At 47.2% G+C, this 115,343-nt stretch carries 87 protein-coding genes, 5 tRNA genes, 4 rRNA genes and 4 pseudogenes (2 of these 100 only partly in view); 30 read left to right on the plus strand and 70 right to left on the minus strand.

What is annotated here, in order from left to right; genetic code table 11:
• The 4 genes from ACUHGC_RS10595 to purA all read left to right on the plus strand — a co-directional run.
• On the plus strand, positions 1 to 511 hold the 3' portion of the coding sequence (locus ACUHGC_RS10595; protein WP_446833270.1) for a LacI family DNA-binding transcriptional regulator. 509 nt of this gene lie to the left of the window's left edge; 511 of the gene's 1,020 nt are visible here — the last part of the coding sequence; its start codon lies off the left edge, out of view; it ends in the stop codon at positions 509 to 511.
• A gap of 187 nt (positions 512 to 698) precedes the next feature.
• Positions 699 to 2,012: an FtsH protease activity modulator HflK gene (hflK, locus tag ACUHGC_RS10600; protein WP_446833271.1), complete on the plus strand. Its 1,314-nt coding sequence runs from the start codon at positions 699 to 701 to the stop codon at positions 2,010 to 2,012.
• Positions 2,012 to 2,896: a protease modulator HflC gene (gene hflC, locus ACUHGC_RS10605; protein ID WP_446833272.1), complete on the plus strand. Its 885-nt coding sequence runs from the start codon at positions 2,012 to 2,014 to the stop codon at positions 2,894 to 2,896. Before hflK ends, hflC begins: the two co-directional genes overlap by 1 nt.
• A gap of 166 nt (positions 2,897 to 3,062) precedes the next feature.
• Positions 3,063 to 4,358, plus strand: coding sequence for an adenylosuccinate synthase (purA, locus tag ACUHGC_RS10610; protein ID WP_446833273.1), 1,296 nt, complete (start codon positions 3,063 to 3,065; stop codon positions 4,356 to 4,358).
• A gap of 93 nt (positions 4,359 to 4,451) precedes the next feature.
• On the opposite strand, the pseudogene ACUHGC_RS10615 reads toward purA, so the two are convergent.
• The 11 genes and pseudogenes from ACUHGC_RS10615 to ACUHGC_RS10665 all read right to left on the minus strand — a co-directional run bounded on the left by ACUHGC_RS10615 (position 4,452) and on the right by ACUHGC_RS10665 (position 19,344).
• Positions 4,452 to 5,876: pseudogene (locus ACUHGC_RS10615) on the minus strand (surface lipoprotein assembly modifier).
• Between the two features lie 128 nt (positions 5,877 to 6,004).
• On the minus strand, positions 6,005 to 7,126 hold the full coding sequence (locus ACUHGC_RS10620; RefSeq protein ID WP_446833274.1) for a transferrin-binding protein-like solute binding protein: 1,122 nt from the start codon (positions 7,124 to 7,126) through the stop codon (positions 6,005 to 6,007).
• A gap of 32 nt (positions 7,127 to 7,158) precedes the next feature.
• Complete coding sequence (locus tag ACUHGC_RS10625) at positions 7,159 to 9,414, minus strand: lactoferrin/transferrin family TonB-dependent receptor (protein ID WP_446833275.1); 2,256 nt, start codon at positions 9,412 to 9,414, stop codon at positions 7,159 to 7,161.
• A complete protein-coding gene (locus tag ACUHGC_RS10630; RefSeq protein ID WP_446833276.1) occupies positions 9,378 to 9,875 on the minus strand; it encodes a TonB-dependent receptor plug domain-containing protein in 498 nt (165 codons plus the stop codon). The genes ACUHGC_RS10625 and ACUHGC_RS10630 overlap by 37 nt, the downstream gene beginning before the upstream one ends.
• Positions 9,876 to 10,144: 269 nt before the next feature.
• Positions 10,145 to 11,905, minus strand: a complete 1,761-nt coding sequence (gene cysI / locus ACUHGC_RS10635; RefSeq protein WP_446833277.1) for an assimilatory sulfite reductase (NADPH) hemoprotein subunit — start codon at positions 11,903 to 11,905, stop codon at positions 10,145 to 10,147.
• 18 nt (positions 11,906 to 11,923) lie between these two features.
• On the minus strand, positions 11,924 to 13,756 hold the full coding sequence (gene cysJ, locus ACUHGC_RS10640; protein ID WP_446833278.1) for an NADPH-dependent assimilatory sulfite reductase flavoprotein subunit: 1,833 nt from the start codon (positions 13,754 to 13,756) through the stop codon (positions 11,924 to 11,926).
• A gap of 24 nt (positions 13,757 to 13,780) precedes the next feature.
• Positions 13,781 to 15,079, minus strand: coding sequence for a sulfate adenylyltransferase subunit 1 (locus ACUHGC_RS10645; RefSeq protein WP_446833279.1), 1,299 nt, complete (start codon positions 15,077 to 15,079; stop codon positions 13,781 to 13,783).
• 51 nt (positions 15,080 to 15,130) lie between these two features.
• A complete protein-coding gene (gene cysD / locus ACUHGC_RS10650; RefSeq protein ID WP_446833280.1) occupies positions 15,131 to 16,063 on the minus strand; it encodes a sulfate adenylyltransferase subunit CysD in 933 nt (310 codons plus the stop codon).
• A 29-nt stretch (positions 16,064 to 16,092) separates the two neighbouring features.
• Entirely contained in the window at positions 16,093 to 16,821 is a 729-nt protein-coding gene (locus ACUHGC_RS10655) for a phosphoadenylyl-sulfate reductase (protein WP_446833281.1), read from the minus strand.
• An 11-nt stretch (positions 16,822 to 16,832) separates the two neighbouring features.
• Positions 16,833 to 18,281 (minus strand): siroheme synthase CysG, encoded by a 1,449-nt coding sequence (cysG, locus tag ACUHGC_RS10660; RefSeq protein WP_446833282.1) that lies wholly within the window; start codon positions 18,279 to 18,281, stop codon positions 16,833 to 16,835.
• Between the two features lie 16 nt (positions 18,282 to 18,297).
• Positions 18,298 to 19,344, minus strand: a complete 1,047-nt coding sequence (locus tag ACUHGC_RS10665) for a sulfate ABC transporter substrate-binding protein (protein WP_446833283.1) — start codon at positions 19,342 to 19,344, stop codon at positions 18,298 to 18,300.
• A 257-nt stretch (positions 19,345 to 19,601) separates the two neighbouring features.
• Here ACUHGC_RS10665 and cysT point away from each other — a divergent pair, with 257 nt between their 5' ends.
• From cysT to ACUHGC_RS10680, 3 genes are read left to right on the plus strand one after another with little or no spacing between them, the layout of a single operon-like run.
• Positions 19,602 to 20,435, plus strand: coding sequence for a sulfate ABC transporter permease subunit CysT (gene cysT / locus ACUHGC_RS10670; protein WP_446833284.1), 834 nt, complete (start codon positions 19,602 to 19,604; stop codon positions 20,433 to 20,435).
• Between the two features lie 23 nt (positions 20,436 to 20,458).
• Positions 20,459 to 21,331, plus strand: coding sequence for a sulfate ABC transporter permease subunit CysW (gene cysW / locus ACUHGC_RS10675; RefSeq protein ID WP_446833285.1), 873 nt, complete (start codon positions 20,459 to 20,461; stop codon positions 21,329 to 21,331).
• Positions 21,332 to 21,351: 20 nt separating this feature from the next.
• A complete protein-coding gene (locus tag ACUHGC_RS10680) occupies positions 21,352 to 22,419 on the plus strand; it encodes a sulfate/molybdate ABC transporter ATP-binding protein (RefSeq protein WP_446833286.1) in 1,068 nt (355 codons plus the stop codon).
• Positions 22,420 to 22,477: 58 nt separating this feature from the next.
• Here the strand turns inward: ACUHGC_RS10680 and lpdA are convergent, their stop codons facing one another.
• From lpdA to ACUHGC_RS10700, 4 genes are all read right to left on the minus strand, one after another.
• Positions 22,478 to 23,902, minus strand: coding sequence for a dihydrolipoyl dehydrogenase (gene lpdA / locus ACUHGC_RS10685; protein ID WP_446833287.1), 1,425 nt, complete (start codon positions 23,900 to 23,902; stop codon positions 22,478 to 22,480).
• A 93-nt stretch (positions 23,903 to 23,995) separates the two neighbouring features.
• Positions 23,996 to 25,876, minus strand: a complete 1,881-nt coding sequence (gene aceF / locus ACUHGC_RS10690; RefSeq protein ID WP_446833288.1) for a pyruvate dehydrogenase complex dihydrolipoyllysine-residue acetyltransferase — start codon at positions 25,874 to 25,876, stop codon at positions 23,996 to 23,998.
• Positions 25,877 to 25,899: 23 nt separating this feature from the next.
• Positions 25,900 to 28,581: a pyruvate dehydrogenase (acetyl-transferring), homodimeric type gene (aceE, locus tag ACUHGC_RS10695; protein ID WP_446833289.1), complete on the minus strand. Its 2,682-nt coding sequence runs from the start codon at positions 28,579 to 28,581 to the stop codon at positions 25,900 to 25,902.
• Positions 28,582 to 28,994: 413 nt separating this feature from the next.
• On the minus strand, positions 28,995 to 30,332 hold the full coding sequence (locus tag ACUHGC_RS10700; protein WP_446833290.1) for a YadA-like family protein: 1,338 nt from the start codon (positions 30,330 to 30,332) through the stop codon (positions 28,995 to 28,997).
• A gap of 681 nt (positions 30,333 to 31,013) precedes the next feature.
• Here ACUHGC_RS10700 and ACUHGC_RS10705 point away from each other — a divergent pair.
• The 3 genes from ACUHGC_RS10705 to rimO all read left to right on the plus strand — a co-directional run bounded on the left by ACUHGC_RS10705 (position 31,014) and on the right by rimO (position 33,819).
• Positions 31,014 to 31,685 carry a LuxR C-terminal-related transcriptional regulator gene (locus ACUHGC_RS10705; RefSeq protein WP_446833291.1) on the plus strand — a complete coding sequence of 224 codons (672 nt, stop codon included), beginning with the start codon at positions 31,014 to 31,016 and terminating at the stop codon, positions 31,683 to 31,685.
• Between the two features lies 1 nt (position 31,686).
• Positions 31,687 to 32,370, plus strand: coding sequence for a hypothetical protein (locus tag ACUHGC_RS10710; RefSeq protein ID WP_446833292.1), 684 nt, complete (start codon positions 31,687 to 31,689; stop codon positions 32,368 to 32,370).
• Between the two features lie 111 nt (positions 32,371 to 32,481).
• The gene (rimO, locus tag ACUHGC_RS10715) at positions 32,482 to 33,819 is read left to right on the plus strand and encodes a 30S ribosomal protein S12 methylthiotransferase RimO (protein WP_446833293.1); all 1,338 of its coding nucleotides are present in this window, start codon (positions 32,482 to 32,484) and stop codon (positions 33,817 to 33,819) included.
• A 67-nt stretch (positions 33,820 to 33,886) separates the two neighbouring features.
• Here the strand turns inward: rimO and hpt are convergent, their stop codons facing one another.
• Together hpt and pmbA are read right to left on the minus strand one after the other, a co-directional pair.
• Entirely contained in the window at positions 33,887 to 34,429 is a 543-nt protein-coding gene (gene hpt / locus ACUHGC_RS10720; protein WP_446833294.1) for a hypoxanthine phosphoribosyltransferase, read from the minus strand.
• Between the two features lie 325 nt (positions 34,430 to 34,754).
• Positions 34,755 to 36,116 carry a metalloprotease PmbA gene (gene pmbA / locus ACUHGC_RS10725; RefSeq protein WP_446833295.1) on the minus strand — a complete coding sequence of 454 codons (1,362 nt, stop codon included), beginning with the start codon at positions 36,114 to 36,116 and terminating at the stop codon, positions 34,755 to 34,757.
• Positions 36,117 to 36,292: 176 nt separating this feature from the next.
• Here pmbA and ACUHGC_RS10730 point away from each other — a divergent pair, with 176 nt between their 5' ends.
• From ACUHGC_RS10730 to ACUHGC_RS10740, 3 genes and pseudogenes are all read left to right on the plus strand, one after another.
• Positions 36,293 to 36,475: a hypothetical protein gene (locus tag ACUHGC_RS10730; RefSeq protein WP_446833296.1), complete on the plus strand. Its 183-nt coding sequence runs from the start codon at positions 36,293 to 36,295 to the stop codon at positions 36,473 to 36,475.
• 130 nt (positions 36,476 to 36,605) lie between these two features.
• On the plus strand, positions 36,606 to 37,157 hold the full coding sequence (gene yjgA, locus ACUHGC_RS10735) for a ribosome biogenesis factor YjgA (protein WP_446833297.1): 552 nt from the start codon (positions 36,606 to 36,608) through the stop codon (positions 37,155 to 37,157).
• Positions 37,158 to 37,280: 123 nt separating this feature from the next.
• Positions 37,281 to 38,128, plus strand: a pseudogene (locus ACUHGC_RS10740) (VirK/YbjX family protein).
• 31 nt (positions 38,129 to 38,159) lie between these two features.
• Here ACUHGC_RS10740 and recR read toward each other — a convergent pair.
• The 11 genes from recR to seqA form a co-directional block, all read right to left on the minus strand.
• Positions 38,160 to 38,762: a recombination mediator RecR gene (gene recR / locus ACUHGC_RS10745; RefSeq protein ID WP_446833298.1), complete on the minus strand. Its 603-nt coding sequence runs from the start codon at positions 38,760 to 38,762 to the stop codon at positions 38,160 to 38,162.
• Between the two features lie 66 nt (positions 38,763 to 38,828).
• A complete protein-coding gene (locus ACUHGC_RS10750) occupies positions 38,829 to 39,158 on the minus strand; it encodes a YbaB/EbfC family nucleoid-associated protein (RefSeq protein WP_446833299.1) in 330 nt (109 codons plus the stop codon).
• A gap of 92 nt (positions 39,159 to 39,250) precedes the next feature.
• Complete coding sequence (gene dnaX, locus ACUHGC_RS10755) at positions 39,251 to 41,407, minus strand: DNA polymerase III subunit gamma/tau (protein ID WP_446833300.1); 2,157 nt, start codon at positions 41,405 to 41,407, stop codon at positions 39,251 to 39,253.
• 25 nt (positions 41,408 to 41,432) lie between these two features.
• On the minus strand, positions 41,433 to 41,975 hold the full coding sequence (gene apt / locus ACUHGC_RS10760; protein WP_446833301.1) for an adenine phosphoribosyltransferase: 543 nt from the start codon (positions 41,973 to 41,975) through the stop codon (positions 41,433 to 41,435).
• A 120-nt stretch (positions 41,976 to 42,095) separates the two neighbouring features.
• On the minus strand, positions 42,096 to 43,049 hold the full coding sequence (gene lpxM, locus ACUHGC_RS10765) for a lauroyl-Kdo(2)-lipid IV(A) myristoyltransferase (RefSeq protein ID WP_446833302.1): 954 nt from the start codon (positions 43,047 to 43,049) through the stop codon (positions 42,096 to 42,098).
• On the minus strand, positions 43,049 to 43,813 hold the full coding sequence (locus ACUHGC_RS10770) for a TSUP family transporter (RefSeq protein ID WP_446833303.1): 765 nt from the start codon (positions 43,811 to 43,813) through the stop codon (positions 43,049 to 43,051). The genes lpxM and ACUHGC_RS10770 overlap by 1 nt, the downstream gene beginning before the upstream one ends.
• Positions 43,814 to 43,822: 9 nt before the next feature.
• Positions 43,823 to 44,614: a penicillin-insensitive murein endopeptidase gene (gene mepA / locus ACUHGC_RS10775; protein ID WP_446834892.1), complete on the minus strand. Its 792-nt coding sequence runs from the start codon at positions 44,612 to 44,614 to the stop codon at positions 43,823 to 43,825.
• A gap of 40 nt (positions 44,615 to 44,654) precedes the next feature.
• Positions 44,655 to 45,743 (minus strand): chorismate synthase, encoded by a 1,089-nt coding sequence (gene aroC, locus ACUHGC_RS10780; protein WP_446833304.1) that lies wholly within the window; start codon positions 45,741 to 45,743, stop codon positions 44,655 to 44,657.
• A 17-nt stretch (positions 45,744 to 45,760) separates the two neighbouring features.
• On the minus strand, positions 45,761 to 49,102 hold the full coding sequence (mscK, locus tag ACUHGC_RS10785; protein WP_446833305.1) for a mechanosensitive channel MscK: 3,342 nt from the start codon (positions 49,100 to 49,102) through the stop codon (positions 45,761 to 45,763).
• Between the two features lie 2 nt (positions 49,103 to 49,104).
• Positions 49,105 to 50,493: an o-succinylbenzoate--CoA ligase gene (menE, locus tag ACUHGC_RS10790; protein WP_446833306.1), complete on the minus strand. Its 1,389-nt coding sequence runs from the start codon at positions 50,491 to 50,493 to the stop codon at positions 49,105 to 49,107.
• A gap of 111 nt (positions 50,494 to 50,604) precedes the next feature.
• Positions 50,605 to 51,219: a replication initiation negative regulator SeqA gene (gene seqA / locus ACUHGC_RS10795; RefSeq protein WP_446833307.1), complete on the minus strand. Its 615-nt coding sequence runs from the start codon at positions 51,217 to 51,219 to the stop codon at positions 50,605 to 50,607.
• A 166-nt stretch (positions 51,220 to 51,385) separates the two neighbouring features.
• On the opposite strand from seqA, the gene ACUHGC_RS10800 reads away from it, so the two are divergent.
• The 4 genes from ACUHGC_RS10800 to fur all read left to right on the plus strand — a co-directional run bounded on the left by ACUHGC_RS10800 (position 51,386) and on the right by fur (position 53,717).
• Positions 51,386 to 52,198 carry an alpha/beta fold hydrolase gene (locus ACUHGC_RS10800; RefSeq protein WP_446834893.1) on the plus strand — a complete coding sequence of 271 codons (813 nt, stop codon included), beginning with the start codon at positions 51,386 to 51,388 and terminating at the stop codon, positions 52,196 to 52,198.
• Between the two features lie 93 nt (positions 52,199 to 52,291).
• The gene (ybfE, locus tag ACUHGC_RS10805; protein WP_446833308.1) at positions 52,292 to 52,579 is read left to right on the plus strand and encodes a LexA regulated protein; all 288 of its coding nucleotides are present in this window, start codon (positions 52,292 to 52,294) and stop codon (positions 52,577 to 52,579) included.
• A 10-nt stretch (positions 52,580 to 52,589) separates the two neighbouring features.
• The gene (gene fldA, locus ACUHGC_RS10810; RefSeq protein ID WP_446833309.1) at positions 52,590 to 53,114 is read left to right on the plus strand and encodes a flavodoxin FldA; all 525 of its coding nucleotides are present in this window, start codon (positions 52,590 to 52,592) and stop codon (positions 53,112 to 53,114) included.
• Between the two features lie 153 nt (positions 53,115 to 53,267).
• A complete protein-coding gene (gene fur, locus ACUHGC_RS10815) occupies positions 53,268 to 53,717 on the plus strand; it encodes a ferric iron uptake transcriptional regulator (RefSeq protein ID WP_446833310.1) in 450 nt (149 codons plus the stop codon).
• A gap of 53 nt (positions 53,718 to 53,770) precedes the next feature.
• Here the strand turns inward: fur and ubiG are convergent, their stop codons facing one another.
• On the minus strand, positions 53,771 to 54,481 hold the full coding sequence (gene ubiG, locus ACUHGC_RS10820) for a bifunctional 2-polyprenyl-6-hydroxyphenol methylase/3-demethylubiquinol 3-O-methyltransferase UbiG (protein WP_446833311.1): 711 nt from the start codon (positions 54,479 to 54,481) through the stop codon (positions 53,771 to 53,773).
• Positions 54,482 to 54,723: 242 nt separating this feature from the next.
• Between ubiG and gyrA the strand changes: the two genes are divergently transcribed.
• The gene (gene gyrA, locus ACUHGC_RS10825) at positions 54,724 to 57,378 is read left to right on the plus strand and encodes a DNA topoisomerase (ATP-hydrolyzing) subunit A (RefSeq protein WP_446833312.1); all 2,655 of its coding nucleotides are present in this window, start codon (positions 54,724 to 54,726) and stop codon (positions 57,376 to 57,378) included.
• Positions 57,379 to 57,457: 79 nt separating this feature from the next.
• Here the strand turns inward: gyrA and truB are convergent, their stop codons facing one another.
• From truB to ACUHGC_RS10870, 9 genes are all read right to left on the minus strand, one after another.
• Entirely contained in the window at positions 57,458 to 58,372 is a 915-nt protein-coding gene (gene truB, locus ACUHGC_RS10830) for a tRNA pseudouridine(55) synthase TruB (protein WP_446833313.1), read from the minus strand.
• 20 nt (positions 58,373 to 58,392) lie between these two features.
• On the minus strand, positions 58,393 to 58,776 hold the full coding sequence (gene rbfA / locus ACUHGC_RS10835) for a 30S ribosome-binding factor RbfA (RefSeq protein WP_446833314.1): 384 nt from the start codon (positions 58,774 to 58,776) through the stop codon (positions 58,393 to 58,395).
• Positions 58,777 to 58,867: 91 nt separating this feature from the next.
• On the minus strand, positions 58,868 to 61,462 hold the full coding sequence (infB, locus tag ACUHGC_RS10840) for a translation initiation factor IF-2 (RefSeq protein WP_446833315.1): 2,595 nt from the start codon (positions 61,460 to 61,462) through the stop codon (positions 58,868 to 58,870).
• Between the two features lie 15 nt (positions 61,463 to 61,477).
• The gene (gene nusA / locus ACUHGC_RS10845) at positions 61,478 to 62,965 is read right to left on the minus strand and encodes a transcription termination factor NusA (protein WP_446833316.1); all 1,488 of its coding nucleotides are present in this window, start codon (positions 62,963 to 62,965) and stop codon (positions 61,478 to 61,480) included.
• Positions 62,966 to 63,025: 60 nt separating this feature from the next.
• Positions 63,026 to 63,481 carry a ribosome maturation factor RimP gene (gene rimP, locus ACUHGC_RS10850; protein WP_446833317.1) on the minus strand — a complete coding sequence of 152 codons (456 nt, stop codon included), beginning with the start codon at positions 63,479 to 63,481 and terminating at the stop codon, positions 63,026 to 63,028.
• 237 nt (positions 63,482 to 63,718) lie between these two features.
• Positions 63,719 to 63,795 (minus strand) — tRNA-Met (locus ACUHGC_RS10855).
• A gap of 110 nt (positions 63,796 to 63,905) precedes the next feature.
• Entirely contained in the window at positions 63,906 to 64,043 is a 138-nt protein-coding gene (locus ACUHGC_RS10860) for a hypothetical protein (protein WP_446833318.1), read from the minus strand.
• Complete coding sequence (locus ACUHGC_RS10865; RefSeq protein WP_446833319.1) at positions 64,040 to 64,753, minus strand: phosphotransferase; 714 nt, start codon at positions 64,751 to 64,753, stop codon at positions 64,040 to 64,042. Before ACUHGC_RS10865 ends, ACUHGC_RS10860 begins: the two co-directional genes overlap by 4 nt.
• Before the next feature lie 59 nt (positions 64,754 to 64,812).
• Positions 64,813 to 65,520: a hypothetical protein gene (locus ACUHGC_RS10870; protein ID WP_446833320.1), complete on the minus strand. Its 708-nt coding sequence runs from the start codon at positions 65,518 to 65,520 to the stop codon at positions 64,813 to 64,815.
• Between the two features lie 106 nt (positions 65,521 to 65,626).
• Between ACUHGC_RS10870 and ACUHGC_RS10875 the strand changes: the two genes are divergently transcribed.
• Complete coding sequence (locus tag ACUHGC_RS10875) at positions 65,627 to 66,211, plus strand: DUF1439 domain-containing protein (protein ID WP_446833321.1); 585 nt, start codon at positions 65,627 to 65,629, stop codon at positions 66,209 to 66,211.
• Positions 66,212 to 66,298: 87 nt separating this feature from the next.
• On the opposite strand, the gene nagK is transcribed toward ACUHGC_RS10875, so the two are convergent.
• Complete coding sequence (gene nagK / locus ACUHGC_RS10880; RefSeq protein ID WP_446833322.1) at positions 66,299 to 67,216, minus strand: N-acetylglucosamine kinase; 918 nt, start codon at positions 67,214 to 67,216, stop codon at positions 66,299 to 66,301.
• 229 nt (positions 67,217 to 67,445) lie between these two features.
• Between nagK and ribA the strand changes: the two genes are divergently transcribed.
• A complete protein-coding gene (gene ribA, locus ACUHGC_RS10885) occupies positions 67,446 to 68,120 on the plus strand; it encodes a GTP cyclohydrolase II (RefSeq protein ID WP_446833323.1) in 675 nt (224 codons plus the stop codon).
• 42 nt (positions 68,121 to 68,162) lie between these two features.
• Here ribA and ACUHGC_RS10890 read toward each other — a convergent pair whose 3' ends face one another.
• Entirely contained in the window at positions 68,163 to 69,809 is a 1,647-nt protein-coding gene (locus ACUHGC_RS10890; protein WP_446833324.1) for a peptide ABC transporter substrate-binding protein, read from the minus strand.
• The gene (locus tag ACUHGC_RS10895; RefSeq protein ID WP_446833325.1) at positions 69,809 to 70,456 is read right to left on the minus strand and encodes a YchE family NAAT transporter; all 648 of its coding nucleotides are present in this window, start codon (positions 70,454 to 70,456) and stop codon (positions 69,809 to 69,811) included. The genes ACUHGC_RS10890 and ACUHGC_RS10895 overlap by 1 nt, the downstream gene beginning before the upstream one ends.
• Before the next feature lie 418 nt (positions 70,457 to 70,874).
• Between ACUHGC_RS10895 and parE the strand changes: the two genes are divergently transcribed.
• The 6 genes from parE (at position 70,875) to ACUHGC_RS10925 (ending at position 81,053) form a co-directional block, all read left to right on the plus strand.
• Positions 70,875 to 72,836 carry a DNA topoisomerase IV subunit B gene (parE, locus tag ACUHGC_RS10900; protein ID WP_446833326.1) on the plus strand — a complete coding sequence of 654 codons (1,962 nt, stop codon included), beginning with the start codon at positions 70,875 to 70,877 and terminating at the stop codon, positions 72,834 to 72,836.
• A 25-nt stretch (positions 72,837 to 72,861) separates the two neighbouring features.
• Positions 72,862 to 75,099, plus strand: a complete 2,238-nt coding sequence (gene parC, locus ACUHGC_RS10905; RefSeq protein ID WP_446833327.1) for a DNA topoisomerase IV subunit A — start codon at positions 72,862 to 72,864, stop codon at positions 75,097 to 75,099.
• A gap of 197 nt (positions 75,100 to 75,296) precedes the next feature.
• On the plus strand, positions 75,297 to 76,865 hold the full coding sequence (locus ACUHGC_RS10910) for a PTS transporter subunit EIIC (protein ID WP_446833328.1): 1,569 nt from the start codon (positions 75,297 to 75,299) through the stop codon (positions 76,863 to 76,865).
• Position 76,866: 1 nt separating this feature from the next.
• Positions 76,867 to 78,246, plus strand: a complete 1,380-nt coding sequence (locus ACUHGC_RS10915) for a class-II fumarase/aspartase family protein (RefSeq protein WP_446833329.1) — start codon at positions 76,867 to 76,869, stop codon at positions 78,244 to 78,246.
• A complete protein-coding gene (locus ACUHGC_RS10920) occupies positions 78,230 to 79,435 on the plus strand; it encodes an N-acetylglucosamine-6-phosphate deacetylase (protein ID WP_446833330.1) in 1,206 nt (401 codons plus the stop codon). The genes ACUHGC_RS10915 and ACUHGC_RS10920 overlap by 17 nt, the downstream gene beginning before the upstream one ends.
• A 76-nt stretch (positions 79,436 to 79,511) precedes the next feature.
• Positions 79,512 to 81,053: a helix-turn-helix domain-containing protein gene (locus ACUHGC_RS10925; protein ID WP_446833331.1), complete on the plus strand. Its 1,542-nt coding sequence runs from the start codon at positions 79,512 to 79,514 to the stop codon at positions 81,051 to 81,053.
• Between the two features lie 57 nt (positions 81,054 to 81,110).
• On the opposite strand, the gene ptsG is transcribed toward ACUHGC_RS10925, so the two are convergent.
• The 6 genes from ptsG to ACUHGC_RS10955 form a co-directional block, all read right to left on the minus strand.
• Positions 81,111 to 82,550 (minus strand): PTS glucose transporter subunit IIBC, encoded by a 1,440-nt coding sequence (gene ptsG / locus ACUHGC_RS10930; RefSeq protein ID WP_446833332.1) that lies wholly within the window; start codon positions 82,548 to 82,550, stop codon positions 81,111 to 81,113.
• 211 nt (positions 82,551 to 82,761) lie between these two features.
• Entirely contained in the window at positions 82,762 to 83,439 is a 678-nt protein-coding gene (locus ACUHGC_RS10935) for a M15 family metallopeptidase (RefSeq protein ID WP_446834894.1), read from the minus strand.
• Positions 83,440 to 83,454: 15 nt separating this feature from the next.
• Entirely contained in the window at positions 83,455 to 84,585 is a 1,131-nt protein-coding gene (gene dapE / locus ACUHGC_RS10940; protein ID WP_446833333.1) for a succinyl-diaminopimelate desuccinylase, read from the minus strand.
• Positions 84,586 to 84,597: 12 nt separating this feature from the next.
• Positions 84,598 to 84,945, minus strand: coding sequence for an arsenate reductase (locus ACUHGC_RS10945; protein WP_446833334.1), 348 nt, complete (start codon positions 84,943 to 84,945; stop codon positions 84,598 to 84,600).
• On the minus strand, positions 84,945 to 86,087 hold the full coding sequence (locus ACUHGC_RS10950) for a 5-methyltetrahydropteroyltriglutamate--homocysteine S-methyltransferase (protein WP_446833335.1): 1,143 nt from the start codon (positions 86,085 to 86,087) through the stop codon (positions 84,945 to 84,947). The genes ACUHGC_RS10945 and ACUHGC_RS10950 overlap by 1 nt, the downstream gene beginning before the upstream one ends.
• A 141-nt stretch (positions 86,088 to 86,228) precedes the next feature.
• Positions 86,229 to 87,590: an esterase-like activity of phytase family protein gene (locus ACUHGC_RS10955; protein ID WP_446833336.1), complete on the minus strand. Its 1,362-nt coding sequence runs from the start codon at positions 87,588 to 87,590 to the stop codon at positions 86,229 to 86,231.
• 102 nt (positions 87,591 to 87,692) lie between these two features.
• Here ACUHGC_RS10955 and ACUHGC_RS10960 point away from each other — a divergent pair.
• Positions 87,693 to 88,049: pseudogene (locus ACUHGC_RS10960) on the plus strand (transposase); the annotation flags it as partial.
• Between the two features lie 84 nt (positions 88,050 to 88,133).
• On the opposite strand, the gene pheA reads toward ACUHGC_RS10960, so the two are convergent.
• The 5 genes from pheA to coaE form a co-directional block, all read right to left on the minus strand.
• Positions 88,134 to 89,294: a prephenate dehydratase gene (pheA, locus tag ACUHGC_RS10965; protein ID WP_446833337.1), complete on the minus strand. Its 1,161-nt coding sequence runs from the start codon at positions 89,292 to 89,294 to the stop codon at positions 88,134 to 88,136.
• 131 nt (positions 89,295 to 89,425) lie between these two features.
• Positions 89,426 to 89,746 carry a ribosome-associated translation inhibitor RaiA gene (gene raiA / locus ACUHGC_RS10970; RefSeq protein WP_446833338.1) on the minus strand — a complete coding sequence of 107 codons (321 nt, stop codon included), beginning with the start codon at positions 89,744 to 89,746 and terminating at the stop codon, positions 89,426 to 89,428.
• A gap of 270 nt (positions 89,747 to 90,016) precedes the next feature.
• The gene (locus ACUHGC_RS10975; RefSeq protein ID WP_446833339.1) at positions 90,017 to 90,286 is read right to left on the minus strand and encodes a GNAT family N-acetyltransferase; all 270 of its coding nucleotides are present in this window, start codon (positions 90,284 to 90,286) and stop codon (positions 90,017 to 90,019) included.
• A gap of 17 nt (positions 90,287 to 90,303) precedes the next feature.
• The gene (gene yacG, locus ACUHGC_RS10980) at positions 90,304 to 90,513 is read right to left on the minus strand and encodes a DNA gyrase inhibitor YacG (RefSeq protein WP_446833340.1); all 210 of its coding nucleotides are present in this window, start codon (positions 90,511 to 90,513) and stop codon (positions 90,304 to 90,306) included.
• Positions 90,506 to 91,123, minus strand: a complete 618-nt coding sequence (gene coaE / locus ACUHGC_RS10985) for a dephospho-CoA kinase (RefSeq protein ID WP_446833341.1) — start codon at positions 91,121 to 91,123, stop codon at positions 90,506 to 90,508. Before coaE ends, yacG begins: the two co-directional genes overlap by 8 nt.
• Before the next feature lie 695 nt (positions 91,124 to 91,818).
• Here coaE and ACUHGC_RS10990 point away from each other — a divergent pair.
• On the plus strand, positions 91,819 to 92,457 hold the full coding sequence (locus tag ACUHGC_RS10990) for a TfoX/Sxy family DNA transformation protein (RefSeq protein WP_446833342.1): 639 nt from the start codon (positions 91,819 to 91,821) through the stop codon (positions 92,455 to 92,457).
• A 324-nt stretch (positions 92,458 to 92,781) separates the two neighbouring features.
• On the opposite strand, the gene ACUHGC_RS10995 is transcribed toward ACUHGC_RS10990, so the two are convergent.
• The 8 genes from ACUHGC_RS10995 to ACUHGC_RS11030 form a co-directional block, all read right to left on the minus strand.
• Positions 92,782 to 92,857, minus strand: a tRNA-Trp gene (locus ACUHGC_RS10995).
• An 11-nt stretch (positions 92,858 to 92,868) separates the two neighbouring features.
• Positions 92,869 to 92,945 (minus strand) — tRNA-Asp (locus tag ACUHGC_RS11000).
• 12 nt (positions 92,946 to 92,957) lie between these two features.
• Positions 92,958 to 93,073 (minus strand): 5S ribosomal RNA (rrf, locus tag ACUHGC_RS11005).
• Between the two features lie 47 nt (positions 93,074 to 93,120).
• Positions 93,121 to 93,236 (minus strand): 5S ribosomal RNA (gene rrf / locus ACUHGC_RS11010).
• A gap of 173 nt (positions 93,237 to 93,409) precedes the next feature.
• Positions 93,410 to 96,415, minus strand: a 23S ribosomal RNA gene (locus tag ACUHGC_RS11015).
• Positions 96,416 to 96,737: 322 nt separating this feature from the next.
• Positions 96,738 to 96,813, minus strand: a tRNA-Ala gene (locus tag ACUHGC_RS11020).
• 127 nt (positions 96,814 to 96,940) lie between these two features.
• Positions 96,941 to 97,017, minus strand: a tRNA-Ile gene (locus tag ACUHGC_RS11025).
• A gap of 68 nt (positions 97,018 to 97,085) precedes the next feature.
• Positions 97,086 to 98,626, minus strand: a 16S ribosomal RNA gene (locus tag ACUHGC_RS11030).
• Together the 16S, 23S and 5S rRNA genes with 4 tRNA genes alongside form the textbook arrangement of a ribosomal RNA operon.
• Positions 98,627 to 99,045: 419 nt before the next feature.
• On the opposite strand from ACUHGC_RS11030, the gene prfC reads away from it, so the two are divergent.
• Both prfC and arcA read left to right on the plus strand, forming a co-directional pair.
• Entirely contained in the window at positions 99,046 to 100,635 is a 1,590-nt protein-coding gene (prfC, locus tag ACUHGC_RS11035; protein ID WP_446833343.1) for a peptide chain release factor 3, read from the plus strand.
• 254 nt (positions 100,636 to 100,889) lie between these two features.
• The gene (gene arcA, locus ACUHGC_RS11040) at positions 100,890 to 101,603 is read left to right on the plus strand and encodes a two-component system response regulator ArcA (protein ID WP_446833344.1); all 714 of its coding nucleotides are present in this window, start codon (positions 100,890 to 100,892) and stop codon (positions 101,601 to 101,603) included.
• Between the two features lie 408 nt (positions 101,604 to 102,011).
• On the opposite strand, the pseudogene cas1 reads toward arcA, so the two are convergent.
• The 10 genes and pseudogenes from cas1 to ACUHGC_RS11090 all read right to left on the minus strand — a co-directional run.
• Positions 102,012 to 102,455, minus strand: a pseudogene (gene cas1 / locus ACUHGC_RS11045) (CRISPR-associated endonuclease Cas1); the annotation flags it as partial.
• A 106-nt stretch (positions 102,456 to 102,561) separates the two neighbouring features.
• The gene (locus ACUHGC_RS11050) at positions 102,562 to 103,440 is read right to left on the minus strand and encodes a toll/interleukin-1 receptor domain-containing protein (protein ID WP_446833345.1); all 879 of its coding nucleotides are present in this window, start codon (positions 103,438 to 103,440) and stop codon (positions 102,562 to 102,564) included.
• A gap of 70 nt (positions 103,441 to 103,510) precedes the next feature.
• Positions 103,511 to 104,116, minus strand: a complete 606-nt coding sequence (cas4, locus tag ACUHGC_RS11055; RefSeq protein WP_446833346.1) for a CRISPR-associated protein Cas4 — start codon at positions 104,114 to 104,116, stop codon at positions 103,511 to 103,513.
• Between the two features lie 2 nt (positions 104,117 to 104,118).
• On the minus strand, positions 104,119 to 104,982 hold the full coding sequence (gene cas7c / locus ACUHGC_RS11060) for a type I-C CRISPR-associated protein Cas7/Csd2 (RefSeq protein WP_446833347.1): 864 nt from the start codon (positions 104,980 to 104,982) through the stop codon (positions 104,119 to 104,121).
• Between the two features lie 2 nt (positions 104,983 to 104,984).
• Entirely contained in the window at positions 104,985 to 106,892 is a 1,908-nt protein-coding gene (cas8c, locus tag ACUHGC_RS11065) for a type I-C CRISPR-associated protein Cas8c/Csd1 (RefSeq protein ID WP_446833348.1), read from the minus strand.
• Entirely contained in the window at positions 106,889 to 107,566 is a 678-nt protein-coding gene (cas5c, locus tag ACUHGC_RS11070; RefSeq protein WP_446833349.1) for a type I-C CRISPR-associated protein Cas5c, read from the minus strand. The genes cas8c and cas5c overlap by 4 nt, the downstream gene beginning before the upstream one ends.
• A 70-nt stretch (positions 107,567 to 107,636) precedes the next feature.
• A complete protein-coding gene (locus tag ACUHGC_RS11075; RefSeq protein ID WP_446833350.1) occupies positions 107,637 to 108,653 on the minus strand; it encodes a hypothetical protein in 1,017 nt (338 codons plus the stop codon).
• 87 nt (positions 108,654 to 108,740) lie between these two features.
• Complete coding sequence (locus ACUHGC_RS11080; RefSeq protein WP_446833351.1) at positions 108,741 to 111,173, minus strand: SIR2 family NAD-dependent protein deacylase; 2,433 nt, start codon at positions 111,171 to 111,173, stop codon at positions 108,741 to 108,743.
• Between the two features lie 253 nt (positions 111,174 to 111,426).
• Positions 111,427 to 114,138 carry a DEAD/DEAH box helicase family protein gene (locus ACUHGC_RS11085; RefSeq protein ID WP_446833352.1) on the minus strand — a complete coding sequence of 904 codons (2,712 nt, stop codon included), beginning with the start codon at positions 114,136 to 114,138 and terminating at the stop codon, positions 111,427 to 111,429.
• Between the two features lie 81 nt (positions 114,139 to 114,219).
• Positions 114,220 to 115,343, minus strand: the 3' portion of a protein-coding gene (locus ACUHGC_RS11090; protein ID WP_446833353.1) for a site-specific DNA-methyltransferase. It continues 661 nt past the right edge of the window; the window shows 1,124 of its 1,785 coding nt (coding positions 662-1,785); its start codon lies off the right edge, out of view; the stop codon is at positions 114,220 to 114,222.

The raw sequence follows: 115,343 nt of genomic DNA on the forward strand, positions 1-115,343 counted from the left end.
TGCGGTTTCCGCCATGGTCAGCGGCATGATCGAAAAGCACCGACTCAACGAATTTTACTATCTCGGCGGCTTGCTGGATCTCACGCCGAGTAAAGCGCGGCTGCGTGGCTTCAAGTGCGGTTTGCAGCAAGCCGGCTTGCCATTGCAGCAGGAGTGGATTCAGCACCGCGATTATCATTCGGAATCGGGCTATCTGATGATGGAACAGCTGCTACAACGTTTAGGCCGTTTGCCGCAAGCGGTTTTTGTCGCCTCTTACGGCTTATTGGTCGGCGTGCTGCATTTTCTGAACGAAAAAAATCTGCTCGATCAACTCAGCCGTCAACAACTGCACTTGGCAACTTTCGACGATTATGAATTGCTGAATTGCCTGCCGTTTAATATCAATTCGATCCGCCAAGATCACGAACAAATCGCCAATCAGCTGTTTGCCTCGATCTTGAAGCTGTTAGATAAAAAAACGGTCGATAATAAAGTGATTCCCGCTGAACTGTGTTGGCGCGATCAATAGCCTGACAAACCGCACTTTGCTGAAATTTACCTCCAACGGTTTAAGGCGATGAATGCAAAGGTTGATCGGACTAAAAAGACTGGTAATCCTGTCGGTAAGTGATACAATCAAAAGCTGTTTTGGTTAGCAGTTTGTTACAATTTTTGAGTAACCGCACTTATATTTAACTGACGGAGAAATCGATATTATGTCGTGGAATGGTTCTGATAACAACCATCATTCAGATCAAGACCCTTGGGGCAAACCAGGGCAAAGCGGGCAAAAAAAGCCTGAAAAAGAGCAAGGCTGGCAGCGGAATCCGGAGTCGGAGAATGAACCGCGCGAGCAACGCAACAAACAACAAGGCCCGCCAGACTTAGAAGATATGTTCAATAACCTATTGAAAAAAATGGGTGGCGGCGGCAATCGTCAATCCGGCAATTCACCTTCTTTCAACGGTTTAGGCAAATTGCTGCCGTTAGCCGCGGTGATCGGGGCGATCGTGTGGGGCGTCAGCGGTTTTTATACCGTGAAAGAAGCGGAACGCGGCGTGGTGTTGCGTTTCGGTAAAGTCAATTCGATCGTGCAACCGGGTTTGAACTGGAAACCGACCTTTATCGATCAAGTCTATCCGGTGAATATCGAAAAAATCAGCGAACTGAAAACCCAAGGCAGCATGCTGACCCAAGATGAAAACATGGTTGTGGTCGAAATGACCGTGCAATATCGGGTCAACAATCCGGAAAAATACCTGTTCAGCGTAACCAATCCGGAAAACAGCCTATCGCAAGCAACCGACAGTGCGCTGCGTTATGTGATTGGTCATATGACCATGGACGATATTCTGACCACCGGTCGTTCAGTGGTGCGGGAAGACACTTGGCGCTACCTGGAAAACGTGATCAAGCCTTATGATATGGGCTTAGAAGTGATCGACGTCAACTTCCAATCCGCCCGTCCGCCGGAACAAGTGAAAGACGCGTTTGACGATGCGATCAAAGCGCAAGAGGACGAACAACGCTTTATCCGCCAGGCTGAAGCCTACGCGCGTGAAGCCGAGCCGATTGCACGCGGGGACGCACAACGCATTGTTGAGCAAGCCACCGCCTATAAAGAGCAAGTAGTGCTTGATGCACAAGGGGAAGTGGAGCGCTTCCAGCAATTGTTGCCGGAATATAAATTAGCGCCGGAATTACTGCGCGAGCGTTTATACATTCAAACGATGGAAAATATCATGGCGGATACGCCGAAAATGATGTTGGATTCCAGCGGCGGCAACAATTTAACCGTTCTGCCTTTAGAACAGATGCTAAACCAAAAGAAAGTCGCTGAAAGTGCGGTGAGCAGCACCAACGACGCACCACAAGCCAAAGGCGCCGGTTCAAATACCGCACTTGGCAGCAGCCCGGCAAAAACCACCGCACCGACACGCAGTAACTCGAGTAATAACGACAACGGCTATATCGGTTCACAACAAGAAGAACGTTACGAAAACAGCACTCGCCAAGGGAGATTTGAATAATGCGTAAGTTTTTATTGCCTGTTGGTATTTTGGCAGCCGCTATTCTGTATTCCAGCATTGTGGTGATCAGCGAAGGATCGCGCGGCATTATGTTACGCTTTAATAAAGTATTGCGTGACGCCGACAACAAAGTCAGCATTTATAATCCGGGCATCCACTTTAAAATTCCGTTCATCGACAATATTAAAGTGTTGGACGCCCGCACCCAAACGCAAGACGGACAAGCCGATCGTTTCGTGACCGTTGAGAAAAAAGACCTGTTGGTCGATTCGTATGTGAAATGGCGAATCAGCGACTTCGGACGTTTTTACACCAGTACCGGCGGCGGCGATTATACCTATGCCGATAACCTGCTGCGTCGTAAAGTGAATGACCGTTTGCGTTCTGAAATCGGTTCAAGAACGATTAAAGACATCGTTTCCGGCACACGCGGCGAGTTGATGACCGGCGCGTTAAACGCCTTGAACAGCGGCGCCGACAGCGCGTCTGATCTGGGAATCCAAGTGATTGATGTGCGGGTGAAGCAAATCAACCTGCCGCAAGAGGTGTCATCCTCGATTTACCAACGGATGCGTGCCGAGCGTGATGCGGTGGCGCGTGAACACCGTTCGCAAGGGCGTGAAAAATCCGCATTCATTCAAGCCGATGTTGATCGCCGTGTCACGGTGATTCTGGCGAACGCTAATAAAACGGCACAAGAATTGCGCGGTAGCGGCGACGCCACAGCAGCAAAAGTGTATGCCGACGCCTTCCGCAACGAACCTGAATTTTTCAGTTTTGTGCGCAGCCTGAAAGCGTATGAAAAGAGCTTTAAAAACGACGGCAACATGATGATTCTGAAACCGGGCAGCGATTTCTTCCGCTATATGCAGCCGGAGAAATAACCCAAACCGATACCCTAGCCCTAATTACAACTAGGGCTTTTATTTTCTATCGAAAACACAATCAAAAAGCCGTTTTTTAACCGCACTTTGATTGTAGTTCGCGAAGGAAAATAGTAAAGTAAACAATTAGTCGATACATCTTCAAATCTTAAAAGGTAAAATTATTATGGGGAAAAGTGTTGTTATCCTGGGCGCTCAATGGGGCGACGAAGGGAAAGGTAAAATTGTCGATCTGCTGACTGACCGCGTGAAATATGTGGTGCGTTATCAGGGCGGGCATAATGCCGGTCATACTTTGATTATCAATGGTGAAAAAACCGTATTGCGTCTGATCCCGTCCGGCATCTTGCGTGATAATGTCACTTGCCTGATCGGTAACGGCGTGGTGCTGTCCCCAGCTGCCTTAATGCAAGAAATGGGCGAATTAGAAAATCGCGGCGTGAATGTGCGCGAGCGTCTGCTGATTTCTGAAGCTTGTCCGTTAATTCTGCCTTACCATGTTGCAATGGATCACGCGCGTGAAGCGGCGTTAGGCAAAAAAGCCATCGGCACCACCGGTCGCGGAATCGGCCCTGCTTATGAAGACAAAGTGGCACGTCGCGGCTTACGTGTCGGCGATCTGTTTGATCGTGAAGCTTTTGCTGAAAAACTGAAAAATATTCTGGAATACTACAATTTCCAACTGGTCAATTACTATAAAGTTGACGCGGTTGACTATCAAAAAACCTTGGATGATGTGTTCGCAGTTGCCGATATTATCACCGGTATGGTGGCTGATGTTTCCACAATTTTAGATACCGCGCGTAAAAATGGCGATAATATCCTGTTCGAAGGCGCACAAGGGACTATGTTGGATATTGACCAAGGCACTTATCCGTATGTTACCAGTTCTAACACGACCGCTGGTGGTGTTTCTACCGGTGCCGGTTTTGGTCCGCGTCATATCAATTATGTGTTAGGGATTGTGAAAGCCTACTGCACCCGAGTTGGCGGTGGCCCATTCGCGACAGAACTATTCGATGAAACCGGTGCGGAAATTGCTAAAAAAGGTAATGAGTTTGGTGCGGTCACCGGTCGCCCGCGTCGTTGTGGCTGGTTTGATGCCGTTGCAATTCGCCGTGCGATTCAAGTCAACTCCATTTCCGGTTTTTGTATGACTAAGCTGGACGTATTAGACGGCTTTGATGAAATCAAAATCTGTGTCGGCTACAAAATGCCAAACGGTGAAATTCTCGAATACGCACCACTTGCAGCCAAAGATTGGGACGGCGTAGAGCCGATTTATGAAACTCTTCCAGGCTGGAAAGAAAACACTTTCGGCGTAACCGATGTAAAACAGTTGCCACAAACAACTCGCGACTACATCAAACGCATTGAAGAAGTCACCGGCGTACCGGTTGATATCCTCTCCACCGGCCCGGATCGGGTTGAAACTATGATTTTGCGTGATCCGTTTGCGTAAATTTATTCTTTTATAAAGTAGTAATTTTATATAGCCTCTTTGAAGGAATTTAAGTCCTAAAGAGGCTATTTTATAAGTTCAAAACTCTTATATTTAAAATGCTTTAGAAAACACCAAGCGAATTTGTTGGTTTTTATACGCATTCAGCGGAATGGTTGAGTCATTGTGGGTGTAGTGAAACGACAAGCGCGGGGCAAAGCCTCTCCATGACTAGTCGCGCTTTAAAATATCCACACTGGCACTCCAACGTTTATCGTGGCGGATTTTGCCAAAAATTGGCATGACATCTCGATAATCGGTTTTGCTGTAAGACAAATGCCCGCCCACGGTTAATTGCTGCCAATCAAATTGGTGGCGCACGCCGGTTTGAAGTGCGGTGCTGCGATAGGAATAGCTGCGTTCCGCCGTTTGCTTAAAGCCTTGCTGCACGCCCCAATAATAGAGAGTTTTGCCTTGTGAAATGTGGGTTAGCCGCGCAGTCAACCAATGTTGCCAACCGCGCTGATAAGCGTATTCCGGTCGGTAGTGCAGCTGTTGCGATTCCCACGATAGCGATAATTTCCAATCCGGTTTTAAACGCCAGCCGTAATCCGCACGCCCAAGCACGCCTTGGTATAATCCTTTATGCTGATACAACAAATGATGTCCGCCCAATGAAACGTCGAGTGAATGCCCTTTTTGGTTGCCAAAACTCCGCCCTACCGCCAAACGGCTGGAAGTTTGATCGTGGCGACGGTTGGCGTAATCCAAATGAGATAATGAAGCGTTGACAAACCATTGATTTCTCGCGCCAAAACGTTTTTCACCGTCTAATGAAACTTGCCAACCGATACCGCTCTTGGCGCGGCTGCTTTCGCTCAATTGATAAACTCGCCCGTCCTTCAGCACCACTGAGCGCTGTGCCGTGCCTTGATTAATATTGCTGCTCGGCAACAAGGCAAATTGCAGATTAAAACTCGCATTTTCTGATCTCAGCTGCTGCAAATGAGCATAGACATTATGTTCCACTTGCTGCGGCAGCTGCTGGCTTAGCACCAAATTAAACTGATATTCTGCAGCTTTATTGTCGCCGGTTTTGGCAAATACTTTTGCCAGCTCTAAGCGTGGGCGGTGCAGGCTGCTATCAATCGCCAACATTTTGCGATAATAGCTGACCGCACTTTGCCAATCTTGTTGCTGTTCGGCAATTTGCCCGGCAAGAAACAAGCCATGCAACGACGGCGGAACGCGCGATAACAGCGGCGCGAGTGTTTGTTTTGCCTGCTGCCATTGCCCCCTTTTCATCAACGCTAGGGTTTGTGGCAAAATTTGGTTTTCCAGCTCCGGCGTTGGTTGCGCTGTTTTAACCGTCTGTGCTGCCGACAAATCATCAAGTGCGGTATGCCGTTGATAGACTTGTGGCTGGGGAAGATTTTCTGTTTGCAATGGCACTTCATTTTGCAGATTCGCGATTGCCGGAATCGTACTCAACAGCGTGCCGTTGATCAAAAACAGTCGAAAAATAAAAGAAAAACGCATACTTAATTTGATCCTGAAAAAGAAGGAGAAAACACATTTTCATGCCCGCCGTTTCGGCAGAAATGAAATAAGGAATGCGTTGATCAAACCAACCCATTCCTTTGAAAAATTAAAAGTGCGGTCACGCGCTATTCGCGGCGCGCGCCGAATGCTCCCAATAATTGTTCTTTTCCATCTTTATTTGACAGACCAAACACGCCGCCAACTTCCTCAACCCTTTCGCCATAAAAGCGTCCATCGATCTTGCCGCCTGTAAATTTTTTATCCGTCGTGGCGAGATCATCACCCTTGAAATTATTTGTGCCTTTATCCCAAGTAGCTTTACCGGATAAGTCCCACTCTTTTTTATCAACGCCATCACCTAACCGGCTATTGCTATCTAATATATAAACTTTTGTTTTACTAGTACTAAACTCTATTTCACGTTTAGCAAAATCCGTTTTTAGCAAGACCTCTGCGGTAATAGATTTAGGCTTATCAGTTCCTTTATCATAATGACTTGCACTGGCAATGCCTTTATATTCGGCTTTGCCTTGAGTCGGAATTGCTTTTCTGGTCTGATCACCGACGCTTTGATAAACCCACACAGATTCAGTTTGCTCGTTACATTGAGAAAATGCACCATAAGTCTGATAATTCCAACCAGCTACCGCCGGATCACGCCAGATATAAGACTCCCCATCTTCATTACTGGCATAAGCACCTGCATATTTGTCCCCTTGTTTTAAACCGGCATCACGATATGTACCCAGTCCAAAAGCTTCATCATAGGTGGTGACTTTTTTTAACTCCTTACCTAATTTAAACTTCTTACTAATTGTGGTCTCTGCTAACTTTATATCCGGATTCTGAAAACCCATTAAAATTGCTTCCAGCTTTCCATCTTTATCATAGTACACTGTACGCAAGCCAGTATTGAATTTTTTACCATTTCCTGCCGTGCCTTCCATCGCCTCATATTCAACCGTAAGCGTTTCATTACCGTCTCTCTTACGACTTTGTAAACGCACTGTTGGCGATACTCGGTGATCATAATTAAAATCTTTGGTTAAAAAGCTCCCCTGTTCAGGTACTTTTTTGCTGGCTTCCGGCAACGACACATCGCCGGTGAAATTAACCACCGGTGCTTTTGCCGGTTTACTATTGACCGGTTTAGGATCTTCGACAATGCCGCCGTTTCCGCCGCACGCGGCTAATAAAAGTGCGGTTGACAATAAAATGGAGTAGAAAAATAGGGTTCTTTGTTTCATCTTTTTTGTTCCTGTAGTTATTCGATTATGGATTAAAATTTCATTTCTAGGCTAACAGCAAAATTGCGTCCCGGCGCAGTTAAGCGATCGTAGCCCAAGCCGTGTGCGAAGGTGGCGTCTGCGGTGGAAATACCCGGTTTACCCAATTGACGCAACGATTCCCAAGTGATGTATTTGGCATTAGTTAGGTTGTATACGCCGCCACGCAAAATCACATTTTTGTGTAATTCCACATAGCCGTTTACATCCCAGGTGTACCAAGATTTGCTGACCTTCGGCACGATATTTAATTCGCGTGAGCCACGAATATCGATATTCGGCAGCACGCGTCTTAACTCGCTGACTTTTTTCGCATCGGAACGGGTGAAGCGCACGCCAAGCCCCCATTTTCCGTTTGGCGCATCGTAGTCCAAACCTAGCACCGTTTTTGCCGGCTGTAAGGTGTCCATGGCGAAACTTTCCTCTTGCCAGTTGGATCTATCGCCGGAAATTTTACCCATTTTGCGTGGACGCACTTTGCTATAAGCCGCATTGCCGCTGAAACCGGCAGGGATCACATCCCACAATTCATGGAAATCAATCATCCCGCGGATATTGAAACCTTCGGAAAAGGCTTCGGTTTGGTTGCCGGTGTAAGAAACCGTCATTGGATAATTAAGCACATCCGTGACTTTTTTGCTTCTCACAGTGATAAAGTTTTTATAATCCGTGCGGAAAACATTCACGGTTAAATAACCTACGTTGCCGTGTAAATCAAAGCCGATTTCGTGGTTCAAGGCTTCTTCTTTTTTGATTTTTTCACGCCCCAATGCTTGCTTTAAATTCCGTTCGCGTTCGCGTAAGAAATCACTGCCATACATTTCTTGCGCATTAGGAATACGGAACCCTGTGCTTGATTTGTAATGCACTGAAAAATGGTCGCTCAGATTCAGGCTAGCGCCTAATGCCCAAGAAATACTGTCGTATTTATCATTTTTAAAATACGGCAGTTGAGAATCAAATTTATGTCCGTCATAGCGCAAACCGCCGATCAGATCGAGATAGCGCCCCACCGCCAAATTGTGGCTCATACCGACATAATAAGATTTACCATAAATCGGATAGTTATTCGGCGACTGTGTATCGGTATCCACTACCGGTTGGAATTGAATATTCGGCAAGGTTTTCGACTCACGGACAGACCAAGGACGGAGATAGCCTTTTTGGAGATACAGCTCGCTGAGATCAAATTTAGAGCGTCCAATTCCGGCAACCAAATCCAGATCGTGTTTGATCCCGAAATAGTTCCAAGATTTCTGAGCGGTGAGCCGCAGACGATCATAAGTTTCATCAAGTGCGGTTTGGGTTTGTCGCCATTTTTGAAATTCAATATGGTTGTTATGCCCGATTCCGTTGACATCATAGCTGTCGGTGATTAATTCGCCTTTATAGTCAAAAATAGAGCAGTCACGATTTGGCTTTTCGCCGACTAAAGTACAACGAGACAACGTATAACGTGAGGCAACAATCGTGCGATCGTGATCCAATTCCACTTTCAATTTATCAAGAAACGGATTTTTCTCGGCGGCTTGGTATTCATAAAATACACCGATGCGTTTTTTGCTGTGATCGTGATCGACGAAATCATAGCGTGGAAATAAGGCATAATATGGATAAGCGTGGTTCCAGTTGGTGTTCGCTTCATCAAGATTATGATAAAACGCCCTTCTCACACTCCTGCCATTTGCCCATGAGTAAGAACGCTTTTCGATTTCTCGCAGCTGTTTGGTATCTTCAAACAAAAACCCAATTTTGTGTGACGGCGTGATCTCGTATTGCACTTTGCCGTACCACGAATCAGAACGGTAATTCATTGGATCGGCAGCATTCCGGGTTTCGCCATACACATCATTAGGTGCAAGGTTAACCTTGTCAAAACAGCGCCAAGGCAATTGGCTGTCGCTACTACAATTTTCATGTTGTGGAAAATGGCTCGGGCGCACTGCATTCCAGCCACCAGCGCGCAAATCATCATACTGATATTCGGTCGGAAACATCCGCCACAACGTTTGGTTTGGGGTGTCTTTATGCGCTTTAATTTCATGTCCGTCGCGACGTGTGTATTGCAACAACGCCGAAAAACCGCCAGCGCGCCCTGCCGCCGCGAATGATTTGCTCCAGCGATCGTCTTTGCTACTGTAACGATTAGTAATATCTAAGCCGTAATTTTGCCCCGGTTTAATCACATCATCCGGATCTTTTGAGGTGAAAATTACCGCGCCGCCGAGCGCGCCGCTGCCGGACAGCACCGAGTTTGCCCCTTGGCTGATTTCAACGCTCTTAATATTTTCAAATTCGATTTCATTTTTGCGCCGCTAAAACGTTCGGCATAATCAGAACTCGGCGCATAGTTTTGTGACTGCGGAATGCCGTCAACGGTAATCGCCACCCGATCACGATCCACCCCGCGAATCGAATAACCGGCTGATGCGCCGGTGCCTTGCTCATTGACTGAGATGCCCGGATCATAGCGCGTTAATTCGCGAATATCGGCAACTTGTTCTTTTTTGAGCTGCTCTGCGGTCTTGACGGTGGTGGTTAAACTACGCTGCGCTTTACTGCTCTCGCCGCTGTTTTTACCAACCACTTGGATTTCATCAAGCTTCTCCTCAGCATAAGCGAGTGATACGGCAACGCTGCCAAACAGTGCATAGGTGATGAGTTTGCTTAAGAGATTAACTCGAAAGCGGGGATTCGCTGTCTTTTTCATTGTAATGCCTAATATTATTGAGAGATTAGTTTTATAATAATTTACAAATGATAATTGTTATCATTTGCGCCAGTGGGCAGTAGACTACAACAGGTTATTTTGAGGGGGTCAATCTAGAAAGTTTGGATTTTGTGATGAGGGTCAAATAAAAGAAACAGGATAACAATTTTTAAAAAAAGAGACGAATCTTACCCGATACAACAAATTGTACCGTCCATTTAGAATTCTCTCTCCCCGCTTGCGAAGAGAGAGGCAAATAGGCGGTTTGATTACGCCACTTTACTCACATCCCAAAAATCAATCGCTGCATTGACGACCGGTTGGGTGATGCCAGTGCGAATGGCGAAATCGCCGAAGCTTTCATGCGGCTGGCGGTGTTGCGCCCAGTCGCCAATCCAATCGTCAAGAATCGTGAGAATTTCTGCTTCGGTGATATTTTCTTTAAACAAGCGCGGAATGCGAGTGCCTTGCAGGTTGCCGCCGACGTGCAGGTTGTAGCGTCCGATCGCTTTCCCGACTAAACCGATTTCCGCCAACATCGCCCGCCCGCAACCGTTCGGGCAGCCGGTTACACGCAGCACGATATGTTCGTGTTGCACGCCGTGTTTTTGCATTAAGCCGTCAATCTGATCGATAAAGTGCGGTAGGAAACGCTCGGCTTCCGCCATTGCCAGCGGGCAGGTCGGCAAGGAAACGCACGCCATGCTGTTTTCCCGCTGCGGCGTTACGCTGTCGTCAATCAATTTATACTCGCGTGCGATTTTTTCAATTTTCGCTTTATCACGGGTGGAAACCCCGGCAACGATCAAATTCTGATTTGCCGTCAGGCGGAAATCGCCTTTGTGGATTTTGGCAATTTCTCGCATACCGCTCTTTAACGGACGATTCGGAAAATCCAGTAGGCGTCCGTTTTCAATAAACAGGGTTAAGTGCCATTTTTTATCTTCGCCTTGAACCCAGCCGATGCGGTCGCCCCGCTCGGTGAAGTGATATGGGCGAATCGGTTCTAATTTCACGCCGATTCGGCTTTCAATTTCCTGCACGAAAGTCGCCATGCCGACCCGTTCAATGGTGTAACGCAATTTCGCATTTTTGCGATCGCTGCGGTTGCCCCAATCACGTTGGGTGGTCACTACTGCTTCGGCACAGGCTAACACATGATCTAAGCCGATAAAGCCCAGCTCTCGGGCGGTGTTCGGGTAGGTTTTGTGGTTGCCGTGTTCCATCGACAAGCCGCCGCCGACCAATACATTGAAACCGACCAATTTGCCGTTTTCGCCAATCGCCACAAAGTTCAGATCGTTGGCGTGCAAATCCACATCGTTGTGCGGCGGAATCACCACCGTGGTTTTAAATTTGCGTGGCAGATAGTTTTTTCCCAACACCGGTTCGGTTTTGTCGCTCGACTCTTTCAGCAACGGCTGCGACAATTCGGTGGTGAACACTTTTTCGCCGTCTAACCAAATATCGGCATAAGCGGTGGTTTTCGGCAACAGGTGTTCGGAGATTTTTTTCGCCCATTCATAGGCTTCTCGGTGCAGATCGCTTTCCACCGGATTAGACGTGCACAATACGTTGCGGTTCACATCGCCTGCGGTGGCGATCGAATCCAGCCCCAAATGGTGCAGCCACTGGTGCATCGGTTTGATATTGTGTTTCAACACGCCGTGAAACTGAAAAGTTTGGCGGTTGGTCAGGCGGATACTGCCGTAGTTGGTGTGTTCGCTGGCAAACTGATCAATCCCCAGCCACTGTTTCGGCGCAATAATTCCACCCGGCAAACGACAGCGCAACATCACGTTTTTATTCGGCTCCAGTTTTTGCTCCAGTCGCTCGGCTCGAATATCACGGTCGTCCTGCTCATACATTCCGTGAAAGCGGATCAGCTGGAAATTGTCTTTCACAAAGCCGCCGGTCAATTGTTCGTTCAAATCATCGGCAATCGTGCCGTGCAAATAATCACTCTCGCCTTTCAGCCGTTCATTGTCTGCCAACGGGTTGGCTTTCCATTCGGTTTTTTTATCGCTCATATTTCACTCCGTTTAAACTTAATACACATCACGTTGATAACGTTTGGCTTGGCGCAGTTCGTCCAGATAGTCGTCTGCCTGTTCCGCACTTAATTCACCTTGCTGGGCGATCACCTCTAGCAATGCCTGTTCGACATCTTTTGCCATTTTCGAGGCATCGCCGCATACATAAATATGCGCCCCCTGTTGCAGCCACTGCCAGACAGCTTGCGCCTGCTCACGGATTTTGTGCTGCACATAGATTTTCTCCGCCTGATCACGCGACCATGCAAAATGATAACGATGCAGATAGCCCTCTTTGGCGAAAGCCTGCCATTCGGTTTGGTACAGGAAATCATCGGTGAAGTGCTGATTGCCGAAAATCAGCCAGTTTTTACCGCTCGCCTGCTCTGCCGCCCGCTGCTGCACAAATGCTCGAAATGGTGCAATACCGGTTCCCGAACCGATCATAATAATCGGCGTGTCGTTGTCTTGCGGCAGGCGGAAATTGTCGTTATGTTCGATAAAGACCCGCACTTCGCCGTCTTCCGGCAAGCGATCCGCCAGATAGCTTGATGCGCCGCCGCTGCGAATTTTGCCGTCGTGCTGATAGCGCACCACGCCAACGGTAACGTGCACCTCATCGCCCACTTCATCCGCCGCCGAGGCAATCGAATACAGTCGTGGGGTCAGCGGACGCAATAGCCCCAGCAATTGCTCGGCACTCAAAGCAAACGGATAGGCTTGCAGCACGCCGATAATCGGGGTGGTTTGAATATAATCTTGAATCGCTGCCGCCGTTGCGCAGTGGGCAGACAGAGTTTGGTTGCCGACAAAATCGGCATAACCTTTGACAAAGTGCGGTGTGTTTTGTGTGATGTCCAACTGTTCGATCAACGCCTGCCGAATGCTGAACGTTTGCTCGTTCAACCGCACTTGCTCATCGCCGCTGAGGGAAACCGCTTGCAAGATTTCCTCGATCAAATCGGGATCATTGTTAAACCACACACCCAACGCATCGCCTGGCTGATAGTGCAGATCCGAACCGCTTAAATCAATTTCCAGATGGCGCACGTCTTTTTCCGCATTGCGTGCGGTGATTTTTTGCCGCACCGCTAAACTGGCGGTGAACGGATTTTGTTTGTTGTAACGTGAAACAGTTCTCGAAACCTCTGTTGAAACCGCTGCTGCACTCGGCGGCACAACCGCACTTGGCACGGCAGACGCTTTCGCTTGCAGACATTCGACAATCCGTTCAATCCAAGCCTCGGCGGTGGTTTGATAATCCAAATCGCAATCCTGCCGCTCCAGCAAACGCTGCGCCCCCAGTTCGGCAAATTTACGATCAAAATCTTTCGCCGCCTGACAGAAATCCGGGTAGGAGCTGTCGCCCAAACCCAACACCGCAAATTCGGTTTGTGGCAATTGCGCCGCTTTTTTGCCGAACAGGTATTTATGCAGGCTGATCGCTTCCTCCGGCGGCTCGCCGTCGCCTTGGGTTGAGGTAACCAACAGCACAAGCCGCTCATTCGCCAGATTTTTCGGTTTATAGTCCGCCGCCGCAAATAACTTCACCTTAAGTGCGGTTGCGGCTAACCGGCTTTTCAACTGCTCCGCCACTTTGCGGGCGTTGCCGGTTTGCGAAGCGGAAATAATCGTCACGCTCAGCGGTTGAAGTGCGGTTTGCACACTTGCGGCAATCCCGCTGATTGGTTGCTCAATTGGCACTTGCCCGTTTTGAGCTTTGCTACGCTGCTGCGCTTCACTCCAACAATAGCCCGACAGCCACGCCAGCTGTAGCGGTTCAAAAGTTGCCAGTGTCGTCAACAATTCCGACGGCAGCGGCAAGTTATGGTGCTGTTCTGTACTCATCGTTTTAAATCCCCACCCGTTTCATTATGCAACCGCTAAAATCATGCCCGCCGCTACCGTGTGGTAGGTGGCTTCATCAATCAAAATAAACGAACCGGTGGCGATATTTTGCTGATAATCGGTGCAACAAATCGGCTTTTGTAAGGTGATCACCACTTCGCCCAAATCATTCATCTGCAACGCATGGGATTCGGTTACTTTGCTTAAGGTGTGCACGTCTAGCACATGATCGACTTGGTTGACTTTGGCAAACACCGTTTGCGTGCTGTGTTTGAGCAGATATTTGCGCGCTAAATTCAGCGGACGTTGATCAAACCAGCACAAGGTCGCTTTGATCTGTTTGCTCGGCTGAATCGCAGAATCCTGCGCCAGCAAAGTGTCGCCGCGTGAAATATCGATATCGTCCGCCAGCCGAATCGTAACCTGTTCGCCGACTTGCGCACGCTGCGTTCTGCCGTTCGGGTTAAAAATTTCACTCACCCGGCTGCTGCGTCCGTTCGGTTCGATCCGCACTTGATCGCCGACTTCAACGCTGCCTGCCTCAATTCGCCCTTGATAACCCCGAAAATCATCTTGTTTGTCGCTGTCTTGTCGCAGCACCAGCTGCACCGGAAAATGAAAATCGCTGCGCTCTGCCGCTGATTGCGCTTCGCTCGGCAACGCCTCTAAAATACTGAGCAACGGTTCGCCCTGATACCACGGGGTGTTGTCGCTTTTATGTACGATGTTGTCGCCCTGCAATGCCGAAACCGGCACAAAATGAATCTGCTGTTCCGTCAGCCCCAGTTGTTGCGCCAAAGTGCGGTATGCGCTGCAAATGGCGTCAAATTTTGCCTGTTCAAACTGAAGCAGATCCATTTTATTCACCGCCACCAAGATGTGTCGGCAATTCAAATGCTTCAAAATTGCCGAATGGCGTTTGGTCTGCGGCAGCAGGCTCAACGGATTTTGGCTGAAATCCAACTGTGAAGCATCAACCAGCACCACCGCCGCATTGGCGGTCGAAGCGCCGGTTACCATATTGCGGGTGTATTGCTCATGTCCCGGTGTGTCGGCGATAATGAATTTACGTTTCGCGGTTGAAAAATAACGGTACGCCACATCAATGGTGATGCCCTGCTCACGTTCGGCTTCCAAGCCGTCAGTGAGGATCGAAAAGTCGATCACTTCACTACTGTTTTTCGATTTATCCAAACTCAGCAGCTGATCGCTTAACAACGCTTTGCTGTCATACAATAAACGTCCGATCAGGGTGCTTTTGCCGTCGTCAACGCTGCCTGCGGTGATAAAGCGCAGGGGGGCGTGTTGGGTTAACTTACTCATACATTTTCCTTATCTTGTGCTGCGATTTTTATCGGTTGTCTGCCATTAAACTTAAAAATAGCCCTGTTTTTTGCGTTGCTCCATTGCCGCTTCGCTGACTTGATCGTCCAGACGCGTGGCACTGCGCTCGGAAATTTCAACCACCGCAGTTTCTTGAATAATCTCAAGTGCGGTCGCCGCATGGCTGGCAACCGGACAGGTGCAGCTGATGTCGCCGACGGTGCGAAAACGCACCGATAGCAGCTCACTGGTTTCGTCTGCCGCTTTCGGCGTGATCGGGGTTACCGGCACTAACAAGCCCTTTTTACGCACCACTTCACGTTGGTGAGCGTAGTAAATCGACGGCAATGCCAATTTTTCCCGTGCGATGTATTGCCAGATATCCAATTCCGTCCAGTTGGAAATCGGGAACACCCGCATATTTTCGCCTTTGTGCAATTTGGCGTTATACAGCGACCACAACTCCGGACGCTGCGCTTTCGGATCCCACTGTCCGAACTCATCACGGAATGAAAAGATCCGCTCTTTGGCGCGGGCTTTTTCTTCATCTCGCCGAGCACCTCCCATTAAGGCGCTGAAGCCGTGCTGTTCAATGGTTTCCAACAGCGTTACCGCTTGCGCCGCATTGCGGGAATCGGTGGCTTTGCGCAGCACCACCGTGCCTTTGCGGATTGAATCCTCCACATGGCCGACCACCAAACGGGCGTTTAATTTCGCCACCAGTTGATCACGAAAGGCGATCACTTCGGGATAGTTGTGTCCGGTGTCGATATGCACCAGCGGAAACGGCAGGTTCAACTCTCTCCCTTCCAACTGAAAGGCTTTGCAAGCCAATGCCAACAGCACCACCGAATCTTTGCCGCCTGAAAACAGCAGTGCCGGCTTTTCACATTCGGCGACCACTTCACGAATAATGTGGATCGACTCCGCTTCTAACCAATCCAGGTGCCCGTCTTGTAACTGTTGTGCCGCTCTCTCTGTCATCTTTTCTCTCCTCCGGTGAATATTCGATATTATTTGTGTAAACCGCACTCGCGGCTTTGGCGGGCTTCCCACCACCAGCGACCGGCACGAATGTCTTCCTCCGCCTTAACCGCACGGGTGCAGGGCTCGCAGCCGATGCTGGGATAACCTTGACGATACAGGGCGTTAAACGGAACATTGTGGGTTAAGATGTATGCCCACACGTCCTGCTCCGACCAGTCGAAAATCGGGTTGTATTTGGCGATATTGCGTTGTGAATCCTGTTCAAAAAACGCCAGTTCGCTGCGGGTTACCGATTGTTCACGCCGTTGTCCGCTCAGCCAAGCGTCAGCCTGTTGCAATGCCCGATTCAGCGGCTCGACTTTGCGGATAAAACAGCACTGTTTGCGCAACTCGACGCTGTCATAAAACGCATTGTTGCCAAACTGCGCCACATAGCGCTGCACCGACTGCGCTTGCGGAGCGTAACGCTGCAAATGCAGGCTCGGATAAAGCTGTTCGATTTGCGCCATTAATGCTAAGGTTTCCGAATGCAAACGCCCTGTTTCTAAGGTGAATACCTCGATCTTGACCGCACTTTTGACGATCATGTCGGTGATCACCATGTCTTCCACCGCTAAACTGCTGGCGAATTTGACCTTGTTATGCTGTTCGGCAATCTGCTCAAGCCGTTGACATAACGTGTCGGCTCGCCGTGCCGACTGCTGTTGCACCGCACTTTCAATCTGTGGAATTTGCCATAAGCTCGGTTTAAACATCGTTCCTCCTGTTACGCCACTTGCGCCAAATATTCAGGGTTGCGACTATCGAGTGTCGGCACAAATTGCACGGTTTCACTCACCGCCTGTTCGCCAAACCAACGCAAGTGCGGTTGCAACGCCACCACTTCGCCAATTACAATCAATGCCGGTTTTTCGGCCTGTTCCGCTAAGGTTGCCAGTTCGCTTAATTTGCCTGTTCGCACCTGCTGTTGCGGCAATGTGCCGTGGCTGATCACCGCCACCGGCGTGTCAGCACTGCGCCCGTGCGCTTGCAATTGGCGGCTCAATTCTGCGGCTTTAATCGTGCCCATATACACCACTAACGTTTGATTGCCCTGCGCCAAAGTTTGCCAACGCAGCGTTTTGCCGTCGGGCTGACAGTGTCCGGTGATAAACATCGCCGTTTGCGCATAATCACGGTGGGTCAGCGGAATACCGGCGTATGCCGTTGCGCCTAATGCAGCGGTGATCCCCGGTACGACCGAAAACGGCACGCCTGCTTGCTTCAGCACCTCCAACTCCTCGCCACCTCGTCCGAACACGAACGGATCACCGCCTTTCAGCCGCACCACCCGTTTGCCTTGTTTGGCATAATCCAGCAGCAGTTGGTTGGTGTCTGCTTGCGCTACGCTGTGCTTGCCGGCACGTTTGCCGACAAACACTTTATCCGCATCACGCCGCACCAATTCCAACACTTGCTCGGAAACCAACGCGTCATACAGCACCACATCGGCTTGTTGAATGGTTTGTAAGCCTTTCAGGGTCAGCAGCCCCGCATCCCCCGGACCTGCACCGACTAAGGCAACCTCGCCGACAATCGGGTTTGGTTGGCGAAGCTGTTGCTGCAAAAACTGTTCTGCCTGCTCGGGCTGTTGGTTTTCGCTTAAACGTTGGAAAGTAGGATCGCTAAACAGTTTTTCCCAAAAGCGGCGGCGTTGGGTCAGCTGTGCAAACCGCACTTTGACTCGGCTGCGCCAGCGCCCTGAAATCTCCGCCATCACGCCGAGATTTTTCGGCAACCATGCTTCCAATTTTTCACGCAATAACCGTGCCAACACCGGCGCTGTGCCACCGCTGGAGATCGCAATTTGAATCGGGCTGCGATCGATAATTGACGGAAAAATATAGCTGCAATGCGGCTGATCATCGACCACATTCACTAAACGCTGCTGTGCCTCCGCCGCCAGAAACACCTGATGATTTAAGGCGTTGTCATCGGTAGCGGCAATCACCAGATAGACCGCTTGCAACTGTTCGGCAGAAAAATGCGGTGCCAGCCATTCGATCCGCTGTTGCTGCTGCCATTGTTGCAGTGTCGGGTGAAACTGTTCCGCCACGATCCTGACCCGTGCGCCGACTTTCAATAACGCTTCAATCTTGCGCAGTGCCACATGACCACCGCCGACCACCAACACCGGTCGTTGTTGTAAATCGACAAAAATCGGTAAATATTTCATATTGCTGCCACCTTATTTATTCTGTTTTGCTACTTGAAAGCCGATTCCCTAAATACAGCTGATCAAACAAACCGCCGTCGGCAAAATGTTGACGGTTAATCGTTGCCCAATCACCGAACAGCTGATTAACGTTAAACGTTTCCAAACTCGGAAACCGCACTTGGTATTCTGCTCGGACGCTCGGATCAAGCGGGCGAAAATAATTTTCTGCCGCCACCCGCTGCGCCGTTTCTTGCCATAATGAAGCGATAAAATCCTGCGCAACACGGCGGTTTTGGTGGCGTTCGGTGTTGCGTTGCACTTCTGCCACGAACACATCGACACTGGCGCTATAGCTCGGATACACCACTTCAAACTGATCGGCTCCCAATGCGTGCGCCGCCAAACCGGCTTCGTTTTCCGGCGTAACCAACACATCGCCGATCATGCGTTGGGTGAAGGTGATACTGGCGGCTCTGGCACCGGCATCAAACACCGGAATATTGTTTAGCAGCCGCTGCATAAAATCTTGTTGTGCCGCTTCGTTCGGGTAATGACGTTTGGCATAGCCGAAAGCCGATAAATAAGCATAGCGTCCGTTGCCGGAAGTTTTCGGGTTGGCAAATACCACGCTGATGTTTTCTGCGGCTAAATCGTCCCAGTCTGTAATCTGTTTCGGGTTGCCCTTGCGCACCAAAAACACGGTCACGCTGTTAAACGGGATCGCCTGATTCGGATATTGCTGCTGCCAGTCTTTCGCCACCAAGCCGCTTTCCGCCAGCAGATCAATGTCGTTTTGTTGATTGAGCGTCACCACATCGGCAGGCAAGCCGTTACGCACCGCAATCGCCTGTTTGCTGGCACTGCCGAACGATTGCGCAATGGTCAATTTTTCATGCTGTTGCTGTTGATAATCGGCGGTGTAGAGCGGTGTGTACTGTTTGTAGTAATCCCGAATCACATCGTATGACGCCAGTAAAATCGTGCTGTCGCCCAGCGCATTCAGGCTGACCGCACTTGCCGCCAACGCCAAGCTCACTCGCCCGAATCGCCATGATTTTCTCTCCCGTCTGATTTTTTTCATCTCGCCCTCAGCGCACTTGTCGGCAATATGCCTGTTTTTCGTCTGGCTATAAGTTATAAAAGAATTCCTCTATGCCCAAAAATAATAAAAAGTTATAAATTAGTCGCTTTCAGACTATAAGAACCAAAAGTGCGGTTTTATCCGTCTTTTATTCCATATTGAAATAAGTGAGAACTTTATGTTCTTTGCTTCTCGGCTTTTCCTCAGACATAGTGGCTGCCAGTCAGTTGAGAAAATCAGGTTATAGGTGCAAGGAAATGAAGATCTTATATTCAAGAGTGGTTTTGCCCGGCTTCAAAGCCAGCTTGGGATTGAGCCTGTTTTGGATTGGCGGCATGGTGGTGTTGCCGTTTCTGATGTTATTACTGACCACCCTGCAATTGGATTGGCACAGCTTTTGGCAGACTATCGGCAATCAACGGGTGATCGCCTCTCTTTGGCTGTCATTCAAAATGGCATTTCTTGCCACCTTGATTAATTTGCTGTTCGGCACGCTGATCGCTTGGGTGTTGGTGCGTTATGAATTTAAGGGTAAAGCGGTGGTGAATGCGCTGATCGATCTGCCGTTTGCCCTGCCGACAGCGGTCGCCGGCATCGTGCTCGCCACGCTATATGCGCCCAACGGGCTATTCGGGCAGTGGTTCGCGCCGTTTGGGATTCAAATTGCTTTCACCCCGCTCGGCATTGCGGTTGCGCTGATTTTTGTCAGCTTTCCGTTTATTGTGCGTGCGGTGCAACCGGTGTTGAGTGAATTGGACAGTGCTTTTGAAGAAGCGGCAACCACGCTCGGCGCAAACCGTTTAACCATTTTTCGCCGCGTGATTCTGCCGGCATTGTATCCGGCGATGATCGGCGGTGGCGGCATGGGGCTGGCTCGCTCGTTGGGAGAATATGGTTCGGTGATTTTTATCGCCGGCAATATTCCGCTGGTGTCGGAAATTGCGCCGCTGATCATTATGTCGAAATTGGATATTTATGATATGCAAGGCGCATCGGCGGTGGCTTTTCTGATGCTGTTAATCTCGTTTTTACTGCTGTTGCTGATCAATCTGTGGCAGTGGTATCTCAGCCGCCACTATGTCAGTAAATAGCGTTAGCAGATAAGAGGTGCAAGATGATCCATTCCCAATATCAAGAAGCCCGTTGGTTGCGTTGGCTGTTGATTGCCATCAGCCTAGCCTTTCTGAGCGTATTGTTAATTGTGCCGTTGTTGGCCATTTTTTATCAGGCGTTGTCGTCGGGTTGGACGGTGTTTGTCGATTCGTTGCAACAAACCGAAGCGTTAAATGCAATAAAACTCAGTTTGCTCGTTGCGGCCATTTGTTTGCCGCTGAATCTGCTTTTCGGGCTGGTGATGGCGTGGCTGTTAAGCAATTTTGACTTTAGAGGCAAGCATCTGCTCACTACCCTGATTGATCTGCCGCTGTCGGTGTCGCCGGTGGTTGCCGGTTTGATGTTTGTATTGCTGTTCGGGGTGAACGGCTTGTTCGGCGCATGGTTAGATGCGAATCACATCACGGTGATCTTCGCCCTGCCGGGCATTGTGTTGGCAACCTTGTTTGTTACCTTTCCGTTGGTGGTGAAGTCGTTGCTGCCGAGTATGAAAGCAATGGGCAACAGCGAGGAACAAGCGGCACTGACCTTGGGAGCGTCAATTTGGCATATTCTGTTGCGTGTCACACTGCCGAAAATCAAATGGCCGTTGCTGTATGGCGCGATTCTTGCCAATGCCCGTGCAATGGGCGAATTTGGGGCGGTCAGTGTGGTGTCGGGGCATATCCGCAACCTGACCAATACCATTCCGCTGCACGTGGAAATTTTATACAACGAATACCAATTCACCGCCGCCTTTGCCTGCGCCAGCCTGTTGGCACTGATCGCGATCTTGACGTTATTGCTGCAAAATGTGGTCGGTTATTTCCAACGCCGTAAACATCGCCAAACACAGCCGTTAAGCGATTATCTGACCGGCAGCGAAAGCGCATAACTGAATTTCACGAGGGGTTTATGTCTGTTAGCATTCACAATTTAAATAAACAATTTGGCGATTTTGCCGCCTTAAAAGCGATTAATCTGGAATTAAAGCAGGGCGAACTGACCGCACTTTTAGGCCCGAGCGGCTGCGGCAAAACCACTCTACTGCGGATTATCGCCGGTTTGGAATTTGCCGATTCCGGCACGATTTTATTCGGCGAGCGTGATGTCAGCCGCCTGACGGCGGCGCAGCGCAAAGTCGGCTTTGTGTTTCAGCACTATGCGCTGTTTCGCCATATGACGATTTTCGATAATGTGGCGTTTGGCTTAACGGTGCAGCCTCGTGCGCAAAGACTGGACAAAGCCGCTGTGCAGCAACGGGTGTTTGAGTTGTTGAAGCTGGTAAAGCTGGAGCATCTTGCCAATGCCTATCCCCATCAACTTTCCGGCGGACAACGGCAACGGATCGCATTAGCCCGTGCTTTAGCGGTGAAGCCGGATGTTCTGCTGCTGGACGAACCGTTCGGCGCCTTAGACGCACAAGTGCGCAAAACCTTGCGCCGTTGGCTGCGCAGCGTGCAGCAGGAACTCAACATTACCACCGTTTTTGTTACCCATGATCAAGAGGAAGCGTTAGAGGTGTCGGATCGGGTGGTGGTGGTGAATCAAGGCAAGGTGGAACAGGTCGATTTTCCATCCAATATCTACTATGCCCCGCAAACGGAGTTTGTCACGGAATTTGTCGGCAGCAATAACATTTTTCACGGGCAGCTGGATCAGGATACTTTGGTGATCGGCGAATTTACCCACCAGCTCAAAACTCAGCACAACACTAATCTGAACGGCGCCGCCACCGCCTATGTGCGCCCGTATGAATTAACCCTGTCCCGGCACAGCGAAAATGCACTGGCACAAGGTGAAATCCGCCATATTTACAACATCGGTTTTCTCACTCGGGTCGAATTGCACAGCAGCCAGAGCCAACAACCGATTGAGGTAATTCTGACCAAAGAACAATTCTTGCGTGAAAATTACCAACTCGGCGATTCTGTATATTTGATTCCGGATAATCTGAATCTGTTTCAAAATATGAATCTGTAGCGCACAAAAAAGCCGCTTTGTTTGCACAAAGCGGCTCGATTATTTACTTAACGCCAACTTATTTTTTCTTTTTGGCTTTTGCGTTCGGCAAGTCGGTGATCGTGCCTTCAAACACTTCCGCCGCCAAGCCGACTGACTCATGCAAGGTCGGGTGCGCGTGAATGGTCAGAGCCAGATCTTCGGCATCACAGCCCATTTCGATCGCCAAGCCGATTTCACCCAACAGCTCGCCGCCGTTGGTGCCGACAATCGCACCACCGATTACGCGGTGAGAGTCTTTATCGAAAATCAGTTTGGTCATACCGTCAGAACAGTCAGAGGCAATCGCACGGCCGGAAGCCGCCCATGGGAAGGTTGCCACTTCATAGTTGATGCCTTCGGCTTTACACTCTTTCTCGGTTTTCCCTACCCATGCCACTTCTGGTTCAGTGTAGGCAATAGATGGGATCACTTTCGGATCGAAATAGTGTTTTTTACCGGCAATGACTTCTGCGGCAACGTGCCCTTCATGCACGCCTTTGTGCGCCAACATCGGTTGACCGACCACATCACCAATCGCAAAAATGTGATCAACGTTGGTGCGCATTTGCTTGTCGGTGCGGATAAAGCCGCGCTCATCCACTTCAACGCCCGCCACACCGGCGTCGATCAATTTGCCGTTCGAGGTACGTCCGATCGCCACCAGCACCGCGTCATAACGGCGGGTTTCATTGGCGGCTTTACCTTCCATTGAAACATAGATACCGTCTTCTTTCGCTTCCACCGCCGTTACTTTAGTTTCTAACAACAAGTTGAATTTGTCGCTGATGCGTTTGGTATAAATTTTAACAATGTCTTTATCCGCCGCCGGAATCACTTGGTCGAACATTTCAACCACGTCGATTTTTGAACCCAGTGCGTGATAAACCGTCCCCATTTCCAAACCGATGATCCCGCCGCCCATAATCAATAGATTTTCAGGCACGGTTTTCAGTTCCAACGCGTCGGTTGAATCCCAAATGCGCGGATCCTCATGTGGAATAAACGGCAGTTGGATCGGACGTGAACCTGCGGCGATGATCGCATTGTCAAATTTAATCGTTACATCGCCTTCATCACCCTCAACGATCAGTGAGTTGGCACTTGAGAATTTACCGTAACCATTGACGACCTGCACTTTACGCATTTTCGCCATTCCGGCTAACCCGCCGGTTAATTGGTTGATAACTTTCTCTTTCCAGCCGCGGATTTTTTCCACGTCGGTGCTCGGCTCGCCGAATACGATGCCGTGTTGTGCCAAGGCTTTGGCTTCTTCGATCACTTTGGCAACGTGCAATAAGGCTTTAGACGGGATACAACCCACGTTCAAGCAAACGCCGCCCAAAGTGGAATAGCGCTCGACAATCACGGTGTCCAAACCTAAATCGGCACAACGGAAAGCGGCGGAATAACCCGCAGGGCCTGCGCCCAATACCACGACTTGTGTTTTAATCTCTTTACTCATGATAACCTCTTTTAGTTGGTTTAGTGCGCAACCGCACTTTACACGAATTAAATCTTATTTCGCCGCGCAGTACTCACTGCACGGCGTGACGTATTACATGACCAAACGACGCAGATCAGATAAGACACCGTTAATAAAGGTGACAAATCGTGCCCCGTCGGCACCGTCAATTACGCGGTGATCGTAAGACAATGACAATGGCAACATTAAGCGAGGTGTGAAGTCTTTGCCGTTCCAAACCGGTGTCATTTCGGATTTGGAGACGCCTAAAATAGCAACTTCCGGTGCGTTCACGATTGGCGTGAAGTGCGTGCCGCCGATTCCGCCAAGGCTGGAAATCGTGAAGCAGCCGCCTTGCATATCGGACGAGGTCAATTTACCCGCTCTGGCTTTTTTCGAGATTTCCGCTAATTCGCGGGACAATTCGATGATACCTTTTTTGTTCACATCACGGAACACCGGCACAACCAAGCCGTTTGGCGTATCCACCGCAACCCCGATATTGATGTATTTTTTCAGGGTTAGGCGTTGTGCATCTTCCGAAATAGAGCTGTTGAAACGTGGGTACGCTTCTAATGCTTTCGCCACCGCTTTCATGATAAACACTAACGGGGTGATTTTTACATCCAGTTTTTGTTTTTCAGCCAGCACGTTTTGCTCTTTACGGAACGCTTCCAAATCGGTGATGTCGGCTTTGTCCCATTGGGTTACGTGTGGAATCATCACCCAGTTGCGGTGTAAATTCGCACCCGAGATTTTTTGGATACGACCCAATTCCACTTCTTCCACTTCGCCGAATTTGCTGAAGTCAACTTTCGGCCATGGCAACAAGCCTAAACCGGCACCGGCCGGTGCTGCACCTGCTGTGGCAGAAACAGAACCTGACTCAACCAGTTTAATTGCGTTTTTCACATAAGCCTGAACGTCTTCTTTCAGGATACGGCCTTTACGCCCTGTTCCTTTCACTTTGTCCAGATTGACACCGAATTCGCGCGCCAAGCGGCGAACCACCGGAGTGGCGTGTGCAAATACCGCACTTGCTGTCACATCTTGTTGTGAGCTTGCCGCCGGAGCTGCTTCCGCTTTTGGTGCGGCTGCCGGTGCAGCGGCTTGAGCAACAGGAGCTGTAGCTGCTGCCGGTGCGGCATTCGCCACTTCAAAGCGCATGATTAAAGAACCTGTGGAAACTTTATCACCGGCTTTGACCAAAATTTCTTTTAACACGCCCGCAAACGGTGCAGGCACTTCCATAGAGGCTTTGTCGCCTTCAACGGTGATCAATGATTGCTCTTCTTCAATCTTGTCGCCGACCGCAACCATGATTTCAGTCACATTCACTTCATCGCCGCCAATATCCGGCACGTTCACATCCACAATTGACGGTGCAGTATTGACCGCCGGTGCCGCAGCAGGTGCTTCTGCCGCAACCGCACTTTCACCGCTTGCCGCAGTTTCAAAGCGCATGATTAAAGAACCTGTCGACACTTTATCGCCAGCGACAACCAGAATCTCTTTTACCACACCGGCAAACGGAGCCGGCACTTCCATTGAGGCTTTATCGCCCTCAACGGTTAACAGCGATTGCTCTTCGCTCACGCTGTCGCCAACGCTCACCATGATTTCGGTCACATTCACTTCATCGCCGCCGATATCCGGCACAACCACGTCAACGACCGCACTTGCGGCTGCCACTGGCACTGCTGGAGCAGCTTCCGCTTTTGGTGCTTCAGGCGCAGCCGCTGCCGCACCTTCAAAGACCATCATCGGTGAACCGGTAGAGACTTTGTCGCCTACTTTCACCAAAATTTCTTTAACCACCCCTTTTTCAGGCGACGGCACTTCCATGGAGGCCTTGTCGCCCTCCACGTTAATCAAACTTTGTTCAACCTCAACGCTGTCGCCAACGCTAACCATAATTTCGGTAACGGTGACTTCATCGCTACCAATATCCGGTACTTGAATTTGTTTAGACATGATATTTCCTTTCTCTATAACAATTAAGCATACAGTGGGTTAATTTTGTCTGCATCGATGCCATATTTCTTAATCGCATCCGCAACAACTTGGGTTTCGACCACACCTTGTTTCGCTAATTCGCTTAATGCGGCGACTACGACATATTGCGCATTCACTTCAAAGTGCTCACGCAGATTTTCGCGGCTGTCTGAACGACCGAAGCCGTCGGTACCCAGTACGCGGTAGCTTTGTGCCGGAATAAACGGACGCACTTGCTCGGCGAACAGTTTCATGTAGTCTGTCGCAGCGATTGCCGGTGCATCGTTCATCACTTGTGCAATGTATGGCAAGCGTGCTTTTTCGGTTGGGTGCAACAAGTTCCAACGATCCGCATCTGCGCCTTCGCGTGCAACCTCAGTGAATGAAGTCACGCTGTATACATCAGAGGTCACGCCGTATTCGTCAGCCAACAGTTTCGCCGCTTCACGAACATAACGCAGGATCGCGCCGGAACCCAGCAGCTGTACTTTGCCTTTGCCTTTGCCTTTGCCTTTGCCTTGACCGGTGATGGTTTCGAATTTGTAGATACCTTTACGGATCCCTTCTTCCGCCCCTTTCGGCATTGCCGGTTGGTCGTAAGTTTCGTTCAAAGTGGTGATGTAGTAGTACACGTTCTCTTGTTCCGGACCGTACATACGACGCACCCCGTCTTGCATGATCACCGCTACTTCATACGCAAACGCCGGATCGTAAGAGATACAGTTTGGAATGGTTAAGGACTGAATGTGGCTGTGTCCGTCTTCGTGTTGCAAGCCTTCGCCGTTCAGCGTTGTACGACCGGAAGTTCCGCCGATCATAAAGCCGCGTGCTTGTTGGTCGCCTGCCGCCCACATTAAGTCGCCAACACGTTGGAAACCGAACATGGAGTAGTAAACGAAGAACGGAATCATCGGCATATTGTTGGTGCTGTAAGAGGTTGCCGCCGCTAACCAAGAGGAGGTTGCGCCCAGTTCGTTGATCCCTTCTTGCAACACTTGACCGTCGATCGCTTCACGGTAGTAAGAGACTTGTTCTCTATCTTGTGGCGTATAGTTTTGACCGTGCGGGTTGTAGATCCCGATTTGACGGAACAAACCTTCCATACCAAAGGTACGCGCTTCGTCCGCGATAATCGGCACAATGTGTTTGCCGACAGATTTGTTTTTCAACAACACGTTCAATGAACGCACAAATGCCATGGTAGTTGAAATCGGACGTGCTTGCGCTTCAAACAATTGTGCAAACTCTTCCAGTTCAGGCACTTGCAGATCAACCGTGAAACGTGGTGCGCGTTTTGGCAAATAACCGTTCAACGCTTGACGTTGTTGATGCAAGTATTTGTGCTCTTCCGAACCTTCCTCAAACTTGATATATGGCAGTTTTTCGACTTCTTCATCGCTTAATTCGATAGCGAATTGATCGCGAACGTGACGCACGCCGGACATATCCATTTTCTTCACTTGGTGAGCGATGTTTTTGCCTTCCGCCGCTTCACCCATGCCGTAGCCTTTAATGGTTTTCACCAACAGCACCACTGGTTTGTCTTTCACTTTTTTCGCTTTGTTAAACGCAGCAAAGACTTTAATCGGATCGTGACCACCGCGGTTCAACGCCCAAACTTCATCGTCGGTCATATCGGCAACCAGTGCTTCGGTTTCAGGGTAGCGGCCGAAGAAGTGTTTGCGTACATACGCACCGTCTTTTGATTTGAAGGTTTGGTAGTCGCCGTCAACCACTTCCATCATCAGTTGCAACAATTTGCCTGATGTGTCGCGTTGTAACAGACGATCCCAACGACGTCCCCAGATCACTTTGATCACTTCCCAGCCAGCGCCGGTGAACAAGCCTTCTAATTCTTGAATGATCTTGCCGTTGCCGGTTACCGGACCGTCTAAACGCTGTAAGTTACAGTTGATAACAAATACCAAGTTATCCAATTTCTCGCGCGCCGCAAATGAGATCGCACCGCGTGATTCCACTTCGTCCATCTCGCCGTCGCCCAAGAACGCATAAACGGTTTGATCCGCGGTGTCTTTTAAGCCGCGATTGTGCAGATATTTCAAGAAACGCGCTTGATAAATAGAATTGATTGGTCCCAAGCCCATTGAAACGGTCGGGAACTGCCAGAATTCAGGCATCAATTTTGGATGTGGATAAGAGGAAATTCCTTTGCCGTGCACTTCTTGACGGAAATTATCCAATTGTTCCTCGGTTAAACGCCCTTCTAAGAACGCGCGAGAGTAGATTCCCGGAGAAATATGACCTTGGAAGAACACCAAGTCGCCGCCGTTTTTCTCGGTCGCCGCTTTGAAGAAGTGGTTAAAGCACACTTCATAAATGGTCGCGGAAGATTGGAACGACGCCATGTGTCCGCCCAATTCCAAATCTTTTTTCGATGCACGCAACACCATCATCATCGCATTCCAGCGGATTGCGCCACGAATACGGCGTTCCAGATCTAAATTGCCCGGATAGTTCGGTTCTTCGTCGGTTGAAATGGTATTTACATACTCAGTTGTAATGCCACTCGGCAGAGAAACGCTGTTTGCTCTGGCTCGTTGCATGATTTGTTCAATGATAAATTGGGCACGTTCTACCCCTTCTTCACGGATTACAGAATCGATTGCCAACAGCCAATCATTAGTTTCAACTGCATCCACGTCATTTTTAACCGTTTCGGACATGGTAATTTCCTTTTTGTTGATGAAAAACACGAAGATTCGATACCTACTACCGAACCCACAGATCCCAAGCAAGTGTTTAAAAACTAAGTTATTAAAAACAAAGGCATTTTAAAACTTACTCTGTTTCTTTAAGAATTTGTAATAAAAATGCTAAAAATTATCTTATCTAATATAGCTTAAAATCACACAAAGATTAATCCCTTCACCTAAAATATCTCCGTATCTTTCAACTTTTTTGATAAAAATCTTAATTTTCGTTGAAATTTGCTTGTAATTCAACCAGTGATGTCGTTCACGGCAAATACGAATTAACACGGCGTCTAGCCGATGCCTGCCCACAGAAAACAAAAAAATCCGCTATCGGGGTAAATAGCGGATTGCCTTTAGATTAAAAGTGCGGTTTTAGCCACTGATTACCAACAGTAACCAATACCTGCATTCGCACCAAAGTTGCTGCCGGCATTGACTGCGCCGACTTTGAACAACCATTTGCCGTTGCCTGAAGCGTGTGACACACCGATAGCCACGCCGTTTTCACTTCTCCAGTTACCGGCACCGAAAGCGACAACGCTTTCATTCGGCAACACCGCTTGTGGCAACGCTGCAACCGCTAATGCCGCGGCAATGCCTTGTTGCGCTTTTTTGTCTACTGACGCAATTTTCTTATCCAGTGCGTTTAATTTCACACCGTGATCGTTAAGTTGAGTTGCTAACGTGCCAACAGTTGTATCAGTTTTGCTCAAGCGTCCTTCCAAACCGGATAATGCAACGGAAATTTGTTGACGCGCCGCATCGGCAGCATCCGCACGGCCGGTCAACGTATCCAATTTAGTTGTATGCTCTTTTTGCACCTTGTCTAAACCGGCAACAGTCGTTTTCACGGCTGTCACTTCCGTATTAGTGTCGGTTGTGCGTTTATCCAACGCCGTCAGCTGTTCGCCATGACCGTTTAATCTGGTTGCAACACCCTTAAAGGCTTCACCAACGCCTTCAAACGCTTCGCGAGTGGCTTTGTCATTGGTTGCAATGGTGTTGTTGACTGATTCAAAGCCTTTAACGACTTCTTCAAATTTGCTGTCAGTATCGTCAGCACGTTTTTCCAGCGTTTCCAACTGTCCGTCATGCTTAGCCACTTTTTCTTCCAAGTTACCGATTTTCACATTGTTGCTGTTAAGCGTGATCGACATGGTTTCACGTTGCGCTTCAACTTCGTTAACTTTATCTTCCAAATTACCAAGCTTCACGTTGTTAGCGTTAAGGTTGATGGACATTGTTTGGCGTTGATCTTCAGTAAATTTTAAATCTTCTTGAACTTTAAACAGCTGTCCACCATTCACTGCCTGTTTACCGTCTTTTTCTAATCTACCTTCACCAACATTATGAATAACTACTCCGCTACTTGTTGTCGTTTTCCCCCCAATAAGAGTTACATAATCTGTAGGTTGAAATTGATCCTGTTGTACATAAGCATTATTAGTATTATCCTTATTTGTATACCGCAAAGGTGGAGTTGCAGTTTCTATTTCAATAAAATAATCTTTTTTTTCTTTATCTTCTCTAAAGGTAATTCTAGTATTGTCTTCATTACCTGATGTAACATATAGACTACCGCCATTGGACAAATTATATTCTTTATCGCTGCCTAACTCCTCCTTTAACAACAAACTACTATCATTCTCCGCCCAAACCGCACTTGAAGATAACGCCGCCAGAACCAAACTGGACAGGGTTAATTTTTTAAAATTTTTCATATTGGTATCCTTTAAAGTAAATTAATCAATTGATTTTAATAAGCTAATAAAGTTTATATAAAAAGCAGTTACAAAAAGCACTTAATATATAAACCAATTATGCGAGCCATATTAAACCACTTAGTTCAGCCTTAATAACATCCCCAAATTCCATGAATTAACACTCAAATTAAGTAATTACAATCCCGACAAACTCATTCATCCTATTCATCATATGGATTACCACCAAAGCTCATAAATATGCTATCCTTAATCGCACTTAAGATGAAAAAACTAATAACCAACAAAATAATAACTAAGGAAACCATAATAAATATTTTCATTTCATGTCTAACCCGATATTTAAGAACGATGTTTAACTTAACCTGATTAGAACACTCAAACTGATAACCTTGCTATCACAAAACTCAGTGATTTATTGTTCTTTAGATTAGAATACCCAAATACAACAAATGAAATAAACCCTACTCCATTTGAAAAAAATGATCACATCCAATATATTTCATGACCAAAAAACAAGATTATATAACTAGTTTTTGCGATAGCGGAAAACGCCTATTTCCGATATTATCCTTCCACTTTTAGCGCTTATTTGAAATAATTTGCTTTATCATTTTCATGAGACAGATGATCAAGTACCTATAAAAATGAAATAGAAAACTTATTGTTAGGATAAAAATCATGCCGAACTTGCTCGCTCCGGTTCTGATCGTCGAAAACGACGTCCATGCACGACAGCGATTGCACGCTGTGTTACTGAATCTTGGGTATAAATCTTCCGATTTAATTTTTACTCATTCCATTGGCTCGACTATCGGAATGAATTTGAAAACCATCGCGTTTGCCATTATTGACCTTGAACTGCCGGACGGAAACGGACTCAGCGTTATCAATACATTAAACGCCTCGAATCGCAAACTGCCTATTTTGGTACTCTCCTCCTGCAACAGTGAAACAATGATTGTGAATGCGCTCCAAGCGGGCGTGACGGCTTATATCTTGAAAGATCGTGAGGATTTTGAATTATTCAGCGCGATAAGAAATGTATTGAAAGGCGGATTGGTGATCGATCCGTTAATCACTCACCATATTATTAATTTATTGCCACACTGCAATCGGCTTACTCATTTTGATGGCGAAATGTTGTCGGAAAATAATAATATTTACTTAACCATGAGAGAACAGGAAATATTGAGGCATATTGCCAACGGATTGAGTAATCAGGAAATCGCCGATAAATTGTATTTATCGTGCTATACAATAGAAACACATTTGCGCCATATTTACCGGAAATTAATGGTATCCAACCGAACCAAAGCGATCAGTAAGGCAAGGAAAATTGGATTGATATAATATGAATGCGTTAATCTATGAAACCGATATTTCAGTGGGTTATCATCTATTCCTGGTGAATATTTTGGGATTAACCTTTCTGATTATGCTGTGTCTGTTTTGTTATTTGTACTATGAAAAATCCAAGCGTTTTATTTGGTGTCTACTCTCTGCCGCATTTTGGCTGGCATTTATTTACCGTTTATTGCGCCCCGATCATACGGTGTTTGATAATGGCATTCCGCTTTCAAAATTAGACATCTCTTTTCTTATCGCCTTTATCTTTTGTTTTAATATCTTTCTTCGCCATTTTATTCATCAACCGACATGGAAGTCAGAACGCTATTCGCTTTATTTTTCCGGCGTATTCATGTTGTTATTATGGATAATTCCGCCCGTCTTTGTAACCGCACTTTTATCCGTTGTGCTGTATTTGATGACATTACTACTGTTCGTTCATGTTATTGCTTTATCCACCAGCAACACAACAAATGCGGCGTTATTAAAATGGGTACTAATACTTATGTTGGGGCTGGCTTTTGTCGAGTTTCTACACTATCTGGCATTGATTCAATTCTCCCGTTCATTAATTTTATATATTTCACTATTTGCAACGCTATCAATCAGTGCCATTTTGTTGCTGAACGCCATGCAAAGCAGCCGGTCTCCAAAACCTGGCGTCTTTTCCCCTTCAGCCCGTCGTTAGTGACTAGCCTTTTCACGCTAAATTCTATACAATCGCCACAATTTTTGAATCTGTCTAAGCTGGCGGTTGCTTCGCTTAGGCTTTTTATTTTTTGAAATGTTGAGAGTAACTATGAGCAATACCCCCAATATCGGCTTTTTGAGCCTGGGTTGTCCGAAAAATCTGGTCGATTCCGAGCGAATCCTGACCGAATTGCGCACCGACGGCTACAATATTGTGCCGAGTTATGACAATGCCGATCTGGTGATTGTCAACACCTGCGGGTTTATCGACAGTGCGGTGCAGGAATCGCTGGAAGCCATTGGCGAAGCGTTGGCAGAAAACGGCAAGGTGATCGTCACCGGCTGCCTTGGCGCGAAAGAAGATCAAATCCGCGAAGTGCATCCGAAAGTGCTGGAAGTGACCGACCCGCACAGCTATGAGGCGGTATTGCAGCAGGTGCATAAATATGTGCCGAAGCCGGAATATAATCCGTTTGTCAATTTAGTGCCAAAGCAAGGGGTGAAACTCACGCCGAAACACTATGCTTATCTGAAAATTTCCGAAGGCTGCGATCACCGCTGTACATTTTGCATTATCCCGTCTATGCGCGGCGATTTAGACAGTCGCCCGATCAACAGCGTGTTGGACGAAGCCAAACGTTTAGTGGATGCCGGTGTGAAAGAGTTGTTGGTGGTATCGCAAGATACCTCCGCCTATACACTAGACAAAACCAAAAAAGACAAAAGCAATATTGCGTTCTGGGACGGAATGCCGATTAAAAACGATCTGCTGTCGTTGTGTGAACAACTTTCGTGCCTTGGCGCATGGGTGCGGCTACACTATGTATATCCTTATCCGCACGTTGACAAACTAATTCCACTAATGGCGGAAGACAAAATTCTGCCGTATTTGGACATTCCGCTGCAACACGCTAGCCCGAAAATTCTGAAAGCGATGAAACGCCCCGGCTCAATCGACCGCACTTTAGAACGGATTAAACAGTGGCGCGAGATCTGCCCTGAATTAACTCTGCGTTCCACCTTTATTGTCGGCTTCCCCGGCGAAACCGAGGAAGATTTCCAACTATTATTGGATTTCTTAGAACAAGCACAACTCGATCGCGTCGGCTGCTTTAAATTCAGCCCGGTAGACGGTGCGCCGGCAACCGACATGGCGGAACAAGTGCCGGAAGAGGTGAAAGAACAGCGCTTCCACCGCTTTATGCAACTGCAACAACGCATTTCTGCCGAACGTTTGCAACAAAAAATCGGCAAAACGCTGGCGGTGATCATTGATGAAATCGACGAACAAGGCATTATCGGGCGTTCGATGGCTGACGCGCCGGAGATCGACGGCTTAGTCTATTTGGATAATCCGCAGCAAAGTGCGGTGAAGGTTGGCGATATTGTTAAAGCCACGATTTCCAATGCCGACGAATACGATCTTTGGGGCGAGATTGTCGGCTAGACCGCACTTTAAGCGTTAAAACAAAACGGCAGCGATTAGGCTGCCGTTCTGCTTTAAATAATCGGGTTTATTCTTCTTCCAACACCACTTTGCCGATATAGCCTAAGTTGCGGTATTGCTGGGCATAGTCGATGCCGAAGCCGACCACAAATTCATCGGGAATTGCAAAGCCGACCCAATCCACCGGTACTTCCACTTCGCGACGCGACGGTTTGTCGAGTAAGGTGCAAATGGTGAGAGAAGCCGGTTCGCGCAGTAATAAAATTTGGCGCACTTTATCCAGCGTGTAGCCGGTGTCGATGATGTCCTCGACGATCAAAACGTGTTTGTCTTTGATATCGCCGTCCAGATCTTTAGAAATTTTAACATCGTGGTTAGAATACATTCCCGTGCCATAGCTGGTGGTGGTCATAAAATCAATTTCGGTCGGCAAGGTGATTTCGCGCACCAAGTCCGCCATAAACATGAACGAGCCTTTCAGCAAGCCGACAATCACAATTTTTTCTGCATTTTGATGTTGGTAAAAACGGCTGATTTCAGCGCCCAACTCTTGGATTCGAGAGTAGATGTCGCCGGTGGGAATCAAGATTTCAACGTGATGTTTTTTCATTAAAGTTACCTTTATATCGTCAATTTCGCTGGGCGCTATCATAACATGATAATGCGGCATGAAACTAGGATTGCAGTGTGAGCGCAATACGGTTTTCAGCAAAAAACAGTTCTACAAAAGCTATTCTATAAAAAGCGGTTCTATAAAAAAACAAAGGCTGGAGCAAGCTCCAGCCAGTGACCCTAACGAATTTACTTTTTACTCTACATCTGCTTGACTGCTATCACAATCTTTGCGGATTTATCGTTACACGCTGTGTAACTGAGAGCCATCATAACAGATAAAACCAGCCTGTCAATGATAATTATTCTTATTTGCAAGAAAATTAATTACCGGAGATTTTCATCTCCTCTAACAAGATCGATCCGGTTTGAATATTCGAGCGGTGTTCAATGTCATCCGCCACCGCCTGAATGTTCAATAGCATAGTTTGCAACTGCCCGGCAATGGTGATTTCATGCACCGGATATTGAATCTCGCCGTTTTCCACCCAGAAGCCCGACGCTCCTTGCGAATAATCGCCGGTCACCATATTCACGCCGTGCCCCATCAAATCGGTCACCAATAAGCCGGTTCCCATTTGTTTTAAAAGTGCGGTCAAGCCGCCGCTGAGATTTGGTTTCACCAACCAGTTATGAATCCCGCCGGCGTGTCCTGTGCTGCGCATGCCTAATTTTTTGGCGCTGTATGTGGTCAATAAATAAGTTTGCAGAATCCCTTGCTTGATGATTTCCCGCGTTTCGGTTCTGACCCCTTCGCTGTCAAACGGCGATGACGCCAAGCGTTGCAATAAGTGCGGTTGTTCGCTGATTTGAAACCACGACGGCAACACCTGCGCACCGAGTTTATCCAGCAGAAAACTGGATTTGCGGTAAATACTGCTGCCGCTCGCCGCGCCCACCAAGCTACCGACTAAACCGGTGGCGACATCATTCAGATAAACCACCGGCGCGGTTTGGGTTGCCAATTTTTGTGCCGACAAGCGGGCGACGGTTTTCTGTGCGCACTGCTGCCCCACCCACTGCGGCGATTCCAAATCTTGGAAACGGCGCGAAACGGTGTATTCGTAATCCCGCTCCATCTGCTGTTGCGCCTCGGCAATCACGCTGCACGACAACGAATAACGGCTCGATAAATAACTGTTCAACACGCCGCGATTTTCGCCGTAGGTATTGCCGTATACCCGAATCCCTTTATGCGCATTAAAGCTCGCCCCTTCGCTGTTGACGATCCGCGCGTCTGCTTCCAGCGCCTGCCGCTCGGCTTGCAGCGCCAATTGTGTGGCGCTGTCGACATCAATTTCATAAGGATGATACAAATCCAAATCCGGCGGCGACACCGCCAACAGTTCTTCGTCCGGCAAGCCGTTATATTCATCTTCTGAGGTGTATTTAGCGATACTTAACGCCGCTTCAACCGCACTTTGCACCGCCTGTGGCGACAAATCAGACGTTGAGGCGTTGCCTTTGCGCTTGCCAAGATAAACTGAAATCCCCAGCGCGCCGTCATTATTAAATTCGATATTTTCAATTTGCTGCAAACGGGTGGAAACCGACAAACCGGAGCTTTTGGTCGCCCCCACCTGCGCCTGCGCGCCCGCTTGTCTTGCCAAAGTCAACGCTAACTCCGCCGCCGCCAGCAGATCGTCTTGCTGCTGTTTCAATAAATCTTGCCCTTGTTGTGCCATATTCTTGTTCTCATTCCGTTTTTTAGCGTTATATTCTATCCTATTTTGCCCATTTTTTGCTAATGCTGTATTCAGCGACGTTAAGACCAAACCACCGAAAGTTGCAATCAAAACGGCGTTTTTCTCACCACTAATCTGCTAGTATTTCAACTTCACCAATTTAAAAGGAGACTGCAATGGAATTTAATTTAGGCGATGAAGTACAGCCGAATATTGGTGGACGCAAAATGCAGGTCGCGGCAGTGACCGCTGACGGCGTGATTTGCCAATGGGAGGAAAACGGCAAAATTCACACCAAAACCTATCAAGCGGAAGAGCTGAGCCTGTATAAACTGGCTGAACCGTTCGGCGTTTGCTAATGACCCTTTAACCGACCGCACTTGGTGGCATTTTTACGCTTGCCAAGTGCGGTCGGAAATTCCCTGCCCTGTTTTGCTCAAATTTATGCTATGATTAGCCACTTTTCTATTTTTAAATAAGATAATCAACATGAAACACGATCAAGACATTGACTTTTTGGCTGACGATTTAACTGACGATGAACAGCAAGATGACGAAATCATCTGGGTCAGCAAAAGCGAAATTAAACGCGATGCCGAAGCGTTGAAAAAATTCGGCGCTAAGCTGGTAGCGCTCACCCCTGCCAATCTGGAAAGAATTCCCTTAGACGAAAAATTAGCCGATGCGATTGAACTGGCACAACGTTCACAACGCGGTGCATTGCGCCGCCAGTTGCAATATATCGGTAAATTACTGCGCAACACCGACGTCGAGCCACTGCAAGAAGCGCTGGACAAGTTGGAAAACAAACATAATCAGCAGCAAGCGGTATTTCACCGTTTAGAACATTTGCGTGATCAGCTTTTAGAAAGTGAGAATAACACCGTATTATCACAGCTAATTGCCCAATATCCGGAACTGGATATTCAACATCTGCGCAATTTGATCCGCGGTGCACAAAAAGAACGTGCCGCGCAAAAGCCGCCGAAGTTTTATCGTGAGATTTTTCAATATTTGAAAGGATTGGAAATAAACGAGTAAATTTTCAACTAATCACCATGGTGACTATTTATTTGGAAATCATCATCCCCTAAAATTCGGAGCTTTATTTATAACAATAAGCTCCAAATGAATAATCAAATAACATTCCCGGCGGCAAAGGTCATGTTTCCTAAAGCCGATAAAAAATTGTCTAAACTGGCACTGCTGCGTTCGCGCTATTACTTGCGCTACGCCCGCAGTGCCAAATATTGCCAACGTTTCACCGCATTTTTAAACCGGCACTCGGTGTGGAAAAAATTATTTATCGAAAATCCTTATCGCTTCAACAGCATTTTATATCGATTTTGCGACAAACGTTTTAGCCCCAAAATGCGTTTTAAGGCGTTGGAAGTGAACTTTGTGTTTGCGGAAAGTGCGTTTGGCGGTGCGCTCTGTCATCAGTTGGTGGAAAGCGATTCGCTACCGATCGCGAACTTGACCGATAACATCTCTGCCTATCTGAACATTAATAAAATCGATCCGCTGGAAGGCTTTTTTCGATTAATTTGCAAGACGGCGAAGGCAAGCGATTATATGATTTGTCGTTTTCATTTCTGCCGGAAAAACAGCTGCTGATCACCTCGATCCAAGGACCAAGCGGCGAGAATGCGCAAGATTTAGTACGCCAATTGACCAAGCAATTACACGGCATCCGCCCGTCATATATGTTGATTATTTTGATCAAGATGATTGCAGTTCAACTCCAGTGCAGCCTGCTTGGCATCAAACACAAAAACCAAGCCAAATACCGCTGGAATGACAACTCAAAACTGCTATTTAATTACGATCACTTTTGGGCTGAAAACAGCGCCGAGTTCAACCGCGACACACAATATTGGCAACTGCCGACTACAATTGAACGCCGCAATTTAGACGAGATAGCAAGCAAAAAACGCAGTATGTACCGCAAACGCTATGAAATGCTGGATCAACTGCAAACCGCGGTTGATAAACGCTTTAAGACCGAATAGCCGCAACCGCACTTTGATGCTGAAAGTGCGGTTATTTAATTTCCCGCCGCCCTAAAAACGAGTGCGACAAGGTAGTGCCGTCGACGTTTTCCAGTTCGCCGCCGACCGGAATGCCGTGGGCGATTCGGGTGACCGAGACGCCGAATTGCTGGCATAATTCGGCAATATAGTTGGCGGTGGCGTCGCCTTCCACCGTCGGGTTGGTTGCCAAGATAATTTCGTCAAACGCTTCGTGTTGCAAGCGCTGTTGCAATAAATCCAGTCCGATGTCGCGCGGGCCGATACCGTCGAGCGGCGATAAATGCCCCATTAACACAAAATAGCGTCCCGAATATTGCCCGGTCAGTTCCAGTGCTTGAATATCCGACGGCATTTCCACCACGCACAGCTGCTTATTTTGCTGGCGGCGCGGGTTGCGACAAATCGCACAACTCTCTTCCTCGGTGAACGTGCGGCACTGGTTGCAATGCCCGATTTTACTCATGGCTTCTTGCAATGCCTGCGCCAGATTGACGCCGCCGCTGCGATTGCGTTGCAACAGATGATATGCCATGCGTTGCGCCGATTTCGGGCCGACTCCCGGCAAGCAGCGCAGCGCTTCCATCAAATGTTCCAATAACGGGCTGATTTGCATAACTGAATCCTTAACAAACAAAACCGCACTTTAAAGTGCGGTTAATCATTTCAAGCCGAAAATCGGTTAGAACGGCATTTTGAAGCCCGGTGGCAATTGCATTCCGGAGGTGACCGATGCCATTTTTTCTTTTTGCAGTTCTTCTGCGCGACGCACCGCGTCATTGAAAGCGGCTGCCACTAAATCTTCCAGCATCTCTTTGTCGTCTTCCAGTAAGGACGGATCGATCTCCACGCGGCGGCAGTTGTGTGCACCGTTAACGGTCACTTTCACCAAGCCAGCGCCGGATTCACCGGTCACTTCCAGCTGGGCGACTTCTTCCTGCATTTTTTGCATCCGCTCTTGCATTTGTTGGGCTTGTTTCATCAGATTGCCCAATCCACCTTTTCCAAACATAATTTTCTCTCTTGTTATCAGTCGATATTCAATCAATAGGCCTGCATTCTAGCGTAAATTTGCCAACCTGCAAAGCCACAATCGGTTTTATCCTAACCGACCGGACGGATACTCTCCGGCTCCAGCCGCGCGTCAAATTCCTGTTGCAGCAGCGCCAGTTGCGGATCTTGCTGCAACGCCAATCTTGCCTGTTCGCTCAATTCCGTATAAATCTGCCGCCGTTGTTCCAATGGGGTCAACCGCTGCGGATCCGCTTCTTGCACCACGCTTAACTGCACGGGCTTCTGATAAAATTCGCTCAGCTGCTGTTGCAATGCTTCGATATAGCGCGCGTTGTTTAAATTCGATTGCTCCGGACGCAGCCCCAACGTCAGCGCGCCCTCGTTTTCTGCCAGCAACAGCGAATTTAAACCCAACTGTTTCACCATGCCGCTTAAAGTCAGTTGTTCCAAAATATGCGACCAACGATCGCGTTCGGCGCTCAGCTTCAGCACTTTTGCCACCAATTCGGGGGTTCTTTCCTGCAAAATCGCCTGTTTGATGTCCGACGGGCGCAGGCGATTGCTGTCCTCACTTTCCAGTTCGGGATTCAGCCACTGCCAATGGTAATCCTCGCCGATTCCTTCTTCACTCTCCGCTTCATTTTCGCCATCCGAATTAGACAGCGTTGCGGGAGTTTGCTCGACATTAGGGGGGATCTTAACCGGCGCAGTCTGTTCCGCACTGATTCGGTTCAAACGCTCCATTAAATTTAAGGATTTATCCGACTGAGTCGCCGGGGAACTGCTAGTATTCGGCGTTTTAGCTTGCACCGGCTCGCTGCCGGTGGTGGTTTTTAGTGCGGGCTTATTGTTTTTTTTTTGTGCGTTTTGCAGTTGCTGTCTGGCTTGTAGTGCTTTTAATGCCGGCGACATCGGCGCAGCGGCTTCGTTGTTTGGCGTCTGTTCGATTGTCGTTTCTACCGTACTTGTACTGACCGCATTTGTATTTACTTCGCTTGTATTGACCGCACTTGTTTGCGTTTCGGGGGCAAAGTGCGGTTGCGCAGCCGGTTTCGTCTCGTGCTTCGGCAAGTTTTCACGAATCCGCTGTAATTGGTGTTCGGTATTTTCCGCTAATTCCGCCTGCTTCTCGTTGACCAAATTCGGCGCGGCAAGCGATTTATCCAATTGCAATAATTTCGGATGAAACGCCAAGGCGCGCAGCAGCGTCATTTCAACACCGCTGCGTTGATCCGGCGCAAACGGCAACTCTTTGCGTCCGTTCAACATCAATTGGTAATAAAACTGTACATCTTCCGGCGGCAGATTTCTTGCCAGAAAATCAATTCGATCCGAGCTTTCCTCGCTGGGTTTCAGCAGCTGACGCATCGCGATTTGGTGCAGATTCGCCGCTATTTCCTGTAGCAGTTGATCCCACTCGACACCTTTTTCCGCCACTTGTTGCACGCTGCGCATCAACGCCTCGCCGTCCGCCAGTTGCAAGGCTTGGATCATATCCAGCGATTGTTCGCTGTCGAGCGTGCCTAACATTTGATGTACAACCGCCGCGGTGATATTCGCATTGCTCATCGCAATCGCCTGATCAGTCAAACTCAACGAATCGCGGATACTGCCGCGCGCGGCTTTTGCCAGTTGTTCTAGGGCAGAAAATTCATACGGGATTTTTTCTTGCTGTAGCAGATATTCCAAATGATCGGCAATTTGTTTGCCGTCTAACGCTTTTAAATGGAATTGGATACAACGCGACAAAATGGTGATCGGCAATTTGTGCGGATCGGTGGTTGCCAGCAGGAATTTGACGTATTCCGGCGGTTCTTCCAACGTTTTTAGTAACGCGTTGAAGCTATGACGCGACAGCATATGCACTTCATCGATTAGGTAGATTTTATAGCGCCCCTGCACCGGCTTATATTGAACGTTATCCAATAACTCGCGCGTGTCTTCCACTTTGGTGCGCGAGGCAGCGTCAATTTCCAGCAGATCGATAAACCGCCCTTCTTCAATCGCCCGACAATTTTCACAATTGCCGCACGGTTCGGCAGTCACGCCCTGTTCACAGTTCAAGCCTTTGGCAAACAGCCGTGCTATCGAGGTTTTGCCCACGCCGCGGGTGCCGGAAAACAGATAGGCATGGTGCAGCCGATTATTTTCCAACCCGTTGGCAAGTGCGGTCAGAACGTGTTCCTGCCCCACCACTTGCGAAAAGCGTTGCGGACGCCATTTTCTGGCAAGTACCTGATAGCTCATTGCGTTACTCATTGATCAATAAAACTTAATGTCCGTCGAAACTCACCAGATGATAGCTGTTGATGCCGGATTTTTGCAACCGCTCCGCGCCGCCCAATTCCGGCAAACTGATGATAAAAGCGGCGTGCTCCACTTTGCCGCCCAAACGGCGAATCAGTTTCACTGTGGCTTCTACCGTGCCGCCGGTTGCCAGCAAATCGTCGATAATCAACACATTATCATCGGCATTCACTGCGTCGATATGAATTTCCAGCGTGTCTTCGCCGTATTCCAGTTGGTAGTTTTGCGCAATGGTTTCACGTGGTAATTTACGCGGCTTGCGCACCAACACAAACGGCAAACCCAGCGCCAGCGCTACCGGTGCACCGAAAATAAAGCCGCGCGATTCGGTGCCGACCACTTTGGTGATACCTTTATCTTTATACTGTGCGGCGATCAAATCCACCGTCGCCTGGAATGCCGCCGGCACTTCTAACAGGCTGGTAATATCACGGAAAACAATCCCTTGTTTCGGATAATCCGGAATGGATTTAATCGAGGCTTTGACTAATTCTAATGTTTGGTTCATCGCTATGACCTATATGACCTAAATAAACGTTTCAATATGTGTTTTCTGCAACACGGCAAGCGAGTAAGCATAGCAAAACTCAAGTCTGTTGCAAATCGTTTCTTTCGCTTTTTGTGAACGTTAACGCTTATAAATATCTTGCCCGTCTTTGCGGGTTTTCAGCAAGCGCAAAATCCAGACGTATTGTTCCGGCGTGGCGGTGACATACGACTCAATTTGCTGATTCATCAGCCTTGCCATTTCCTCGTCATCATCGCTTAACGGCATCGGCGGATGAATATCCAGCTGATATTTGCCGAGGCCGGCGATATAGCGCGGAAACATCGGGATCACCACCGCTTTGGCGACTTTTGCCATTTTGTTCAGCCCCGGCAAAGTGGCTTTATAAGTGGCGAAAAAATCAGCATACACACTCAGCGCTTCGCCGTAATCTTCATCCGGCAGATAGTAACCCAGCTCACCGCGGCGCACGGTATTTAAAAACGGTTTAATTCCATTTTGGCGGGCGTGCATTTTGCCGCCGAAGCGTTCGCGAGTGCGGTTCCACAGCCAGTCCACCAGCGGATTGCGGTGCGGATTATACATCGCCGTCATCGGCATTCCTTGAGTATGCAGAATAATACCGGAAGCATCAATCGCCCAAGTGTGCGGCACTAGCAAAATAACATTTTTACCGTCGGCACGCGCTTGGCGAATGTGCTCAAGCCCCAAAAATTCGGTGCGCCGCTGTAAGTGCGCTTCGGAGCGAACCGCCACTTCGCCGATCGCCAACATGACTTGTGTTACCGTTTCAAACATTTGATCGATAACCTGATTCTTTTTTTCCTCACTCCAATCCGGAAAGCAGTGCGACAAATTCACCATTGCCCGGTGGCGCGGTTTTTTCGCTTTGTGTGCAATCAGTTTTCCCAGCTTTGCCGCTAAGCGATCGCGCAGCCGATAAGGCACATAAGCAAGCAGCAGCAAGCCGAAAATCCCCAGCCAAACGCCCCAATAGCGCGGCAGCAGGTAGCGCCAAGAAAAGTGCGGTTCATAACCCACTCGTGCGGTCACTCGCTTGTCTTGTCCCGTCATTAGCCAAACCACCCGTAATCAAATGCTAATTTTGTCGCCATGATGAAAGCCACAATCACCACCATAGGGCGGATCAATTTTTGCCCTTTGGTCAATACCATTTTCGCGCCCATGCGTGCGCCCAAAAACTGCCCGACCAGCATCACAAAGCCGATCGTCCACAAAACGTGTCCGCCGATCACAAAAAACAACAGTGAAGCGAAATTCGAGGTGAAATTCAACACTTTGGCGTGTGCGGTGGCTTTTGCCAAATTGAAGCCTAACAACATCACAAATGCCAAGCCTAGGAATGAGCCGGTTCCCGGCCCGAAAAAGCCGTCGTAAAAGCCGATTCCCAAGCCTGCGGTCAACGCAAATCCCAAATATGAAATTCGCTTTTGTTTATCGCTTTCGCCCAGTTTCGGCGTCAATAAAAAATAGATCCCGATAGCAAAAATCAAAAACGGCAAGATTTTTTTCAGGAATCTGACGTCCATCTGCTGTACTAAAATCGTTCCGAGCACCGCGCCGAGAAAAGTTGCCGCGATCAGCCAAATGATCTCTTTCAGATTGACCGCTTTGCGCCGAATAAAATACCAGCTGGCGGAAAACGAGCCGCCGCACGCCTGCAATTTATTGGTGCCGAGCGCCAGCGCCGGTGGCATTCCGGTCGCCAACAACGCCGGAATGGTAATCAGCCCGCCGCCTCCGGCAATCGCATCAATAAAGCCTGCCAACAGCGCCACGGCAAACAGCAGCGCATACATATCCAAAGTGAGTTCCATTTTTCACCCCTATCCTTTGCCTTGCTGTGACAAAATCATCTGGCACAGTTGCGGCAACGGCGGTGGTGTTTTCGGTTTGCTGGCTTGCGCACCGGGTTTCGGCGGTTCAAACCATGACATCAATTCGCTGCCGCAGCCTTCACCATTCGGCACCGGCGTTTGTGCTTCGCAATGACTCGCGCCTTTCGGGCAAGTTAAACGCACGTGTAAATGCGCGTCATGTCCGAACCACGGGCGGATTTTGCGCAGCCAAGTGCGGTCGCCCTGCACGGTTTGGCACAGTTTCAATTTGATCGCCGGGTTAAGAAAAATCCGATCGACTTTCGGATCTTGCGCCGCCAAGCGGATTAAGGTGGTTTGTTGATTCGTCCAGACGTTGTCATCAACCCGCTGCGCTTTACGGTTGACCATGAGGGTGGCTGTCGGGTTAAGCGCCTGTTTGTCGCTCAACGGTCCGAACCGCAACCAAATATCCGCATCCAAGCCGGTTTGATGGCTGGCGTGTCCGCTGTTAAAACGCCCGCCTGCCGGCATCCCCATATCGCCGACCAATACGTTTGGCAACCCCGCCTGTTTTGCCTTTTTGCCTAAACGAGTTAAATAGTCCAGCAATTCGGAGTGTCCGTAATAACGGTTTTTTCCGGCGCGGATCACCTGATAGCCTTCGCCGCGCAGTGCCAGCGGTTCGGCACCGATAATGCAGCCGTTACTGTAACCACCGACCGGATTCGGTTCGCCCTGCACCGGACGGCTGATACTTTCCCACGGAGAAGCCGAAACATAGCTCGCCGACACTGACAATAAAAGCCCGAATAAACAGCGTGCGCCGCGAGTGAATTTTTTACTTACCACAATTTGCTCCGTTTTGCGCCCGGTGACGCAATAAATGATCTAACAATACAATCGCCACCATCGCTTCGGCAATCGGCACCGCACGAATGCCGACGCAAGGATCGTGCCGCCCGCGCGTGACCACCTCGACCGCTTGATTGTCTAAATTCACACTTCTGCCAGGGATAGTAATACTGGACGTCGGTTTTAAGGCAATATTCGCCACAATCGGCTGCCCGTTGCTGATGCCGCCGAGAATCCCGCCCGCATGATTGGAACAAAAGCCTTGCGGCGTCATTTCATCACGGTGATCGGTGCCTTTCTGTTCCACCACCGCAAAGCCGTCGCCGATTTCCACACCTTTCACCGCATTAATCCCCATTAAGGCGTGCGCCAAATCGGCATCCAAACGGTCAAAAACCGGTTCGCCCAAGCCGAGCGGCACATTTTCGGCAACCACGGTCAGTTTAGCGCCGATCGAGTTACCCTCTTTTTTCAATTCGCGAATCAATTCGTCAAACTGCTCGACCGCACTTGGATCGGGGCAAAAAAACGGATTGCTATTGACTTGCTGCCAGTCGATTTGTCCGATGGTTTGCGGCGCAATTTTCACACTGCCGATTTGGCTGAGAAAGCCGCGCACTTCGACGCCGAACTGTTCGCGCAGATATTTTTTCGCCACCGCGCCCGCCGCTACCCGCATTGCGGTTTCTCGCGCCGAAGAGCGCCCGCCGCCGCGGTAATCGCGCAGCCCGTATTTTTGCTGATAGGTATAATCGGCGTGTCCCGGACGGAAACGATCTTTAATTTCGCCATAGTCTTGTGAACGCTGATCGCCGTTTTTAATCATCATGCCGATACTGGTTCCGGTGGTTTTGCCTTCAAATACGCCGGACAAAATACTGACTTCGTCGTCTTCGCGGCGCGGCGTGGTGTAGCGCGATGTGCCCGGCTTGCGACGATCCAGATCCGGCTGAATATCCGCTTCGCTCAGTTCCATGCCCGGCGGCACGCCGTCAATAATGCAGCCCAGTGCGATCCCGTGCGATTCGCCGAAGGTGGTTACTTTGAACAGTTGTCCAATGCTGTTTCCTGCCATGTTACTTGCTTTCCTCTTTAATTCGGTGATTTCTCAAGTTTTAACTGTTGTCCGTTATCCAAATTTTTAATATACACATCCAATTGGTTAAATGCGATATCAATGCCGTTTTCGGCAAATAATTGATCGATCCTGCGATTCAAGAAGTCAATCGTCGGGTTGCGTTCGTTGGTTTTATTGACATAAATCCGCAACTCATGATCCAAGGTACTGGCGCCAAATGCAAGGAAATAAACCACCGGTGCCGGATCTTTCAAAACATACGGCGCTTCTTCCGCCGCCTGCAACAATAGATTTTTGGTTAATTTTACATCCGAACCGTATGCCACACCAATTTTCAGTACCACGCGCGTGGTGGTGTTGCTCAGTGACCAGTTGGTTAATCGTTCGGTCACGAAGGCTTTATTCGGCACAATCACTTCTTTGCCGTCAAAATCGACGATTGTGGTGGCGCGAATTCGAATTTTGGATACCGAACCGCTAAATTCGCCGATCGTCACCAAATCGCCGATTCGCACCGGACGCTCAAACAAGATAATAATCCCTGATACGAAGTTAGCAAAAATCTCTTGCAAGCCGAATCCCAGCCCGACCGATAACGCGGCAAACAGCCATTGTAATTTGCTCCACGACATCCCTAAACTGGAAAACGCAGTGCCGGCGCCGATTGCAATAAACAGATAGCTTAAAATCGTGGTGATCGCATACGGCGAGCCTTGCGACAAATTCACCCGCGAAAAAATTAAAATTTCCAACACCCCGCCTAAATTGCGGATCACCAAATACGTTCCCCACAAAATCACGATCGAGGTCAGTAAATTCAGCAAGGTGACCGATTCAGTGACGGTTGTGCCGTTTTCTGCGGTAGAGGTTTGCTGCCACAGGCTGATATTTTCCAGATAATAGGCGACACTCAACAGATCCGACCATACCCAATAGAACAAGCCGATCAGCAGCAGCCACATTCCGATATCCGTCATTTTGGTGACTTGCTGGTTCACCGTTGAAAGTGCAATTTTTTCATCTTGCGCGTCAATAACCACTTCTTCCGGCAGCTCGTTTTGCTGCTCCGCACGCTCTTTCGCCTCTTTCTGCCGCTGCTCTTTCAGTCGACGATAGGCCAATTGTCTGGAAGAGACCCGAATCGCACGATGGGCGATTTCCCGTAGGTTCACCCATAAAATCAACACTACATAAGTGTAAATCGTATGCCGAATCAAGGTCAGCGCAGTGTAGTAATAGCCCAATCCAATCAGCACAATCAAGGTGATAGGCAATAGAAGCAGCAATAAGCGCAAAAATTTAAACAATTTCGGATAACCCGTATTCTCATTGCCGTTGCCCGACGGAAAATCTTGATTCACACTTTCAATCGCGCTGCTGAAATCCGGGCGGATTTGGAACAGGAAAAACAAAAGTGCGGTAATGATCAGCACTTCGCCCAACACATCATTAGCAATGCCGGTTACTTCCAGCGAGGTCAATACCGACGCATTCAGCAGCACCGCCAAAATCGGGATTGAACGTCTCAAAGTACTGCGAAATTGGGCGTTGGTGCCCGCTGAAAAATCAAAGTGACGATGCGCAATGCCGTTGGGACGCAGCAGCGATAAAGTAAAGGCGATAAAAAACCAAAACGCCGCCATTTTCAATGCCCATGGCAGCATCCCGATCGGGTTATGGAAACAGAAATAAATCACCAGAATCAGCGCCGATAAAAACAACAATGTACTCGGCAGTGCCAAAATCAGAGTATAGAACAAAACAATCAACGTGCGCCATTGATTGTCGCCGCTTAGGGTGTTGACTTTACTGTTATGCCAGCTGATTTCACGCTTAATCCACTCTTTGCGCCAACCGATGAGCGCCACCACCAGTATTAACCCGCCGACCAGCGAGCCGATCGGCAGTAGGTAATCACGCCAATTGCTGAAATCCAGCAATTTCACGATTTGTTCGAGCTGCATTTTTGCCAAGGTGGTGAAACGGGCGAACCAATCAAAATCAATCGGACTGTTGCTTTTCACCCAGAAACTTTGCTGTTCCAGCTTCGCCTGCAATTCATTGCTGATGCTGATCACCTGCTGCTGATTCAGATCGATATTAATTGACTGATTCAACTGCGCGTTTAATTCGGTGATCACATCAGTCAGCAGTTTGCGCCGATCTTGTAAAATCGTAGTCAGCTGCGTTTTTTCCGCATCACTGAAACTCGTTTTGCGATCTTTCTCTAGATTAGCAATGTAATCTGCAGTGTTATACAGTGCGTCGCGCCACTCATTCACATCAAAAATTTGCACCCGTAAATCAGTGATCCGCTTTGACAATCCGCTGATTAAACTGTCTTTCGGCAACGCCTGCCGCTGCTTGTTGATGATTCGCGACAGCACTAGCGTACCTTGCAACGCACTGATTTGCTCATCAATATTACGCTGCGTTTGCAGCAGATTATCCAGCGTATTGCGAATCCGCAAGCCCTCTTGCGTCAACTGGTTATTGTTATTGGTTTGCTCCAGTAAAAACTGGCTGACTTGGGTATTCAATGCCGCCTCTTGGCGCAATAAAGGATGATCGTCTTGATTACCTGTGCTCTGCTGTTCCAATTCGGCAATTTGTTGCTGCGATTGTTGCAGCCGCAGTTCGTTGATTTTCTCGATCAGCGCCGCTTGAATTGTTTGCTGCTGTTTTTGTTCCAGCGTTTTTTCCGCCACTTCCGATTCGTATAGCGAAGCCAGCTTTGAATTGCCGTTTAAACTCAATTGATTATATTGATTTTTCAGTTCGATTAAACGCAATTCGGCGTGATATTTATTGGCGAGCGAGTTGCTGACCTGCGCACTGAACAACAGTTTATTCAATTGTTGAGTGCGTACTAAATTTTCGGCAAGTGCGGTCTGCACCCGCTCCGGCACCGAGCGCTGCGCCACCAATGAACCGTTTAAACTGCTCAACTCGGTTTGAATTTGCTGCAACTTCAGATCATTTTCATTCTGTAATTGATTCAGATCGGCAAGCGACATCGTATCCCATTTTTTCAACTGCGCTTCCAGCTTATCGCCGGCATTCAACCGATTTAAATTTTCCTGACTTGCCTGTAGCTGCGTATCCGCCTGGTCGATATTTTTTTGTAACGTTTCAATCGCCTCTTTTTGCTGCTCAATTTGCTCCAACAAACTCACGGTGCCGCGCAGGTTGTCGAGCAATAATGTGGTGTCAGCAGTTTTATTTTCATTGCTCTCCGCCGCGCTAATCGCCACTTCCAATTCAGCTTGAGTCGGCAGTACGATTTCGCTCGCCAACGCCCGCCCGCCGATAAACAGCAAACTCAACAGATAAAACAGCCAATAGATTTTTTTCATTTTTATTCCTGATCATTTTTTTGTTGTAAACGTTGCAACGCTTGCTGTAATTGCCGACGTGAAATTTTAAGCTGCGTCGGGTCGTTTTGCTCCGGCAGCGGATAATAAGCAACCGGTTGTTTAAAACGTTCGACTTTATCTTGCAACCAGCACCGCACTTGCGACGCCAATTCGGCTGAAAACGGTTGCGAACAGCGCAGCAGCGCGACCGGTCGGGCGCCAAACTCAACGTCCGGCTGCGGCAATACCACCGCTTGTTCGATTAACGGATGCCGCAACAGCTGCGCTTCGAGCTCTTCCGGCTGAATATTTTCGCCGCCGGAAATAAACAGATTATCGATCCGCCCCAAAACTTGCAGTTCGCCGTTTTGCCATTCGCCTCGATCCTTAGTCTGATACCAGCCCGCAGAGTTCAATAATGAGACAATTTTTCCATTCTGCCAATAGCCGTGTGCCAGCCCCGCGCCACGCACCCAAATTTCCCCCGCCTGCAACGTCAGCTCGCGCCCTTGCAGCAACCGTACTTCAGGTTGCTGCGGATCGTTTTTGCGTACATAAACGGTAGACGCCATTTCGGTCATACCGTAGCCGCTGAACGTGGTTAAACCGACCATTTGTGCGCATTCGCACAACGCGCGTTCAATCGGCGCGCCGCCCAATAAAATCGCTTCGGTTTTACTGGCTTGAACCGCACTTTGCCCAGTGTGCGTTAAATAATCCAGATAGCGTTGCAGTTGAGTCGGCACGAGTGAGGCATGGCTGGTTTGCTGGATTGCCGCATAAAAATCCTCGCCGCTGAAATGCAGGCACGCGCCGCTACTCAGCCAACGCCAGATAATGCCTTGCCCGGAAACATGATATAACGGCAATGACAGCAGCCATGATTTCTGTGAATCAAACCGCAGAAACGCATTCACCCCCAACGCATTTTGCCAATGCGCAGGTAGATTGTGCACCACCGCTTTCGGATCGCCGCTTGAACCGGAAGTCAGCGTCATGGTGTATGCCCGCTGCCATGCGCGTGGCGAAGTGCGGTTAGCGCACGAGAGATCTCGCACTTGAACCGCACTTGGCTGTAAACGAAGTGCATCACAATTCAGTGAACTGCTTGCCAGATAAAACTTCAGCTGATTTTGTTGCAAAATCCGTGCGATTTTTTCAGACGGAAATTGCGGATTGATCACCATCACCCGCGCCCCAAGCGATAGTCCCGCCAGATAACACAGCAGCAGCTGCAAACTGTTTTTGCCGACAAGCCCGATGCCGTCCTCGGCTTGCAAACCTTGCGCCGCGAATTGATCCGCCAGCTGATCCACCGCCGAAAAAACCTGTTGCCAGCTCAGTTCAAGTGCGGTTTCAGCGGCGGGATTCGCAGTGACGAGAGACGACAAAAGCAAGTCAACGTCGCTGCGCTCACTTGCTTTTTCTAGGGGGTAAAAAATAGCGCAGCGCTTTGTTTGGCTCAATTGTGCGAGCGCTACGGCAATTCGATTCATCATCAATTAGGCAGAAAAGTAGGTTCTCACTTCCGCAACCAGTTCGTCCGGCAGGTGCATTGAAGTCATCGCCCCCTCCAACATCAGCATTTTGCGCTGGCTGTTAGTGTTGGTGATCACCCAATACGGCGTTTCCGGAATCTGTTTCGGCTTGGTATGGTTACCCGCTTGCAGCAAGGTGGCTTCATCACGCGCAAAGTAAACACGGGTGCGCCCTTGCAGCGATTCGGTCGCTTGCGCAAAACTTTCCGGATTGGCACGGTAAAGTGCGGTTAAAATCATTAAAAAACGCACCACGCCTTTGCTTTCTTGTTGAAAAGCGTCCGATTGCAGCACGTTGTTTAAGCGGTTGATCACCATTTGGATCGCTTCCTGTGACTGTTTTTTCGGCGCCGGCGCAGGTTCTGCTTTTTCATGGTTCACCGCACTGGCTGTCGGCTGCTGGCTGTCGGCATCCGCTTTTGGACCGGCTTCACTGACGCTGTTGAGCTCTTTTGCCACGATTTTCGGAGGGGAGAAGCTCAGCAGACGGCGCAAAATATCAGAGGCGCTTTCTCCAATGGATTGCGTATTGGCGGCAATATACTGATAAAGTTCTTCATCTACTTCTATTATTTTCATTATTCTCTCCTTCTTCTCCGGCGGCTGTATGGTGTTTGAGTCGCATTTATCGGCGATTTCCCTGCGCGATTCAACAGACAGCTTGATTCAATTACTAATTTGGCACATTATACCGATTTCGGCAACATTAATCATCAACATTCAAACCAACACGCCGCGAGCCAACATGACAACAGAAAATCAATCCGAGCCGTTATTAAACTATCAATTTGAACTTGCGGCAACGAACCGCACTTCGCAGCCGACACTGGTGTTTTTACACGGGCTGTTCGGCGACATGAACAACTTGGGCGTGATTGCGCGTGCATATCGCGAGCAATTTCCGATTTTGCGTGTAGATCTGCGCAATCACGGGCAATCATTTCACAGCGATCAAATGAATTATCCGCTGATGGCAAACGATGTGATTCGGCTGTTGGATCATCTGCAGTTAGACAAGGTGATTTTGATCGGACATTCAATGGGCGGGAAAACCGCGATGCAAGTCGCCGCCCAAATTCCGCAGCGAGTAGAAAAATTGGTGGTGTTGGACATTGCGCCGGTTGCCTACGGCGAGCATCACCACGACGACGTTTTCGCCGCGCTGTTGGCGGTGCAAGCCGAGCGCCCGAGCAGCCGCCAACTGGCAAAACCAATTTTAAACCGCTATATTCAATCGGAAGGCGTGCAACAATTTATGCTGAAATCATTTTCGCCGAAACATGAACAATCGTTTTTATTTAACCTGACCGCACTTTATCAAAATTACCCGCAAGTAATGGATTGGCAACCGATTGATTGCGACATTCCGACGCTGTTTATCAAAGGCGGCAAATCCAACTACATTTTGGCAGAGCATCGCGAAACGATTTTGAAGCAATTGCCGAACGCCACTTCGTTTCTGATTGCACAGGGTTCGCACTGGATTCATGCCGATAATCCAAGTGCGGTGATTGGCGCGATTAATCGCTTTATGGATCTGGACGGAATGACGAATTAAGCCGCGTTTGGGCGATTTATCTTTAAAAGAAATTATGCTATAGTTCGCGGACTTTAGCTTATCATTCTCAATTAGGTTTTTAACGACAGGTTTATGGCAAAACAAGAAGCGGATTGCATTACACTGGATTTATTCCACAATCTTCCCAAAGTCGGACGGCCAAAAACCAATCCCCTCAGTCGGGAACAGCAGGCACGCATTAATAAGCGCAATCAGCTGCGCCGAGATCGCGCCTCCGGGCTGAAACGAGTCGAGTTGAAACTGCACACCGATTTGATCGAACGGCTGCAAACCTTAGCCGAACAACAGCAGATCAATCGGGCGCAATTGATTGAGACGATACTGACCGAATATTTAGCAACAGCAGAACAACAAAAATAGGATATAAAACATGGCACTTGTTGGTTTATTTTATGGTAGCGACACCGGCAATACTGAAAATATCGCAAAAATGATCCAAAAGAAATTGGGCGACAATCTTGTCGATATTCGTGATATTGCCAAAAGCAGCAAAGAAGATATCGAAGCCTACGATTTTATTTTAATCGGCATTCCGACTTGGTATTACGGCGAAGCGCAAGCCGACTGGGATGACTTCTTCCCGACCTTGGAAGAGATCGACTTCACCGATAAAATCGTCGGTATTTTTGGCTGCGGCGATCAGGAAGACTACGCCGAATATTTCTGTGACGCGATGGGCACGGTGCGCAATATCATCGAACCACACGGCGCAACCATTGTCGGGCACTGCTCAACCGAAGGCTACAGCTTCGAGGCTTCGCAAGCATTGGTTGACGGCAACACCTTTGTCGGCTTGTGTATCGACGAAGATCGCCAGCCGGAGCTGACCGAACAACGTGTCAGCGCGTGGGTTAAACAAATTTACGATGAAATGTATTTGGCAGAGCTGGTTTAATAGCTAAAAACTATCGGAAGTATTTTAAACCACTATTTGCAATTGAGAAGTATTCCACATAGAATATAAGGAATAAAATTGAAAATAATTGACATTATTATGTTATAATTCTGTTAAATTCAATCGTCAACAGTAGGTCAACACGAGGTTAATATGTCCGAAGAGAACATGAAACTATTAAAAAAAGCCGGTTTGAAAATCACCGAACCGCGTTTAAAAATTTTGGCGTTGATGCAAAGCAATCACAACACCGAATATCAACATTTCTCTGCAGAAGACATCTATAAAATGCTGTTGGAACAAGGAGAAGAAATCGGCTTGGCAACGGTTTATCGTGTGTTAAATCAATTCGATGAAGCCGATATTCTGACCCGTCATAACTTTGAAGGCAATAAATCGGTGTTTGAACTGGCGCCGACCGATCACCACGATCACATCATCTGCATGGACTGCGGCAAAGTGATCGAATTCAGCGACGATGTGATCGAAAAACGCCAAAAAGAGATCAGTAAAGAGTTTGGGATCCAACTGGAAAACCATAGCTTGTATCTGTACGGCAAATGCAACAACATCAAAAATTGCGACGAGCCGAATAAGAAATAAACCTATCCAAACCGCACTTCAAGTGCGGTTTTTTACTTTTACAGCTTGCTTTCCTACTTGTGCTTCACTGTCAGCATATAATTGCTATTGACATCCTGATTCAGCCAAAACTTACCGCTGAGCGGATTATAGTGGTAGCCGACCATATCCGGACAATTTAACTCCGCCGCATCGCACCAATCCAGCAGCTCCGCCGGCTTGATGAATTTTTCATAATCGTGAGTGCCTTTCGGCAACATTTTCAGCAAATATTCCGCCCCGAGTACTACCAACGCCCACGCTTTCAACGTGCGGTTAATCGTAGAGAAAATCAACACGCCGTTCGGTTTCAACAAAGCACGGCAACTTGCCACTACCGCACTTGGGTTCGGCACGTGTTCCAGCATTTCCATACAGGTGATCACATCAAATTTTTCGTCTTGATTTTGTTCCAATTGCGCTAAAAAGGCTTCGATTGTGGTCTGTTGATAGTCGATCTGTAAGTCGTTTTGCGCGGCGTGTTCGCGCGCAATTTGCAACGGCTGCGGCGACATATCAATCCCAACCACATTCGCCCCTTGGCGCGCCATGCTTTCCGACAAAATCCCGCCGCCACAGCCGACGTCCAACACCCGCTTACCGAACAGCCCGTCGGCTTGGCGCAGGATATACTCCAAGCGCAGCGGATTTAAGCGGTGAATCGGCTTGAAATCCCCTTCCGGATCCCACCAGCTCTGCGCCATTTTGGCAAATTTTTCTATTTCTTGTTGATCGACGTTTTGCATTGAGTCTGCCTATTAATTTTGATGTGAATACCGCACTTTCGCCTAATTCGCTGCTTTGCCGAAGCGCCGGAACAGACTTTTTATTATGCAGAATTCCTGTTGAAAATTCACTATAAAAATTAGGGAAAGGGGCGGTTTTGTGCTATAATTCGCCCACTTTTGATTAATGATTTTGCGCAAGTTTGTGCTTGGCGAAAAATCGTTTTTTGAGCTTTACATTCAGTCAATTAGGAAAACTTTGAATGAGCGAATTAGCAACAGATATCACGCCAGTCAACATTGAAGAAGAACTTAAATCCTCCTATCTCGATTATGCGATGTCGGTGATTGTTGGCCGTGCATTGCCTGATGTGCGTGATGGTTTAAAACCTGTGCATCGTCGCGTGCTTTTTGCGATGGGCGTTGGCGGCAACGACTACAACAAACCCTACCGTAAATCAGCACGTATTGTCGGGGAAGTGATCGGTAAATATCACCCACACGGTGATAGTGCGGTTTATGATACGTTGGTGCGTATGGCGCAGCCGTTCTCATTGCGTTACCCTTTGGTTGACGGGCAAGGCAACTTCGGTTCAGTTGACGGCGACTCCCCTGCGGCAATGCGTTATACCGAAGCACGCATGACCAAAATCGCCCATTCGCTGTTGGCTGATCTTGACAAAGAAACCGTCAATTTCCTGCCGAACTATGACGGTTCGGAATTGATTCCTGAAGTGCTGCCGACCCGTGTACCGGCGTTGTTGGTCAACGGTTCAAGCGGTATTGCCGTCGGTATGGCGACCAATATTCCGCCGCATAATTTAGGCGAAGTGATCGACGGCTGTTTAGCGTATATCGACAATAGCGATATTACCATTGATGAGCTGATGACTTACATTCCCGGCCCCGACTTCCCGACTGCGGCGATTATCAATGGTCGCAAAGGGATTGAAGACGCGTATAAAACCGGACGCGGCAAAATCTATGTGCGTGCCCGTGCCGAAGTGGAGACCGATGCCAAAGGCAAAGAAACCATTATCGTGCATGAAATTCCGTATCAGGTGAACAAAGCCCGTTTGATCGAAAAAATCGCTGATTTGGTGAAAGAGAAAAAAATCGAAGGCATCAGCGCACTGCGTGACGAATCCGACAAAGACGGTATGCGGATTGTGATTGAAATCAAACGTGATGCCGTCGGCGAAGTGGTGTTAAACAATCTCTATTCCCTGACACAATTGCAAGTAACATTTGGGATCAACACCGTAGCATTGGATCACGGGCAACCGAAACTGCTGAACTTAAAACAGTTAATCGAAGCCTTTGTGCTGCACCGCCGTGAAGTGGTAACCCGCCGCACTGTGTTTGAACTGCGCAAAGCCCGTGAGCGTGCGCATATTTTAGAAGGCTTAGCGATTGCGTTAGCCAATATTGATCCGGTGATCGAACTGGTTCGCCAAGCACCGACACCGGCTGCGGCGAAAGAAGGCTTGTTATCGCAAGCATGGCAGCTGGGTAATGTCGCCGCAATGTTGGAGGCCACCGGCGTTGACGCTGCTCGCCCTGAAGAGTTAGCGCCGGAATACGGCATTCGTGATAATGCCTATTACCTCACGGAAGTACAAGCACAAGCGATTTTAGACTTGCGTTTACACCGCTTAACAGGCTTGGCGCACGATGAATTGCTAAATGAATACAAAGAAAAATTGGTGATTATCGGCGGTTTACTGCATATTTTGCACAGCCCTGAACGCTTAATGGAAGTGATTCGTGAAGAGTTAAACGAGATCAGACAACAATTTAACGATCCGCGCCGCACGGAAATCACCGCCAGCTCGGCGGATATTAACTTGGAAGATCTGATTGCACCTGAAGATGTGGTGGTCACGCTTTCCCATGAAGGTTATGTGAAATACCAACCGCTTTCAGACTATGAAGCGCAACGCCGTGGCGGTAAAGGCAAATCTGCCACCAAAATGAAAGAAGAAGACTTTATCGAACGTTTGTTGGTTGCCAACACCCACGATACCATTCTCTGCTTCTCGAGCCGTGGGCGTTTGTACTGGTTGCGGGTGTTCCAGCTGCCGCAAGCCAGCCGTGGCGCACGTGGCCGCCCGATTGTTAATATTCTGCCGTTGCAGCCTGATGAGCGGATCACCGCGATTCTGCCGGTTGCCGAATATGCCGAAAATAAATTTATCTTTATGGCAACCGCTAGCGGTACGGTGAAGAAAACCGCACTGACCGAGTTCAGCCGCCCACGCGCCAGCGGATTGATTGCGATTAATCTGCGTGATAACGATGAGTTGATCGGCGTTGATATTACTGAGGGCGATAACGAAATTATGCTGTTCTCTTCACAAGGGCGTGTGGTGCGCTTCAGTGAAGAAGCCGTTCGCCCGATGGGACGGACAGCGACTGGCGTGCGCGGTATTCGTTTGGCATTAACCAATGATCTGAATGCCGATGAAAACGACAACGATGACAGCAGCACTGACGATTTGGATACCGCACTTGACCTGAATATCGACAAAGTGGTGTCATTGGTCGTGCCGAAAAATGACGGTGCAATTTTGACCGCCACCCAAAACGGCTATGGTAAACGTACACTGTTGGCGGAATACCCAACCAAATCCCGCAACACCAAAGGGGTTATCTCGATTAAAGTGAGCGAGCGCAACGGCAAAGTGGTTGCCGCGGTGCAGGTGGAAGACAGCGATCAAATCATGTTGATCACCGATGCCGGCACACTGGTGCGCACTCGCGTGAGCGAAGTTAGCACGGTTGGGCGTAACACCCAAGGCGTGCGTTTAATCCGCACCGCTGAAGATGAGCAAGTGGTCGGTCTGGAAAAAATCTGTGATTTAGACGACGATGAAGAGAACGGTGAAACTGAAATAGTGAGCGAAAGCGAAGCCTAATTTCCGTTCTGCATAAACAAGGCGCAGGTTGTTACTCAACTTGCGCCTTTTTTGCCTACTATGCCGCCCCTTTTTTAGCTCAACGGTTAATCAACCGCTTAGGGTGGATCACATTGTCCGTGATTTCCGCCATGCCTAAGAATTGCTGCTCCGCGCCGTACAACCGCACTTGCCCTTGTAATTGCTGCGGATTGTCAAATCGAACCCGCCGTCCGAAACCAATGTCGGTGGTTTGTTCGACGTTCAACTCCAGTTTCGGCAAATTGCTGACCGCGGTATCCATCGGCAACAGATGCTGATCCAGTAGCGCCAAATCCTGCTGTTCGGCAAGCTGTTGCAGTTGTTCCAGCGTCAGCATTTTTTCGGTCGGATAACCGGCAACCGCACTTCGGCGCAGCACGGTGACGTGTGCGCCACAGCCTAGATATTCGCCCAAATCATCGACGAGGGTACGAATATAAGTGCCTTTTGAACAATGAACTTCCAAGGTCAAAAATAGCGCTTGATAGTCGATAAATTCCAGTTCAAAAATGGTGATCGGGCGTGCTTCGCGTTCTACCGTGATCCCGGCGCGGGCATATTCATACAGCGGCTTGCCTTGATGTTTCAATGCGGAAAACATCGTCGGCACCTGCATCAAATTACCACGAAAGTGCGGTAGCGCCGCCAGAATCTCATCTAAACCGCACTTCACCGCTTTGCTGGCAACAACTTGCCCTTCGGCGTCAGAAGTATCGGTGCGTTCGCCCAGTTTTGCAGTCACGCGATAACGCTTATCGGCGTCCAGCAAAAACTGGGAAAATTTAGTCGCTTCGCCTAAACAAATCGGCAACATCCCGGTTGCCAGCGGATCAAGGGCGCCGGTGTGGCCCGCTTTATTAGCTTGATATAAGCGTTTGACTTTTTGTAATAAATCGTTGGAACTAAAGCCTTGCGGTTTATCCAGCAATACCACACCGTCAATGTCGCGCCCACCTTTTCTTGGTTTAGACACGCTGTTTCCTATTGCTCGCTCTATTCGTCATCTTTGTGTTTGGCTTTGTCTTCATTCAGCACTTTGCTGACTAAATTCGACATTCGCATACCTTCCACCAATGAATTGTCATATTCAAAACGTAATTCAGGCACAATTCGCAGCCGCATTGCTTTGCCGAGCAATGAACGAATATAACCGGACGCTTTTTCTAAACCGTCCATACCTTGTTTCACCGCTTGCTCGTCTTGATCGAACAAGAAAGTAACAAATACTTTGGCATAAACCAAATCGCGCGACAATTCCACGTCCGACACGGTCACCATGCCGATACGCGGATCTTTGACTTCACGTTGTAAAATCACGGCGATCTCTTTTTTTATCTCTTGTGCCACTCGCTGTGAGCGATTAAATTCTCTAGCCATATTATTTCCTATTTTCATTATGTTGCGTCGTTAAGCATGATACCGCACTTTATAAACAAAAGGCGATCTGATGACCGCCTTTCGTATGTGATTAAATCGTGCGCTTAATCTCGACGGTTTCAAACACCTCGATTTGATCGCCGACACGAACATCGTTGTAGTTTTTAACCCCGATCCCGCACTCCATGCCGTTACGCACTTCGTTCACGTCATCTTTAAAGCGGCGCAGTGATTCCAGCTCGCCTTCATAGATCACCACGTTATCACGCAGTACGCGAATCGGATTGTTACGTTTCACCACACCTTCGGTTACCATACAGCCGGCAATTGCGCCCAGTTTCGGTGAACGGAACACATCGCGCACTTCCGCCAAGCCGATAATCTGCTGTTTGAATTCCGGTGCTAATTTACCGCTCATCGCCGCTTTCACTTCGTTAATCAAGTCATAGATTACGGAGTAATAACGCAGATCGATATTTTCCGCTTCGATAACCCGACGAGCTGAAGCATCGGCACGCACGCTGAAGCCCACCAAAATCGCATTCGAGGCGGCAGCCAAGGTTGCGTCGGTTTCGGAAATCCCGCCCACGCCGGAGCCGACGATTTTCACTTTCACTTCATTGGTTGACAATTCAACCAATGATTGGCAAATCGCTTCGACCGAGCCTTGTACGTCGGCTTTCACCACGATATTCACTTCGGCTACATCGCCTTCGGTCATGTTGGTGAACATATTTTCCAGTTTGGCTTTTTGCTGACGCGCCAGTTTCACTTCACGGAATTTACCTTGACGGTGCAATGCCACTTCGCGCGCTTTTTTCTCATCGCGCACCACAGTCGCTTCGTCACCTGCCGCCGGTACACCGGAAAGGCCTAAAATTTCGACCGGAATCGAAGGGCCGGCTTGTTCAATTTCTTTGCCGTTTTCGTTACGCATCGCACGCACGCGTCCGTATTCCAAGCCGCATAGCACGATATCGCCGCGACGCAATGTGCCCGATTGAATCAACACGGTTGCAACCGGGCCGCGACCTTTATCCAAATAGGATTCGATCACCACACCGCTCGCCATTGCATCGGTTACCGCGGTCAATTCCAATACTTCGGACTGAATCAGAATTGCTTCTAACAAGTCGTCGATGCCCATCCCTTGTTTTGCCGAAACGTGGACGAACTGAGTATCGCCGCCCCATTCTTCGGAAATTACGTCGTATTGCGACAATTCGTTTTTCACCCGATCCGGATCAGCTTCCGGTTTATCAATTTTGTTCACCGCCACCACTAACGGCACTTTTGCCGCTTTGGCGTGTTGAATCGCTTCGATAGTTTGTGGCATCACGCCATCATCAGCTGCCACCACCAATACCACGATGTCGGTCGCTTTCGCACCACGCGCACGCATGGAAGTAAACGCGGCGTGTCCCGGGGTATCCAAGAAGGTGATCATGCCGTTTTCGGTTTCAACGTGGTAAGCACCGATATGCTGGGTGATCCCACCCGCTTCGCCGGATGCGACTTTGGTTTTACGAATGTAATCCAACAACGAGGTTTTACCGTGGTCAACGTGTCCCATAATGGTCACCACCGGCGCACGGGTGACTTCCACCGCGTTGCTATCACGATCGCTTAACAGCGACTCTTCCAGTTCGTTTTCACGGCGCAGCACCACTTTGTGTCCCATTTCTTCCGCAACCAGTTGCGCGGTTTCTTGGTCGATCACTTGGTTAATGGTCGCCATCGCGCCCATGCCCATCATGGTTTTAATCACTTCGGTGGCTTTCACCGCCATTTTTGACGCCAGCTCACCGACAGTAATGGTTTCGCCGATCACCACTTCACGGTTCACCGCTTGGGTCGGTTTGGTAAATTCTTGTTGCAACGAACTGCCACGTTTTTGGTTTTTGCCACCACGGATATTTTTCTGGTTGCGACGGTTAGCTTCACGCTCGGTTTTGTTGGTCTCGTCATCACGTCCGCCTTTTTTGGCTTTATTGATTTTCTTATTACGACCACGACCTTCGGTGCGGCGGGTTTCCTCGTCTTCCGCTTCTTGCGCATAGCGTGAAGTCAGATGCGCATCCACCACAGCCGGTTCGTCTGCTTTAGCAGGCTCTTTGTCGCTTGCCATTTCTGCCAGACGGCGCGCTTCTTCCGCAGCCAAACGGGCTTTTTCTTCCGCTTTTTGTTTTGCTAATTCGTCCGCTTTACGACGCAATTCCGCTTCTTCCGCTTTCAATTTCTCTTTTTCCGGATCGGCTTTTTTGCTTTCAACCGCACTTTGCTCGGTTTTCGCCGCTTTTTGCTGCGCTTCGCGTTTGGCTTTTTCTTCGGCATCACGTTTTACTTGCGCTTCAGCTTCTAGACGCGCTTGCTCTTCCGCTTTTTTCTTTGCTAAATCTTCAGCGGAAGTCGGGTTGATCACCCGTTTTTTACGCACTTCCACCTGAACTTCTTTATTCTTGCCACCGCTGCCGGCAATTTTCAACGTGCTACGTTCTTTTCTTTGCAGCGTTAATTTTTTCGGTTTAACGCCTTCGCCACTCAACGATTTTAATAACTGCCCTTCTTCTTCCAGGCTAATCGGATCGTTCTCGGTTTTTTTGATACCGGCATCCGACAATTGTTTTAATAACTGTTCAAGCGGGGTGCTAATCTCGTTAGCAAGCTGTTTGACTGTTTTACTCATGAATTCCCCCTAAATTTACTCTGCATTGTTGAACCAGCAGATGTTTCTCGCCGCCATAATCAAATCCGCGGCTTTTTCTTCGCTTAATTCTTCAATATCTGACAGATCGTCAATACTTTGTTCCGCCAATTCTTCCAAATCGGTGATGCCTTTCTCGGCAAATTTGAATGCCAAGTGACGATCCATGCCTTCAAGCTCCAACAACTCTTTCTGAATGTTGGCTTGTGATAATTTCTCTTGTTCGGTCAACGCAATGGTGGTCAACGCGTTTTTAGCGCGATCGCGCAACTCTTCGACCAAATCTTCGTCCATGCCGTCGATCTCCAACAGATCTTCAGCCGGCACATACGCGATTTGTTCCAAGGTGCTGAAGCCTTCGTCCACCAGCAGCTCGGCGAAATCTTCATCAATATCCAAATGTTGTACGAACAGGCTTAACGATTTGCCGATTTCCGCTTGGTGTTTCTGCGCCAACTCCTCGGTGGTCATCACATTCAGTGTCCAACCGGTTAATTGTGTGGCAAGACGCACGTTTTGACCGTTACGCCCGATCGCCTGCGCCAAATTGCCTGCTTCAACCGCAATATCCATTGAGTGTTTGTCTTCGTCAACCACGATAGAGCTGACATCTGCCGGCGCCATTGCGTTAATCACAAACTGCGCCGGATTGTCGTCCCACAATACGATATCTACACGCTCACCGCCCAATTCGTTGGTGATCGCCTGTACGCGCGCACCGCGCATCCCAACACACGCACCCACCGGATCAATACGACGGTCGTTGCTTTTCACGGCAATTTTGGCTCGAGAACCCGGATCGCGCGCCGCGCCTTTGATTTCAATCAGCTCTTCGCCGATTTCCGGCACTTCGATGCGGAACAGTTCAATAATCATTTCCGGCTTCGCACGGGTAACAAACAGTTGCGCCCCTTTGGATTCCGGCTTGATTTGATACAACACGCCGCGCACACGGTCGCCCGGGCGGAAATTTTCGCGTGGTAACATATCTTCACGCACAATCACCGCTTCCGCTTGATTGCCCAAATCCAGCTGAATCGTCTCACGGCTGACTTTTTTCACCACGCCGGTCACGATTTCGCCTTCTTGTCCGCGGAATTGTTCCAACACTTTGTTGCGCTCGGCTTCACGGATTTTGCTGCTGATCACCTGGCGTGCAGTTTGCATCGTAATACGGTCAAAAGCGATCGATTCGATTTCATCTTCGATAAATTCACCCAGTTGAATTTCCGGCTCTTCATAGCGGGCAGCGTCCAACGTAATTTCTTTGGTCGGCGCAGTCACTTCCTCCACCACTAACCAGCGGCGGAAGGTTTCAAAATCACCGGTTTTGCGATCGATCACCACACGAACATCAATATCCATTTCATGTTTTTTCTTGGTTGAAATTGCCAACGCATTTTCCAACGCTTCAAAAATCTTTTCACGCGGTAATAATCTTTCGTTTGATACGGCTTCTGCCGCCATTAAAATTTCTTTACTCATTTTTGCCTCTACTCTGCATAACACGGCATTTGCGATCCGCTGCCATGTCTAAAATTAATCTTAAAATTGATAAATAATATTGCCTTTTTGAATGTTGCCGAATGCAAACACTTGCGGATTGTCGTCAACCAGCAGGGTGATCATGTCACCTTCAACACTTTCCAGCTTGCCGCTCCACTTGCGGCGATCTAACACCGGCACGCGCAAATGAATCGTCACTTGCTGCCCGATAAAACGTTGGTAATGTTCCAAAGTAAACAGCGGTCTGTCCAAGCCCGGCGAGGAGACTTCCAGGTTATATTTATCGGCGATCGGATCTTCAACGTCCATAATCGCACTGACTTCGCGGCTGACATCGGCGCAATCGTCCACACTTACCCCGCCTTGTTTATCAATATAAACTCGCACGGTTAAAAAGCGCCCGCTGCGTTGACATTCGATGCCGACTAATTCGCAGCCCAGTGCGTCGATTGAATCCTGCACCAGTTCCTGTATTTTTTGTTCCAACGTTGCCAAGACAACCCCCAATTTACTCGATACAATGAAAAATAAGATATAAAAAAAGGGCTGATAGCCCATTTTAAAATTGTCTAGCTCAGGCTAAACAGTCAAAATTCGTACACAAAAAAACCCCATATCGGGGCTTTATAGGCTAGAACCGGAAGCTCATCTTTTTTGTTTCAAAACAGCTAAAACAAAGCACCCGTTGCATTTTGGCTTAATATTAAATCTATAAAAAATCACAGATTTAATTGGTTGCGGGGGCTGGATTTGAACCAACGACCTTCGGGTTATGAGCCCGACGAGCTACCAAGCTGCTCCACCCCGCGTCCGAAATATGCGCGTATTGTAATGAGTTCAACGGCAAATAGCAAGTTCTCAACCAAAGAAAGCCGCTTTAAACACATTTTTTCTCGCTTTTAATTCAAAGTGCGGTCTGCTAAAAGCCGATTCCGCCGGAAATTCCAACTGAACCGCCCACGCCGAGACTGCCACCACCCACACTGCCGCTGACGCCAGTGTTGCTGCACGCCGCAACGCTCAAAGCTAAACCGATTGCTAAGATCCATTTCATCATTTTGTCACTCCCAATAAATATTCAAACAGTTTCAAACTGGCTAATAAATCTTTACCGGCAATCGGATAAAACGGCTTAAACAGACGATACAAAATCCGGCTCTTCCTGACTAACTCCAGCGCTTGCTGCCACATCGTTTCCCCGTGATGTTCACGATATTTTGCCACCGCCGTTTCAATCATGTTTTGCGGCAATTGATTGCGGTATAAATCATGAATAAAAATCAACAAATCGCGAATTTTATTCCACTGCAAACGCTCGATTTTCAGTTTGGATTCAAAATCAATAAACCGCACTTTGCCGTTATCCCAGCCGATATCACGGGTTGCCGGTCTGCCATGCACCAAATCTAAACGGTGCAACTCCGCCAATGCCTGCGCGCAATCGTTCAGCACCTGCTGTTTTTGCTGCTGGCTGATTTGGCTGTTGCGCAGCCACTGATTCGCGGTGATTCCGACATCTTCCAACACCAGATAATCCTCGCCGAATTCGACTAGCTCCGCGCAGGGTGCGCCGACTTTATTCAGGTGCCTCAGCGCTTCCGCCTCAATGCGCAATGCTTGCTGCGGATTAGCCTTTAACAAGCGCATTATACCACTCGGCTGTTCCGTTTGTTTCAGCCAGTATTTTTTACTGTCGAAATCAAACGGCACAACGCGCACGGCTTTGTTGGCGTTTAATACTTGATGAATGGTTTCAGTCAGACTCATAATGGTTAAAATCAAAAGAGCGGTTTAAACCGCTCTTTATTTGCGATAAAGGAATAAAACTATTTTTTCTTCAGCGTTAAGCTGGCAACACGTTCGCCCTGTAACTGGCAATCCATGTTGTAAAATTGGTTACCGTTCAAGCGCACATCGGCAGTCAAACGGCTACTGCTGTTGGCTTTGTTCGCCGAGCTGCGGAACACGCGTTTCGTGCCTGCCACTTGTTGAATTTTTGCAATACACAAATAGTTCAGTTTAGCATCACCGCCGGTTCTGACTGCGCCCACACCGCGATCTGCAGCATTCATGCCCAACATCGCCGACAATTTTTTCGCGCTTGCGCTCAATTCGGTTTGTTTTTTCGCCAGTTCTTGCGCGGATAATTCAACGCTTTTGCCGCTGCTGTTTAATACGGTGATTAACTTGCCCGCCGCGTCAAATTCATAGCTGCCGCTGGCATCTTGCACGCCGTACAGTTTGCCGCCTTTATAAAAGACTTTGCTGCTGCCGTCTTTGGTTTGTTTGCTGGCATAGCTGACGCTACCGCCGCTCAAATAGGCTTTATACACGTCGCTGTTCAGCTGATATTGGAAACTGTTCTGTGCCGCTGCCGCTTGCTCCAATTGAGCGAACGATTGGTTCAACGCGGTATTGGCGACCGGTGCACCGGTTGAAGTTGAACTTGTTGTGCTTTCACCGGTCAAAGTGCTACAAGCGGTCAAGGCTAACACGGTGCTCAATGCGGCGATTTTGGTAATGGTGTGTTTCATATCATTCCTTATCGAATCAAAATCCGATGGTTTAATCGGGGCTATTGTGTAAAATTGGCTCATTCTATCTTTTTTTTCTGTGAATTTAAACCTTCAAGGATATTTTATGTTGCAAACCTCAGTGATTAAAAGCCGACTCGGCGGCTTAATTGCGTTACTGCTTTTTCTTTTTCCGTTTTCGCTGCACGCCAGTAATTTTGAAATCAGCGAAGCGCAGATCAACCATTATCTCACTGAAAAATTGGGCTATAGCGATGAATTTAGTTTGCCCGGCATTTTGAAAATCGACTATCAAATCGATCAAATCAAGGCAAAAGTCGGTCAAAATCAGAGCAATAAAATTGAGTTGGACAGCGTTGTCAGCGCCGGTTTCTTTTATGGCAATAAGCACTTTAACAGTGAGCTGAATCTGGTGTTTGATGTTGAGCCGGAATATGATCCGCAGCAAGGTTCGGTGTATTTGAAAAATCTGCGAATGCTGCGCTGGTCGTCCGAGCCGCAGCAATATGCCGATCAACTGCAAATCATTATGCCGATGTTAAACGGCACGCTGCAAACGCTGTTAAACCAATTCCCGGTTTACACCTTAGACAGCAACGATCAAACCCAAAATTTGATTAAAAGCATGGTGAAAAAACTGAGCATAAAACCGGGCAAAGTGGTGCTGGAAACCCTGCCGACCGTGCTTTAATTTCTCGACAGACCGCACTTTGAATCTAAAGTGCGGTATCGAAAGTGTGGTTAAACACTGCGCAATTAGCGTTAACGACTCATAGCGTTAACGACTCAAGAACAACGCCGCCGCGCCGCGCACGCCACCGGAATCGCCGTATTTTGCCTTTTTAATCACCGGCACGGTTGCGCTTCGCATCAAGTGCGGTGGCAAGGCTTTCGGCAGGGCTTCATACAAATAGTCAAAATTAGACAATCCCCCGCCGAGCACAATCATGTCGGGGTCAAGTGCGGTAATGATATTACCGATACTGATCGCCGCCAGTTCGACGAACATCTGCACGAATTTGATCGCGGTTTGATCGCCGGCATAAAAACGTTCGATAATCTCTTTTGCCGACAACGTTTCGCCTTGCAGATCGCGATACAGCATTTCAAAACCACGTCCGGAAAGATAAGTGTCCAAACACGCCCGATTGCCGCAGCCGCAATCATAAATCGGCGCGCTGTCCCAACCGAGCAATTTCAGCGCGTGATAATTCAATTGAAGATGTCCCAACTCGCCCGCCATACCGACATGACCGGAATGGGCTTTGCCGTTAAACACTAAGCCGCCGCCGAAGCCGGTGCCGAGAATCAACCCCAATACAAACGGATATTGTTGGTTCTCCTCCGCCCAGGCTTCGGAAATTGCAAAACAGTTGGCGTCATTTTCCGCCCGCACTTCGCGCCCTAAACGAGCGGCCAAATCCGCCAGAATCGGGCGATTGTCCGCCGCACGGATATTGGTGATTTCCGCCAAACCGGTTTCTCGATTGACAAAACCCGGCAAGCCGATGCCGACCGTGCCTTTGCAATCAAACCGCATATCCGTCCGCTCAACCAAGCCCGCAATTGCGTCTAACCAGGCTTGATAATCCTCTTTCGGGGTGTCCACCCGCTCGGAATGTAACTTTTCCAACTTTTGGTTAAACACCGCTAATTCAATTTTTGTTCCGCCAATATCCAGACCGTAGTAATACATCGTCAGCTCCTTATTTATTTTTTGCTGATTCTACCGAAAATTTCCGCCGTTTTCTTTGACAAACCGCACTTTCTGCAAAAAAATAGCCGAATTTCGCAGAGAAATCCTCGCTTTAGTCTTAATCATTATCGACTATCGAATCTATCTTTAAAAAAGAGATCATCAATGGTTCGGAAAGGCGGTATACTTCGCGCATAAAAAAATAATTCATTTGTAAGGAATAAGCGTCATGTCTCAGATTCAATTAGTCGCGGAAGCCAGATTGCCAACCAAATTCGGCATTTTCCGCATGGTCGGCTTCGAATTTCCGGATACGCACAAAGAACACGTTGCCTTAGTAATGGGCGACATCAGCAACAGCGACCAGCCGGTGCTGGCACGGATCCACTCCGAATGTTTAACCGGCGACGCGTTGCACAGCTTAAAATGCGATTGCGGCTTTCAGTTGGAAACCGCATTGACTCAAATCAGCCAAGAAGGCCGCGGGGTGCTGATTTATCACCGCGAAGAAGGGCGCGGCATCGGGCTTATCAATAAAATTCGCGCCTATGCCCTGCAAGATCAAGGGCTGGATACGATTGAAGCCAACGAAGCGTTAGGCTTTGCCGCCGACGAGCGCAATTTTTCGGTGTGTGCGGATATTTTTGAGCTATTGGGCGTAAAGCAAGTGCGGTTGCTGACCAACAATCCGAATAAAATCGACACCATGCGCAATGCAGGCATTAATGTGGTGGAGCGCCTGCCATTGAATGTGGGTGAGAACCGTTACAACACGGCTTACCTGAGCACTAAAGCGGCAAAAATGGGGCATTTTATCGTGCATGACGAACAGCACGATCAGCTGCATTCCGAACCGCACGGCGTTTGCTGCTCTTGCCAGCAAGAACAACTTCCGTCTAAATAATCCTTTCCGGCGGGTTGCCAAATGCAATCCGCCACACCGCACTTAGTGCGCCGCCGGGTTCACCTTGCGATACACATCTTGGCTGTCAATCACACTGTTGCTCGTTTCATAGCCCGCCAAATCTCGACTGATCCAATAAGGGGTGTAATATTGAAACAGCGGTAACACGATCTGCTCTTGATTGATGATATTTTCAATTTGGGTATAACGCCGCAGCCGTTTCGCGCCACTGATGTCGCTCGCCTGACTTTGCTGTAACAGCTGATCAATCTGCGGATTAGAAAATGCCATTTTATTGTTGGCGCTTTGGCTGTGCAGGATATTCAAAAACGCTGAAGGATCGCGGTAATCGGCGCACCAGCCGGAACGGATCAAATCAAAGTCTCCCGCCACGCGTTTTTCAAGCAGCTGCTGGCGCGTCAACGCTTCGGCTTCAATTTGAATCAAATCCGATTGCGATAACATTCGAATCATTTTTTCGGCAATTTGCGGGTGGATTCCCTGTTCTTCATAGCTGAGCCGTAAACGCAGCGGATTTTGGCTATTCACCCCGGCTTGCGCCAACAGTTGTTCGACAATCGTCCGCGTCCAACTTTGTTCCGCATCCTGTGCCTGCATTTGACGCGGCAAGAATTTAGCATTGGCGCGCGCTTGCGGAATGTCGGCGACAATTTCCGGCAAAGAAATCATGCCGGCAAGGGCGTTGCGCACCGCACTTTGCTTTAATTTTGGGTGGCGAAAGTTAAATTCATAATAATAATTGCACAACGACGGCAAGTGCAGCGCATGCATTTTACCCGACGCCTCAAGTGCGGTCGCCATGCTGAGTTGCGGCAATAAATCCAACTCGCTCAGCGCCTCCGGTTGCAAGCTGTTGTCGTTTAACGCGCGATAACTCACATTGCGAAATGACACCGCCGGTGCATTCCAATAGAACGGGTTTTTCTCCAATAGTAACTCTTGATCATTGCCATACAGCACCCGATATGCCCCGTTGCTCACAAGCGCGCCTGAATTTTCGCCCTGATAACTCGGCAACAACGCCACATGGCTCAGCATTTGTGGCAAATAAGGCACCGGCTGCGACAGCGTCAATTGCAGGGTTTGATCGTCTAGCGCCTTAATACCCAACATTTCGACTCCGTGGGTTTTATTCAGCACCGGTTCGATATTCTCCAACGCCATAAATCGCAGATAAGCACTCAGCGGGTTATCATTGCCCTGTGCCGCCAGTGCGTACCAACTCTGAATAAAATCTTGCGCGCGCAACGGTTCGCCGTTTGACCAGCTTAAATTCGGGCGCAAACGAAAGGTCCAGATTTTATAATCCTGTTGTTGCCAAGATTCCGCTGCCGCAGGTTGCAGCATTCCGTTTTTATCAACTCGCACCAAGCCTTCATACAAGTCACGAATCAACGGCAATTGGCGATCGTCTTGTAGCTGTTGCGGTTGCAGATTAAAGGCTTGAACCTCTAAACCGCGTTTTAACAGCTGGCGACGCGCTTCCGCTTGCTGTTGCAATTGTGCTTCCGGTGATAATTCCGGTTGAGGCTGCGGCGCCGTTTTGGGTTCGGAAAGCGACGCCCACCAATCACAGCCGTTTAGACTGGTTAATAGCAAAGATAGCCCTAAACCGCGCACCAAACGCCGCAGGCTGAAAAGAGAAAGAGAATCGCATCGTTTCATCATCAATGTAATAAACCCGGAAAGAGATTGCCGATTCCCGCCGCCGCCACTTCAATCCCCAGAGCCATCAGGATCACCCCCATAATACGGGTCACCACGTTGCTGCCGGTGTTGCCCAATGTTTTCACCACAAACGGCGCGGAACGGAATAAAAAATAACAAAAAACGGAAAAAACCAGGATTGCCAAGGTAAAGCCGATAAAATCCATCCAACTGTGATAGCGCGATGCCCAAACAATAGTCGAACTGATCGTTCCCGGCCCTGCCATGATCGGCATTGCCAACGGCACAACTGCAATGTTGCCGTAATCAGACAAATCAGTGCTTTTCTCTTCTTTATTTTGTTTCTGTTCGCCCAATTTACCGCTGATCATGCTCATCGCAATCGAGACAATCAAAATCCCGCCGGCAATTCGGAACGCATTCAACGAAATATTAAACAAATTGAGAATAATCTGCCCCAAATACAAGCTGGTTAGCAGAATCACCGCAACCGCAATACACATCTGCAAATTGGTTTTGTTGCGTTGTGCTTCATACTGATTAGAGGTCATGCCGACAAAGATCGGCAGCACCCCAAACGGGTTCACCACCGCCACTAAGCCGATAAAAAATTGAATATAAATGGAATAATTAAAGTCTAGCGCCACGATCTTGCCCTTTCACAAATTCAATACCGCACAGGAATATTGCGCATTATGCCACACTCCGCTGTCAAGCGGTCAATTAAATAAGCTTAGTCCAACTGGTGCAACAGCACGCTGTAGCCGAATCAGTTTGGCAACCGCTGAGCATCAATAAAAATGATGCCGCTAACCCAAATTTAATTAAATTCATTTTTCTTATGCCATTACACTGAATATTGTGATTATTTATTGAAAACTAACGTGATGAAACTATTTTTTCTATTCTATAGAGAAAGCAGCAAATGTAAAAATGCTTTTTAAGTGTCAATTCGGATTAAAGATGATTTCGCCCAAATACTGCGAATTACAGTACCCGATTGGCGGCAGGTTTGATAGAATTAGCTCTATTTTTTAACCTTAAAAAGACAAGATAGAAGTTAATATGGCAACGACCTCGAACTATCAAGCTGATGATATTACCGTTCTGAAAGATCTGGAGCCGGTGCAGCTGCGCCCCGGTATGTACACCGACACCACCCGCCCGAATCATTTAGGGCAAGAGGTGATCGACAACAGCGTGGACGAAGCCCTTGCCGGGCACGCTTCAAAAATCGAAGTGATTTTACACGCCGATCAATCGTTAGAAGTGATCGATAACGGGCGCGGAATGCCGGTGGATATTCACCCGGTTGAAAAAATTTCAGGCGTGGAATTGATTCTGACCAAACTGCACGCCGGCGGCAAATTCTCGAATAAAAACTACCAATTCTCCGGCGGCTTGCACGGTGTGGGGATTTCGGTGGTCAATGCGTTGTCGGATCGGGTGGAAGTTACGGTCAAGCGCAACGGCGAAATCTATAAAATCGCATTTGCCAACGGCAAAAAAATCGAAGATTTGCAAGTCATCGGCAGCTGCGGACGCCGCAACACCGGCACCACCGTGCGCTTTTGGCCGAACCCGAAATATTTCGACTCCGCCAAATTTTCCGTTCACCGCCTCAGCCACTTATTGCGCGCCAAAGCGGTGTTGTGTCCGAAGCTGGAAATCGTATTTATTGACCACGTCAACGGCACACAAGAGAGCTGGTGCTATCAAGACGGACTGTCCGACTACCTGCAAGAAAGCGTGCAAGGCGTGGAAACTGTTCCCGCCACGCCGTTTGTCGGCGAATTTAACGGTGAAACCGAAGCGGTGACTTGGGCGCTGATGTGGTTGCCGGACGGCGGCGAACTGCTCGGCGAAAGCTATGTGAATTTAATCCCAACGCCGCAAGGCGGAACCCACGTCAACGGCTTACGCCAAGGTTTGCTCGATGCAATGCGGGAATTTTGCGAATTTCGCAGTTTGCTGCCGCGCGGCGTGAAACTGACCGCCGATGATATTTGGGAACGTTGCGCCTATGTGCTGTCGCTGAAAATGCAAGATCCGCAATTCGCCGGACAAACCAAAGAGCGGTTGTCGTCACGTCAAAGTGCGGTTTTTGTCGGCGGCACGGTGAAAGACGCGTTCAGTCTTTGGCTGAATCAAAACGTGCAGCAAGCGGAACTGTTGGCGGAAATGGCGATCAATTCGGCACAACGCCGTTTGCGCGCCGCCAAAAAAGTGGTGCGTAAAAAATTGGTCAGCGGCCCTGCCCTACCGGGTAAACTTGCCGATTGCAGCAGCCAAGATCTAAACAAAACCGAGCTGTTTTTAGTCGAAGGGGATTCCGCCGGCGGCTCGGCAAAACAGGCGCGCGATCGAGAATTTCAAGCGATTTTGCCGCTGCGCGGGAAAATTTTAAATACCTGGGAAGTGTCGTCCGATCAAGTTCTTGGCTCACAAGAGATCCACGACATCGCCGTCGCATTGGGAATCGACCCCGACAGCGACGATTTATCGCAACTGCGTTACGGCAAAATCTGTATCCTTGCCGATGCCGACTCCGACGGACTGCATATCGCCACCCTACTGTGCGCGCTGTTTTTGCGTCACTTTCCGAAACTGGTGCGCCAAGGTCATGTGTATGTTGCGATGCCGCCGCTGTATCGAATTGATTTAGGCAAAGAGGTGTTTTATGCACTGGACGAGGGCGAAAAAGAAGGGATTCTCGATCGCCTGAAAGGCAAACGCGGCAAGCCGAACATCCAGCGTTTTAAAGGTTTGGGTGAAATGAATCCGCTGCAATTGCGCGAAACCACTATGGATCCGAACACTCGCCGCTTGGTGCAATTAACTTATCAGCTCGGTGCAGAAAACCAAGCGCAAGACGATGACAGCAACGAGCAAAGTGCGGTCAGCAACGCCGAACAAAGCGGCGATCAAACACTGGAATTGATGGATATGCTGCTGGCGAAAAAACGCTCGGAAGATCGCAAAAACTGGTTGCAAAATAACGGCAATCAGGCGGATTTGGTAGTTTAAACGGAATAAATGAAGGATAAAAAGAATGAGCCAAATTAATTACGAGGGCGTGGAACAAATGCCGTTGCGGCATTTCACCGAAAAAGCCTATTTAAACTACTCGATGTATGTGATTATGGATCGTGCGCTGCCGTTTATCGGCGACGGGCTGAAGCCGGTGCAACGTCGGATTATCTACGCCATGTCGGAACTGGGCTTGAACGCCTCGGCGAAATATAAAAAATCGGCGCGCACCGTCGGTGACGTGTTAGGGAAATTCCATCCACACGGCGACAGCGCCTGTTACGAAGCGATGGTGCTGATGGCACAGCCGTTTTCCTACCGCTATCCGCTAGTTGACGGGCAAGGCAACTGGGGCGCAGCAGACGATCCGAAATCGTTTGCAGCAATGCGTTACACCGAATCGCGTTTATCAAAAATCGCCGAAGTGCTGCTCTCCGAATTGGGACAAGGCACGGTCGATTATCAGCCGAACTTTGACGGCACGCTGGAAGAGCCGCAATATCTGCCGGCGCGCCTGCCACATATTTTACTGAATGGCACCACCGGCATTGCAGTCGGCATGGCGACCGACATTCCCCCACACAATCTGAACGAGGTGGCAGACGCCGCGGTGTTGCTGCTCGACAATCCGAACAGCAGCTTAGAACAACTGTTAGAGATTGTACAGGGTCCGGATTTCCCGACCGAAGCGGAAATCATCACCCCGAAAGCGGATATTGCCAAAATTTACCAAACCGGTCGCGGCTCGATTAAAATGCGCGCGGTGTGGAAAAAAGAGGACGGTGAAATCATCGTAACCGCACTTCCGCACCAAACTTCCGGTTCAAAAGTGATCGAACAGATCGCCGCGCAAATGCGCAATAAAAAACTGCCGATGGTTGACGATCTGCGTGATGAATCCGATCACGAAAACCCGACCCGAATCGTGATCGTGCCGCGTTCCAACCGAGTGGAGGTCGAGCCGCTGATGGATCACCTGTTCGCCACCACCGATCTGGAAAAAAGCTATCGCGTCAACATGAACATGATTGGACTGGATCAAAAACCGGCGGTTAAAAATCTGCACACCATTCTCAGCGAATGGCTGAGCTTCCGCCGCACCACCGTCACCCGCCGCCTGCGATATCGTCTCGATAAAGTGCTGGCGCGTCTGCATATTTTAGACGGTTTGATGATCGCCTATCTGAATATTGACGAAGTGATCGAAATTATCCGCAACGAGGACGAGCCAAGAGCGGTATTGATGCAGCGCTTCAACCTCAGCCAAATTCAAGCCGATGCCATTTTAGATTTAAAATTGCGCCATTTGGCAAAATTAGAAGAAGTGAAAATTCAAGCGGAACAAGACGAACTGGCACAAGAGCGCGATCAGTTACAACTGATTTTAGGCTCGGAGCGCAGCTTAAACAGCTTGATCAAAAAAGAGATCCAGCAAGACGCCAAAACCTACGCTAGCCCGCGCCGTTCACCGATTGTCGAACGTGCCGAAGCCAAAGCGATTGCCGAAAGCGAAATGCTGCCTGCCGAGCCGGTGACGGTGATCCTGTCCGAAATGGGCTGGGTGCGCTGCGCCAAAGGGCACGAGATTGATGTGCAGGGTTTGAGCTATAAGAGCGGTGATAAATACCTGCAACACGCCAATGGCAAGAGCAATCAAGCGGCGGTGTTTATCGACAGCAGCGGGCGCAGCTATGCGCTGGATCCGCTGTCGTTGCCGTCCGCCCGTTCACAAGGTGAACCGCTCACCGGCAAACTCAGTCTGCCGAGCGGGGCAGTGGTGGAACAACTGTTAATGGACAAAGAAGAACAGGCGTATTTAATGGCGTCCGATTCCGGCTACGGCTTCGTGTGTAAATTTGAGGATTTAGTGTCGCGCAATAAAGCCGGCAAGGCGCTGATCAGCCTGACCGAAAACGCCAAAGTGCTGCCGCCGCAAGCGGTGTCGGCTGACGATATGTTGCTGGTCGCCATCTCCTCTATCGGCAAAATGCTGATTTTCCCGGTGGCGGATCTACCGAGTTTATCCAAAGGCAAGGGCAATAAAATCATCGGTATTCCGTCTGCCAACGCCAAAGCACGCAGCGAATTGTTAAGCCGTATTCTGTTGATCAAGCCGGAAAACAGCCTGATTTTCCATGCAGGACGACGCAAAGTCACCCTCAAACCGGACGACCTCGCCAATTTCCGTGGCGAACGCGGTCGCCGTGGCGGGCAACTGCCACGTGGTTTGCATAGCGGTGTAGAGATTGAAGTGGTATAAATATTATCTACCACTTCCCTATATGAAATCGGCAATAATACTATTGCCGATTTCGTTTCTTCTTTATTCCCCCAAATTCTAATACTAACTTTGATAATAAATCTTGCTATCCTGTAGGCGCAAGATTTACCGTTGATTATTGCCTTTTCGATTTGTTAGTCTAATTGCAGTCTTTATAACAATGATGAGGTGCTACCATGAAATCAAATTTTAAAGATGAGATACAAACATTCGGTCGTTCACTCTTGTTACCAATCGCTGTATTAGCGCCTGTCGGAATGGTGATGGGAATATGCAGTGCCTTAGGGCAAAATTACATGATAGAGAAACTCCCATTTTTGGGTAATGAATACTGTCGTGCCATTTTTTCATCTGCCGGTTCTATTTCCAGCGTCGTCTTCCAGAATATTCCTCTGTTATTTGCAATGGGTGTTGCTTACGGCATGTCTAAAAAGGAAAAAGGCATTGCTGTTTTTGCTGCGGTCATTGCCTACCTGACGCTGCTCATTTCCATGCATGTTCATTTGAAATTATCTGGTGAACTGGTTAAGGAAAATATGGCATTTGTTGGGCAAGGAATGGTACTAGGAATTCATACGCTAAAAATCGAAGCATTAGGCGGAATTATATCAGGGCTATTAGCAGCTAAAGTAACAGATCGTTTTTATCGCTTGCAACTTCCACTGGCGTTTGCCTTTTTTAGTGGTAAAAAATCCGTTGCGATTATCTCTATTGGTTTAATGATCCCTATCGGCTTATTATTGCCGTTTATTTGGAGCATCTTCACCTTCGGCATGGAAAAATTATCCGGCCTTTTAATGCTACCGGATATTGGAGCCGGTATCGTGATGACTTTAAATCGGCTGCTAATTCCTTTTGGTTTGCATCATGTGTTAAGCTCCACTATCCGCTTCACTGAAGCCGGTGGCACATATTTAATTGATGGTGAAATGTATGTCGGTATTTTGCCTGCCATGAATAAAATTCTATTTGAACTCGGCCCTAATAGTGCAGCTTGGCAAGAACATATGCCAACCCTTGCCAGCTATTTAGCCTCAGCTCAAATGCAAACAACCCTATTTAGGATTCCTGCCATCGGATTGGCGATGTATCACATGGCATACACTAAAAATAAAAAGTTTGCCAAAGGCATGATTTTAACGATTGTACTCGCTGCATTTTTAGGCAATATCACTGAACCTTTAGAGTTCTCATTCCTCTTTATTGCGCCAAAATTATTTATTATTTATGCCATTTTATGTGGCTTATTCACCATCCCTATACAAATGCTGGGGATCTCAATCGGATATATTCGAGGCACGATCTTTGATTTCGGTATCTTTGGCTTAATGTATGAGAATACACAGTGGGTAAACCTCGTTTTATTAGGTATCGTAAATTTCATTGTGTTCTATGCGGTATTCCGTTACGCCATCGGTAAATTCGACATCAAAACTCCGGGAAGGGAGGAGGAAATTTCCGACAGCACCCTATTAAATAACAAAGAGTATGACAAAGTTGCACAAATCGTTATTGAGTCATTAGGTGGTGCAGAAAATATCAAGCAGGTCGAAAACTGTATTTCTCGCCTAAGAGTAGATGTTGTCGATCAGAAAAAATTAAATATGAATTTGATTAAAGAATCCGGTGCATTGGGTACGTTTATTCCATCAAATAACCATATCCATGTTGTTTTTGGCCCGCATGTTGAATTTGTCAGAAATGCAGTTGATGATCAATTGTATGCACCACCGCAGGGGAACTAAAATGAGAGCATTATATGATTCTAAAAGCAAAACGATCGATGATCGTGGTTTTAAAGCGCTCTTTAGTTTTGAAGCTAAAGTACAATCTTGGTTGGATATAGAAGCAGCACTGGCTTTATCACAGGCGGAATACGGGGTTATTCCCGCCTCCGCAGGAAAAAAAATCGCTGAAAAATGTCACTTAGATTGCATTGATCTAAACGAAATGGATAGACTATTACAACAAATTGGACACGGATTCGTCCCTTTAATCAAAGTGCTGATTAACGCTTGTGATGCGGAAAGCGGCAAATATGTCCACTATGGTGTAACCACACAAAATATTCAACAAAGCGGGCATCTGCTACTAGCTAAAAAATTTCATCATATTCTGATGGAATTCTTAAGTGATATTCTGTCCAATTTGAGCCGATTGGCTGATCAGCACCATTTAACCGTTATGCCGGGGCGAACTCACGGAAAGCATGCTCTACCTATCACCTATGGCTATAAAGTTGCCGTATGGATCGATGAATTACTGTCTGCCATTGAACGCTTGGAGGAAGCTGAAAAACGAGTGTTTAGAATTATGGCTGGTGGTGCTGTCGGTGCGTATCATGCCAGTGGTGAGACCGGACGAAAAGTGGAATTATTAATGGCACAAAAATTGAACATGCGTACAATGAATTTACCCTCACGCAATAGCCGAATCTTCCGTACTGAATACATCAGTAATCTTTGTTTGTTAGCGACAACATTTCATAAAATTGCCGAAGAAGTTTATCAAACCTCCAGTGAAGAGTTCGCTGAAGTATCAGAAGCTTTTACAAAAGGTACTGTGGGCAGTAGCACGATGCCTCAGAAAATCAATCCAAAATTAGCAAAAGGCATTATTTCCAATGCACAAAAACTCTATTCCGTTCTCACCGCAGCACTGTATGTCTCCCCTCGCCCTTTTGAAGCAGACAGTTCAGCTTATTTTATTTTTGATGCCTCTTTACAAGAAAGCATGGAGTTAACCGCTGAAATAGTGATGCGTGCAGAAGAATTAACAAGAACACTTCATATTGACAAAGAAAAAATGTATGCCAATGTTATGATCACAAAAGGCTTAATCAATAGTGAAAAAATCATGATTAGCTTAGTCGAACGGCTTGGAAAAGATCAAGCACATGAATTAGTCTATGAAATCGCAATGGAAAGCACCGCAAGCCGACAAGATTATTCGGCTGTCTTGCAAGCCAATCCAATGATTAAACAAGCTTTTTCAAAAGCTGAAATAGATGAGATGTTGCTACCTGAAAATTATTTAGGGCTATGTTCTACCTTAGCAACAGAAACTGCGGAACGAGCCAGAAACAAACTTAACAATATGGAGAGACTACATGGAATGGGCAATTAAATCATCAAATATTGTATTTCCAAATAGCATCGAAAGCGGTTATCTCATTGTTAAAAATGATCAAATTACCGGCTTTCAACAACAATATTCGGGTAAAGTCCTCGATTATGAACACAACATCATCATGCCGGGTTTCATAGACATTCATATTCACGGCTGGGGACGAGGTGCATTTGCACATAACGGTAGTTTCACGTCATTGGAAAGAATGAGCAAAGATCTTATTCATACCGGTACAACCGCTTATTTAGCGACATCAGGGGTCATGCCAAATGATTTTCTTGAATATTCTCTCGATCAAGCTGCAAATTTTATTGAAACTGCCGATCCCGAAAATGGTGCTGAAGTTATCGGTATCCATATGGAAGGTCCTTATATTAGTGAAGATTATCTCGGTATGCAGCGTGCAGACGCATTACAATCTCCTAGTATTTCTCAATTTGATCGCTTCAACCAAATCGCTCGTCAATCTATCCGATCTATGACTATTGCGCCTGAACTGCCGAATGCTTTAGCGTTGATCAAACATTTAAGAAATCAGAATATCACGGTAGCCGCAGGGCATACGGCTGCTACCTTTGCGCAGATTACTCAAGCGATCAAAGAAGCAGGTTTAAACCATTTCACGCACTCTTATAGCGCAATGCGTGGATTTCACCATCGAGAGCTTGGTGTTGTGGGGGCTCTTATGTATCACCAAGATACCTATGCGGAAGTTGCTAAACAGACCGGCATCACGATTAAACCAGAAGCCTTTGACATTCTCTATCGACTAAAAACCGACAATCGTATGGTATTAACAACCGATTGTGTCGGATTTGCAGATTTCCCTGAGGGAGAATCGTTTTACCACTACTTGAGAAAACAAAAATTTACTGTAAAATCCAATAGATGCTTGCATATTGAACAGGAAGACGGTTCGTTCGAAAATATTGATACATCAATCTATGATAATGTCAAAAACTTAGAAATGAGTTTCTTGGAGTCGGTGCAAGCCATTTATCCTCGGTTAGAGAGAGGTTTAATATCTATCGCTAAAATTGCCAGTGAAAATCCTGCACACCTTGCAGGCATATCCGCCAGAAAAGGGAGCTTAACGAGCGGAAAAGACGCTGATATTTTAGTCTTAGATACAGAGCTGAATTTAAAACAAGTTTACTGTCGAGGCGTTGAGCAATTAAAGGCGTAATAACATTCCAGCTTAATTAACATTGTCTCTTATGTATAATATGAATATCTAAAGTCGTTATCATAGGAATTTGCCAATGAATCATTTTAATTTTGAATTAATCAAGTTCATTCAAGAAAATGCGCCTATTGATCTTCATATTATACTATCTAAGTACCAAAAGACCCTTTCTACAATAAAACGGGCAATTAAAGAAATCAATGACACGTTACATGACAGAAGTAAAATCCATGTTATCAATACAAAAATTATCACTCAAATAACATACCAAGACTATATTAACTTCATTCATCAATTTAATCCTAAACACTATATTTCTAATTCAAATGAACGGATAAAGCTACTTTTACTGAAGCTTATTTTATCTGGTGAGGTCAATCTTGAGCAATTTTATTCCGAGCTGAATATAAGTTATAGTACGATTAAAAATGATTTAAAATCATTGGATAATAAAATTCCGGTCAATCTCAAAATAAACATTACAAAAAAAGGCATGCGGACAATTTCCGGTGATGAAGTAGCATTGCGCATGTATTTTTGTAGTTCAATATTTCATACTATCGAAGTTGATCATAACAACATGCTGATCTTACACAAAGCCAATTTTCCATTTGATCAGCTGATTGCAAAGCAATTTTTATCTGAAATAGAAAATGAATCGTCATTGATTATGAAGCAATACCATGACATACATCAAAAAATTAAATTATCCTATAATTCAAAAAAGTATTTGTTACTCTATCTTTCCCTTACTACGCTGAGGATCAAAAACAAGAATATTATCGACAATATAAGCTTACCACCACTGGAGTTCGATCACACTATTACGTTCTTTCAAATCGCTAAGGAAGATGCTTTTTTAAATATTTTACTTTCTGCCCTAAATCAAAGGCATGAGCAGATACAGATTAAAAACCAATTTTTATATCAACTAATCGAGTCCTTTTATCACAATATCTCTCAAACTATCACCATTATGAAGGAAGATGAAAGCGAGCTGTTATCAGAAATATACATGGTACTTTCATCATCTTTACTGCAAAGCTATCTTATGCTTGATTTCGATGATAAAAAACTCAGCGATGTTGATCTCTTGCACCGTGAGCTCTTTCAGCAGGTGAAGCATTTTGTTAAAGAGATAAATCATATCTATCAGCAGCAACTCACCAAAAATATGATCGCAACCATCGTATTGATTTTAAAAAAATTTGAAATCAGAGAAAAATTGCAATTTCGACAACAGAAAAGAGTTTACATCGTAACCAATTCATCAGAAAGAAAAATAGGCTATTTCAAAGCACTCTTGGCAGCCACATTCGATATCCAGATAGTGAGTTGTATAAATATCAATGAGCTTTATATATTAGAACACTCGAATGCTGATTTTGTTATCACATTCACCAATAAAATCTCTAATTATTTAAAGGAAAAAAATATTTCTTGCATTAAAGTGAATTTCAATCTTCCTGCTCAAGATATTGCATTATTGATCGAAGCTGGATTTCCGAGTATTAAACATAAAATATCTCGAAAAAAATTTGTTTCAGAAATAAAAAATATGACAGAAGCAGAGTTACATCATCATCTCAAACATAAATACAGTGATTTTTTTTATTAAAAAAAACCTAACCACCTTACGATGGTTAGATTTAAATAAAACGAACTTAAGCTCTAACTAATTCTTCTGAATCCAATGATCCATATCGGTTTTCAAGTTTTCAGACTTCGTACCGAAAATCGCTTGAATACCGCTGCCGACCACGACTACGCCTGCTGCGCCCAGCTCTTTTAAGCGAGCTTGTTCGACTTTGCTGACATCGTTCACGCCGATACGCAAGCGAGTGATACAGGCATCTAAGCTTTTAATGTTTTGTTTGCCACCAAATGCGGCAACCAAACTAGCAGCCATTTCGTCACCGGCTGCAGCACCTGTAACGGATGTCGCTTCGCTTTCGTCTTCACGCCCCGGCGTTTTCAAGTTCAAGGCTTTAATCACCACGGTGAATACCGTGAAGTAGATCACTGCGTAGATTCCACCGACCACTGGGAACAACCACAATTTGTGCGAATTAGCCGACAACAAGGTGAAGTCGATAAAGCCGTGTGAGAAAGTCATGCCGTGTACCATGCCCAGCATATTGGTGACCACATAAGCAGAACCCGCCAACAGTGCGTGGATTGCGTACAATACCGGCGCAACAAACATGAAAGAGAATTCCAACGGCTCGGTGATCCCTGTCAGGAATGAGGTCAAGGCTGCGGAGATCATGATCCCGCCGACACGCGCACGGTTTTCCGGTTTAGCGGCACGCCAAATCGCAATCGCAGCCGCTGGCAAACCGAACATTTTGAACATATAACCACCGGCTAATTGTCCAAAATAGCTCATTTCCGGCGTACGCGAGGCTTCGGTTGCAGACAGGAAGCAGGTTACCACGCCGTGTTGGGTCACGCCACTGGCGTCAACACAGGTTCCCGCTTGGAAGAAAAACGGCACGTTCCAGATGTGGTGCAAGCCGAATGGAATCAAGCTACGCTCAACCACGCCGTAGATTCCGAATGCCAACGCTGGGTTTTGCTCTGCCGCCCAGTGGGAGAAGGTATCAATCAAACCGCCGATCGGAGGCCAAATTAACGACAACACCACGCCCAAAACAATCGCCAACGAACCGGTGACAATCGGCACAAACCGTTTACCGGCAAAGAAACCGAGATAAGCAGGCAATTGAATACGATAAAAACGGTTGAACGCCCATGCTGCAACCGCACCGACTAAGATCCCGCCCAATACGCCGGTTTCAATGTGTTCAACGCCAACCACCGGCGCCATCACTTTTAAAGTGGCAATCATAATGCCGTAGCCGACCACCGATGCCAACGCGGCAACGCCGTCGTTATTGGTGAAACCTAATGCCACCCCAATCGCGAACAACAGCGCCATTTGCCCGAACACCGAGCCGCCCGCTTGTTCCAACAGATTGGAAACCACATCCGGCATCCAGCTGAAATGCGCCGCACCGACGCCTAATAAAATCCCCGCAATCGGCAACACCGATACAGGCAACATAAGTGATTTGCCGACCTTTTGAGCAATGGCAAACAGATTACTTGACATGAGAACTCCTGATAAATTTATGCTTTGATGAGAAATCGGCGGTTAGTCCGCTCGCCTCAGATTACGCGCATACCCACAACCACGTAAGTGGGGCGAACTATAAACGATCTGCGCGCAAACTACCAACCTCTTTTATTAACTAAAACGCTAAAATAAAATCTAGATCACATTTTTTTAATTTAAAAAAATAAATAGCGTAAATAAAATGCAGTTAGGCGATAAAGCGGGTAAAGATATTGTCAAGCTGGGTTTCCAATATTGCTTTGCCGGCAATTTCCTCATTTTGCCAACTGGCGAGTAAAATCTCCGGATTAAATTGCGCGCGGCATTGTTCGGCAAGCGGCTGGTAGCTGATGTGCCAAGGCTCGCAGCCGATTTCCAGCGTTGACGCGGGTTGGAACGGTAGCGTGAAATCAAAGTGCGGTAGCTGCTCATTCAACCATTGCGACAGTTCATAGAAATAGCCTTGCGGTGCATATTCCCACGGCTCTAGTTGCAGCGTTTGCCCTTGTGGTAGGCGTGTCGGGTCGTAAATATCAATTTCGGTGCCCCAATGGTGGCGGCTAGCACCGGGCAATGCCGACCAGCGCAGAATGGCTTGACACTTCTGCCACTCGTCCATACAGCTCAAATCGAGCGGTTCTCCCAGATCATCATGCACCTTGCGCTGTCCGCAAAATTTGCCGTTCCAGATGTATTGTTGGCGGAAAAAATCGCGGAAACTGCTCGCCGGTTGCAGATCAAACCCTGCGCTGACCGCACTTTGTTGAAGAGCGGTAAAGGCGCGCAACGCCTCAGCTTGCAGTTTGTGATGATCGGCATACGGTGAAGCTAACGGCAAGAGATGCGCTTCACTTTTACCGGTCAGCATTTCGGCACTGAGTTTAATCGAGCTCATACAGCGCTAGCCCAGCAAGTTTTGCAACAGTTGACGGTGCACCAGCCCCAAGCGATACAGCGCTTCGCAGCTGACACATTCGTCCACTTTGTGAATGGTGGCGTTCAACGGCCCTAATTCCACCACTTCCGTGCCCATTTGCGCGATAAAACGCCCGTCGGACGTGCCGCCGCCGGTATCCAGTTTCGGGCTAATCGCCAAATGCTGCTCGACCGCACTTTTCACCGCTTGAATAAATTCGCCTTGCGGCGTAACAAACGGCAAGCCGGACAGATTCCATTCAATACGATATTGGCACTGATGTTTATCCAACAGCTGCGACACGGTTTGCTGAATCAATTCCGGATTGACTTCGGTGGAAAAACGCAGATTAAACTGCACATACAGTTCGCCCGGAATCACGTTATTGCTGCCGGTTCCCGCCTGAATATTGGCGATTTGTAAGCTGGTCGGCGGGGAAAATTCATTGCCCCGATCCCACTCGATTTTCACCAATTCGTCCAACACCGGCAACGCGTTATGCACCGGATTATCCGCCAAGTGCGGGTAGGCAACGTGCCCCTGAACGCCTTGAATATACAGGTTGGCGGTGATCGAACCGCGGCGACCGTTTTTAATCGTATCACCTAATTGAACCGCACTTGACGGCTCACCGACCATACAGAAATCGACTTTTTCGCCACGCGCAATTAAGGTTTCCACCACTCGCACCGTGCCGTCGGTTGCCGCCGCTTCCTCATCGGAAGTGATTAAAAATGCAATGCTGCCTTGATGATTCGGGTTGTCGGCGACATACTGTTCCGCCGCCACCACCATTGCCGCCAGTGAACCTTTCATATCCGCTGCGCCGCGCCCAAACAGCATATCGTCAACGATTTCCGCTTCAAACGGAGGATGTTGCCAATTTTTTTCCTCGCCGACCGGAACCACATCGGTGTGTCCGGCAAAGGCGATACACGGGCTTGCGTTGCCACGCCGCGCCCACAGATTCAAGGTGTCGTTAAACGGCAGCCATTCAATCTGAAAACCGCACTTGGCAAGCCGCTCGGCGATCACTTGCTGACAGCCTAAATCCTGCGGGCTGATCGACGGACGACGGATCAAATCTTGCGCTAATCCAATAATAGTCTGTTTCATCTCACCGCTCTTTTAGCCGCCGAACGCATCGGCATAGATTTTAGCGTCAAAGCCGATTAACGGTTTGTCGCCGCCGAGTACAATCGGGCGTTTGATCAAGGTCGGCTGCGCCAGCAACAACTCAAGTGCGGTCTGCTGATCCAAATTCGCCTTGATTGCCTCATCCAAATTGCGCCAAGTGGTGCTGCGCTTGTTCACCAGCACCTGCCAGCCGAACAGCGTTTCCACCTGTTGCAAATATGCTGCGTCAATCCCGTCAACTCGATAATCATGCAAAGCTGCCGCCACGCCGTTGTCCGCCAGCCATTGCAGCGTTTTTTTCACCGTGTCGCAATTTTTAATGCCGTAAACCGTGACCATTATTTACCCCATACTTCTTCGGTGATTTCGCGGATAAAGTTCAGTTTATTCCACTGCTGCTCTTCGGTCAGAATATTGCCCTCTTCAGTTGAAGCGAAACCACATTGCGGACTTAAGCCCAGCTGGTTGATGTCGACATATTGCGCTGCTTCTCGAATGCGTTCGATAATCGTGGCTTTATCTTCCAGCTCACCGCTCTTTGAGGTCACTAAGCCCAAGATCACTTGTTGATCTTTAATAAAGCGCAGCGGTTTGAAATCGCCGGAACGATCGTTGTCGTATTCTAAGAAAAAGCCATCTACTTGGCAGCCGCCGAACAGAATTTCCGCCACCGGCTCATAACCGCCGGACGAGAACCAAGTCGAACGGAAGTTGCCGCGGCAAATGTGCATGGTGATCGCCATGTCCGCCGGACGATCTGCGATTGCATCGTTGATCATTTTCACATAATCACGTCCGATTTGATCGACATCGAAGCCACGCTCCGCATATGCCGCACGTTTTTCCGCCGAACAAAATTCGCCCCAGCTGGTGTCGTCCAGCTGCAAATTGCGGCAACCCAAGTCATAAAACGCCTGAATCGCTTTTTTGTATGCCGCCGAAATGTCGGCTAATAGTTGAGCGTTGTTGTCTTGATAACGCGCAATCGGCTGATAATCGGTAGCGCGCACGCAGCAGATCAAATGCAGCATACTCGGCGAAGGAATGGTGTATTTCACCGGAAAATCACCGGCAATTTGTTGCAAGGCTTGGTAATGCTGCAAAAACGGGTGTGCGGAGAAATCGACTTTATCCACGATTTTCAAGGTTTTTGGGCGCACGTCTTGATGTTTAAACTGTACTGAAAATTTTTCCGCTTCCACTTCTTGCACGCCGTCTAACGCCGCCAAGAAATCCATGTGCCAAAACGTACGGCGAAATTCACCGTCGGTTACGGCGTGTAAACCGACTGCTTTTTGCTGTTCCACCAAACGTGTAATTTCAGCATCTTCAACTTTGGTTAATTCCGCATGGCTAAGATCACCACACTGGCACTGCGCACGCGCCTGTTTCAATGCTTCAGGGCGCAAAAAACTGCCCACGATGTCATAACGGAAAGGGGCCTTGTTGCGTTGTTGTACGTTTTCAAAAAGTTTACTCATAATATTGGATTCCTGTTGTGGCAATAAAAGATGGCAAGATAATAACAAATTCAGGCTGATTTGACAGGGCTGTTTACAGAAAAATGCCTTATTCGGGGGAATAAGGCATTGAATATCGAATTAAGAATTATCAAGTGCGGTTTATTTCAACTGTAATAATGACTCGACATTTAATAAGATTAGCTCGTTATCATCCGCTTTATTTGGGTCACGACTGCTGGAGAACGGCAAATTGTTGTCATTGCCGACAATAATATGTTTGTCGTCAACCAAATCTACATTCTCAATGGTGAAGAATGGGAAGGTGAACACCTCTTGACTTAACGGTTTTTTGGCGATGTTGTTCGGATCTTGAATGTTCATTAAATCAATATAACCCAATTTTTCGACATTTTGTCCGTAGTTCGTTTGAGCAAATTTGACCAGATAAACCCGCTTGAATTTCGGCAGATTCGGGAAGCAGGCGGTTTTGTCTTTAGCATCAGCAGCGCAGGCTTTTTCCGCAACACCTTCCCCGTTGTCGCGTTCGATAATCAAGGCGCGGTTGGCGTCAATCATGTTGAAATCACCAATCGCGTGATGATTGGCTTCAAGCGGATATTTCCAGAAATTGCCTGTCCACGCCTGTTTCGCCACATCAAATTCCAAAATCCGCAGGTACTCTTTGCCGCCGTCATTTTCATAACTGCTTGCAGCTGAATCCCATAGTACGCCTTCTAATAATGGGTACAATTTGCTGCCGTCCGGCGCTGATGCCATGCCTTCAAAGCCTTTTGAGCGTTTGACTTCAAAATTAATCTTATCATTCGGCGTGCCCGGCAGGCGTTGAGTGAAATGATCCGGCGAGCGGATCAGTTTGCCGTCCACTTGGGTTTCAAAGAAGTTCAGCACTTTGCCGTCCATGTCGGTTTGAATCAGGTACGGTCCAAATTCCTCACCGATCCAAATCTTGTTATCCACAATTTGAAAACTTTCCGGATCTAAATCTGCGCCGGTCAGGTAGCGCTTGTCGGTGGCTTCATTCACAATATGGAATGGAATTTTTTTATCCGGATCATGCAGGAAAATGGTTTTCTTCGGCGCAAATTTATCGCTGCCGAAATCAACCTCATATTGGGTCAGATACAGCATAAAATCCGGCGAATTGGCTTTTGAACCGGCGCCGTTGTCAATCAACACCCAGTAGCTGCCGTCGCTCATACGTTTGATGCCAGAATGCCCTTGTAGCGGCTGTCCGTCAAACGGCAGTGAAACGCCGGTCGGACGCCCGTCGGATAAGCCTTCAATGCTGCGCAGCGTTTCGTTGCGTTTGCCGGTGGTGAATTTGCCGCTGTGCTGTAAACTTTTCGGCGCATCATTCGGTGCCGCGACAAAGGTCTCCGCCGGCAGCACAACGTGCCCCGCCAACACTGCCGGCTGTGCTTGTGCAGCCAGCGCGCCTTGTGCCATACCGAATGTTAAAAGTGTGGTCAGGCTTAATGTAAATTGTTTTTTTAATGCCATTTTCTGTCTCCTTTAAGTTGAATAAAATTCGATTTATTGTAGGAAATTTATGTGACAGAAATATGACTGCACACCAAAAACAAAAAGTGCGGTCGAGAAATTCTGACCGATATTACCGAATTTCGGGTGAAAAACGATAAACTGTATTTTTCACCGATTCTTGACTGCTTTAATAATGAACTCATCGCTTATGGATTGAGTCGAAGCCCAAATAGCCTATTAGCGAAAAATGGTATTCAGCAAAGCATGTCGAGGAAAGGGAACTGCTTAGATAATGCCGCCATGGAAAGCTTTTTCGGGCGAATGAAGGTGGAATGCTTTTACGGAAAACGCTTTGAGAGCATAAATGAGCTTGAGCGCGTGATTAATGAATATGTTCGCTACTATAATGAAGAACGTATTCAACTTAAATTAAAAGGACTGAGCCCGATACAATATCGACATCAGTCCTTAAAATAACCGTCCAACTTATAGGGGGCAGTTCAAAAAGTGCGGTTACTTTGATGAAATATCAAAAATAACCGCACTTGGTTGTTGCTTGTTTTAAACCGGCTTCACCGGCTGCACAATTTCGCTTGGATAGCAACCGAGGATCTTGAGGTAGGTGCTGACCTGTTTCAGCTCCTCAAGTGCGGTTTGGGTTTGCGGATCGTGAATATTCGCCTCGATTTCTAAGTAGAACATCTCTTCCCACGGGCGTCCGTAAATCGGGCGCGATTCCAGTTTGCTCATTTGAATATGGTGATTTTTGAACACCAACAACGCGTCCACCAGCGCACCGGCGGTTTGTTGGGTGCTCATCAATAGCAGGGTTTTGGTTTGCAGTTGCGGCGAAACCACGATCGCTTTTTTGGCGATCACGATAAAGCGGGTGATGTTGTTCGGCTGGTTGGCTATGTCGGTTTTCAGCACGCGCAAGCCGTATAATTTGCCGCCATCGGCATTTCCGAGCGCTGCGATATTCGGTTTATTCAGCTGTGAAACCAGCTGCATGGCGTGCGAGCTACTTTCGCAATAGTTGATGTGCACCCGTTCCAGCCCCTGAATAAACTGGCTGCATTGTGCGATCACTTGCGGGTGACTGTACAGAGTGTCGATTTGCTCAAGTGCGGTTTCGCCCGCCACCAGCACGCAGTGTTTAATCGGGTAAGTCAGTTCGCCGACAATCGACAATTGGGTGTGTTGCAGCAGGTCGTACACGTCGTTGATCGAGCCGGAGGTGGTATTTTCCAGTGGCAAAATGCCATAATCCGCTTCGCCGTTTTCCACTTTATCGAAAATTTGCTGAAAGCTGTCGCTGCTTAATTCAACCAGCTGCTTTTGATAACGCTCGGCATATTGGCGCGCCGCCAAATTGGAATAGGAACCGCGCACGCCGAGAAACGCAATGCTGATGCTGTTTTCACGCTGTTCGTTCAGTTTATTTTGCAGATAGGCTTGCTGGGTCAACACCGAATCTTCGATGATTTTCTGAAAAATTTGAGTGATATATTGCGGTTCGAGCTGATAATTCTGCGCTTCGGCAAAATGGATTAACTCTTGCAATAATTGCTGTTCGCGCGTGATATCACGCAACGGCTTTTTGGTCTGTTCTTTACTGCGTACCACGTCATAAGCTAAGCGGTGGCGTTCTGACAATAATTTCAACAGGCTACGATCCAGCTGAGTAATTTGCTGGCGAATTTCATTCAAATCTTTCGGCATAACGGCTTCGATTCCTTATTTTTTCCCTCATTCTATGTAGTAAACCGATTTTTCTCAAGTTTCCTCAGCAAAAAGCCGAAAAAAACCCGACATTCGTCGGGTTAAGTAAATATGAAACGGATTGCGCCAAATTATTCAAACGAATCTTTTAATCTTTCGTTGGCGCGGCGGGCTTCGCCTTTGTGTTGCAGTTTATTCAGTTGACGCTCTAGTTTATCTTCCAGATCGTTAATGGTTTTGTACATATCTTCGCCTTCGGCAGTAGCAAATAAATCACCGATCGGCGTGCCGATTGAGGCTTCCGCCGCAAAACCTTGCGGGGTTTTATTCAAAATAAAATGCGGATTAATCAGTTGAGTTTGCCACTTATCTAATTTGGCGACTCGCTCCTCAACATGGGCACGGATTGCAGGGGTAATTTCCATTTGTTTGCTTGTAATTTTTACTGTCATAGTATTTACCTCTTTTTTAGGTAGGTTGCCGAGTGATGACACTCAAGAAAAAATCCATTTATCTTTAGTTACAACATAGTCCTACTATTCAAAGATTTCAAGCCCTTTTGTTTGATCAATAATACAATTTATTAAAAAATAGGCATAAGCCAAAAAATCAAAGAATTCCGCTTTTATTTTATGTCAAAGTTGTTATGATATTCAGGATAGTTGCGAACCTTACACAAAACAACCCATTATTTCCATTCGTTTTTTTCCGTCGATTCCTGCCTAAACCAGCCGTTTTTCACGCCGCATTTTACTTTCGATATAACTGCAGCTCGGCCGCACTTGATAACCGTTTTGATCGACAAATTCGATAAACGCCTGATACAGTTTGTCGGCAATCCCCTGCCCACGCAGGCTGGAATCGACGAAGGTATGATTGGCGTCGAGCGTATTTTCATTCAAAGTGCGGTAGGACAATTCGGCGATGCGGCTGCCGTTTTGCTCAATAAAAAATGCGCCGTGTTGTGCATTGTGCTGATGTTGAATTTGCATGATTGTACTCCGTGAATTTAGTGTTTCGTCCAATCTTCGCCGCCAACGCTGCTGTCAATCGCAAAATCGGCGGTATCTGAGGCGATCGCTTTTTCTTCGTTCGCCCATTCGCCCAAATCAATTAACTGGCAGCGTTTGCTGCAAAACGGTCGAAACGGGCTTTTTTCGCTCCACTCCACCGATTTATGGCAAATCGGGCAAGGTACGCGGGTGATTTCATTACTCATTGTTCTGTCCTAATGCTAAATACTTTTGGTGCAGATCGGCAACCTGACGGCGCAGATCCGCTTCGGCTTGGTTTAAAGTGCGGTCATTATTAATCACATCATCGGCATTTGCCAAGCGTTGTTCACGGCTGACTTGCGCCCGCATGATTTTTTTGATCTGTTCAAGGTTGCTGTTGTCGCGCAACACCGCTCTTTGGAGTTGTGTCTGTTCGCTGACATCGATCACCAGCACTCGCTGGCAATATTCAGTCAGGTTATTTTCAATTAACAGCGGCACCACCCACAGTACATAAGGTGCGGTTTGGTTTTGCAGTTGTTGCAGCATTCGTTCGCGAATTGCAGGGTGAAGCAGTTGATTCAACCATTCGGTTTGCGCAGGTTCATTAAACACGATTTGACGCAGCCCCGCGCGATCCAGTTCGCCATCATTCGTCAGTAAATGTTCACCGAAATGCTCGGCGATTTGCGCCAACAGAGGTGAACCTTTTTCCACTACTTCACGCGCCACAATATCCGCATCCACAATCGGCACGCCATGTTCGGCAAACATCGCCGCAATCGTGCTTTTGCCACTGCCAATGCCGCCGGTTAAGCCTATGATATGGGTCATTTGAATCCTTTAGTCTTTAAGAGATTGTGTTCTATGATATAACGATTACTGTCTCAGACTCTATAAACTTTTCACCTCTGTTGCAAGATGCAGACTATTTTCGGCTGTTTGCTATTTAACTATTATATTTTGCCGATGGCGACTTACTTTTACTCACAAGTTCGCCCTTCGGGCTGTTGCCTAAAGGCAACATTCAAAACCTACGGTTTTGTTTTGCTCGTGCAAAAAATACGATACACCGCACTTTGATTTATTTTAATAAATTAAATATTTATATATTGATATTTCAATGAATTTCCGCCCGTGTGCGGTTAAGCATGGCTCGCCCCGTTGGGTGAAATACGGTTATATTTACCCTCCCCAGTGTAGTTGACCACTACAGTTATCCTTTGTAATGTTTAGCTCATTAAAAGATATCCCTATTATTAGGCCTCTTGAGTAGTTATCCCTACACCACCTCTCATTACAATTCCAGCCTAACTTTCAATCAGATGAAATATATGCAAATGTAAAATGAGATAGCCTAACATGTTAAAAAACCACTCAAAAACCCGTTTAACTGAATAAAAATAAAGCAAAAAATATTAAATTTAGGAATTCAGATCACAAAAAAACATTTTCCCTCTAGACTGTATTTGAGTGTAAATTAATATGTGTATGGATGATTAATCTTAACTTAATGGAGCTAGTTTATTATGAGTAATATGCAATCGTACGTACATTCGACAAAAGAAAAGCTGAATCGTTTAATTGGCGATGTTGTTGTAAGAAGTTTATTTTCCGGCTATGGCTTTTATCGAGATAATCATATGTTTGGTATTGTTCAAAATGGAATTTTTTATTTACGTGCAGAAGGTGATTTGGCCAGATTAATCGAAAGACACGGTGCCTTCCCTTGCCCATATAGCAAGAATAATCATGCACCATCATTAAAACGCTATTACGGGCTACATACTAATATTACTGATAATGATGCTTTATATCACTCAGTTGTATTACAATCTATCTCACAGATCAAACAACAAAAGCTTGATTTTGAATTATCAAAGAAAACTCGTATCAAAGAGTTATGTAATTTAGGAGTCAAGCATGAGCGGCTTTTAATCAAAATCAATATAAATGATGTTAATCAACTGCGCCAAGTTGGCGCTGAAATGGCCTATATCCGCATGAAAAAGCTAGGTTTTTCAGTTACTTTAGATTTTTATTGGAATTTAGTCGGTGCATTACAAAATCTTCCCGTTGCATTACTATCGTCAGAGTATAAAAAACACTGCCTTAAAAAACTGAATTTGTATTTGCAACGGGAAGGAATGCGAGCAGAGAAAGGATAGTTTTATTAAATAGAAAAGCCAGGCTACTAAGTACCTCAAAAAGTTAGTCTTTCTGATTCAATGAGGTATAACAATGAAGTCATACCTAAAATCTCGCTTAATTCTTTATAAATTAAAGCGCTAAGTGAGATTTTAAAATGCTCAAAACTAAAATCTCTGTGCTTCAGAAGGTAGAAAAAACAATAAAATTCAAATAAATACCGATATAAACACTCGGATCATTTACCGCATATTTTCACAAAAACCACATCTAATCTTACTAGATTTAGCTGTGACATTCTTCTATCGCTGATATAAATAGGGAATAATAAAGATAGGAAATAGTGGCAGGGGCGGAGAGGCTCGAACTCCCAACACCCGGTTTTGGAGACCGGTGCTCTACCAATTGAACTACGCCCCTAGATTGTAAGTTGGCGGAATGGACGGGACTCGAACCCGCGACCCCCTGCGTGACAGGCAGGTATTCTAACCAGCTGAACTACCACTCCGCTAAATTTGATAATTGGTAGTGACCTACTCTCACATGGGGAGACCCCACACTACCATCGGCGTAACAACATTTCACTTCTGAGTTCGGCATGGAATCAGGTGGGTCTGTTGCACTATGGCTACCAAAATGTTTATTTTCTAAATCAACTTATCTAAATTGATTTAGAAAATAAAATCCGGCGGTGTCCTACTCTCACATGGGGAGACCCCACACTACCATCGGCGTTACAGCATTTCACTTCTGAGTTCGGCATGGAATCAGGTGGGACTACTGCACTATCGCCGCCGGAATAATTCGGCTTGATTGTCATTTTGTTCGTTCGTACTTATCTATACTTTCGTATCTATTCTTTCGTGCGTCACGCTATTCTTTATTCGGTCACAAGCTAATCTCTTCAAAAACTCTTTCTTATCAGGTTCTCTAGTTGACTCTATCCTCAACTCAAAAACCCTTGAGCGTTGTATGGTTAAGCCTCTCGGGCAATTAGTACGGGTTAGCTCAATATATCACTACACTTACACACCCCGCCTATCTACGTCTTAGTCTTAAACAACCCTTACCGACTCTTAGTCGGGGAGAACTCATCTCAAGGCAAGTTTCGTGCTTAGATGCTTTCAGCACTTATCTCTTCCGCACGTAGCTACCCAGCAATGCTTCTGGCGAAACAACTGGAACACCAGCGGTGCGTCCACTCCGGTCCTCTCGTACTAGGAGCAGCCCCTTTCAATTCTCCAACGCCCACGGCAGATAGGGACCGAACTGTCTCACGACGTTCTAAACCCAGCTCGCGTACCACTTTAAATGGCGAACAGCCATACCCTTGGGACCTACTTCAGCCCCAGGATGTGATGAGCCGACATCGAGGTGCCAAACACCGCCGTCGATATGAACTCTTGGGCGGTATCAGCCTGTTATCCCCGGAGTACCTTTTATCCGTTGAGCGATGGCCCTTCCATTCAGAACCACCGGATCACTATGACCTGCTTTCGCACCTGCTCGACATGTCCGTCTCGCAGTCAAGCTTGCTTATACCATTGTACTAACCTCACGATGTCCGACCGTGATTAGCAAACCTTCGTACTCCTCCGTTACGCTTTGGGAGGAGACCGCCCCAGTCAAACTACCCACCAGACACTGTCCACGACCACGTTCCGCAGTCTGTGTTAGAACATCAAACCTTAAAGGGTGGTATTTCAACAACGACTCCATAACAACTGGCGTTGCTACTTCATAGTCTCCCACCTATCCTACACATCAAAATTCAATGTTCAGTGTCAAGCTATAGTAAAGGTTCACGGGGTCTTTCCGTCTAGCCGCGGGTACACCGCATCTTCACGGCGATTTCAATTTCACTGAGTCTCGGGTGGAGACAGCCTGGCCATCATTACGCCATTCGTGCAGGTCGGAACTTACCCGACAAGGAATTTCGCTACCTTAGGACCGTTATAGTTACGGCCGCCGTTTACTGGGGCTTCGATCAAATGCTCTCACATCATCAATTAACCTTCCAGCACCGGGCAGGCGTCACACCCTATACGTCCACTTTCGTGTTTGCAGAGTGCTGTGTTTTTAATAAACAGTTGCAGCCAGCTGGTATCTTCGACTGACTTCACCTCCATCCGATAAGGACTTCAATTACCATCAGCGCACCTTCTCCCGAAGTTACGGTGCTATTTTGCCTAGTTCCTTCACCCGAGTTCTCTCAAGCGCCTGAGTATTCTCTACCTGACCACCTGTGTCGGTTTTCAGTACGGTTTATTATAAGATAAGCTTAGCGGCTTTTCCTGGAAGTGTGGTATCGGCAACTTCGACTCCGTAGAGTCTCCCCATCACGCCTCTGATTTAAATGACCGGATTTGCCTAATCATCCATCCTACACGCTTGGACCGGGACTTCCGTCACCCGGCTCACTTAACCTGCTCCGTCCCCACATCGCTCTTATAACAAGTACGGGAATATTAACCCGTTTCCCATCGACTACGCTCTTCAGCCTCGCCTTAGGGGCCGACTCACCCTGCCCCGATTAACGTTGGACAGGAACCCTTGGTCTTCCGGCGAGGGGGTTTTTCACCCCCTTTATCGTTACTTATGTCAGCATTCGCACTTGTGATACGTCCAGCATACTTCTCAATACACCTTCTTCCGCTTACACAACGCTCCCCTACCCAACAGGCGTATCACTAATAATCCTTCCTCACGCCGATTCAACAGCATACCGTCTCAACGTTTAAAGGGCTTGACCAACTTACTCATTCCACTCGTAAGTTGTTAAGCTTAAGGCGTATTAGTGATACGCCTGATGCCGCAGCTTCGGTGACTAGTTTTAGCCCCGTTACATCTTCCGCGCAGGCCGACTCGACTAGTGAGCTATTACGCTTTCTTTAAATGGTGGCTGCTTCTAAGCCAACATCCTAGCTGTCTAAGCCTTCCCACTTCGTTTCCCACTTAACTAGTACTTTGGGACCTTAGCTGGCGGTCTGGGTTGTTTCCCTCTCCACGACGAACGTTAGCACCCGCCGTGTGTCTCCTAGATATTACTCTTCGGTATTCGCAGTTTGCATCGGGTTGGTAAGTCGGGATGACCCCCTAGCCGAAACAGTGCTCTACCCCCGAAGGTATTCATCTAAGGCTCTACCTAAATAGATTTCGGGGAGAACCAGCTATCTCCCGGTTTGATTGGCCTTTCACCCCCAGCCACAAGTCATCCGCTACTTTTTCAACAGTAGTCGGTTCGGTCCTCCAGTTAGTGTTACCCAACCTTCAACCTGCCCATGGCTAGATCACCGGGTTTCGGGTCTATATCATGCAACTACTCGCCCAGTTAAGACTCGGTTTCCCTTCGGCTCCCCTATTCGGTTAACCTCGCTACATAATATAAGTCGCTGACCCATTATACAAAAGGTACGCAGTCACCCCATTAAAGAGGCTCCCACTGCTTGTACGTACAGGGTTTCAGGTTCTATTTCACTCCCTTCACCAGGGTTCTTTTCGCCTTTCCCTCACGGTACTGGTTCACTATCGGTCAGTCAGGAGTATTTAGCCTTGGAGGATGGTCCCCCCATCTTCAAACAGGATTTCTCGTGTCCCGCCCTACTTGTTGTTAGCCTAGTACCACAATGGAATCTTCGGATACGGGATTATCACCCTCTACGATTGTGCTTCCCAGCACATTCTCCTAATTCCATCGCTATCACTAACGGCTCTTCCGCGTTCGCTCGCCGCTACTTACAGAATCTCGGTTGATTTCTTTTCCTCGGGGTACTGAGATGTTTCAGTTCTCCCGGTTCGCCTCAACACACTATGGATTCATGTGTTGATAGTGGGTTCTTCACCCACTGGGTTTCCCCATTCGGATATCGTGGAGTGATAGCGCTTCTTATCAACTCCTCCACGCTTTTCGCAGATTAGCACGTCCTTCTTCGCCTCTGACTGCCTAGGCATCCACCCTGCACGCTTAGTCACTTAACCATACAACCTCAAGAGTTTTCATCCCTGACGCTGTCTCAATTGACTCGTGCGTAAGTTTCCCTACGCTGACCTATCAAGTGCCTTTTATCACTCAACAAGTCCTTCGATTTCTCGATTACTCAGCTCTTACGATGTTATCTTCAATAAACTTTCATTCATCAAAAACAACTCGCTTGAGTTCTCTTCAGTTTTTAGCTTGTGTCCAAATTTTTAAAGAACAAATCAGTTTTTCAACCAATACTCAATTCTCTTACCGCACTTCGATATTACCGTGCTCGAAGAAAATTCACTATTAATCGCAAAACCTAACAACCAACAGGATTGGTGGAGCTAAGCGGGATCGAACCGCTGACCTCCTGCGTGCAAGGCAGGCGCTCTCCCAGCTGAGCTATAGCCCCTCGTCAGTCTTTTGTATTCCCTTCCGTTAGCCAATTCGCTTATTCAAAGTCATTTTAAGGTGAGAAGCGCAATGTATGTTAATACATGAGCATCGCAACCATTAAAAGGGCGCAGAATAAGTAGAATTGGTAGGCCTGAGTGGACTTGAACCACCGACCTCACCCTTATCAGGGGTGCGCTCTAACCACCTGAGCTACAAGCCTGCCGAGGAATACTCTCTTCTTTCTTATCAAACAATCTGTGTGAACACCTATACAACACATCAATCTACTAAGGAGGTGATCCAACCGCAGGTTCCCCTACGGTTACCTTGTTACGACTTCACCCCAGTCATGAATCATACCGTGGTAAACGCCCCCCCGAAGGTTAAGCTATCTACTTCTGGTACAACCCACTCCCATGGTGTGACGGGCGGTGTGTACAAGGCCCGGGAACGTATTCACCGCAACATTCTGATTTGCGATTACTAGCGATTCCGACTTCATGGAGTCGAGTTGCAGACTCCAATCCGGACTACGACGCACTTTAAGAGATTTGCTCATCATCGCTGACTCGCCACCCTCTGTATACGCCATTGTAGCACGTGTGTAGCCCTACTCGTAAGGGCCATGATGACTTGACGTCATCCCCACCTTCCTCCGGTTTATCACCGGCAGTCTCCTTTGAGTTCCCGACCGAATCGCTGGCAACAAAGGATAAGGGTTGCGCTCGTTGCGGGACTTAACCCAACATTTCACAACACGAGCTGACGACAGCCATGCAGCACCTGTCTCAGAGCTCCCGAAGGCACTCCCGTATCTCTACAGGATTCTCTGGATGTCAAGAGTAGGTAAGGTTCTTCGCGTTGCATCGAATTAAACCACATGCTCCACCGCTTGTGCGGGCCCCCGTCAATTCATTTGAGTTTTAACCTTGCGGCCGTACTCCCCAGGCGGTCGATTTAACGCGTTAGCTACAAGAGCCAGATATACACCCAACCCCTAAATCGACATCGTTTACAGCGTGGACTACCAGGGTATCTAATCCTGTTTGCTCCCCACGCTTTCGCACATGAGCGTCAGTATTTGTCCAAGGGGCCGCCTTCGCCTCCGGTATTCCTCCACATCTCTACGCATTTCACCGCTACACGTGGAATTCTACCCCTCTCTACAATACTCTAGATAAACAGTATGAAATGCAGTTCCCAAGTTAAGCTCGGGGATTTCACATCTCACTTATCTATCCGCCTGCGTGCCCTTTACGCCCAGTTATTCCGATTAACGCTCGCACCCTCCGTATTACCGCGGCTGCTGGCACGGAGTTAGCCGGTGCTTCTTCTGTGACTAACGTCAATGACTAACCCTATTAAAATTAGCCCCTTCCTCATCACCGAAAGAACTTTACAACCCGAAGGCCTTCTTCATTCACGCGGCATGGCTGCGTCAGGGTTGCCCCCATTGCGCAATATTCCCCACTGCTGCCTCCCGTAGGAGTCTGGGCCGTGTCTCAGTCCCAGTGTGACTGGTCATCCTCTCAGACCAGTTAGAGATCGCGGGCTTGGTAGGCCATTACCCCACCAACTACCTAATCTCACTTGGGTTCATCTTATGGCGCATGGCTCCGAAAAGTCCCACACTTTAATCTCTCGATACTACGCGGTATTAGCGACAGTTTCCCGTCGTTATCCCCCTCCATAAGGCAGATCCCCAAGCATTACTCACCCGTCCGCCGCTCGTCAGCAAGGAAGCAAGCTCCCCCCTGTTACCGCTCGACTTGCATGTGTTAAGCCTGCCGCCAGCGTTCAATCTGAGCCATGATCAAACTCTTCAATTCAAGTTCAATCGCTCAATGAATATCTGACCTAAAATAAATTTACTTCAGCACTCATTAAGACTTTAATATTTAAAATTTTCATACCAATGTCTTGCACAAGTGCCCACACAGATTGTCTGATAAATTGTTAAAGAACAACACAACGACTTGAACCTTTCGTTCATCACTGCGTCGTTGTGAGGTGCGCATTATAGACATTCACGAAATCTTTGCAAGCCCCTTTTGAAAGTTTTTTGCAATTTCATTGTTGAGTGTTGCTTTTTTATACCAAACCCTTATTAAGCTCCCCTTTTTGCTTTTGTTTCGTACAAAACCTTCACAATTGTGAATAATCACTAATTGTTTTTAGCCTATATATAAGCGACAATACACCGCGACGAAAACACTTAAAAGATACTTAACCAGAGATAAAACGACCGATGTCAGTAAATCAATACCCACAACAGATCGACAAACGCCGCACGTTTGCCATTATTTCTCATCCCGATGCTGGTAAAACCACCATTACCGAAAAAGTGCTGCTTTACGGAGAAGCCATTCAAACCGCCGGCACTGTGAAAGGACGCGGCTCTAGCCAGCACGCAAAGTCCGACTGGATGGAAATGGAAAAACAACGTGGAATTTCAATTACTACTTCCGTCATGCAATTCCCTTATCGCGATTGCTTGGTTAACTTGCTGGATACTCCGGGGCATGAGGACTTTTCCGAGGACACTTACCGCACTTTGACTGCGGTTGACAGCTGTTTGATGGTGATCGATTCCGCAAAAGGGGTTGAAGAACGTACCATCAAGTTAATGGAAGTAACCCGCTTACGCGATACGCCAATTTTAACCTTTATGAATAAATTGGATCGCGATATTCGCGATCCGATGGAGCTGCTCGACGAAGTTGAAAATGTGCTGAATATTCATTGTGCGCCGATTACCTGGCCGATTGGCTGTGGCAAATTATTCAAGGGCGTTTATCATCTTTATAATAATGAAACCTATTTATACCAAACGGGGCAAGGCCATACCATTCAACAAGTGCGAGTGGTTAAAGGTTTAGATAATCCTGAACTCGACACTGCGGTCGGTGAAGATTTAGCACAGCAGCTGCGCGATGAGCTGGAATTAGTGCAAGGGGCTTCCAATCCATTTGATTTGGAGCTGTTTCTGCAAGGGCAACTGACGCCAGTGTTTTTTGGAACCGCACTTGGCAATTTCGGCGTTGATCATATGTTAGACGGCTTAACACAATGGGCGCCGCGCCCACAAACCCGCCAGACGGACGCACGAGATGTTTCGCCTGCTGAGGATAAATTAACAGGCTTCGTGTTTAAAATTCAAGCCAATATGGATCCGAAACACCGCGATCGCGTGGCGTTTATGCGAATCGTTTCCGGCAAATATGAAAAAGGCATGAAAATGCACCATGTTCGAATTGGCAAAGACGTAGTGATTTCTGATGCGTTAACCTTTATGGCGAGTGACCGCACTCACGCGGAAGAGGCCTATGCCGGCGATATTATCGGCTTGCATAATCACGGCACAATCCAGATCGGCGACACCTTCACTCAAGGTGAAAAATTAAAATTCAGCGGCATTCCAAATTTTGCTCCGGAACTGTTCCGCCGTATCCGCCTTCGCGATCCATTAAAGCAAAAGCAATTACTCAAAGGGCTGGTTCAACTCTCCGAAGAAGGTGCCGTGCAGGTATTCCGGCCATTAATGAATAACGATTTGATTGTCGGCGCGGTTGGGGTCTTGCAATTTGATGTGGTCGTTGCTCGCCTGAAAAGCGAATATAATGTGGAAGCGATTTATGAAACTGTGAACGTCACCACCGCGCGCTGGGTAGAATGCGATGACGTGAAAAAATTTGAAGAATTTAAACGCAAAAATGAACAAAATCTAGCGCTGGACGGCAGCGATCATCTCACCTATATCGCGCCAACAATGGTAAATCTGAATCTGGCACATGAACGTTATCCAGATGTAAAATTCTTTAAAACCAAGGAACATTAAAATATAGCATATATATTGCACAAACAGGACTTTATCGCCATTTTTTTCACCTATTGCGCTAAAGTCCGTCTAAAAAGATGACATAAGTCAAACTTCCGGGCAGAATTATGTTCTTTTTCGTTTTCTTTATGTTATAGTTAGGTTGCAATTCTGCAATTAATATTTTATTTGTTGATTAAAAGTAAAATTCGTCGCCATGCCAAATATCAAGCGCATGGCGACTGATCATTCCTGTGATTTTATAGGTAAAAATAATGCGTACTCCTAAAATCCTTATCGTCGAAGATGAAGCTGTTACCAGAAATACTCTAAAAAATATTTTCGAAGCTGAAGGCTACGAAGTAATGGAAGCCTCCGACGGTAATAAAATGCACACGATTCTTTCCACAACCAGTGTGAATCTTGTGGTAATGGACATCAACTTGCCGGGCAAAAACGGCTTAATGCTAGCACGCGAATTACGCGAAAGCGCCAATACCGCTTTGATGTTCTTAACCGGCAGAGACAACGAAGTCGACAAGATCCTCGGTTTAGAAATCGGCGCCGATGACTACATCACCAAACCATTTAATCCTCGTGAGCTGGCTATTCGTGCGAGAAATTTACTGCAACGCACCATGTCGGAAAAAGAACAACCGGTTTCCCACGAACACGTTGAACAATACCGTTTCAACGGCTGGACGCTGGACATCAACAGCCGTACATTAATTTCACTGGAAGGCGAAAGCAATAAATTGCCACGCAGCGAATTCCGCGCACTACTGCACTTCTGCGAGAATCCCGGTAAAATCCAAACCCGCGACGATTTGCTGAAAAAAATGACCGGTCGTGAATTAAAACCACACGACAGAACCGTGGATGTTACAATCCGCCGCATTCGCAAACACTTCGAAGCACACCCCGACACCCCGGAAATTATCGCCACTATCCACGGCGAAGGATACCGTTTCTGTGGCGAATTAGAATAACCAAACCGCACTTTGACAAACCGGAAACATGATGTGTTTCCGGTTTTTTGTTTGTTAGAAGAGTTGCTTGAGCCATCTGTATGATGGATAATTGTTCTGATCGCGCTGCGATGGCGTTTTGACCGGTGTCGGGTTTCAACACGCAGCTGCGCGCGGGCAGCTGGAGATTTATTATCAAGCAGACCCAACACTTCGTTAGTTTCAACACACAGCTGCGCGCGGGCAGCTGGTCCAACCCTTGGATATCACTGTTTTAGTATGGGCGGTTTCAACACACAGCTGCGCGCGGGCAGCTGGGAAAACTAACGGATACGGAGTAGAAGTTTATAACGTTTCAACACACAGCTGCGCGCGGGCAGCTGATTAGGCGATATTTATTACAAAGCTCAACAAGCAAGTTTCAACACACAGCTGTTGCAAACTGAAATTCAGTGCGGTAATGGCCGTCTGAACCTCCGCCACCTCGCCATGATTACGTTGCCGCCGCTGCAACACCCGTTTTGCCGACTGGATTTTCGCCGCAATAATATGACGGGCAATCGGCACAGGGTCGGTTTCAGACAGGCGGTATTGCGCACGCCGCAGCAACACATTGCCACTCTGTCGCCCCTGCAAGCGTCCGAGATAACGCCCGTTTTCGGTAAAAAACGCCAAATTGACGTTATTTTCCCCGCAAAACCCCATTAAAAACGGCGACACCATCACATTGCCAAAACAAAAAATATGCCCGATGGCATGCACAGGAAGCTGTGCCACTTTTTTGCGTTCCTGCTCAATCACCAGCGTTTCACGTTCCTTATGCAGGTAACTACCCTGCGTGGTGATGTAGAGGGTGTTTTGGAGTTTGCGCATGGTTTAAAGCCCCTTGGTTCTGACCGCACTTGTTATTTTGATTATTTTGCTTTTAGGCCGTCTGAAAGGTTTTTGGTTAGCCCCCACGTAGCCTAACCAAATTTTGCTATTTAAACCGTACACCACCAACCTCTAGTGGTAATGCTTTTAATATTTCATTCAGTGCAACTAAATCATTAGTAGGCTCCTTCCAAACATATGGTTGTAACATAGTAGGGACAATCCCCTTTTCTCCACTTTCATTAGAAAAAATCAAAGTGATGATTGAAAAATTTTCTTCTTGGCGTTTTCTGGCAATTGCATAATCAATTTCACTAGCTAAGTACCTCTCATCTTTATAGTCAGGGGTAATAAAGAATATTGCAGCACACGAATCTGCCATTCCTTGCTGTAATGCTCTTTCTAAATTTGTACCTGCAGACATGGCCTCTTCATCCAACCAAGGCCGGAATCCTAAAAGAGATAAAGTACTTTTAAAATTTCTAACTTTATCTTTATTGATACTCTTATGACTAAGAAAAATCTTCATTGGCTGCATATTCATCACCATTTTATGTTGTAAACAATTGATTTTTAAATCTCGCTCCAAATCACTCACCCAGTTTTCAAAATTATTATCACTATTAAATAAAAAAACTGCATCCCTATTTTTAAGATTAAACAGTTTAAATATTTCTCTTCTAATTAATTCAGGGTTACTCCGATCTTTTTCTGACATCTGCAAATTAATCTCGCCAACACCCAGCGTTTGTATGAAAGAGGTTGGTCCCTGATCAATCAATATAACAACATAAAATTTATCACAGCCTCCAAGCTTGTAATGAGTTCCCGCAACAACAGGCCAATAATTTAACATTTCCGGAAATTGAAATTTTATATAAATCTTATATGCCTCGAAAGCAATATCTTTTAAGTTTTTACTATCTTCACCTTGCTCTTTAATAGCTAATTCATAAGCTTGATTTGCAATTAATTTAAAATCCATATTCATCCCACCTTATCTTTATCGAAATATTAAAAGGCTAACATTACTTTAATGATTACCTCTTTTCAATTCACTCCCCAAACAACCCCTCAACATATCCCACCGACTTATCCCGCCCCAACACCTGCGGCTGACAAACCTCTACCAATGAACACGCTTTGCAATGTTTACCATAAACAGGCGGTGGGGTTTTGCCGCTCTCCAGCAGCAACCGCACTTCAGCAATCACCGCCAACGTTTCGGCTCGCAGTTCATCGCTAAAGAAAACAGGCTCGCGGTGGCGGGTTTGTCCGTACCACAACGCCCCCTCGCTCACCGCTTGCCCGCTCATTTCCTCCAAACACAAGGCTTGGGCACAAAGCTGGATTTTGTCCCAGCTGTCGATTTTGGGGCGGCCACGTTTATATTCGACGGGTTTCAGACGGCCTGAATCCAACTCGTGTTCCACCATATCGAGGATGCCGCTGATGCCGAGTTTTTCCGCCGAAACATGCACATTGCGCTCAAAACTCACGCCCTTGCGGGTTTCCGACTCACCGCCGTCCACCCGCTCGTGCAACGCCCTGCCCTGTGCGGTAAGAAAATTCTCTGCCCACGCCTGCTCGTTGTGGATTAATGCACATTGACGCGGGCAAAAGGCGTAGTGTTGCAGGGCTGAGAGGGCGATTGGGCACATGGTTACAGCAGCTCTTCCACGCTCACGCCTTGTAAGCCGTCTGAATCGATGCTGATTTGGTAATCGCCATATGCAGCGGCAGGCGTGCCGCTTTCGCCGTTGACACGAGCCACTGTCACGGCATCAAACAGTTTGTGAGCCGGTTGGCTGCCCAGTGCACTGTCGTGTTTAAACACAATCAGTTTGCGAGCGGCCATTTCCCCTCGAGCGGCGGAGCGGTCGTGCTCGAACATCAGTTGCAGCGATTGCCACAGCTTTTGCAAGTCTTCATCGCTAAAGCCGGTTTTTTCTGCCAATTTGGCGGAGATAAAGCCGTGCACGCGGTAGAGTGCGTAGGGCACGATGTATTTACGCCCCATGGTGCGTTCTTTTTCGAGGTCTTTTTCGTTGGTGACCGCCATGCGAGTGATGGAGATTTCAAGCGGTACAATCGGGTCGATGGATTGGGCAAATGCCAGTTGCACAGGGCCACGAACCTGACCGCTGTTGACTTCGGTGGTCATCACCGCTCCGAATGCACGGATATCAAAGAAGTTTTTGCACATCCAAGCGGTGATTTCACGGGCTTTGGCTTCGTCTTTGGGTAGTTTTTTGGCTTCGCTCTCCACGCCCAAAGCTTCATAAGCACGTTTGTTTTGCAGGTTTAACACGCTTTTTTCTTTGACATAAATTTCATAACCGGCGGCATTTTCTTCGCTTACTTCAATGAAATTGCGGATTTTGCGTTTTAAGCAAACATCAGTCACCAAGCCTTTGCTGGATTCGGGGTCGAGGCGTGGCATATTGCCGGCATCGGGGTCGCCGTTGGGATTGCCATTGGTAACGTCAAAAAAGAACACAAATTCGTAGCGGTTTTGAATAGACATTTTCATTCTCCTTGAGATTCTTCAATTTCTTCAACTTCGTTATTTTCATTTTCCAACACAGAATTAAGATCTTCCGGTGCTTCTTTTTGCTTGGTATATTTCTGATGGTAATAACCGACTGCAAAACGCCCCTGCTCTTCTAAAGATAAATGCCGTGGAAATGGTTTACCTGAAAAAAACTCCTGCAAAATTTCTCCTACCTCTTTTTCCAACCAGAGCGCAGTTGATTTTGGTTTCTTAACCCACTCGGCTCCTCTGCCTTTACGCAATACGGCAAGGTGATTGTTATAATTCTCCAACAAACGAGGGAAAATATATTGCGGCGAAGTTGAAGCGCCCCCATAAAATTTATCCCGAATGGTTGCGTTCAAATTACCCAAGGCAGATGCTTGAGCCACCTCTAAAACAGCAAATAAGCGCCCCAAACGATAGGGGATATCGTTCTCTGCTTTATTTAGCCCTACTGGTACTTGACTCTCTCTTCCGTTACTTTCCACTTCCATAGAAATCTCCTTCTTGTAAAGATGATTACGATTTAAAACAGATTTGATAACAGCAACTCGAAGTCCTGTAATATAACCGTCTGAACGTATCCGACCAATCATGCGTGAAAGCATAGTTTGAGGATATGCCCTACCTGTTAAAACTGAACGCATATATTCCCCGGCAAGCTGTGGTGGAATATCTTTACTCTCTGATTTTTTCAAACGACCATCAGCACCTTTCCGTTTTGGTGTCGTTTCCAATAAAACTCGCCAAATAGAGGGTGCTTTATTCCCCTTCCATGCCGGTGGTTCAAGCCGTAAATCCTGCCAATGTGCCGCCATATTTGCCGCCAACTGCCCAAAAGTGGTGTCGAGCCAAAAACGCACCGAAATCCGCGAGGCATTGGGTGCCAGCCCCAACACATAAAAACGGGTATCGGGTGACAGCTCGGGGGCAACTTCCTGCATCGGTCGCCCTTTAGCGATTTGCACCAACACATTAAACAGCTTTTGGCTTTCCTGCTCATCGGTGGGTGGCTCCAGCAAAGCGGCAAAAAAATCTTCTGCCGCGACCGCACTTTGCCCGTCCGCCGCTTCCGCCCAAAACACCGTGCTGCTGTCGCCAATGGAAAGGCAATGCCCGTTTTCACGCCTTAATAAATAATTCAAAGTGGTGGTGTAAGCAAACGCCGCTGCCTCTGATACAGGAGCGTTTGCCCCTTGCTCCTTGCCAAACGAAGCAAACGATTCTTTATTAAACGAAATAATCGAACCGCCCGAACTCTGTCCGCCAAACACTCCTTTAATCGCGGGGTGTAGACGGGCAATCGGCGCGTGTTCGCCACTAATCAGACACAAGCCTTGCTCCGCTGCATCATTTTTCAGACGGCCAGCCCAAATCTCTTGAGCGTCTTCAGATTTATGAATAAGAGCCGATGGCGAATTCAAAGCAAAAACAATATTTGCCCCCAAAATATCAGGCGAATAACAAGAATGGCTTTCAAATTCCTCGGGCTTCCATTTTTCTAAAAAATAACGAAACGCAAGCAAGCCTTCATCTTTGGTTTCATTAAGAGCAGATAAATGAAAAACCTTAAATGCCTCAAACATTTTTTCAGAAAACGTAAGCTTCTTATCTTTAGAAATATCCACGCCCAAGGCATACGCCGTTTTGTCCCACAGAAAATTCGGCTTCACGCCAGAGGTGCGTTTTTCAGGACGAGGCACGCTCATCAATCGCGGCTGCGGCTTTTTATCGGTGGTGAAATTTGGCACCGCATCCACCAATACGCCGTCTGCACCCAGCACCAAAATCCAGCCGATTTTCTCCTCACTAAATCCATAAGGCGGCACTTTCGGATTACCCGCCACATCAGTTTGGGGCGCCAAACGGCGGTAATAGCATGCCAGTGCGGTTAAAATCATGCTTTCACCTCCTCGGCATAAAATGGCGGCACTTCAATCACTCCGCCTTGCATCTCGGCTCGAAAAAAACGGGACAAATTATCCCCGTCAAAATCAATATCATGCAGCATCCAACCCAAATCGCGGTTTAATTCGCTTTCAGACAGGCATTGCGGCGGCAACGGCTCATCTTCGTCAACCAAAGCAAAATGTGCCGGAAACTCACGCACACCCATGCAAGGCTGCTGAAAACACTGCCCCTTTGCCGCACGGCGTTTGAACATTTCAATATGTTTAGTGATGTTATCGCCTTCACCTGCCTTCGGCGTCAGCACCGCATGTGCTTCAATCACATACGCCACGTCCTTCAATACCGTTGCCGCCCGCTGCTGGCGGTCGTCGTCAATCAACGTGTATAAATCCTGCACACTCTTACGCCGCATCGCCCCACTCACCTTACTGGCGGAAATCTTGCTGCCAAGCTCATTGCGTCGCACCGACTCAAAGCGGATCGGCTGGAGCACATAAATCTTGTCTATCACCCAACGAATTGCCGGCTTCCAATGCACCGCCGCCAACACCCCGCGCGCCGCCGACGGCGTAATAACATCATAAGACACCCGCTCCACCTTCATTTCAGGGCGGGTAAAACAGGCATAGTCGCCCCAGATATGTAGCCTTACATTATTTCTCATATCATTCTCACTATTTAATGAATATACAGATTATCTATATTTTATACCAAGTGATAATTAACCAGATAACTCATTCTTCTGCGAATTCCGCAAACCGCACCTCTGGAAGTGGATCCTGTTTAGCCATATCCAATATTTTTACCAGATTAATATTATTTGGATAATCTTTTAAAATATCCCTAGCCAACTTCACACAAGCCGCCCGTACAACTGAAATACTAACAGATTCCTTACTATAAGGAGCAATTCTCTCGTAGCCTGAGCTGTCAAATATAATAGGTAGTATCTCTATTAATGATTCAATATCTTCACTGGAAAGATATTGTTTTTTATACATTTGATTAGCACCCCAAAGAAGTTGAGCTAATCCCTGTATACGATTTGAGGCAATAAAATAGATAAACCTCTTAATCAGACCGTCAACAACAGAAGAATTTTGCAGATCTCTCCAAACTAAAATTGCATAAGATACATGAGCCAATTCATTAGCATCTAAAGATTGTAAGCTTTTCTTAATTATATTTTCCACCCTCTCAACAAACATATTATCTGACGCAGAAAAATAAACAAAAGCCCTCAAAATCTCTGGTTTTTTCGTCTCAATATATAAGCTATATAACTTTTGAAAATTCTCTTCATTTATTGAATCTATCGGCAATGCTGGGACTATAGAACAAGATAAGACATGAGTAATTAATTTAGCCGTTTCATTTTTCACTTGATTCGCATAACCCAAAAAATCGTTTTCATCAAGCTCTATCTTCCAAGAAACCAATTTATCAAAAAGATAAATAGCCTGCTGCTCTGTCGGAAACTCTTTAACATTCTCAGCTTGTGCGGCATTGGCTACATCCATCAAAAAGCTCCAATTAAACAAATATTCATCCTTCGGTTCAAACAAATATTTTCTAATTAAATGTTGTACTTTTTCAAGATCATGACTAGGCAATTCAAGCAGCACATAGCTAAGTAGCCCAATTTCAGGAATATCCTGATAGTCAGGGTTATCACCCCATATTTTTAAAGCAATTTTTTTAAGTTCCCCCTCAGTCAGAAACCCATGTTTTATCAAAGGTAATAAACGCAATAATTCAGGTCCTTGTTGTGTGGAATCTAATGTTATCCTTTCGATAATTTCATCTATACGATGATCTAAACTAATATTTTGTTGTCTTTATCCAGGAAACTTGATTACTGGATTACCCCATTTGAAACCTCTAACCTGTACTTCTTGTTGAAGTGGAAATGATAAAGCCTCTAATAAAATCTCATCTTGCTCCGACTCTGGGATACTTTTAAGGGAAAATTCAACGAGGTCTTTAATTGAACTAAATAACCATAAATCATGAAGTCTAGTATTCTTTCCTAAAGATACCGCTAAGCAGAAAATTTTTTTAGCTTGCTCTGGAGTGGCTCTCACTGATATACGTGCTAATACTTCAATGAAAACCCTTAACCGAGCGATCGCATAATGAGCAACTTTTTCAGATTGAGCTTCCCGCTTACCACACCAATATTCAATTGAGGTTATAGTTTGATTTATTAAAAAATCGATATCTTCCTTTGGAAAACATGCAACTCGAACTCTCGAAAATACCTTTTTAAGAGCATTGGAAGTATCACTATTAGAAGCTCGAATAGCCAATGTAAAAGTATGCTTATTGCCAATGGCAATTTTTTCCGCTTTATCTACAAGAAAGCTGGAAAACTCCCACCTAAACGGCATTCCAACCGTATTAGATATTCCATCAAAGATAAGTAATGGGTGTAATTCATTACTCAAAGTAACTGTATTGGCATTATTTTTGTAGCGGCCAGGCTCAAATAATGGTTCAATATCTTGTTCTTGCTGTTTAGCTAATTTTTTTGTGATTTTATCTTCTAAACTCTCAATATAATCCCAAGGATCACATTTTGTTTCTTTATAATCAAAAGAAAAAATTTTAATTTTTTCTTCAAGCTCACCAAGATTAATTCCTCGAACTAGCCAGTGTGCCCATGCCAAACGAGAAAATAAATAAAGTGAATTAGGATTATTACGATATTGCTTGAGTAATTCGCTATATGCCTCACCGATTAATTGCTTACCTTTATCAAAATCACCTAATTCTGCAAATAAAGAGGCTTTTCTTAACTTCCAAACAGGATCACTCACAACAATATTTTCAATACACTCTTCCAACGAAGCGTAATCAAATCTATCTCGAGCCAATATAGCTGAGTGATAGGCAAGCTCATTGCTAACTTCTGACCAATATTTTTTCCCTTTATCCAATATAGCTGTTACTTTCTTGATAATGGGATCACATTCCAATTCATTTATCCACCGTGTATTTTTCAAAATAATAATAGCTATTTCTAACTGTTGCCTCTTAGATAATACACAGGGATTGTCAATATCACATACATTCAACAACTCTTTAATTAACCATATTGGCAGGATGTTATAAGTTGTTTTATGCTGCCAAGCCATTTCATAAAGTAACTTCACCTTCAAATCAACATTCATCGCTAACAAATTATCAGCATTAGGCCAAGGATCTGATAACTGCATATGCAATTGAAATCTCAAGTGATTGGGACATATCAACCAATCAGGATAAGACTGTCTATCCTTTTCCAAAGATATTACTTGCCCTTCTAAAATGTTAGCTGCATAACGATGATCCTGATAACGTCTATTCATCTCATCTTCAGTCATTGTTGAAGGGTGTAATTGAGTAGGTGCCCATTCCCATGCTGGCTTAGGTTTCAGATCATATAAAGCCTGAATGAATATTCTTGTAGATTTAAGATGACGTGTATCAGAATCATCGTAATCCTCAACTAAACTATATAAATCAATAGGCGCAATATTGATAGACTCTAAATATTTACGTTTGGCAGAGCTCAAATTTAATGCCCCAACAAGATAAATACGTCTAGAGTGATTTGCTAAGTGATCTCTTACCCAACCAGTCCATTGTAAAAAATTTGGATCATCTCCAGAAAAACCCAATAGACATAATTCATTTTCAATAAATACTTGCCTTGCAACATTAACAAAAGCAGCATATTGTTCTGGATATTTTCGATAATCTTCTTGAGTAAAAATTAAATTTTTAGTTACATCAATCGTTCCATGCAACTTTACTATACGAGGCGAGCGAGCATTGGAAAGGTCTTCTTGTTTAGAGACCACGCTATATACTGGCTGATAAACATCCTCAGATGCCCGCTCAAGCAAAGTGTCCCAATTTGTTGTTAATACTTCCGACCATGGTAATTCCAATAATGATTTATGTAATTCTCCAGGCTCCCATGCGGCATCATTTATTTCCTTTTTAATTAAATCATAAAGTGCTTGTTTACCGAAATAGGCGCTATATTCTTCTGCCAAACGTAAAGGGTCGGAATTATTTGAATTTAATTCTTTATTTAAAGCCTCCGAAAAATGAAGCCAAAGCGGTAATTTTTTATTGCCATCTCCGGTTATAGCCACACTTCTACTAAACCCCGTCCCAATCAGAATAGCTGCACCATGATAATTATTATCTTGTTGCCAAAGTGCTGATGCAAATTTTTTTAATGATGGATAATCTGTAAGTTCAAGAATATTTTTTATCATTATTGAATCTCCATAAATCCCTATAAAATTCACCAATAATCTTGATTAATATTTTATTTACAACTCAATATCATCATATTTTCACACTATCTATTTTCAACTCTATCAGTCTTGTATATTATTTCACATAAAACTATTTGTTATTTATATAAAATATTTATCATCCACAGCCGCCCGAAGGCGGCTGATTTGCTTACTAAATTATCAATCTTAGTTTCAACCCACACACATTAAAGTGCGGTATTACTGCTTTTCAGACGGCTCTCTTTTCAAATCGCAAAAAATCCGCCAATTTCTTCGCCTCATCCACTTCATCATGCGGAATCAATACATAACGCCACTGTTTGCCGCCATGCTGCACCGCATAATCAGACGCATGGATACACCACGCTGCTGCCGCCATCGCTTTTGCCTCCACCTCCGCACTTTGTAAATCTACACGTGCTTTGGTTTCGACCATCCACAGCGAATCTTCGGTTTCCACCACAAAATCAGGCAGATATTCGTGTTGCTCTGCCCCCAGTTTGTAATAAATCTGGAATTGCCCCTTTGCCGGTTTAAACCATTTATCCGCATCTCGTTCCAAAATCACCGCAAAACGGCGTTCGGTGTCGGAATCAAATTTTTGTAAGGGATACAGACATTTGGCAAAACCGCCGAACAGCATTTGCTTGATGCGGGTTTTGTCAACCAGCGTATCTCGCACCGAATGCACGCCCTCTCCCTCCGCCACTGTGTAATGACAGGCTTTGAGTGCGGTAAATCCTCTGTTCACTTTCACCTCATAATCCGCCGCTTCTTCCCAAAAATGCATCGCCATTTGGGCATGAATCAATCTTGCCAATTCACCGCCATAGGTATCCATGATTTCATGCAATTCATCTTGTGAATAATTTTGCGTTTGATAATGGGCGACAGCTTGCCCAGCCAAGTCATACAAAAAATCGGCTTGCGTCAGATAATCCACATCATCAAAATCCATCAACTTTTTGACAATATAATTCTCCAAATGTGGCTCACGAACACCGCTTTCACGGCTCAAGGTGAACTGCTGATTGTCTTTGCTCAAATGCTGCCAGACAATCTCACGCTGCCCCGGCTGAAAGTTTGGCAACGCCCCTAGCGTAAACGGATGAAAGCCCATATTTACCTCACCGCTTGGCACCACCGTAATGCATGGAATATCAATGGTTTTATCCACCAGCACTTGTGTGGTTTTGGCGACAATATCCGCCACATTCAGCACAGCGTCCGTATCGACTGCCAGCTCACCCTGTATAGACGATAGCCGCTTTTGCACTTCGGCAACAATCTCTTCTTGCCGTGCGGTATCCAATAAATCTTGAGAGGTTGGCGTATCAGTGGGACGGGATTCATAGCTCTTTAATACATGAACCGTTTCACGCATAATCTGTTTTTCACGTTCAGTTTGAAAGACGGGCGTTTGGGCTACTGTCTGCTTCACCCCTTCATTTTGAGGCGTTTCAGACGGCGTTGACACCAGCCCCAACATTTCCTCTGCAAGGCTTGCCACCTGCACGCTGACTTTTTTATCATCCGCACTAGGGGCATCCAAAATCACCTGCTGAAGCCGCAATACCGAATCACCTTTATTTGCCTCATCCACAATCTCCTGAAAGCGGTCGTGAGCAATGATATTGAGCCTGTCCACCGCCTCCACGCCCACACGCTTGCCATAAGGCAACCGCAAACCACGCCCGATAGACTGCTCAATCAACGTGCGGGCATTGGCAGCGCGCAGCGGCACAATGGTATAAAGATTGGTCACATCCCAACCTTCTTTGAGCATATTCACATGAATCACAATCTCGGTCGGCTCGTCCACACTTTCCACCGCCAGCAAACGGGCAATCATCTCTTCTTCATCTTTACCCGATTTGCTCGAATCCACCTGAATCACCTTGCCGGCATAGCGTCCGCCATAAAACGCCGCCGACTCAAGCAGTGCCAATAGCTGTGCCGCATGGGTGGTGTCACGGGCAATCACGAGCATAAACGGCTTCACCACCGCCGCATTGTTTTCACGGGCATAAGTCAACAGCTCGGCTTTGGTCGCCTCATGCAGGCGAATACCGTCTTCAAGCTTGATTTTTTCGATTTCTGCAGGCGTGTGGTTTTTGGCATTAAAATCACGCTGGGTTACCACCGCCGGTATTTTGACAAACCCATCGTCCATCGCCCGTGCCAACGGATAATCCATCACCACATTTTTGAAGGGAATAGGAGCTTTGGTGGATTCCACAAACGGCGTGGCGGTCAGCTCCAAGCCAAACAGCGGATTTAGCTCATTAATCGCGCGCATACCAGCTTGGGCACGGTAGCGGTGCGATTCGTCCATCAGCAGCACCAAATCGGGTAACTCTGCCAAATAATTAAAATAACTGTCGCCCAACACCTCACGCATTCGCTTGATACGCGGCTCTTTGCCACCACGCACTTCCGAATTAATTTTGGCAATATTAAAAATGTTGATACGCACTTCGGTAATCCAGTCGCCACTGGCAATATCCTGCCGCTCATAATCTTCACCCGTAATCACACGCGGCGGATTAATCGCAAATTCGCCAATCCCTTTAAACACATATTTGGGCATATTCGGTGTGAAATCGCTAATCAGTTTGTTATAAATCGTCAGGTTTGGGGCTAACACAAAAAAGTTATTCAGCCCATGTGCTAAATGCAAATAGGCAATAAACGCCCCCATCAAGCGGGTTTTGCCCACGCCCGTTGCCAAGGCAAAACACAAGGAAGGAAACGCCCGTTCAAAATCCTGCAAGGTGGCAAATTCGGCTTTTAACACCGCCAAAATATCCGCCACATCACGCTTGTGGGTTAGCATATCGGGGGCGGCATCCAAAGCCTGCTTTAAGCGTGCCAAACTCTCGGCTTGTGGTGCACGCAACGACAAACGGCCGTTAATGTGGTTTTGAGTTCTAATGCTCATGGTTTAATCTCTTGTTTTATTGTGTCATGACAATTGTGCAACAGCCTGTTGCACCAATACAGCATTCATAAAAACAGATGCTCACTCATCTTCCCCATCAAACAATCCGTCTTGATTACTGACCGCACTTTGACGCTTGGCGGTTTTCGTTTTCGGCTTGCTTGCAGGTTCTGACTTTGGCTCTAATTCAGGCTCCGCCATTGGCAAGTTGGCAATGTTTAAGCTGTAATCATCGTGTCCCCATTCACAGCGTGCCAATACCATTTTGGGGATTTTTTTCACGCTTAAATTGGCAAAACGCTCGGCCACCTGCGCCCCCGTCATCCCACGATACGCCGCACAACAAATCAGCAGGCTACGCCCCTCGCCCACCTCATCGGATAAGGCTTGCAACTGCTCGGCAGTCAGCGTCTGCGTGGTCACATACAAAAAATCCTGCTCGCTGGAAAAGCCGTGTTGCCACCACACGCTTTCAGACGGCTGATAAGTAAAGCCCTCCAGCCGTGCAATCGCTTCTGCCAACATGGCAGGGTTATAATCAGGATTGATAATCGCATTGCCCCATTTATCATTGACAATCAGGCTCGGCGCCAAACGGTAATAACGAAAACCGCCACCACCTTGCCAATTCACCGCCTTGGAAATACCGCCTTGATCCGTACCGTCAATCACCTTTTGCAAACGGGGGATAATATGCGTGTGGCAATGCTCGCCCAGCTCCACCATAATCCAACGCCGTCCCATTTTGTGGGCAACCGCACCTGTGGTGCCAGAGCCTGCAAAAGAATCTAGAACGAGGTCGTTAGGGTTGGTGGCAAGCTCTAGGCATCTTTTAATTAATTTTTCTGGTTTTTTCCCCTTACGGAAAGTAACCCCCCCTTCATTCGCAATCCCTTCCCATGCAATATCTTTCCATACGTTTGTTAACAATGCAGTTGCGGATAATTTTCCATCAATATCTGCAACATTTTTCTTATAAAAAATTAATTGCTGTCCATCTAAAACATATACATCTTCTAAACCAACGGCTCGCTCTAACTTAAAAACCTTACCCGCTTTATTTAATGACTCTCTTTTAAGCTGAACTATTTTTTCCCCAGCTCCAGAATCACTAATCGAGGCAAGGCGGCATACTTGACTTGCATTATTTAAAATAAAGTTATGAAAATGCTCTAATAAAGAATCTGGTCTGCAGGAACGTGAGG

This window comes from Testudinibacter sp. P27/CKL/0425 (genome assembly GCF_052931395.1).

What these genes read in the sequence shown, in the direction of transcription:
- prfC (WP_446833343.1), top strand. Translation starts at nt 99,046, where the DNA reads ATGTCAGTAAATCAATACCCACAACAGATCGACAAACGCCGCACGTTT.
- nagK (WP_446833322.1), bottom strand. Translation starts at nt 67,216, where the DNA reads ATGTATTACTACGGTCTGGATATTGGCGGAACAAAAATTGAATTAGCG.
- ACUHGC_RS10890 (WP_446833324.1), bottom strand. Translation starts at nt 69,809, where the DNA reads ATGATGAAACGATGCGATTCTCTTTCTCTTTTCAGCCTGCGGCGTTTG.
- cas7c (WP_446833347.1), bottom strand. Translation starts at nt 104,982, where the DNA reads ATGTCTATTCAAAACCGCTACGAATTTGTGTTCTTTTTTGACGTTACC.
- ACUHGC_RS10875 (WP_446833321.1), top strand. Translation starts at nt 65,627, where the DNA reads ATGTTGCAAACCTCAGTGATTAAAAGCCGACTCGGCGGCTTAATTGCG.
- purA (WP_446833273.1), top strand. Translation starts at nt 3,063, where the DNA reads ATGGGGAAAAGTGTTGTTATCCTGGGCGCTCAATGGGGCGACGAAGGG.
- pheA (WP_446833337.1), bottom strand. Translation starts at nt 89,294, where the DNA reads ATGCCGAAAGATTTGAATGAAATTCGCCAGCAAATTACTCAGCTGGAT.
- arcA (WP_446833344.1), top strand. Translation starts at nt 100,890, where the DNA reads ATGCGTACTCCTAAAATCCTTATCGTCGAAGATGAAGCTGTTACCAGA.
- hpt (WP_446833294.1), bottom strand. Translation starts at nt 34,429, where the DNA reads ATGAAAAAACATCACGTTGAAATCTTGATTCCCACCGGCGACATCTAC.
- ACUHGC_RS10655 (WP_446833281.1), bottom strand. Translation starts at nt 16,821, where the DNA reads ATGTTTAAACCGAGCTTATGGCAAATTCCACAGATTGAAAGTGCGGTG.
- ybfE (WP_446833308.1), top strand. Translation starts at nt 52,292, where the DNA reads ATGGCAAAACAAGAAGCGGATTGCATTACACTGGATTTATTCCACAAT.
- hflK (WP_446833271.1), top strand. Translation starts at nt 699, where the DNA reads ATGTCGTGGAATGGTTCTGATAACAACCATCATTCAGATCAAGACCCT.
- ACUHGC_RS10665 (WP_446833283.1), bottom strand. Translation starts at nt 19,344, where the DNA reads ATGAAAAAAATCAGACGGGAGAGAAAATCATGGCGATTCGGGCGAGTG.
- ACUHGC_RS10910 (WP_446833328.1), top strand. Translation starts at nt 75,297, where the DNA reads ATGAAATCAAATTTTAAAGATGAGATACAAACATTCGGTCGTTCACTC.
- ACUHGC_RS10700 (WP_446833290.1), bottom strand. Translation starts at nt 30,332, where the DNA reads ATGAAAAATTTTAAAAAATTAACCCTGTCCAGTTTGGTTCTGGCGGCG.
- ACUHGC_RS10925 (WP_446833331.1), top strand. Translation starts at nt 79,512, where the DNA reads ATGAATCATTTTAATTTTGAATTAATCAAGTTCATTCAAGAAAATGCG.
- coaE (WP_446833341.1), bottom strand. Translation starts at nt 91,123, where the DNA reads ATGACCCATATCATAGGCTTAACCGGCGGCATTGGCAGTGGCAAAAGC.
- mscK (WP_446833305.1), bottom strand. Translation starts at nt 49,102, where the DNA reads ATGAAAAAAATCTATTGGCTGTTTTATCTGTTGAGTTTGCTGTTTATC.
- ACUHGC_RS10770 (WP_446833303.1), bottom strand. Translation starts at nt 43,813, where the DNA reads ATGGAACTCACTTTGGATATGTATGCGCTGCTGTTTGCCGTGGCGCTG.
- ACUHGC_RS10920 (WP_446833330.1), top strand. Translation starts at nt 78,230, where the DNA reads ATGGAATGGGCAATTAAATCATCAAATATTGTATTTCCAAATAGCATC.
- ACUHGC_RS10950 (WP_446833335.1), bottom strand. Translation starts at nt 86,087, where the DNA reads ATGAGTAAACTTTTTGAAAACGTACAACAACGCAACAAGGCCCCTTTC.
- ubiG (WP_446833311.1), bottom strand. Translation starts at nt 54,481, where the DNA reads ATGCAAAACGTCGATCAACAAGAAATAGAAAAATTTGCCAAAATGGCG.
- cysW (WP_446833285.1), top strand. Translation starts at nt 20,459, where the DNA reads ATGATCCATTCCCAATATCAAGAAGCCCGTTGGTTGCGTTGGCTGTTG.
- recR (WP_446833298.1), bottom strand. Translation starts at nt 38,762, where the DNA reads ATGCAAATCAGCCCGTTATTGGAACATTTGATGGAAGCGCTGCGCTGC.
- hflC (WP_446833272.1), top strand. Translation starts at nt 2,012, where the DNA reads ATGCGTAAGTTTTTATTGCCTGTTGGTATTTTGGCAGCCGCTATTCTG.
- dapE (WP_446833333.1), bottom strand. Translation starts at nt 84,585, where the DNA reads ATGAAACAGACTATTATTGGATTAGCGCAAGATTTGATCCGTCGTCCG.
- fur (WP_446833310.1), top strand. Translation starts at nt 53,268, where the DNA reads ATGTCCGAAGAGAACATGAAACTATTAAAAAAAGCCGGTTTGAAAATC.
- ACUHGC_RS11050 (WP_446833345.1), bottom strand. Translation starts at nt 103,440, where the DNA reads ATGGATTTTAAATTAATTGCAAATCAAGCTTATGAATTAGCTATTAAA.
- ACUHGC_RS10750 (WP_446833299.1), bottom strand. Translation starts at nt 39,158, where the DNA reads ATGTTTGGAAAAGGTGGATTGGGCAATCTGATGAAACAAGCCCAACAA.
- lpdA (WP_446833287.1), bottom strand. Translation starts at nt 23,902, where the DNA reads ATGAGTAAAGAGATTAAAACACAAGTCGTGGTATTGGGCGCAGGCCCT.
- cysG (WP_446833282.1), bottom strand. Translation starts at nt 18,281, where the DNA reads ATGAAATATTTACCGATTTTTGTCGATTTACAACAACGACCGGTGTTG.
- ACUHGC_RS10620 (WP_446833274.1), bottom strand. Translation starts at nt 7,126, where the DNA reads ATGAAACAAAGAACCCTATTTTTCTACTCCATTTTATTGTCAACCGCA.
- cysJ (WP_446833278.1), bottom strand. Translation starts at nt 13,756, where the DNA reads ATGAGTACAGAACAGCACCATAACTTGCCGCTGCCGTCGGAATTGTTG.
- cas8c (WP_446833348.1), bottom strand. Translation starts at nt 106,892, where the DNA reads ATGATTTTAACCGCACTGGCATGCTATTACCGCCGTTTGGCGCCCCAA.
- ACUHGC_RS10915 (WP_446833329.1), top strand. Translation starts at nt 76,867, where the DNA reads ATGAGAGCATTATATGATTCTAAAAGCAAAACGATCGATGATCGTGGT.
- cas4 (WP_446833346.1), bottom strand. Translation starts at nt 104,116, where the DNA reads ATGTGCCCAATCGCCCTCTCAGCCCTGCAACACTACGCCTTTTGCCCG.
- rimO (WP_446833293.1), top strand. Translation starts at nt 32,482, where the DNA reads ATGAGCAATACCCCCAATATCGGCTTTTTGAGCCTGGGTTGTCCGAAA.
- ACUHGC_RS10680 (WP_446833286.1), top strand. Translation starts at nt 21,352, where the DNA reads ATGTCTGTTAGCATTCACAATTTAAATAAACAATTTGGCGATTTTGCC.
- ACUHGC_RS10645 (WP_446833279.1), bottom strand. Translation starts at nt 15,079, where the DNA reads ATGAGTAAGTTAACCCAACACGCCCCCCTGCGCTTTATCACCGCAGGC.
- ACUHGC_RS10865 (WP_446833319.1), bottom strand. Translation starts at nt 64,753, where the DNA reads ATGAGTCTGACTGAAACCATTCATCAAGTATTAAACGCCAACAAAGCC.
- seqA (WP_446833307.1), bottom strand. Translation starts at nt 51,219, where the DNA reads ATGAAAATAATAGAAGTAGATGAAGAACTTTATCAGTATATTGCCGCC.
- lpxM (WP_446833302.1), bottom strand. Translation starts at nt 43,049, where the DNA reads ATGACGGGACAAGACAAGCGAGTGACCGCACGAGTGGGTTATGAACCG.
- ACUHGC_RS10800 (WP_446834893.1), top strand. Translation starts at nt 51,386, where the DNA reads ATGACAACAGAAAATCAATCCGAGCCGTTATTAAACTATCAATTTGAA.
- aceF (WP_446833288.1), bottom strand. Translation starts at nt 25,876, where the DNA reads ATGTCTAAACAAATTCAAGTACCGGATATTGGTAGCGATGAAGTCACC.
- nusA (WP_446833316.1), bottom strand. Translation starts at nt 62,965, where the DNA reads ATGAGTAAAGAAATTTTAATGGCGGCAGAAGCCGTATCAAACGAAAGA.
- ACUHGC_RS11080 (WP_446833351.1), bottom strand. Translation starts at nt 111,173, where the DNA reads ATGATAAAAAATATTCTTGAACTTACAGATTATCCATCATTAAAAAAA.
- yjgA (WP_446833297.1), top strand. Translation starts at nt 36,606, where the DNA reads ATGAAACACGATCAAGACATTGACTTTTTGGCTGACGATTTAACTGAC.
- yacG (WP_446833340.1), bottom strand. Translation starts at nt 90,513, where the DNA reads ATGAGTAATGAAATCACCCGCGTACCTTGCCCGATTTGCCATAAATCG.
- ACUHGC_RS10990 (WP_446833342.1), top strand. Translation starts at nt 91,819, where the DNA reads ATGAGTAATATGCAATCGTACGTACATTCGACAAAAGAAAAGCTGAAT.
- ACUHGC_RS10955 (WP_446833336.1), bottom strand. Translation starts at nt 87,590, where the DNA reads ATGGCATTAAAAAAACAATTTACATTAAGCCTGACCACACTTTTAACA.
- ACUHGC_RS10945 (WP_446833334.1), bottom strand. Translation starts at nt 84,945, where the DNA reads ATGGTCACGGTTTACGGCATTAAAAATTGCGACACGGTGAAAAAAACG.
- apt (WP_446833301.1), bottom strand. Translation starts at nt 41,975, where the DNA reads ATGAACCAAACATTAGAATTAGTCAAAGCCTCGATTAAATCCATTCCG.
- rbfA (WP_446833314.1), bottom strand. Translation starts at nt 58,776, where the DNA reads ATGGCTAGAGAATTTAATCGCTCACAGCGAGTGGCACAAGAGATAAAA.
- cas5c (WP_446833349.1), bottom strand. Translation starts at nt 107,566, where the DNA reads ATGAGAAATAATGTAAGGCTACATATCTGGGGCGACTATGCCTGTTTT.
- pmbA (WP_446833295.1), bottom strand. Translation starts at nt 36,116, where the DNA reads ATGGCACAACAAGGGCAAGATTTATTGAAACAGCAGCAAGACGATCTG.
- parC (WP_446833327.1), top strand. Translation starts at nt 72,862, where the DNA reads ATGAGCCAAATTAATTACGAGGGCGTGGAACAAATGCCGTTGCGGCAT.
- infB (WP_446833315.1), bottom strand. Translation starts at nt 61,462, where the DNA reads ATGAGTAAAACAGTCAAACAGCTTGCTAACGAGATTAGCACCCCGCTT.
- ACUHGC_RS11085 (WP_446833352.1), bottom strand. Translation starts at nt 114,138, where the DNA reads ATGAGCATTAGAACTCAAAACCACATTAACGGCCGTTTGTCGTTGCGT.
- cysI (WP_446833277.1), bottom strand. Translation starts at nt 11,905, where the DNA reads ATGAGCGATAAAAAAACCGAATGGAAAGCCAACCCGTTGGCAGACAAT.
- ACUHGC_RS10860 (WP_446833318.1), bottom strand. Translation starts at nt 64,043, where the DNA reads ATGATGAAATGGATCTTAGCAATCGGTTTAGCTTTGAGCGTTGCGGCG.
- raiA (WP_446833338.1), bottom strand. Translation starts at nt 89,746, where the DNA reads ATGACAGTAAAAATTACAAGCAAACAAATGGAAATTACCCCTGCAATC.
- ACUHGC_RS10630 (WP_446833276.1), bottom strand. Translation starts at nt 9,875, where the DNA reads ATGAAAAAGACAGCGAATCCCCGCTTTCGAGTTAATCTCTTAAGCAAA.
- ptsG (WP_446833332.1), bottom strand. Translation starts at nt 82,550, where the DNA reads ATGTCAAGTAATCTGTTTGCCATTGCTCAAAAGGTCGGCAAATCACTT.
- fldA (WP_446833309.1), top strand. Translation starts at nt 52,590, where the DNA reads ATGGCACTTGTTGGTTTATTTTATGGTAGCGACACCGGCAATACTGAA.
- aroC (WP_446833304.1), bottom strand. Translation starts at nt 45,743, where the DNA reads ATGGCAGGAAACAGCATTGGACAACTGTTCAAAGTAACCACCTTCGGC.
- ACUHGC_RS10870 (WP_446833320.1), bottom strand. Translation starts at nt 65,520, where the DNA reads ATGAAACACACCATTACCAAAATCGCCGCATTGAGCACCGTGTTAGCC.
- ribA (WP_446833323.1), top strand. Translation starts at nt 67,446, where the DNA reads ATGTCTCAGATTCAATTAGTCGCGGAAGCCAGATTGCCAACCAAATTC.
- parE (WP_446833326.1), top strand. Translation starts at nt 70,875, where the DNA reads ATGGCAACGACCTCGAACTATCAAGCTGATGATATTACCGTTCTGAAA.
- ACUHGC_RS10705 (WP_446833291.1), top strand. Translation starts at nt 31,014, where the DNA reads ATGCCGAACTTGCTCGCTCCGGTTCTGATCGTCGAAAACGACGTCCAT.
- dnaX (WP_446833300.1), bottom strand. Translation starts at nt 41,407, where the DNA reads ATGAGCTATCAGGTACTTGCCAGAAAATGGCGTCCGCAACGCTTTTCG.
- aceE (WP_446833289.1), bottom strand. Translation starts at nt 28,581, where the DNA reads ATGTCCGAAACGGTTAAAAATGACGTGGATGCAGTTGAAACTAATGAT.
- cysT (WP_446833284.1), top strand. Translation starts at nt 19,602, where the DNA reads ATGAAGATCTTATATTCAAGAGTGGTTTTGCCCGGCTTCAAAGCCAGC.
- ACUHGC_RS10975 (WP_446833339.1), bottom strand. Translation starts at nt 90,286, where the DNA reads ATGCAAATTCAACATCAGCACAATGCACAACACGGCGCATTTTTTATT.
- gyrA (WP_446833312.1), top strand. Translation starts at nt 54,724, where the DNA reads ATGAGCGAATTAGCAACAGATATCACGCCAGTCAACATTGAAGAAGAA.
- ACUHGC_RS10710 (WP_446833292.1), top strand. Translation starts at nt 31,687, where the DNA reads ATGAATGCGTTAATCTATGAAACCGATATTTCAGTGGGTTATCATCTA.
- ACUHGC_RS10730 (WP_446833296.1), top strand. Translation starts at nt 36,293, where the DNA reads ATGGAATTTAATTTAGGCGATGAAGTACAGCCGAATATTGGTGGACGC.
- cysD (WP_446833280.1), bottom strand. Translation starts at nt 16,063, where the DNA reads ATGACAGAGAGAGCGGCACAACAGTTACAAGACGGGCACCTGGATTGG.